The sequence below is a fragment of the Streptomyces sp. NRRL B-3229 genome (assembly GCF_000719505.1).
GTDB classification, from domain to species: domain Bacteria; phylum Actinomycetota; class Actinomycetes; order Streptomycetales; family Streptomycetaceae; genus Streptomyces; species Streptomyces griseorubiginosus.
Map to the genome: position 1 here is coordinate 57,672 of NZ_JOGP01000026.1, position 113,615 is coordinate 171,286.

Genomic DNA, 113,615 nt, shown 5'->3' on the forward strand with positions numbered 1-113,615 from the left:
TTCTGGAGGTTGGTGTGGGTGCCGTTGGCGACGCCGACGATGGCGTCCGTGACCGCCTGGCCGGTGTCCGTGACCGACTCGCGCTCGGACTTCTCCTGCGGCTTGACCTCGCGCGCGAACTCGTCGTCCTGGCCGGGCCAGTCACGGGTGAGGTTCACGGCGGACACGAAGTCCCGCACCATCTCCTGGGCCAGCGAACTGATCGCGTCGACCTGCCGGACCCCGGCCTGGATGCGGCCGGGGTCGGCGAAGTAGGCGTTGCTGTCAGCCATGGCGGTGCTCCTCCTCGGGGTCCTCGGTGATCTCGTCGCCGATGTCGTCGTGCCGGCGGCGCCCGGCGTCCCGGCCGGGGCCGTCCTCCAGGACGGCCGGGCCGAAGATCCTCGCCCAGTCGACGTCGACCCCGGTCAGTTCCGGCACCCGCTCGCTGGGCAGGGTGAACGGCTCGAAGAGGTCCATGACCTGACGGGCCATCACCCCGCGCGCCTCGGCCGCCGCCTCCAGCACGCTCGCGGCCAGCTGCCCGGCCGGCATGGTCCGGTACCGGTCCTCCAGGAACCGCAGCCCGGTCAACTCGCCCTGCGGGCCCACGGTGACCTCCACGCTGCGGTCCTTGGACCGTACGGTGACGGCGGCCTCGGCGAGTTCGGCCTCCGCGCGGGCCACCGCCGCCCGGGTGGCGTCCAGTTCGGCCATCGCCTCGGCGAGCCGCTGCTCGTAGCGGGATCCGCTCACCGCCCGCTCACCGTCCGATCACCGAGGGCGCCCCGCCCTCGTCGGCACCCCACACGTCCTCGTCCTCCTCGTCGGCGAGCCAGCTGGCCCGCTCCTCCGCGCCGGAGCTCTCCGTCCTACGGCCGTCCCGGCGGCCCGCGTCGGACTGCGGGGCGAACGGGGAGCCCGTCGAACTGGTGCTGACCCTGGTCCGCCCGGTCGTCGTCCCCTCGGCCTCGTCGTCCTCCGTGGACCGGTTCTTGCCGGTGCGGCGCGAGCGGCCGCCCAGGGGACCGCCCGCTCCCGGTTCGGTCAGCACGTTGCGGACCCGCTCGCCGGTGCCGGACTGGCCCCCGGCCGCGCCCGGAGCACCGCCCATCGGCATCATCGGCATCCCGTTCGAGGCAGCGGACTCGCCGGACGCGGCGGACGTGCCGGTCGGGGCGCCGAGCGCGCCCGAGGTGTAGGGGGAGTCGTCATATCCCTCGAAGGACGGGCCGAGAAGGCCGCTCGATCCCGTCGTACCGCCGCCGAGGCCGCTGAAACCACCGAGCGAACTGAGCGAACCGGTGCCGTCGAGCCCGGTCAGGCCGGAAGTCATCGGGGTGCCGGAGCCCGTGCCCAGGGAGTGGGAGAGACCGCTGAGGTTGCTGTTCAGGCTGCCGAGGCTGTCGCTCAGGTGGTCGAAGTCGTCGAGGTCGCCCAGGTCCAGGCCGTGGCCGGGATCGCCGAGGCCGCTCAGACCGCTGCCGAGGTCGGTGGTGGTGACGTGGCCGTCCGGGTCCGTCGTGGTCGCCACGCCGGTGGCCGGGTCGACCGTGGTGACCGTGCCGTCGGGGTATTTGGTGGTGAGGGTGCCGTCCGGGTTCAGCGTGGTGACGCTGCCGTCGGGGTTGGTGATGCTGTCCCCGGCGTCCAGGTCCGTGGTGGTGGACTTGCCGTCCTTGGTCGTGGTGGTGATCCTGCCGGTGCTCGGGTCGAAGATGCTGACCGAGCCGTCCGGGTAGGTCGTGGTGAGCGTGCCGTCCGGGTTGAGGGTGGTGGTGCCGCCGCCGGGGTTGGTGAGGCCGGTCCCCAGTCCGGAGCCCAGGTTCAGGCCGTCGCCCAGGTTGCTGGTCAGCCCGGTGTTCAGGTCGCTGAGGTTGCCGAGGCCCGCGCCCAGGTTGGAGGTGAGGCCGTTCAGCCCGGCACCCAGGCCCGTGGTCAGGTCGTTCAGCCCGTTGCCCAGGTTGTCGCCGAGTCCGGTGAGGTTGTCGCCGAGACCGGCCAGGCTGTCGCCGACGCCGGAGAGGTTGTCGCCCAGGCCCGAGATGCTGTTGTTGATCCCCGTGTTGAGGTTGTTCAGCGCGTCGTCGAGACTCTGGCGGAAGTCGTCGGTCGAGCCGTTGTGCTCGTCGTTGCCGTTCTGGTGGTGCTCGTACTGGTCGGTCAGGGACGAGGTGTCCTTCGCGTCCAGGGGCTCCTCCAGTGGGTCGATCGCCGCGATCCACGCGTTGTTCAGGTCGGACAGCGCCTGCTTGGCGAACGGGATCAACTGGCTTTCGATGTACGTCGTCCAGCGCCGGACGGCCGCCTCGCCGACCTTCTTCCAGTTGTTGACGTCGTTGAGGTTGCCGTAGACCGGGTGGCTCTGCTTGAAGTTGGCGGTGGCCTCGTAGCGCGGGCTGCCCTGGACCTGACGCGTGCCGACCTGGTGGACGTTGTTCTCCAGGACCCACGCGGTGAGTTCGTCGAGCATCTCCAGCAGGCCCCGGTGCGGGTCGTGCTGGCCGGTGTTCGCCCAGGCGATCCAGGCCGTGCGCAGCACGAGCGTCTGCCGCCACAGGTCCTTCTGCGCCTTGATCAGGGCGTCGGAGTACGGGGAGCGCGGGGTGTAGTAGTCGAGCGAGGTGTTCTGCGCGGTGTAGGTGGCACCGCCCATCTGCTCCACGTACGCGTCGTAGTTCTTGCGCAGTTGGTGCACCAGGTCGCGGAAGACACCGGCCGCCTGCCCCTGCCAGGCGCTGTCGTCGCCGCCGAGGGAGTCCTCCCACTGTTTGAGCACGACGGCCTGGTCCGCGAAGAACTTCTTCGCCCGGTCGAAGGACTGGGCGGTCTGCTCGAACGACTTGAGCTTGACCGCGTCCTTGTCGGCCACGGAGGCGCCGTTGTAGGAGAACCCGGCGGTGCTGTGCGCGCTGTCCGCCGCGAGCGCGTCGAGGGCGGCCTTCGCCCCGCTGACGTACTGGCCCAGCGTGGTGTTGTCCCACTGGTCGCCGTAGTGACCCGTGAAGGGCGTGCCCGAGAAGGTCTCGCCCGCGTCCAGCAGCCGGGCGCGGCCGTTGCCGTCCAGGAACACCCCGATGAACACGATGTGTGCCTTGTACAGGTTGAAGTCGTCGCTCTTGTGGTCCGAGCCGTCCTTGCCCCCGGACGTCCCGACGAACGTCAGGATGTAGTCGTCGCCGCTCGCCACGTGCCAGCCGCTGATCGCGGTGTAGTCGGCGTCCGACAGCTTCCGCATGGACTCCGAGCGGATGTCCATGCGGAACAGCGGGATGCCTTCCTTGCTCTTCAGTTTGTCGAAGAGGGTCGCCCGGCTGGGCATGGGGTAGCCGGTGAACAGCGTCACCGCCTGGCCCCAGTAGTCGTCCTGGTCGTAGGGCATCAGTTGTCGTCTTCGTGGCCGGAGGAGGTGGTCTGGTCCCCGGGGTTCTCGCTCATGCCCTCGTCGACGTCGGAGAAGACGTCGAGCATCTGCTCCGCGCCGATGGAGTGCAAGCTGCTGCCCTGGGTGTTGAGCATGGTGCGGATGGTCTGCTTCATGTCGCGCTCGATGTCGCCGAACAGATCGACGTGTTGCGCGAAGACGGCGTCCACGCTCTTGGCGGCGCCCGTCGCGGCGGTCAGCAGCGACTTGCCGTGCAGGAAGTCGTCGGTGCCCATCGAGCCGATGGCCAGCGCCTGGTTCTGCTGGAGCGAGTCCGGTGTGGTCGCCCCGTCCACGATGCTGCGCAGCGCCCGGATCCCGCCGCTGTCCGCCGTGCTGTCCCGGCGGATGGCCTTGAGCGCGGTGAGGAAATCGGCGAGGTCGTTGTCGACGAAGCGCTGGAGCGCGGGGCCGTCGAGATGGGTGAGGTCCGCCATGGTCGTCGGTGCTCCCGCTAGCGGCCGATGCCGACTTCGGACCACATCTGCGTCAACTGGTTCTCGCTGTACTGGTACTGGCCGGAGATGTCCGTCAGCAGCGAGGCGTGCGAGGTGAGCAGCCGCTCCATGTTGTGCACGGCCGCGTCCCAGGCGGCCTGCTTCTGCCGGTACATGTCGGCGTCGTTGCCGTACCAGGACTTGACGAGCTCGTTGAGCTCCGCCTCCAGGGAGGCCAGGGTGTTCGCGATCGCCTTGGTCTGCTGGACCATGTCGTCGGCCGCGTTGTTCATGTGGTTGTAGTCGACGTAGATGTAGCCGTCGTTCAGGTCGGACATCGAAACCTCGCTCGGTGCGGTGGACGGAGGGGACTTCAGCCGATGAGCTGGTCGAACGCCGACTGGGAGGCGTTGTAGGCCTGGTTGATGGCGTCGTTGGAGGAGCCCTGGGCCTTGCCGTGCTCGACGAGGCTCGTGTTGAGCTTGTCGACCATGTCCTCCAGGTTGCGCAGGATGGTGTTGCACTGCTCGTCCCACTGCGCGAGCAGCGCGCCGAACTGGCCGCCGTCGCTGCCCTGGTAGCCCGAGGACAGGGTGGCGCGGGTGTTGTCGACGTCCTGGCGGGACTTGAGGATGCCGCTGAAGGCCGCCTCGAGTGCCTGGATGCCGTTGCGGGTCGCCTGTTCGTTTGACTGCTGGCCACCGGCCATGGGGACCTCCCGTTCGGAGTGCGCGTAGGGGGCGGGGCCTCCGCCCCTAGGGGGGTGTGGGCGGAGGCCCCTCAACCCGTACTACGGAGTGGGTGGGGCGCCGGGTTCTCGTGAGGACGCGTCAGTTTTGCTGCGAGGAGGGGGAGTCGGAGCACAGCGGGCCCGTGGTGCGTGGCCGGCCCGCTCCCGTCGCCGCCGCGGGATCCAGGTCCGGGCCCGTCGGCAGCATCGACAGCAAGGGCGCGGGCAACGACCGTACGGCGGAGTCCGTCTGGCCCAGCGCCTCCAGGGCCGCCGTCGACGGCACCCGGTACTTCACGCCGTTGTCGGCCACCAGATAGGTGGTGTCTCCCACCGCGCTCCCGTCCGCGCCCAGCGCCCGCACCAGGGCGCCGTGACCCGGCCGTACGACCACGCCGTCCACCCGCAGACAGGCCGGGGCGACCTGGTCGGTGGGGGCCGCCGTGACCGGGCCCAGGTCGGTGACCGGTACCAGGACCGAGGAGACCCGGGTGCCGTCGGTGCCGGGCTCCACCCGGGCGCAGGCAGCCTGCCGCGCGGGCACCGGCAAGGCCCGGGGCGGGGCGGCGGGCAGGCCGTCGGCGCCGGGGGAGCGGCCCGCGCTGCCGGGCGCGAGATGCTGCTTGAGGGTGTCGGCGCCCAGGTCGGCGGCGGTCGGGGAGGAGCCGCCGTACGCCTTCTCGCGGGTGGCGGGGTCGCCCAGGACGAGGGCCGCCTCGGTGTCGGTGAGCGGGGCCAGGCCCTCCTTCCGCAGCAGGTAGTACGGCCGCTGGGCGGAGCCCGGCACGCTCACCCGGAACACCTGGCCGACCCGGCTCGCCGAGCCGCCGAGGGCGGGGCCTGCGGAGCCGAGGCCCGGCACCTTCGGCGCGGCCAGGTCGGGGCCCTCCACCAGGGCGTCGAGGAAGGCCGCCGAGACCGGGCGCGGGGTGACGGTGCCGTAGCCGAGGGAGACCGCCGCGCCGGACTTCGCGTCGAGCCGCAGCCTGCTGCCCTGCCACACCAGGTACACCGCGTCGTCCGGGCCCTGGACCACCACCCCGTCCCCGGGGCCGATCCCGTCGGACGCGGTCGGGCCGCCCGCGATCAGCGCGGTGACCGCCGAGCCGTCCTCGTCGAGCGCCGAACACACCTGCCAGGCACCGGAGTCGAGGTTCCCGCCGCCCGGCAGCGCGTCCGGGGCGCCCGGGATGCCGACCGGCGCGCCGACCGGGGTGTCACCGAGGGAGGCCGTGGAGACGTCCTCCGTCTTCAGCTCGTTGCCGCCGATCAGCCGCGCCGAGGCGTAGTTGCGCACCGGCCGCAGCCGGCCGTCGTAGTAGAGGTAGCGGGCGCCGGTCTCCCGGTTGACGACGAGCGTGCCCGAGCTCCGCCAGGAGTCGTTGCCGCCGGGCGAGACGAGCCCGTAGACCACAGCCCCGGCCGCCACCAGCACCGCCACCACGATCCCGGTCACCGCGCCCCGGGTGGTGCGCCCGAGGGGGCTCTCCGGGGCGTCCGGGTCGGCGAGCAGCATCCCGGAGGACAGCCGGTTCATGACGAAGGCGTGCGCCTGTACCTGGTCGCGCTTGGACTGCATGGTTCCCGTCCCCCGCTCAGCCGCTGATCGCCCGCAGCGCGCCGAACACGCCGAGGGTCCACAGGGTCAACGGCAGGACGGCGACGGCGAGTCCGGAGTGCAGCAGCTCGGCCGCCCGCCCCCAGTACGGCAGCATGCGGCGGCCCGGCATCGTCCAGGACGCGATCGCCAGGACGGCGGTCAGCGCGAGCAACCCGGCCACCAGCAGGGGCCGTCGGCCGGCGCCGACCGCCTCGGTGGCGGTGACGACGAGCAGGCCCGCGCCGAGCGCGCCCGGCAGCACGAGGGCCATGCGCTGCGGGACGTTCACCATGCCCCGGCCGTGCAGCAGCAGGAGCAGCGACAGCACCCCGGTGGTGAGGGCCTCGGGCAGGTTCGGGCGCATCGACAGGGTGGCCAGGCAGCCCGCGCAGACCGCGCCGGTCGCGCCGTACAGGGCGGTCATCCAGCCGCTCGCCAGCTCCGTGCGGGTCGCCACGTCCCGGCCCCGGTAGGGCTCGATGCCCTCCTGGAGCTGCTGGGCGCTGCCCGGCAGGGCGGGCATCCGCATCCCGGCCAGCCGGAACGCCAGCGCGGGCACGAACCCGCCGACCAGCACGACCAGTGCGGCGAGCCCGGCCGCCGTACCGTCGACGGACAGGCCGAACACGCCGATCGCGGCCCCGGCGAGCGCCGCGCACACCCACACCAGCGCGGTGCCGAGGAAGAGAGGCGCGGCCACCGCCGCCACCGCGAGGGCCAGGACCGCCCCGCCCGCGCCCGCGGCGCCCGCCGCCAGCAGCCGTGACCCGAACACCTCCTGACCCTGCGGCCCGCCCAGGTCGCCGCCCGGCACGAGGAACCCGGCCAGCGCCAGGAACGGGCCCGCCATGAAGCCGAGGGCCGCGCCGGCGGCCCGGTCGCCCACGGCCCGGGCGGCCGACGCCGAGCCCGCGAGGAGCAGCAGCCCGGTCGCGCCGGCCGCCGTGGCCCGCACGGCAGGCGAGCCGCCCGGCCAGGCCAGCACCCCGAGGCCGAGGGCGAGCGCCGCCACCGCGAGTGCCAGCAGCAGCTTGCGGCCCGCCTGAGGGGTCCAGCCGTGCAGCCGGTCCCGGGTGACGTTGGCGATGCCGTCCACCAGGTCGTCCAGGCGCACCTCCGGCAACGCCGCGTCGTGCGGCCGCAGATGGAGCACCTCGCCGTCTTTCAGGTCGAGGGACTTCAGGGTGCCCTCCTCGTCGAGGGGCCGCTCACCGAGGCGTTGCAGGACCCAGCCGCCGTGGTCGAGGCCGCTCTCCTCGACCTCGGTGCCCTCGCCCGCGTACCGCAGCAGGGTCGGCAGCAGGTCGGCGACCGGCACGTCCGCCGGCACGGCGAGGTCGATCGTCCGGGCCGGGCCCCGGACGGTGAGGTGGCACAGCTCGGCCACCTGGTGGTCGGTCATCGAATTCTCCTGGCACAGATCCTGCGGGGCTCCCCATCCGTAATACGGAGTGAGACCCCTCGCGCGTTCTCCCGACCACCGCTGCTTGCTTGAGGAGCCCCTCCGTTGAGCGTCGTCCTGTTCCGCCGACCCGCCCGCCGCCGCGGTCCCGAGATGCCCGAAGGGGAGCTGACCCTCCAGGAGCCGCCCACGCTCCCGGAGACCGTGCCGGACACCTCGGCCGTGTGGACCTATCTGCCCATGGCGATGATGTCCGTCTCGATGATGCTGGTGTTCATCCGGCCCGGCGGCACCAGCAGCGTCTTCAGCTACCTCGCGCTCGGCATGATGGTGCTGGCCTCCGGCGCCATGATGGTCGGCCAGGTGATGCGCAAGAGCGGCGAGCGCAAGCAGCGGCTGCACGGCGAACGCCGGGACTACCTGCGGTACTTGACCCAGACCCGCGCCAAGGTCCAGCGGGCCGTCATCGAGCAGCAGCAGGCCCTCGCCTGGCGGCACCCGGCCCCGGTCGCACTGCGCTCCCTGGTGCGCACCACCCGGCTGTGGGAACGGCGGCCCAAGGACGACGACTTCGGCGAGGTCCGCATCGCGGTCGGCGAGCAGCAGCTGTCCATGCGGCTCAGCCCCCTGTCCACCAAGCCGGTCGACGACCTGGAACCGCTGTCCGCACACGCCCTGCGCCGCTTCGTACGCGCCTACAGCACGGTCCCCGACCAGCCCATCGGCCTGTATCTCCGGTCCTGGTCACGGGTGTTGCTGCGGGGTGACGAGGAGGCCGTACGGTCCCTCGTGCGGGCCGCGCTGTGCCAGCTCGCGGTGTTCCACGCGCCCGAGGACCTGTGGATCGCGCTGTGCGTCTCCGACGAGCGCCGCGGGCAGTGGGAGTGGGCCAAGTGGCTGCCGCACACCCTGCACCCGCAGGAGCGCGACGGCGCCGGGCCCGCCCGGATGGTGGCGTCCGCCTTCACCGACCTGGAGGACCTGCTGGGTGCGGAGTTCACCGAGCGGGCCGCCTTCGACCCCGATGAACTCCCGGGCCGCGACGAGCCGTTCACCGTGATCGTGGTGGACGGCGTGACGGTCCCGGCCGGACACCGGCTGGACGGGCCGGGAGCCCGTAACACGGTCGTCCTCGACCTGTCCGGGGCGCTGAGCTGGCGGCCGGGACGGACCACGCTCCGCCTCGACGTACGGCCCGGCTCGGTCAGGCTGGTGCGCACCGACCGCAGCCGCAAGGAGCAGTCCACCCCGCTCGGCCGGCCGGACGCGCTCGGACAGGCCGGGGCCGAGGCGCTGGCCCGGCTGCTGGCGCCGTACCGGATGAGCCTGAGCGCGGACGCGGCCGAACCCCTCGCCAGCGACGTGCAGTTGACCACCCTGCTCGGCATCCCCGACCTGTACCGGCACGACCCGGCGACCCTGTGGCGGCGCGCCACCGGGGCCGCGCGGCTGCGGGTGCCGGTCGCCGTGGGCGCCGACGGACGGCCCGTCGAACTGGACATCAAGGAGTCCGCGCAGGGCGGAATGGGCCCCCACGGCATGCTCATCGGCGCCACCGGCTCCGGCAAGAGCGAACTCCTGCGGACCCTGGTGCTGGGGCTGGCCCTGACCAACTCCTCCGAGACCCTGAACTTCGTCCTTGTCGACTTCAAGGGCGGCGCCACCTTCCTCGGCCTGGACGGGCTGCCGCACACCTCGGCCGTCATCACCAACCTCGCCGACGAGGTCGCCCTCGTCGAGCGCATGCAGGACGCCCTGCACGGCGAACTGATCCGCCGTCAGGAGCTGTTGCGGGCCGCAGGGAACTACAGCTCCGCCCTCGAATACGAGAAGGCACGCGCGGCCGGAACCCCCCTCGAACCGCTTCCCAGCCTGTTCGTCGTCGTCGACGAGTTCAGCGAACTGCTCGCCGCACACCGGGAGTTCATGGACCTGTTCGTGATGATCGGACGGCTGGGCCGCTCGCTCGGGGTGCATCTGCTGCTGGCCTCGCAGCGGCTCGACGAGGGGCGTATGCACGCCCTGGAGAGCCACCTGTCGTACCGCATCGGCCTGCGCACCTTCTCCGCGATGGAGAGCCGGGGCGTGCTCGGGGTGCCGGACGCCTACCAGCTGCCCTCGCAGCCCGGCGCCGGGTTCCTCAAGAGCGGGGTGGAGGCACTGACCCGGTTCCGGGCGGCCTATGTGTCCGGCGCCTACCGCACGAGGCGCGGCGGGGTCGCCCAGGCCAGGGTGGCGAGCCAGATCGTGCCGTGGACGGCGGGCTGGGTGGTGCCGAGGGCCGTCGCACCGGCCGCGCCGGTCGTCACCCCGGACGAGGAGTCCTCGGACACCCTGCTCTCCGTCGCCCTGGACCGGCTGCGGGACTCCGGGCCACCGGCCCACGAGGTGTGGCTGCCGCCGCTGGGGGCGCCCTCCACGCTGGACGAACTCCTGCCCGGCATCGCGGAGGACCCTGCACGCGGACTGAACGCCACCGGATGGCCGGGTGCCGGACGCCTGCGGGTGCCCGTCGGACTGGTCGACAAGCCCTTCGAGCAGCGGCGGGACCCGCTGGTGGTGGACCTCTCCGGCGCCGGAGGGCACGTCGCCGTCGCGGGCGGCTCGCAGAGCGGCAAGTCGACGGTGGTACGCACCCTGATCACCGCGCTCGCTCTCACCCACACCCCGCGCGAAGTCCAGTTCTACTGCCTGGACTTCGGCGGCGGCTCACTGGCCGCGCTCGCCGGCCTGCCGCACGTCGCGGGGGTCGCCAGCCGGCTCGACAGCGAACGGATCAGCCGGACCGTGGCCGAGGTGAACACCCTGCTCGCCGACCGCGAGCGGTTCTTCCTCGACCACGGCATCGACTCCATGGCCGCCTACCGACGGCGGCGCGCGGAGGGCGAGTTCGCCGACCAGCCGCACGGGGACGTCTTCCTCGTCGTCGACGGCTGGTCCACGGTCCGCCAGGACCACGACAGCCACGTGGCCACCTTCAACCAGATCGCCGCGCGCGGCCTCAACTACGGGGTGCACCTCGTCGTCACCACCGCCCGCTGGGTGGAGCTGTCCGCGCAGATCCGCGACCAGGCCGCCACCCGGCTCGAACTGCGGCTCGGCGACACGATGGACTCCGTCGTGGACATCCGCAAGGCGGCCTCCGTGCCGCGTACCGGCGGACGGGGCCTGACGTCGGACGGCAAGCTGCACTTCCTCGCAGCGCTGCCCAGGATCGACGGCAGCCCTGACACGGACGACCTCGCGGAGGGCGTCGCCGACCTGGTGGAACGGATCGCCGGCGCCTGGTCGGGCCCGGGGGCGCCGCCCGTGCGGATGTTGCCACACCGCCTGCCGCTGTCCTCCCTCCCCGAGCCGGAAGTCGCCGAGGGCCTGCGCATCCCGCTGGGCCTCGACGAGGAGAAGCTCGCCCCGGTCTGGCACGACTTCTCGCGCACGCCCCACCTCGTCGCCGTCGGCGACACCGAGAGCGGCAAGACCAACCTGCTGCGGCTGGTCGCGCAGGCGGTGACCTCCCGCTACACGGCCGCGGAGGCCCGGGTGCTGGTGGTGGACTACCGGCGCGAGCTGGTGGACGCGGTGCCGCCGGAGTACCAGCTCGGGCACGCGGTGTCCGTGGACTCCCTGAAGGAGCTGGTGGCGGGGTCGGCACGCGCGCTGAAGACCCGGGCGCCGGGGCCCGACATCACCCCGGCACGGATGCGGCTCGCCGACTGGTGGAAGGGGCCGAGGCTGTTCGTGTTGGTCGACGACTACGACATGATCGGCGGCAGCAACGCCTTCGACCACCCCTTCGCCCCGCTCTTCGACCACCTCGCGCTGGGCCACGAGGTCGGCCTGCACGTGGTGGCGGTCCGCTCGGCAACGGGCGCGGGTCGCGGCCTCAACGACCAGCTCCTGCGGCGGTTGGACGAGGTCAACACGCCCGGCCTGCTGCTGTCGTGCCCCCCGTCGGAGGGCTACGTCTTCGGCAACACCAAGCCACGGAACCTCCCGGCGGGCCGAGCGCTGAGCATCGTACGCCGGAAGGCGACACTGATTCAGACGGGGCTGGTGGGGGTGGAGGGCTGATGGGCAGTGTGGTGGGCCGGGATTGCGGTGCCCGGGTGGGTGAGGGTGGAGGGCTGGCGGGGCGGCGTGGGCTGGGCTTGCCCCGAGGGCCTTTTCAGGGCCGGCCTGCGGTGAGGGCTTTCAGAGGCGCGGGGAACTGCGCGACCAGCCCCCACCGGCCGGCAGCCGACTACGCACCCGGCTGCCCGAGTTCCCCGCCGCGGCCACCCCCAGGCAGTCGTCGGCTGCGCAGTCGTACGATCACCGCCGCCCACGCCACCCCCAAGCCCACCGCGACCCCCGCCGCGGCCATGGCCAGCGCGCGGTGACTCGCGGTGCGTGCCGAGGCGTCCGAAGCCAGACGCACCGGGGGCTCTTGCGGCCCGTCGTCCTTCGGCGCCGCTCCCGTGCGTATGGCGGTCACCGCCGCGTACGGATCCAGCCGGGGCACGTCGGACGGATACGCCGTCCCCCTGAGCCGCGCAGCCGTCTGCGCGGCCGTCAGGTCGGGATGCGCGGACCGCACCAGCGCCGCGGTACCGGCGACGTACGCCGCCGCGAGCGACGCACCGGAACCGATGTAGTGGCCCTTGCCGGAGGGACCGATGCCCACGACACCGTCACCGGGAGCCGCGAGGTCGGCCCGCAGGGGACTGGGCGCGTTCGCGGGCCGGGAGCCCTTCGCGTCGAGGTCCAGGACGGACAGGACCCGGGGCTCCGAAGCGGGCCAGTAGTCCCGGGGCGGCGGAGGCGACGCGGTGGCCGGGCCGGTGGGATCGGGAGCCGCCGCCGCGATCAGCAGCGCGTCCCGCTTCGCCGCGTACGCCACCGCGGCCGTCAGCTCCGCGGAGCCCTGCGCCAGCGCGGGGGAGACGACGATGACCTCGGCGCCCGCCTGCGCGGCCGAGCGGATCCCGGAGGCCAGCGAGGCGGCCGTGGCCGTGCCCCGGGTGTCCGTGCCGCGCACGGCGAGGACACGGGCCGCGCTCGCGACCCCGGCGAAGCGCACCTGCCGGGAGGGCGCGGCCGCGATCAGGCCCGCCACGAAGGTCCCGTGTCCCACACAGTCGCCGTCCGCCGCGCCCACCGACGTCACGCGACCCGCCAGCGCGGGTGCCTGCGCGGCGACCCCGGTGTCCACGACCGCGACCGTCACCCCGGCACCGCCCCTGCTCCCGCCCGCCGTCCGCCACACCCGCGCGAGCCCCAGCGACCGCTGCTCCCACGGCACGGCCTTCGCCACCGCGGACGACCCCGCCGTACAGGAGGCTCCGGCAGCCCGCGCGGAGGGGATCACCGGGAGGTTCACCCCGCCGTCGGCGAGGGGAGCCGCCGCGGCCGGTCCACCCAGAGCCGTCAACGCCAGGGTCAACACGCTTACTGGACGCTTCACTTGACCTCCCCGCCCGGCACGTCCGTCGGCAGCAGCAACCGCAGATCGTCGAAGCCGGGCGCGGCCATCGCGCTGATGCGGCCCGCCTGGCGGGTCATCATCGTCTCCAGGACCTGCCGGGCCAGGCGCGCGTTGCCGAAGGAGCGGTCGCGGGGCAGGGCGTCGAAGTGCGTGCGCAGGGCGGTACCCGTGCCCGGCCCGCACGCGTAGCCGTTCGTCTCCGCGTGCTGCCGGACGATGGTGACCAGCTCGTCGGTGGAGTAGTCGGTGAACTCCACGCGGCGCGAGAAGCGGGACGACAGGCCCGGGTTGGAGGCCAGGAAGCCGGCCATCTCCTCCGTGTAGCCGGCGACGATGACGACGACCTCGTCCCGGTGGTCCTCCATCAGCTTCAGCAGGGTGTCCACCGCCTCCCTGCCGAAGTCCGAGGATCCCGACGGGCCCGGCGGGGTGAGGGTGTACGCCTCGTCGACGAACAGCACGCCGCCCAAGGCCCGTTCGAAGACCTCGCGGGTCAGCTGGGCGGTGTGGCCCACATAGCGGCCCACCAGGTCGGCCCGGGCCACCTCGACCAGCTGGCCGCGCGGCAACACGCCCAGAGAGGCGAGGAGTTCGCCGTAGAGGCGGGCGACCGTGGTCTTGCCGGTGCCGGGCGGCCCCGTGAAGACCAGGTGGTGGCTGATACGGGGGGCCGGAAGACCGGCGGCCTCGCGACGGCGGGCGGTGGCCAGGAGGTTGACCAGGTCCGTGACGTCACGCTTGACGCCGGCCAGGCCGGTCATCTCGCCCAGCCGGGTCAGCGGATCGCCGCCCGCGGGACCCTCGTCGCTCACGGCGGCCGCCGCGTCCTCGCCCACGTCCTGCGGGACGAACAGCGCCAGGTCGCGCTGCCCGATCTCGACTTGGGAGGCGAGCCGGGTCGCCTGGCGGTCCACCATCTCCTCGAACAGCTGACGGGCCGCGCGGCCGTTGCCGAAGGCCGCGTCGCGCGGCATCCGCTCGAAGCGGACGGCCAGGGCCTTGCGGGTGTCGTCCGCCAGCTCGTACTGGTGACGGGCGCACATCGACTCCATGATGGCGACCAGTTCAGGGACCGAGTAGTTCGCGAACTCCACCGTGCGCGAGAAGCGAGACGCGAGGCCCGGGTTGGAGGCCAGGAAGCCGGTCATCTCGTCGCTGTAGCCGGCCACCACCACGACCATGTCCTCGCGGTGGTCCTCCATCAGCTTCAGAAGGGTGTCGACGGCCTCCCGGCCGAAGTCGGCACCGCCGCTGCGGCTGTCGGAGACCAGGGTGTACGCCTCGTCGATGAACAGAACGCCGCCCAGCGCTCTGTTGAAGGTCTCCGTGGTCTTGATGGCCGTCCCGCCGACGATCTGCGCCACGAGGTCCGCGCGCGAGACCTCGACCAGGTGGCCGGAGCGCAGCACGCCCAACTCGGTGAGGATCGCGCCGTAGAGCCGGGCGACGGTGGTCTTGCCGGTGCCGGGCGGGCCCGCGAAGACCAGATGGCGGCTCATCGGCGGCACCGGCATCCCCATGCTCGCCCGGCGCTGCGCGAGCCGGGTGAGGTTGACCAGCGTGCGGACCTGCTGCTTGACGTCCTCCAGGCCGATGAGCGCGTCCAACTCACCCAGCGCGCCGCCTCCTTGTTCCCCCGCCGAGCCGGAGGAGGAGGCCGTGGCACCCGCCGGGTCCGTGCCCTCCGCGTCGCCCAGCCCCCAGGCGTCCCGGCGTCCGTTGTCCGCGCTGGTCAGCCCCTCCACGGCGAGCCGGTCGCCGGGGCGGACCTGCACCAGGCCGCCGCCGGTGTTCTCACGGGCCGTGCAGTTGACCAGGGAGACCGGCGCGTCGGTGTCGACGCGGAAGCCGTCGCCCTCGCTGCGCAGTGACTCGCAGGACGTGAAGGCGCCGCGCCCGCCGTCCTCCACGACCACACCGTGGCCGCCCGCACCGGTCACCCGCAGTCTGCTGGCGGTGAGTTCGCCGCCCTTCTCGACCAGGACCCCGGGGTGCGCGCTGCCGCGGTCGCCGCGGATCTCGCAGTCCCGCAGGGTGACGCTGCCGTCCGGCCCGACCGACAGACCGGGCCCGCCCGCCACCTCGACGCTGCCGCCGCCGACGTACAGGTTGCCGTCGTCCTCCACCCGGACGCCCGCCCCGCCGGGACGTTCGACCACGCAGTCCTCCAGGCGCCCGCGCCCGTCGGCCGAGACCTCCACGCCGTGGCCGCCGGGGGCCGTGACGAGCGCCCGCCGCAGCAGCGGGTTCGCACCGGTCCGCACCGAGATGCCGACGCCGCCGGCGTCCACCACCTCCAGCCGGTCCAGTTCGGCCACCGACTCCTCCTCCAGGAGCACACCCGCCGCCGAACTCCCCTGCACGGAAAGGCCGATGAGCACCGGTGAGGACGACCCGCCGACCCGCAGCGCCGGTGCCTGCGCCGCCTCCAGACGGCAGTCCTCGATAGTGCCGCGCGACCGCTCCAGTACGGCCATGCCGTGGCCCTCGGTCCGGGTCGTACGGCAGCGCCGCAGCCACGGATCGGTGCCGCCGGACAGCACGATCCCGGGACCGGTGGTGCCGGTGACCGTCACGTCCTCCAGGGTGGTGCGGGCCGCGCTGCTCAGGTGGACGCCGGTGCTGGTGTCGTGCACGGCGGTGCGCACGACCCGGGTGGTGCACTGGTCCTCCAGGGCGATCGCGGGCTTGTCGGTGGAGGAGATGTCGCAGTCCTCGACCGAGCCGCGCGCCTCGCCGTTCGCGAGGACGCCGTTGCCGCGCGCGTCGCGGACCGTGCAGCCGCGCAGGGTGACCCGGCCGCGTTCGCCGATCACCGTGCCCGAGGTGCCCAGGTGCTCCACCGTGCACGACTCGACCGAACTGTCCACCGGGGAGGTGACGACCAGGCCCGCGCCCTGCGGGTTGGTGACCCGGCAGTCGCGCATGGCGAGCGAGCCGGTGCCCCGGGCGAGCAGCGCGGTCCAGCCCGCACCCGTCACGTCGCAGCCTTCCAGGGCGAGTTGGCCGCGCGCCACGTCGATGACCGGCAACTCCTCGTCCCGGCCGGTCAGTACGAGATCGGTGAGCATCACGGCGTCCGCCTTCAGCACCACCGCACTGCCCCGCCGGGGCGCGATCTCCACGCTGCCGCGGGCCTGTTCGGCCACGATCGTCACCCGGGTGCCGATCACCAGGCCCTCCTGGTAGCGGCCCGGGCGGACACTGATCACGGCTCCGCCGCGCGCCCGCTCCAGTGCCTCGCCGATGGTCCGGAAGGAGTCCGCGGGGGAGTCCGGGGCGGGTTCCTGGCAGACGGTCAGTAGCTGGCGTGGCACGCCGGAGCCTCCAGTGAGATGTGAGTGCCGTAGGGGCAGCCGGTCAGCGCAGGGCGGCCGGGGTGGCCGCGCCGAGCGAGGTGAGCGCGTGACGCAGGGCCCGCAGGGCGTGGCTGCTGCGGGACTTGACCGTGCCCTGGGGGAGGTTCAGTTCGGCCGCGGTCTCCTCGATGCTGCGGTCGAGGCAGTAGCGGTGTACCAGCACCTCCCGGTGCGGGCGGTCGAGTTCGGCCAGCGCCCGGGTCAACACCTGTGACGTCAGCGTGCGTTCGCTGCTGTCGGAGACGACCTCGCGGTCCAGGGCGGTGGGGATGAGATCCGCGGGACGGGCCCGGCGGGTGCGGTGGGCGTCGATGGCCAGCCGCCGTACGACGGTGAAGAGCCACGGACGCGTCAGCCCCGGTGTCGAGGTGAGCCGGTCGGCGTGGCGCCAGGCCCGGAGCACGGCCTCCTGGACGATGTCCTCGGCCCCGTGCACGTCCCCCAGGGTCAGTCCCTGGGCGAACTGGAGCAGGGCGGTGCCGTGCGTCTGGTAGATCACACGCGCGAAGGCCTGGCCCCCGTCCGGGCATTTTCTGTTCTCCTGCTGCTCGTTCGCGATCACGCACCGATCGTCGGGGCCGCCGATCGGCTGTCGATCGAGTCCGGATCGACTCCCGATTGCGGTGCGATGGCCGTCCGCGCCCGGTGTCCGCCGCCCGGTGCGAGACGACGGCCCCATCTCTCACTACGGAGCAGAGCCGCGTGGGGTTCTCGTCCCCGGAAGGGAATCCGGCCCGCCGAGCCGAGGGGTAACGGTACGGTAACGGTGGCGGCGGAGGCAGAACTCACGGCCCCAGGGCCCCGTAGTGCGGGTGAGCGTCCCGTCCGCCGGTACGAGGAGGTGCACCGATGCGGCGACCCTCACCCGCTCGGCGCCGCCCGGTCTCCGTCCGGCGCCAGAGCGGCCAGCTTCTCGCGCATCGCTCCCGCGTCCGGATGCCCGAGCCGTTCCAGGATCCGCACCCCCTCCGCCAGCAGGGCGCGGGCCCGGTCCGGCTGCCCCAGGGCCAGCCGGGAGTCGGCGAGCGAGGCCAGCGTGTGTGCCTCCGCCCACGGGACCCCGCCCACGTGCCGGAAACGCGCCAGCGCCTCCTCGAACGCGGCGACGGCCTCGTCGTGGGCGCCGAGATGGTGCCGGGCGTGCCCGATGCTGTTGAGGACGTGCCCGAGCGTGTAGTCGTCGTCGCGGGCGCGGGCCAGCTCCAGCGCGGTCGCGCAGAACTCGAGTGCCTCGCGGTGCCGGCCCAGCAACGAGTGGTACCAGCCCAGCCCGTTGAGGATCCAGGACCGCAACCGGCCGTCGCCGTCCGGGCCGAGCAGCTCCAGGGCCTGCCGGTGGTGGTCGAGGGCGCCCTCCAGATCGCCCTGCACCTCCAGGACGACGCTCAGCTGACGATGGCTCTCGGTCAGCGCCGGGACGTCGCCCACCTTCGCGAACAGCTCGATGGCCCGCTCGATGTGCGCCCGCGCGTCACCGGTGCGCTTCGCGTACGACTCGGCCTGGGCCAGCCCCCGGTGGATGTGCGCGAGGGCGGTCGGATCGCCGAGCCGGTCGGCGGACTCCAGCGCGGTGCGCAGGGTGACGCCCAGCTCGTGCCACAGCCCCTGCCGGCCGAAGTGGTGCTCCACGCACCAGGCCAGCTGCCAGGCGTGGACGTCGAAGCCGTGCGCCGAGGCCTCCCTCAACACCGCGACCAGGACGGCCCGTTCGGTGCCGAACCAGGCCATGGCCCGCTGCGGGGTGGTGTGCGCCTCGCTGCGCACCCCCGGGGACGGGTCGGCCAGGACGATCCGGTCCCGGGTGAGGTCCATGAGCCGGGCGGCGGCGTAGGCGCTGTGCAGATAGTGGTCGGCCATGCGACGGCGGGCTGCCGTGATCTCGTCGGGGCCGGCTGTCCCGGCGGAGAGTTCGGCGGCGTAGGCGCGCAGCAGGTCGTGCCAGGCGTAGCGGCCGGGCGCCGGCTCGTCCACAAGATGGGCGTGCACCAGTTCGGCCAGCAGACTCCGCGTGGCGGCCGTGCCGAGACCGGCCAGACTCGCGGCGGCGGGCAGCGAGACGTCAGGGCCGGGGTGCAGCACCAGCAGCCGGAAGAGCCGGGCCGCGGCGGGCGAGAGCGCGTGGTACGACCAGGACAGCACGGCCCGTACGTCGGCCGCCTGGTCGGCGTCCGTGAACGCGTCGAGACTGCCGTGCCCCTCGGCGAGTTCGTCCGCGAGCGCGGCGAGCGGGAAGGCGGTGCGGTCGGCCGCGCGGGCCGCCGCGACCGCCAGGGCCAGCGGCAGCCGCGCGCACAGCTCGACGATCTCGCGCACCGCCTCCGGTTCGGCGGCCACGCGTTCGGCGCCCAGGCGGCGCAGCAGCAGGTCGCGGCCCTCGCGCGCGGTCAGCACGTCCAGACGCAGCGGGCGGGCGCCGTCCACGGCCACCAGCCCGCCCAGCCGGTTCCGGCTGGTCACGATGACCAGGCAGCCCGGCGCGCCGGGCAGCAGGGGCCGTATCTGACCGGCGTCCCGGGCGTTGTCCAGCAGGATCAGCACCCGGCGCCCGGTCAGCACGGTCCGCAGCCGTGCCGCCAACGCGTCCTGGTCCTCGGGGAGTTCACGCGGCGGGACCCCGAGCGCCTCCAGCAGGGTGCGCAGCGCCTGCGCGGGTGGGACCGGGGCGCCCACGGGGTCGAAGCCGCGCAGGTTGAGGTAGAGCTGCCCGTCCGGGAAGCGGGGGGCGATCCGACGGGCCCAGTGGATGGCGAACGCGGTCTTGCCGACCCCCGCGGTACCGCCGATCACGACGGTGGCGGAGGGCGCGTCACCCTCCGGGACCAGCGCGGAGGCCAGGTCGAGCTGGGCCTCCCGCCCGACGAAACCGTGCAGGCCGGAGGGGAGTTGGGCGGGGACGGGGCGGGAGGGTCTTTGCGGGGACGCCGGCTGCGGGGTCGCGGACGGCGCGGGCGTCGCCTCGACCGGGGTCACCGCGTGCGGCGGCACGGCGTGCGGCGGCACCGCATCCCGGGCCACCGCATCCCGGGCCACCGTGTCCGGGGTCACGGTGTCCGGGGTCACGGTGTCCGGGGTCACGGTGTCCGGGGCCACGGTGTCCGAGGCCACCGTGTCCCGTGTCGCACTGTGGCTGTTCGCGGTCGCCGGACCCCCGTCGCCCGGTACGGCGAGCAAGTCCCCGTCCCCGCGCAGGATCCGCTCGTAGAGGCGTTGCAGCGCGGGTGCCGGGTCGACGCCCAGCTCCTCCGCGAGCAGCGTCCGGGCCTCGGCGTACGTCTCCAGCGCCGCGGACTGCCGCCCGCACCGGTAGAGCGCCAGCATCAGCATCTCGCGAAACCGCTCGTCCAACGGATGCCCGGCGACCAGTACGGCCAACTCGGTTACGGCCTCGGCATGTTCGCCCAGATCGAGCCGTATCGCCAGCAGGGACTCCAGGGCGGACAGCCGGAGCGCCTCCAGTTGTTCGCGCCGTACCTGCGTGAACTCCCCGCGCACCCCGGACAGCGCGGGACCCCGCCACAGCGCGAGCGCGTCCCGCAGGTGCACGGCGGCCCCGTGCAAGTCCCCCGCGCGCCTGGCCGGTTCGGCCCGAGCGGTCAGCTCCCGGAAGGCGGCGAGATCGAGGTCGCCGGGGAGCGCGCGCACGACATAGGCGTCCCCCACGGACCGGATCAGCGCCGCGTCCTCGCCGAGGGCCCGCCGCAGCCGGTGCACATACGTCCGCACCGACCCCACCGCGGAGGCCGGCGGAGCGGCTCCCCACAACGCGTCGACCAACCGGTCCACCGGAACCCGGCCGCCCTCGGCCAGCAGCAGCACGGCCAGCACCGCCCGCTGCCGCGGCGGCCCGAGGTCCACCTCGACCGCGCCGCGCCACGCACTCACCGGCCCCAGCACCGCGAACCGAACCTGCTCCCGCACCTCAGAACTCTCCCCGCCGCCACAGACCCCCCGGCACGGACTCTTCACATCCCACTTGGAAGGGACTTGGAGCCGGCTTGGACGCGGAGCGCTGCCGCCGGCCACCTCCCGCGTTACGGCGTCCGGGCGCTGTTCCGGTCGTAGAGTCACATCGGCGGCTGACGGGTTGTCATACGGTCATGAAGATCGACGTTCTGTACCAGCACCCCATGCCGTCCCACCCGCGCCGCAGCGACACCAGGGCACCTCTGCCCGACCCCGGCGAGCGTGCCCGGTTGCGCCGCGCGTGGCAGCTCACCCACGAACAGGTCGCCGCCGCGTTCGGGGTGACCGCCGCGACGGTGCGTTCCTGGGAGAGCGGCCGCACCACCCCCACCGGTCTGCGGCGGGCCGCCTACGCCGCGTTCCTGAGCGGCCTGTCCCAGGGACTGGCCCCGGCCGGCGCGCACTCCGAAGCACCTCCGGCCGGCGCGGACCCCGACGCATCTCCGGCCGACGCGGACCCCGAAGCACCTCCGGCCGCCGTGAGCGCTCCACGCCGGGCGGCAGTGCGTCGCCGCTGCGACCCTCCGTCGGAGGGCTCCCGGCCCCCGAACCGTCCCCGGCCTCCGGTCGAGGGCGCCCGGGCGTGTCCGAAGCCTCGGCCCAGTGCCCCGGTGGCGTCCGCAGCCTCTGCGGAAGCACCACGGCGGATCCCCGTCCCGACGGCCTCCCCTGTGGAGGCGGGCCCTGATCCGGTCACCCCCGCACGCCGCCGCAGATTCCGGCTGCTGGCAGCCGCGTCGGGAGCCTGGACCCTCTTTCTGCACCTCATGATCACGTCTCCGCCGCCGCACTTGTGACGTCCAGCTCGAGCCTGCTCGGCGACGTCCGGGATCCCAACGCCTGTGCCAGACAACGGCGGGCGCGGAAGACGTGGACGCGGACGTCCTCCCGGCTGAAGCCGACGTCCTCCGCGATGAACTCGAAGGAGGGTCCGTCCAGTTCCCGCAGGATCCAGCAGACGCGCTGCTCCGCCGTGAGCAGGTCGAGGGCCTCACGCAGTCGCCGGACCGCGTCGGGCCCCTCGGCGACCCGGACCGGGGCCGCGGGTCCGCTGGCTCGCTGCGCGTTCAGGCAGTGATCGGTGGCGATCCGGCGGATCCACGTCCCGAAGGAGGAGCGTCCCTGGAACTCGGGCAGCTCGGGCAGCTCGGGCAGCCGTCGCCAGGCGTCGAGGAAGGCGTCCCGGACGACGTCCTCGGCCGCGCTGCGAGTGCCGAGCAGCCGGGTGGCGAGCTGCACGAGTGACGGTGCGTGCCGGTGCACCAGGACAGCGAAGGCGTCCTCGTCTCCCTCCGCCGCGAGGGCCGCCGGCAGAACGTCGTCCGGGCCGCAGTCAGCGTCAGGCGGTGGGGTTTCATGGCGAGCGCCCAGCACGGGGCGGCTCCTCTCGTACGGTCCACGTGGCGTCGACCCCTGCGGCGGCATGTACGTCACGCACAGCTTCGGGAGTCGGTCGGCGAACAGATGCTCGGCGCCACGGTCGACCGGTGCGCGGCCGAGGCTGGACCACCGGAGGCGCCGTGCTCCCGGCCGTGCGCTTGCCGGCCGGAGAGATCAACGACCGGGACCCATCCGCGCGGGCGGCGGCAACGGATTACCGGTGAGGGATACAGGAGCGGTGTCCTGGGCCGTCGTCCGTTCGTTGCTGGGACGCACTGTCGGACGACGGCCGCCTCCCGCCACGACAGCCGACCGGCCGCGTGAGGACCGGTCGCCGTGCGAAGAGGCCGTACTCACTCCACGATCGCCATCCCGTGATCCGTCGAGTTCAACCGCCGCCCCCCGTCCCCCGTGCACGTCACGATGTCCTCGATCCGCACCCCGAACCGCCCCGGCAGATACACCCCCGGCTCGATCGAGAAGCACATGCCGGGGACCAGCGGGGTCTCCTCGCCCTCGATCATGTACGGCGGCTCGTGCGTGGTGACGCCGATGCCGTGGCCGGTGCGGTGGACGAAGTACTCGCCGTAGCCGGCGTCCTCGATCACCCGGCGGGCCCGGCGGTCGATCTCCTGGCAGGGGACCCCGGGGGCGACCGCCTCGAAGGCCGCCTGCTGGGCCGTACGGACGAGGTCGTGCACCGCACGTTCCTCCGCGCCGGGTTCGCCCACGTGGATCGTACGGGTGGTGTCGGAGCCGTAGCCGTCCTTGAGGCCCCCGAAGTCGAGGACGACCGTGTCGCCGTGCGCGATCACGCGGTCGCCCGCCTCGTGGTGCGGGTTGGCGCCGTTCGGGCCCGAGCCGACGACCGTGAAGTCGACCTGGCTGTGGCCGTGCCGACGGAGGAGTCGGGCCAGGTCGGCGGCGACCTCCGTCTCGCGGCGGCCGGCGAAACGGACCGACAGGATCTCCTCGTACGCCGCGTCCGCCGCCGCTCCCGCCGCCGCGAGCCGGGCCACCTCGTGCTCGTCCTTCACCGCGCGCAGCATCGGCAGGACGACGGTCAGCGGACGGTAGGTGGTCAGGGGGAGTGCCTCCTGGAGGCCGAGCAGGTGCAGGGCCCAGGTCACGTCGGAGACGCCGTAGCGGCCGTTGGGCAGGAGGAGTCCGGTGGCAGCGGCGTACGGGTCCTGGCCGTCGCGCCAGTCGGAGATCCGCAGCGCGCCCGCGCCCGGGGCGGCCTCCGCGTCGGGGCGTTCCAGGGCCGGGACCAGCAGGCGGGGCTCTGAGCGGGGCGTGAGGACGAGGAGGGTGAGGCGCTCCGTGATCGCGGTGGGCCGGTAGCCGCACAGCCACACCAGGTCGGGACCCGGCGTCACCAGCAGCCCGGCCAGTCCCGCCTCGGCCGCGTCCCTGGCCGCCCGGGTCATACGGGCCGCGTAGTCACTTTCCGTGAAGGGGGCGGGGGTGTCGTTCATGAGGCTCCTCGGGCCGGGGTCGCCGTCCGTTCATCGTCCGAGGGACAGAGCGAGGGACGCCCGGGGCTTACGCCGAACGGGTGAACGTCCGGCTCGGCCCGACCCGGTGACCTGCTCGTTCGCACGGACGCACCCGACCCGGTGAACGGGGAGATCGAGCACATGGCCCACGCGGAGGCCTGCGGGAGTACGTGACCGCGTACCGGGGCTAGCGCGGACCCAGTGAGCGCTCGGTGACCCGGGCCAGGTGCGCCATGAACGTCTCGCGGGCGTCCGGGGTGAGGGTGCGCAACGCCACCAGCGCGGTGATCACCACGTCGCACAACTCGGCCTCGACGTCCTCCCAGGTGTGGGTGACGCCCTTGCGCGGGTTCTGCCCGACCGCCCCGATGACGGCCTCGGCGACCTCCCCGACCTCCTCGGACAGCTTCAGCATCCGCAGCAGCAGCCCCTCCCGCCCCCGCACCGGCTGCCCGGCCTCCAGCCAGGCCCACAGACCGTCGACGGACTCCCACAGATCCGGAGAGGACATGCCGCGCTCACTCATACGGAGCAGCTTGTCACGGCGTGAACCTCCACCGGGTCACTCCCCGTACAACGCCTCCTGCTCCTCGAACAGTGCCTCCTGCGTGTCGTCGGACTGTCCCTCCTTCTCCCGGAGCCGGCGGCCGCGCAGGCCGACGACCGCCGCCGTGGCCAGGCCGGTCACCGCGAGGGCCGCCGGGACCATCCAGCCGCGGTTGACCGTGTGGCCGAGGGCGTGGTCGAGGGAGAGGCGGCCGGGGCCCGTCACCGCGAGGCCCGCCGCAGTGAGGCCGAGTGTGGCCGCGTACTCGTAGCCGCCGCCGGTGTTGAAGAAGCCGTTGGGCGCGTGCACGGCGGACGCGCCGGCCATCGCGCCGGCCGCCGCCGCGCCCGCGGCCGGGGTCGCCAGGCCCAGCGCGAGCAGCGTGCCGCCGCCCGCCTCGGCCAGCCCGGCCGCCGTCGCGCTCGCCCGGCCCGGCGCGTACCCGACCGACTCCATGAACTGCCCGGTCCCCTCGATGCCGCCCCCGCCGAACCAGCCGAGCAGTTTCTGTGCGCCGTGGGCGGCCAGCACACCCCCGGTCCCCAGCCGGAGCAGCAGCAGGCCCAGATCACGTCGGTCGTAAGCGGTCACGATGACTCCCAGCACGAGATGCGGAACGGGACCCCCCTCGCGTTTCCACCGTCGCACCGCTCACACCCGCCCGGAAGAACCGCGCGGCCGTTCGGGTGGCGCCCCCGCACCCGCGGTGTGAGTCTGACGGGCATGACGATTCAGACAGCCAAGCTCAGCGACCCGGTCGTCCGCGCCTTCGTCTCCGCCGTCAACGCCCATGACCGCGAGGCCTTCCTGGCACTGCTCGCCCCCGGCGCGACCATGGCGGACGACGGCAGCGACCGCGACCTCGACGACTGGATCGACCGGGAGATCTTCTCCTCCCGCGGCCACATGGACGTCGACAACGAGTCCCGGGGCGGCCGCGACCTCATCGCCCGCTACAGCAACGACACCTGGGGCGAGATGCGCACCAAGTGGCACTTCGAGGTCGGGGAGGACGGCCGGATCTCGCGCTTCGAGACCGGCCAGGCCTGACGCTTGCCCTGGTGTGCACTCCAACTCGTAGCCTCCAGGCCATGGAGACCACCAGGACACTCGGTCGCAGCGGTATCGAAGTGAGCGCGCTCGGCTTCGGCTGCTGGGCCATCGGCGGTGAATGGCAGAACAGCGACGGGCAGCCCCTCGGCTGGGGCAAGGTCGACGACGAGGAGTCCGTACGGGCGGTCCGGCGCGCCCTCGACCTCGGCGTCACCTTCTTCGACACGGCGGACGCCTACGGCACCGGGCACAGCGAGCGCGTCCTCGGCCGTGCCCTCGGCAAGCGCCGGGACGACGTCGTCCTCGCCACCAAGTGGGGCAACGTCTTCGACGAGGAGACCCGCACCCTCCTCGGCACGGACGACACACCCGCCCACGCCCGCCGCGCGCTCACCGCCTCCCTGGACCGCCTCGGCACCGACCGCATCGACCTCTACCAGCTGCACATCTCCGACGCGGACCTCGAACGGGCGGCCGAACTCCGCGACACCTGCGAGGAGTTCGTGCGCGAGGGCCTGATCCGCGCCTACGCCTGGAGCACCGACGACCCGGCCCGCGCCGCCGTCTTCGCCGAGGGGGAGCACTGCGCCGCCGTACAGCACGCGCTGAACGTGATGCAGGACGCCCCCGACCTGCTCGCCCTGTGCGAGGAGTACGACCTGGCGAGCATCAACCGCAGCCCCCTCGCGATGGGCCTGCTGGCCGGCAAGCGTCAGGGCCCCCAGGACACGGGCGACATCCGCAGCAGGCCCCCGGCCTGGCTCCCGGGCTTCGGTGACGGTGCGACCGCCGACCCCGAGTGGCTGCGGAGGATCGACGCGCTGAAGGACATCCTCACCAGCGAGGGCCGCACCCTCGCGCAGGGTGCCCTGGCCTGGATCTGGGCCCGCAGCCCACGGACCGTTCCGATCCCGGGCTTCCGCTCGGTGGCCCAGGCGGAGCAGAACGCGGGAGCGATGGAGAAGGGACCGCTCACCGCCGACCAGGTGACCGAGGTCGACCGCATTCTCGGACGGTGAGCGGCCCAAGTCCTAACGCGTGTACGACGCTTGCTGCTCGGTCAGCGTGATCCGCCCCGCCTTGATGGTGGCCAGCCGCGGTGCCCGCCGGGCGATCGACGAGTCATGCGTGACCATGATGAACGTCAACCCGTACTCGTGCCACAAGCCCTCCAGCAGCGCCATGATCTCGTCCCGCATGGACTCGTCGAGGTTGCCGGTCGGCTCGTCGGCCAGCAGCACCTTCGGCTTCTTCACCAACGCCCGTGCGATCGCGACCCGTTGCTGCTGGCCGCCGGACAACTCCGAGGGCGCGTGCGTGAGCCGCTCACCGAGGCCCACGGACCGCAGCGCCTCCGCCGCCCGCTCCCGGCGTTCGGCCGGCCTGACGCCCAGGGGGACCAGCGCGGTCTCGACGTTCTCCTGGGCGGTGAGCGTCGGGATGAGGTTGAACGACTGGAAGATGATGCCGATCTTCTCGGCCCGCAGCCGCGTCAGCCTGGCCTCGCCGATCCGCGCGAGGTCGACGCCGTCCAGTTCGACGCTGCCCTCGGTCGGCCGGTCGAGCCCGCCGATCATCTGGAGCAGCGTGGACTTGCCGCCGCCGGTGGGGCCCTGGATGACCAGCTGGTCGCCGTCCTCGATGGTGAGGTCGACACCGCGCAGGGCCTCCACGGTCTCCTTGCCGCGGCTGTAGCGCTTGGTGACGCCCGTGAGTCTGTACATGAGAGCTCCGTTGAGAAGTGCGTAGCGAAGAGGTGAGGGGGTTACGACACGCTGCGCAGCGCGTCCGCGGGCCGCATCCGGGACGCCCGCCACCCGCCCATCGCCCCGGCGATCAGACCGCCGGCGACCGCGAGGCCCACCGCGAGCGCGATGGTGGTGATCGAGACCGGCGCGGACAGCGCGATCTCCATGGTGTTCTGCGAGGCCTGCCCCCCGGGTCCGCCGCCGCCGGGTCCGCCGCCCATCCCGCCACCGCCGCCGCCCCCGGTGTTCCCGAGCTGCGCGGTCAGCTTGGGGCTGATCGCCGTGACCGCGTAGGCCGCCGCGAGGCCCAGGCCGATGCCGAGGGCCCCGCCGAGCAGACCGTTCACCACGGACTCGCCTACGACCTGCCGGGTCACCCGGCGGCTCGGCCAGCCGAGCGCCTTCAGCGTGCCGAACTCCCGGACCCGGCGCGAGACCGCCGAGGAGGTCAGGAGCGCGGCCACCAGGAACGCGGCCGCGAGGACGGCGATCGACAGCCACTTGCCCACGCTGGTCGCGAGGTTCGAGGCGGTGGACAGCGACCCGGAGACGGTCTCGGCGAGATCCGCGGAGGTCGTGACGGTCGTACCGGAGATGTTCTTCTGGATCGCCGACTTGACGGCGTCGATCTGCTTCGAGTCGCTCGCCTTGACGTAGATCGTGGTGACCTTGTTCTTGGCGTCCGCCAGTGTCTGCGCCTGCTTCAGGGGCAGGTAGACGTCGGTGGTGGACTCGCTGCTGTCGGGCGTCGCGATACCCATGACCGTGTACTTGGTGCCGGAGACGGTCAGGGTCTTGCCGACCTTGAGGGAGTTCTCCTTGGCGTACGACGCGCTGACGACCGCGACCTTCGCGTTGCTCTGCGCGGCGGTGAAGGTCTTGCCGGTGGTGATCTTCGAGCCGGCCAGCGGGCCGAGGGTCTGGTCGCCGACGTCCACGCCGGCGACGGAGTAGGAGTTCACGTCGAAGTTGGCGCCACCGCCCTGGACTTGGGGAGCGGCAGTGCTGTTACCGGCGGAGCCGGAGCCGCCGGGACCCTCCTGGCCGCCGCCGCTCCCGCTGTTCCCGCCGGAACTCTGCGCCTTTCCCTGGGTGAAGGACCCGTCGACCTTGGTGACGTTCAACGTCAGTGCGCCGACCGCGCTCGCCACGCCCTTCTGCTGCGTGACCTTGGTGACCACCGAGGACGCCAGGGCCTGACCGCCCTGGGTCATCACACGGTCGGAACTCTGCGTCGTGTCGCTGCCGTTGGAACTGGCGTCGAACTGGAAGTTCGGTCTGCCCGAACTTCCGGACGTGGGCGCCGACCTGGTCTTGGTGACGGTCATGTCGGTGCCGAGGCCGTAGAGCGACTTCAGGACCTTGTCCTGCGCCTGTGTCATACCGGCCGACACCGAGTTGACGGTGATGACCAGGGCGATTCCGAGCGCCAGACCCAGTGCGATCACCAGGGCCGCCTTCTTGCGCCGGCCCAGCTCGCGCTTGAGATAGATGCCAAACATCCCGTTCCTCGAAGGTTCTTGGCGCCCGCTGTGGGCGCGCCCTCAAGGTAGGGACGGCGTATTGGGGGGCCGTGAGGAAGCGATAGGTGCAGGCTGAGAAGGGATGTGCGTGAGCTGAGAATGTGTGCGGCGGTCGTCCACGGCCCGGTGCGCACCTCGCGGTCCCACGCGAGATCCACCCCCACCCGGGCCATGGACGGCCGCCGCCTCCCCCCTCGGGCGAGGTCTGCGGAATGCCGCTCCCCAAGTGTGAAGCTCTTGTGGAGGGCACGTGACGAGCATAAGCCTCCGACCAGTGCTGGTGGGTGTGGAATGACAGATTCCGTTTGTAGAAATCGACCGTCCCGTGCCCGCGCCGTGGCGGCTCAGCCACGCCCCACGTACGGCATCGCCGTCGCCAGCACCGTCGCGAACTGCACGTTCGCCTCCAGCGGCAGCTCCGCCATGTGCCGGACCGTACGGGCCACGTCGGCCACGTCCATCACGGGCTCAGGAACGACCTCCCCGTTGGCCTGGAGCGCCCCGGCGCCCATGCTCGCGGTCATGTCGGTCGCCGCGTTCCCGATGTCGATCTGCCCCACCGCGATGCCGTACGGCCGCCCGTCCAGCGACAGTGACTTGGTGAGGCCGGTGAGGGCGTGCTTGGTCGCGGTGTAGGCGACGGAGTGCGGCCGGGGCGTGTGCGCCGAGATCGACCCGTTGTTGATGATCCGGCCGCCCTGCGGATCCTGCTCCTTCATCTGCCGGTACGCGGCCTGCGCGCACAGGAACGCCCCGTTGAGATTGGTGTCCACCACGTGCCGCCAGGCGTCGTACGGCAGTTCCTCCACCGGCACCCCGCCGGGCCCGAACGTCCCCGCGTTGTTGAACAGCAGGTCGACCCGACCGAACCGCTCCACGACGGCGCCGAACAGCGCGGCCACGTCCCCGGGTTCGGAGACGTCCGTCCGTACGGCGAGCGAGGCGCCCTCCGGCACGAGGGCTGCCGTCTCCTCGAGCGTCCCGCCCCGCCGCCCGGCCAGCGCCACCGCCCACCCCGCCCGCAACAGCTCCACGGCAACCGCCCGCCCGATCCCGGACCCCGCCCCGGTCACGACGGCGGTCTTCGCATTGTTGGTGTCCATGGCCCCGCAGCGTAGGACTCCGTCGGTGGGACGGGTGGCGTGGGGGAGGGCACGGGTGTTGCGGTGGGGGTCGGGGCGGGGCAGGGGCGGAGTCAGGCCCCGAGGTCGGCCAGGGCGTCAACCTGTGAGGCCGCGGTCGGCCGGCCCCTTTGTCGCCCTCGCCGCACCGCCCTCCCACTCACGCCGACGTGACGCTCTCCAAGGTCCGTTCTCCCGGGTAGCGGACGCCGATCCGGTCCCGTACCGCGTCCAGGGTGCGCATCACCGCGAGCGTGCCCTCCAGCGGGACCAGCGGGGACTCGGTCTCCCCGGCCCGCAGGGCCCGCATGACCTCGCGGGCCTCGTGCTTGAGGCTGTTGCGGGGGCCGTCGGCCGGGTCGGCGGCGAACTCCTCCGGGTCCCGTCCGTCCCGGTGCAGCACGAAACGGTCCGGGTGGAAGAAGCCGTTCGGGATGTCGATCCGGCCCAGCGAACCGGTGACCGAGGCGATCGTCGCGGTGCCGCCGGTCAGGGAGCAGTGCAGCGAGGCCAGCGCCCCGCCGTCGTAGGACAGCAGCGCACCCGTCTGGAGGTCGACGCCCTCCTCGGACAGCACCGCCTTCGCCACGACGTCCGACGGCTCCCCGAGCAGCAGATGCGCGAACGACACCGGGTACACGCCGAGGTCCAGCAGCGCGCCCCCGCCCTGCGCGGGGTCCCGCAGCCGGTGCGCGGGCGGGAAGGGCCCGGCGAGCCCGAAGTCCGCCTGCACGGTGCGCACCTCGCCGATCGCGCCGTCCTCGACGAGAGCCTTGAGGCGCCGGATCAGCGGGTTGCAGTACATCCACATGGCCTCCATGAGGAAGCGCCCGCCGTCCTTCGCGAGCCCCACCAGCTCCTCGGCCTCCCGCACGTTCAGCGTGAACGCCTTCTCGCACAGGACGTTCCGCCCTGCGCTCAGACAGAGCCCGGCGGCCGCGCGATGCGCCGAGTGCGGGGTCGCCACGTACACGACATCGATGTCCGCGTCCTCGGCGAGGGCGCCCCACTCGCCGTACGCCCGCTCGATCCCGAACCGCTCCGCGAAGGCCTTCGCCGACGCCTCGGAGCGCGAGGCCACCGCGACCACCTCCGCGTCCGGCAGATCCACCAGGTCCGCGGTGAACGCCGCCGCGATCCCGCCCGTCGCCAGAATCCCCCAGCGCACGCTCTGCTCCGTCATGCCCGGCTCCACCCTCGCTCACCTGACCGCCGCCACCTTGTACGAGCTGAGAGCATAGGTGGCCGGGGGTCCGGGGGGTCCCCCGGGACAACGCAGCACAGGGAGAGGGAGGGGCACATGCCCGAGCGAGGGCATCTTGAGCAGCCGAACCGCGTCGAGGGGTCGAGCGCGCCTGACATCGACGTGGCGAGCGCGCCGGACGCCGAGGTGGCGGCCGTACCGGACCCGGCCGCGCCGACGACCTCGCCGGACGCCGAGGCGGCGGCCGTACCCGACCCGACCGCGCCGACGACCGCCGTGCGCCGCACCGGCCTCCTCGTCACCCTGCTCCTCGGCGGGCTCACCGCCACCCCGCCCCTGGCGATGGACATGTACCTGCCGTCACTGCCGCAGGTCACCGACTCCCTGCACGCCCCCGCCGCCACCGTCCAGCTCACCCTCACCGCCTGTCTGCTCGGCATGGCGCTCGGGCAGCTGGTGGTCGGCCCGATGAGCGACCGCTGGGGCCGCAGGCGCCCGCTGCTCGCCGGTCTCGCCGTGTACGTCGTCGCCACCGCGCTGTGCGCCGTCGCGCCGACCGTGGAGTTCCTGGTCGGCTTCCGGCTGCTCCAGGGCCTCGCGGGCGCCGCCGGCATAGTGATCGCCCGGGCCGTGGTCCGGGACCTCTACGACGGCGTCGCGATGGCCCGCTTCTTCTCCACCCTCATGCTGATCGGCGGTGTCGCGCCGGTCGTGGCGCCGCTGGTCGGCGGGCAGATCCTGCGGGTGACGGACTGGCGGGGCGTGTTCGTGGTCCTGACCGTGGTCGGGGCGCTGCTCGCCGTCCTGGTGTGGGCCAGGCTCCCCGAGACCCTCCCGGCGGCCGACCGGCACACCGGCGGCGTCGGCGACGCCCTGCGCTCCATGCGCGGGCTCCTGGCCGACCTGCCCTTCACCGGCTACATGCTCACCGGCGGCTTCGCCTTCGCCGCCCTGTTCGCCTACATCTCGGCGTCCCCGTTCGTGGTCCAGGAGATCTACGGCGCCTCCCCGCAGACCTTCAGCCTGCTGTTCGGCGTGAACTCGGTCGGGCTCGTCGTGGTCGGCCAGATCAACGGCAAGGTGCTGGTGGGACGGGTCGGCCTGGACCGGGTCCTGGGCGTGGGCCTGCTGATCGTGACCGCGGCGGCCACGGCCCTGCTGCTGATGGCGACCGGCGTCTTCGGCGAGGTCGGGCTCGCGCCCGTCGCCGCCGCGCTCTTCGTCCTGATGTCCGCGATGGGCGTCACCCTGCCCAACGCCCAGTCCCTCGCCCTCCTGCGCACCCGGCACTCCGCGGGCTCCGCGTCCGCCCTGCTGGGCACGTCCTCCTTCCTCATCGGCGCGGTCGCCTCCCCGCTGGTCGGAATGGCCGGGGAGCACACGGCCGTCCCGATGGCGGTCGTCCAAGTGGCGGCAGCACTGGTAGCGCTCCTGTGTTTCATGGCAATGTGCCGTCCCTGGAACAAGCGTGCGACTGAGGACCCGAGAACGGAGGCGAAGAGCTGAGCGCACCGAAACTGCGCACCGACACACCGGAGCGGGCCGGACTCGACCGCGAGGAACTCCGGCACCTCGTCAGGGACTTCCGGATCCTCACCACCGGCAGGCGCCCCTGGGCCGCCGGAGCCGTCCTGGCCGCCGGGCGCGGCCCGGTGATCGCCGTGGAGGAGGCCTCCGGCTGGGCCGTCCGCTACGCGTCCTACGACCCCGAGGCCGACGCGGGCGTCGAACTGCCCCCGGAGTGCCGCGTCCCCGCCCGCGTGGACACCCCCTTCGACCTGGCCTCCCTCACCAAGCTGTTCACGGCGGTGGCGGCGGTGCAGCAGATCGAGCGGGGCACGCTGGGCATCGACGCCCGGGTGGGCGCGTACCTGCCGGAGTTCACGGCGGCCGTGACCCACGGCATCACCGTCCGCGAGCTGCTGACCCACACCTCGGGCCTGCGCCCCGAGCTCCCGCTGTACGACTGCGCCGACGACGAGGAACGCCTCGCCCTGCTGCGCGCCGAGCCGCCCATCGGGGTCCCCGGCACCTACACCTACTCCGACCTCAACCCGCTGCTCCTCCAGCACGTCCTCGAACGCATCACGGGCCGGCCGCTCGACGTGCTCATCCACGACGGCATCACCCGGCCGCTCGGGATGACGTCGACCCGCTTCGGCCCCTGCCCGGAGGCCGCGGCCACGGAGGACCAGCGCCGACCGTGGGCGAAGGCCGACCGGGGCATGGTGCGGGGCGTGGTCCATGACGAGAACGCCTGGGCGCTGGGCGGAGTGGCGGGCCACGCGGGCCTCTTCTCGACCGCCCGGGACCTCGCGGTCTTCTGCCGGACCCTGCTCGCGGGCGGCTCGCACGGCCCGGCCCGCATCCTGGGCCCGGACTTCGTGGAGCTGCTGCTGACCCCGCCGGGCCTCGGCTTCGCGATCGACCAGAAGTGGTTCATGGGTGAGCTGGCGGGCCGGGGAGCGGCCGGCCACACGGGCTTCACCGGCACGTCCCTGGTCCTGGACCCGGCGACGGACACGTTCGTCGTGCTCCTGGCCAACACGGTCCACCCGCGCCGACGCCCGCCGGACAACAGGCCGAGGGCGGAGATCGCCACGAGGGTCGCGCGGGCGGTCCGGGAGACGTGAGCAGGAGGTGACCGGGACCGGGACGTGACCTGGGGCCGGGGCGTGACCTGGGGCCGGGGGCTGACCGGGTTGGGGCGGGGCTGAGGCCGGGACGTGCTGGGCCCAGGAGGTGACCGGGGACGCGACCGCTGACGGGGACGGTCACATACGAGCCCCCGTCCCGGTCATGCCTCGGCCACGGCCACTTGCCGCTCCCAGTCACGCCCGGCTCCCAGTCACGCCCGGCTCCCAGTCACGCCCGGCTCCCCGTCACGCCCGGCTCCCCGTCACGCCCGGCTCCCCGTCACGCCCCGCTCCCAGTCACGCCCGGCTCCCAGTCACGCCCGGCTCCCCGTCACGCCCCGCTCCCCGTCACGCCCGGCGGGGCCCCCGAGGCGGCCGGGAAGCCGCCGGATCCGCCCCGCGCCCGGCCGCCCATAGAATCACCGGGTGACCGCCCCCGCACTCCCGTCCGAGACCCTCCGCGCCGCCCTCGCCGGCCTCCTCGACGGCCTTCCCCCGAGGCAGGCGGCCCAGGCGGTAGACCGGCTGATCGCCAACTACCGCGGGACCACGCCCACGGACGCCCCGATCCTGCGCGACCGGGCGGACGTGGCCGCGTACGCCGCCTACCGCATGCCCGCGACGTTCGAGGCGGTCCACGCGGCGCTGGAGGCGTTCGCCGAGGCCACCCCGGGCTGGACTCCCGCGGGCCACGTCGACGTGGGCGGCGGCACCGGCGCGGCGACCTGGGCGGTGGCCGCGACCTGGTCCGGCGACCGCGAGGTCACCGTGCTCGACTGGTCCGAACCGGCCCTGGCCCTCGGCCGCGAGCTCGCCGCTTCCCACCCGGCCCTGACCCAGGCGCGCTGGCAGCGGGCGAGGATCGGCAGGGACCTCACCCTGCCCGCCTCGGACCTGGTCACGGTCTCCTACGTCCTCAACGAGCTGACCCCGGCCGACCGCACCGCGCTCGTGGACACCGCGGCGGCAGCGGCCCAGGCGGTCGTGATCGTCGAGGCCGGCACTCCGGCCGGCTACGCCCGCGTCATCGAGGCCCGCGACCGCCTGATCGCCGCTGGCTTCCGGATCGCCGCGCCCTGCCCGCACAGCGCGGCCTGTCCGATCGTGCCCGGTGAGGACTGGTGCCACTTCGCGGCGCGGGTCAGCCGCTCGTCCCTGCACCGCAAGATCAAGGGCGGCTCCCTGCCGTACGAGGACGAGAAGTTCAGCTACGTCGCCGCGACCCGCCTTCCGGCGACACCGGCCCCTGCCCGGGTAATCCGCCGCCCACAGATCCGCAAGGGCCAGGTCCGTCTGGACCTCTGCGAACCCGACGAACACCTGACCCGCCGCACGATCACCAAACGCCACGGCGACCTGTACAAAACAGCAAGAGACACCACGTGGGGCGCCCCTTGGCCCCCGCCGGACCACTAACCGAGGCGCCAGGGGGCACTGAACCGGTCCGGCTTCGGCTTGAGGAGAGCGTCGGGCGTGATCTCGGGGGGCGGGCAGCCGTCCCCAGTTACCGATGCCCGCCACCCCCCAGTCGCCGACGCCCCCGTCACTCCCGCCCTCCCTCCTTCCGCCCCTCCCGGAGTTTCCGCAGCAGCTCGCGCTTCTGTGCTCCCGCATCCCGGGGACCGCCGGTCCGGGCTCCTCCGCCACCGCCGCGCAGCGCCTCGCGGTTGATGTTGCTGCGGGTGCCGCCGACTCCGAGCATGTTGCTTGCTCCACCTCGTGCCATGGTCCATTCCTCCCTATCCGTAATCCATAAACGAGACGTCTCGTCTCGCTGCACCACTCTCCAGCGAGACGCACCGTCTTGTCAACTGATAAATTCGCCTCATGGCCACCGAGAAGTCCAAGCAGCCCGCCCCCGACGCCACCCGCCGCAGCGAGAAGTCCCGTCGTGCGATCTACGACGCCGCCCTCGACCTGGTCGCCGAGGTCGGCTACCCCCGGACCACCGTCGAGGGCATCGCCGCCCGCGCAGGCGTCGGCAAGCAGACCATCTACCGCTGGTGGTCCTCGAAGGCGGAGGTGCTGCTGGAGGCCTTCCTCGACCTGAGCGAGCAGGCCGCAGACGAGGCCGCCCCCGGCGAGCCCTACGCCATCCCGGACACCGGAGACCTCGCCACGGACCTCAAGGCCGTCCTGCGCATGACCGTCGACCAGCTCAAGGACCCCCGCTTCGAGGCCCCCTCCCGCGCCCTGGCCGCCGAAGGCGTCGTCAACGAAGAGGTCGGCCGCGTCTTCGTGGCCAAACTCCTCGAACCCTCGCTCCAGTTGTACGTCGACCGCGTGCGCGCCGCCCAGGAGGCCGGCCAGGTGCGCCCCGAGGTCGACCCCCGCATCGCCCTCGAACTCTGGGTCTCCCCGCTCGCCCAGCGCTGGCTTCAGTACACCGGCCCGATCTCCTACGACTACACCGACACCCTCGTCGACTACGCCCTGCACGGCCTCGCCCCGCGCTGAGCCCCCGCCGAGCCCCCCATATCCGCTCCGGGCCCCCCGAAGCGGAGGAAGATGGGACCATAAGGCATGCTGTTTGGACGACAGCGAGGCGAGGGCGATAGATGAGCGCGGAGTCGGGGGGCCGGACGGGGATGCAGGGCAAACTCTCCCAGTGGCTGCGCGGACGCCGGCCCAAGGAGGCCGCCGCCGCGGACGACGGCGGCCGTGAGGCCCTGCTGCTCGCCACCGCCTCCGCGGGACTCCCGCTCGCGCCCGCCGCGTATCCCACCGCCGACTACCGGTGTTCGTGCGACCGCGTCGGCTGTCCCACGCCCGCCCGGCACCCCGTGTCGTTCGCGTGGCAGACCCAGTCGACCACCGACCGCGCACAGATCGAGGCCTGGGCCCGGAACCAGCCCCAGGCCAACTTCATCACCGCCACCGGCATGGTCCACGACGTCCTGGACGTCCCCCTGGAGGCCGGCCAGGAAGCCCTGGAGCGGCTGCACGCCGCCGGCGTCGAGGTCGGCCCGGTCGCCGAGAGCGACGACGGTCGGCTCCTCTTCTTCACCCTCACCCGCGGCACCCCCGAGGACGAGGACGAGTGGTGGCCGTGCGAGCTGGACTGCCACCCAGAGACGGCGGACGAACACCCGGGCCTGCGCTGGCACTGCCGCGGCTCCTACGTCCTCGTACCGCCCGCCCGGCTGCCCGGCGACCAGGCCGTGCACTGGGTCCGCGGCCCCGAACACCCGCTGCCCGACCCGCTGAGCCTGCTGGAGTTCCTCACCGACGCCTGCGCCCGGCACGCCGGCCAGGAACCGGACCCCGCGGACACGGCCTGGCCCCTGCGCCGGTAGCGACCCCCGGCCCTCAAAGGCCCGACCGCAAAGGCCCGACCTCAAAAGCCCGACCTCAAAGGCCCGCTCCGCCCCCTCCGCAGAGACGACCCTCCGCTACGACCCCTCCGCGGCCGTCAGCCCCTGGATCCGTCCGAGCACGGTGACCTTTCCGCCGCCCGCGCCCTTCGCCGGGTCGAGAGCCACCTCGTTGGAGACGAACTCCATCGTCAGCGACTGCTTGATCTCGCCCTTGGTCAGCGCGAGCGCGGCCTCGCCGGGGGAGGGGATCGTCGTACCGACGTGTGCCGTCTGCTTCACGTAGTGGTGCGTCGCGAAGAACACCAGCGCCCCGCCGTCCGCGGTGCGCAGCGCCAGCGGCGCGTAGGCGTCGTTCGTCAGCGGCTCGTCGATGTACTGGGTGGCCAGTCCCGGTCGGGTGGCGTCCTTCGCCCGGCCCGCCCGCCACACGCTGGTCTGGCTGCCGTCCGCGAAGAGGTCCCCGCCGCTCCTCAGGTAGTCCGTGTAGGACTTGCTCAGGTCCTCGGGCGCGGCGGCCAGGTCGGTCGAGTTCGCCGGAACCGCCTCGGCCCAGCCGTCGGCGTCCTTCTTGAACTCCGGCACCTTGCCCTGCGCCACCAGCGTCAGATACGCCACCTGGAACGGCTCGTTCAGGCCGTTGCGGGTGAACACCAGCAGCCAGCGCGCGCTGCCGCCTTTGTTGCCGACCGCGTCGGCGACGAACCAGCGCGGCCAGCCGGCCTTCTTCGGGATGGTGTACGTGACGTCCGACAGCTTCAGCGGGGTGTGCCTGGTGTTGCCGCCGGGGCTGGTCGTCTTCCCGGCCTTCAGCCGGGCCGCGTCGATGGCACCGAGCGCGCCGGTGACATGAGCGGCGTCCAGCGAGCTGTCGTACGCCTTGTCCGCCGCGTTGTACGCGTCCGTGAACTGCTCCAGCGCCTTGGCGGCCTCCGCCTTGGTGGTGGCGGGAAGCACCTCCCGCTCGCCGTGCACCACCACGCATCCGCTCGCCGTCATCGACAAAGCGGTCACGGACACCGCTATCAGCGCGCTCCGGTCAAGCCTGCGGGGCCTTCGAGGGCCGCGATCCCTGCTCATCAGGTGCCTTCACCTTCCCCTTCCCGGAGGCGAACCCTACCGGGAGCAGGAACAGCACGAGCGTGGGGATCAAGTACAGCAGCCACACCGTGACCTGAAGCTTCGTCGGGTCCGGCTGGAAGTTGAACACGCCCTTGAGGAGGGTGCCGTACCAGCTGTCCGGCGGGATGGTGTCGCTGATGTCGAAGGGCTTGTCGTACAGGCCCGGCAGCCAGTCGGCTTCCTGGAGGTCGTGGAAGCCGTACGCCAGCACGCCCGCGGCCACCACGACCAGCATGCCGCCGGTCCAGGTGAAGAACGTGGAGAGGTTGATGCGCAGGGCGCCGCGGTAGAACAGCCAGCCCAGGACGACCGCCGTGAAGATGCCCAGGGCCGCCCCGATCAGCGGGCGCGGGGTGCCGTCGCCGGCCGCGTGCACGGACGTCCACACGAACAGGGAGGTCTCCAGGCCCTCGCGGCCGACAGCGAGGAACGCGGTGGCGACCAGCGCGCCCGTGCCCATCTGGAGGGCCACGTCGAGCTTGTCGTGCAGCTCGGACTTCAGGTGCCGGGCGGTGCGCTTCATCCAGAAGACCATCCACGTCACCAGGGCGACCGCGAGGACCGACAGGGAGCCGCCGAGCGCCTCCTGGGCCTCGAACGTCAGCTCCTGGGAGCCGAATTCGAGCGCGCAGCCGAAACCGAGGGCGAGCGCCACCGCGACCCCGATGCCGGTCCAGATGGGCTTGAGAGCGTCCCTGCGGCCCGTCTTCACCAGGTAGGCGATGAGGATGCAGACGACGAGTGAGGCCTCCAGGCCCTCGCGCAGACCGATCAGGTAGTTGGAGAACACGGGTCAGGCCTCCTTGGAGAACAGCGTGCGGCCCCACCAGTCGTCCTTGTCGCGGACGCCGGGCGGGACGGCGAAGACCGCCGAACCCACGTGCTGGATGTACTCGTTGAGCGCGTCGGTGGCCAGGTGGCGCTGGATGCGGATGAAGCCCTCGCGTACGTCCTTCATGTACGCCAGGAAGAACAGCCCCGCGTCCAGCCGGCCCAGACCGTCGGTGCCGTCGGTGAAGGAGTAGCCGCGGCGCAGGATCGTCGCCCCGCCGTTGGAATCGGGGTGCGCGAGCCGGACGTGCGCGTCGGGCTTCATCGCCGGCAGGAACGGCTTGTCGCGCTCCTTGGCCTTGCCGACCGGGGCGCCCTCGCCCTTGTCGCGGCCGAAGACGTCCTCCTGCTCCTGGAGCGAGGTGCGGTCCCAGGTCTCGATGTGCATGCGGATACGGCGGGCGACGAGGTAGGAGCCGCCGGCCATCCAGTCCTTGTCCTTGCCGTCGGCCCAGACGAACTTCTCCAGCCGGTCCGTCTCGGTGCCCGCGATGTTGCGGGTGCCGTCCTTGAAGCCCATCAGGTTGCGCGGGGTCTGCGCGTCGGGGGTGGTCGAGGACGTCTTGCCGAAGCCGAGCTGCGACCACTTGATGACGACCTTGCCGAAGCCGATCCGGGCCAGGTTGCGGATCGCGTGCACGGCGACCTGCGGATCGTCCGCGCAGGCCTGCACGCACAGGTCGCCACCGCTGCGGTTCTTGTCGAGGTTGTCCCCGGCGAACTGCGGAAGGTCCACGAGCGCCTCGGGCCGCTCCCCGGCCAGGTCGAACTTCTCGAACAGGGACGGACCGAAGCCGACGGTGAGCGTCAGCCGCGACGGCTTCAGTCCCAGGGCCTCCCCGGTGTCGTCCGGCGGCGCCTCGGCGAGACCGCCGTACGCCCCCTCACCGACCGCCTTGCCCGCGGTCATCCGCCGGGCCGCGGCCGTCCAGTCCTTGAGCATCTGCACGAACTCGGCGCGGTCCTCGGTCGTCACGTCGAACGCGGCGAAGTGCAGCCGGTCCTGCACGGGCGTGGCGATGCCCGCCTGGTGGGTGCCGTGGAAGTCGACGGCGGCGCCCGCCTCGGCGGCCGTCGGCTGGAGGTCGTCGCCCTCCCGGGTCAGCGCGACGGCGCCCCCGGCCGCGGCGGCACCGAGCGCGAGCCCGGCTCCGCCCCAGCCGATGAGCGCGCGGCGCGAGGGAGCCGGGGCCTTGTCTGTGTCGGTCATGGCCCCTGCCTCAGGAGGACTTGGTGACGACGGCGGCGGCGAGCTTGGACAGCGGCTCGGCGAGCGCGTTCACCCCGTCCGACAGCTGCTTGCGCTCGGCGTCGCCGACCTTGTCGTACGAGGTGAAGTCGTACTGTGCTGAATTCGGCGCGTCGGTGCGGTACTTGTCGAGCAGCGTGTTCAGCGCCGCGAACTGCTTGTCCAGCTCGGTGACCAGGGCCTTGTTGTTCTCCTGGGCGACCGGCTTCAGCAGCTCGTAGGACTTCTCGGCGCCCTCGACGTTGGCCTTGAAGTCGACGAGGTCGGTGTGGGAGTAGCGCTCCTCCTCGCCGGTGACCTTGCCGGTGGCGACCTCGTCGAGGAGTTCCTTGGCGCCGTTGGCCATGGAGGTCGGGGTGATGTCCGCCTTGCCGACCCGCTGCTGCCAGTCGGTGAGGTCGGTGATCAGCTGGTCCGCGAGGGTCTTGTCCGCGGCGGTGATCTTCTTGTCCTGCCAGAGGGACTTCTCCAGGCGGTGCCAGCCGGTCCACTTCTGGCCGCCCTCGAGGCCGTCCTCGCGGACGTCGACCTTCGGGTCGATGTTCCCGAAGGACTCCGCGACCGGCTCGGTGCGCTCCCAGCCGATGCGGGAGGGCGCGTAGGCCTTCTTGGCGGCCTCGACGTCACCGGCCTTCACCGCGGCGGCGAACGTCTTCGCCAGCGGCAGCGTGGCGTCGGCCTGCTCCTGCGCGTACTGGCGGTAGGCGGCGACGGCCGAGTCCAGCCTCGGGTCGCGCTTGGCGGCGGTCCCGCCGGTGGCCTTCACGGTCTGACGGATGCCGTCGCCCTTCATGCCGGGCTTGCAGGCGATCGTGTAGTCGCCGGCCTTCACCTCGGCGGTGACCTTCTGCTTGGTGCCCGGGCCGATGTTCTCGCGCTCGGTGACGATCCGGTCGTCCGGGAAGAGGACGTAGACCTCGGTGACCTTGGAGCCCTTGTTCTCGATCGCCAGCTCGACGTGGCCCGCCGGGAACTCCTTCTTGGAGACCTCGCACTTGCTGTCGGTGGCGGTCACGTCGATCACACGGTCGCTGTCGCCGGTGCTCCCCTTCTCCGTGCACCCCGTGACGGCGGTGAGGGCCGCCACGGCGGTGGCGGTGACGAGGGACAGTCTGACGGCACGCATGCAAGCTCCTGAGGGTTGGTGAGGCTCGCCTAACTTATCTGAGCCTTACCTGAAAATGGCTTAAAATAACCGTCAAGGGCAGGTCAAGGGAGATTCAAAGAGGGTGGGTCGCGGGCGCCGCGCGACCCTCGCACCTGCATGGCCGACCCGGCGCGGGTGCTTCAATTCCCCCGTGAGTGACTACGACGTGCTGCGCGTCTTCTGCGCGCCGAACGGCGGCTACGGCAACGAGCTGGGCGTCGTCCGCGAGGGATCCGTGCTCCCGGACCGGGGCGAGCGGCAGGAGTTCGCCGCCAAACTCGGCTTCAGCGAGACCGTGTTCGTGGACGACCCCGAGCGCGGTGTCATCGACATCTACACGCCCTCCGCGCGGCTGGCGTTCGCGGGTTACCCGTGCGTCGGCGTGGCCTGGCTGCTCGACGTGCCCGAGCTGGTCACGGCCGCCGGGGTCGTGGGAGCGCGGCTCGACGGCGAGTTCAGCTGGATCGAGGCGCGGGCGGAGTGGGCGGCCCCGCGGACGTTCCGGCAGTACGGCTCCGCCGCCGAGATCGACGACCTGGTCGTGCCTCCCGCCGGTGAGTGGATCTACGCCTGGGCATGGGAGGACGAGGCCGCCGGCCGGATCCGGGCCAGGGGATTTCCCGGCCGGGGCGACGGGGTCGACGAGGACGAGGCGACCGGAGCGGCGGCCCTCCAGCTGACCGACGAACTCGGCCGGGCCCTGAACATCACCCAGGGCGCGGGCTCCCAGATCCTCACCGCCCCCCAGCCGTACGGCTGGGTCGAGATCGGCGGTCGCGTCGTCCTTGAGCGCCAGCCCGAACGCTAGGCGCTCAGCGGGAACTCCTCCCCGAGCGCCCTGAACATCGCGGTGTTCAGGGCGAACGCCTTCCTGCACTCGGTCACCACGCGCTGCTTCTCCAGGTCGTCCGCGCGGATCTCGTCCAGGAGGCCGCGGTAGGCCCGCTTGAAGGCGGCGGGGTTCGGGATCTCCTCGAAGACGTAGAAGCGGACGCCGTCGCCCTTCCGTGCGAAGCCCCAGGTCCGTTCCGCCCTGTCCCGGATGATCTGGCCGCCGGAGAGGTCGCCGAGGTAGCGCGTGTAGTGGTGGGCGATGTAGCCCGCCGGCCAGGTGTCGGCGCACTCGCGCACCCGGTCCGCGTACGCCCGCGTGGCGGGCAGCGCCGACAGGCCCGCACGCCATCGCGGCCCGCGCAGATGCGCCAGGTCCCGCTCCAGCGCCCGCAGCCGGAACAGCTCCGGCCGGATGAACGCGCCCGCCACCGGATCCGACGCCAGCTTCCCGGTGCCGGTCTCCAGCGCGTCGTAGACGAACCACAGTTGCTCGGTGTAGCGCGCGTATGCCTGCACGCCGAGCCGGCCGCCCAGCAGGTCGCTCATGAACGTCGAGGTCTCCGCCTCCACGTGCTGCTCGTGGGACGCGGTGCGGATGAGTGTCGAGAACGAGTCCATGCAGGACATCCTCTGAAGTTAGGCTTACCTAAGTCAATAGGTTTGCCGACGCTCTGTCGGTAAAACCGTACAAGAAAAACCCGCCCCCGGCAGAGGGCGGGTTCTGTCCCCGGTTACGGCAGCGTCAGGATCTCCGCCCCCGTCTCCGTCACCACCAGCGTGTGCTCGAACTGCGCCGTGCGCTTGCGGTCCTTCGTGACGACCGTCCAGCCGTCGTCCCACATGTCGTACTCGTGCGTGCCGAGCGTCAGCATCGGCTCGATCGTGAAGGTCATCCCGGGCCGCATCACCGTCGTCGCGTGCGGGCTGTCGTAGTGCGGGATGATCAGGCCCGAGTGGAAGGCCGAGCTGATGCCGTGGCCCGTGAAGTCACGGACCACGCCGTAGCCGAAGCGTTTGGCGTACGACTCGATGACCCGGCCGATGATGTTGATCTGGCGGCCCGGCTTGACCGCCTTGATCGCGCGGGCCAGCGACTCCCGGGTGCGCTCGACCAGCAGCCTGCTCTCCTCGTCCACGTCCCCGACCAGGTACGTCGCGTTGTTGTCGCCGTGCACCCCGCCGATGTACGCCGTCACGTCGAGGTTGATGATGTCGCCGTCGCGCAGCACCGTGGAGTCCGGGATGCCGTGGCAGATCACCTCGTTGACGCTGGTGCACAGGGACTTCGGGAAGCCCCGGTAGCCGAGCGTCGACGGATAGGCGCCGTGGTCGCACATGTACTCGTGCGCCACCTTGTCCAGTTCGTCGGTGGTCACCCCGGGCGCGATCAGCTTCGCCGCCTCCTCCATCGCCCGCGCCGCGACACGGCCGGCGACCCGCATCGCCTCGACGGTCTCCGGGGTCTGCACCTCGGGACCCGTGTACGGCGTCGGCGCGGGCTTGCCGACGTACTCGGGGCGACGGATGTTTCCGGGCACGGAACGGGTGGGGGACAGTGCCCCGGGCACGAGCAGTGACTGGCCAGACATGCCGACGAGTCTATCCAGCGGCGATGGGGGAACATGTCGGTGGCGAGAGGAGCGGGACATGGCCTTGTTCAAGAAGCGCACGGCCGGCAAGCCGGGCGAGTGGTACTACTGCCTCCAGCACAAGCGGGTCGAGGAGGGGCCGGACTGCCCGGCCAAGGACCGCTTCGGCCCCTACGCGAGCCGCGCGGAGGCCGAGCACGCGATGGAGACGGCACGCGAGCGCAACCTGGAGTGGGAGAACGACCCCAAGTGGCACGACGCCCCGGCGGGCGGCCGCGAGGACGACTGATCAGACCCGGGCGGCGGCCCGCTGTTCCCTGACCCGGGCCGCGTGCTCGTCCGTGCGGGCGTCGTACGTCATCAGCTTCGGCAGACACAGGGCCAGCAGGCCCACCGCCCCAGCGCACAGCACCCCGCCCGACCAGACGGAGGCCCGCACGCCCCACCACGCGGCGAACCCACCGCTGCGCACCTGGCCGACGGTCGGGCCCACCGAGTACGACAGCAGTTCGATCCCGGCGAGCCGCCCCCGCAGCTCGTCCGGGATCGTCTGGTTCCACATGATCCCCCGGAAGATCCCGCTGACCATGTCGCAGCCGCCGGCCACGGTCAGGAACAGCAGCACCAGCCAGACATTGCTCATCACCCCGGCCGCCGCGATCGCCAGACCCCACAGGGCCGCGGCCAGGACCACCATCCGCCCGTGCCGGTGGATCCGCCCGGTCCAGCCGCTGACCAGGCTCACCAGCAGCGCACCCAGCGGGACGGCCGCGTACATCAGGCCCAGCGACCACTCCGCGTCCAGCTCGTCCGCGAGGAACGGCAGCACGGCCAGCGGCATCGCCAGGAACATCGCCGCCAGGTCGACGGCGTAGGTACCGAGGAGCTCCTTGCGGCTCCACGCGTACCGGGCCCCCTCCGCGATGGCCCGCAGCGACGGCCTGGCCGCCTCGTGGGAGGCGGGGGCGGCCGCGATCCGCACCACCAGCGCGACCGAGACGACGAACGTCAGCAGGTCGGCGCCGTACGCCCAGCCCAGCCCCGCGTACGCCACCACCACGCCCGCCAGGGCCGGCCCCGCGACTCCGCCGACCGTCCAGCGGAAGGAGTTCAGCGAGGCCGCCGCCGGGAGGTGGTCGTGGGCCACGATCCGCGGCCACAGCGAGTCCAGCGCCGGGCGCTGCACCGAGACCAGGCCGGAGGACAGCGCGGCGACGGCGTACAGCGGCCACACGGCGGGCTCCGGCAGCAGCGCGTTCAGCAGCAGAACCGCGCTCAGCAGGCCCTGGCCGACCTCCGTCCACACGATCAGCTTCCGCTTGTCCCAGGCGTCGGCGAGCGCACCGCCGTACAGCCCGAACACGAGCAGGGGGATCAGCTCCACGGCACCGATCGCGCCCACCGCCGCGGCCGAACCGGTGAGCTCCTTCAGCTGCACCGGCAGCGCGACGAAGGTCAGGAAGCTGCCGAAGTTCGAGATCAGCCCCGAGTACCAGAGCCGCCTGAAGTCCCGGGAGGCCCGCCAGGGGGCGAGGTCCGGGAGCATGGCGCGCAGGCCGGAAGGGGGTGCGGGGAGGTCGTCGGTCACGAAGGGCCATGGTCCGGGCAGGAACTCGGCAGCGGCAACCGCTTTTCGCGCCGCCGGTCCCGTCGCGGTCACGCCTGCTTTCCGTCCGGGGCGCCGGTCCCCGCCGCGGTCACGCCTGCTTTCCGGGGCTTCAGGCCCTGCCGCGGTCACGCCTGCTTTTCGCGCCGCCGGTCCCTGCCGCGGTCAGGCCTGCTTCTGGGCCGTCGGCCCTCGCCGCGGACACACCCGCTCACCAGCGGGTCGGCGGTGGTGCCGTCAGATGGTCGGCCAGTCGGGAGAGGCGGTCCCGGAAACGCCGTTGGCCCCGCGGGGCGGGCACCGCGTTCTCCCCGGCCGCCGCACTGACCAGGTGCTGCACGGTGTCCAGATCGAGATCCGTGGCCTCCGGCACGGCGAGCGACTCATGGGCCATCGCGGGGAGTTCACCCTCGTCCGGACCGAGGGCGAGGATCGTCGCACCGGCTCGCCGGGCGTCGTGGACGTGCTCCAGCAGCGGGGCGTCCGGATCGGTCGGGGAGACCACGAGGAGGGTCTCACCGCGCCGGGCCGCCGCCAGCCGGCCGGGACCGACGGACAGATGCGCGGGGTCGGAAGCACGCGCGTCGTGCCGTACGAGCGTCGGGGCCAGCTCCGGGGTCCCCGACCACGCGGCCTCGTCCACCAGATGGGCCGCCAGGTGCCACGGTTCGTACTCCGGCGTGCCGACCAGGAGCAGACCACCGCCGTGCGAGACGACGGAGCCGCGCAGCACACCCCCGAAACGGCGCGTGGCCCCCCACCACTCGGTCCCGGCGAGCACCTCGCGCAACAACGCGACCCGTACGGCGTCCATGGGGCCGCATACTGCCGCAAACGGTCCGTAGTGACCGGTGGTTCACCCCGGATTCCCCCGAACCGGGCAGGGAGGGCTGTCAGCGTTGCCGTGTGTGTGCCGGTGGGCGTCCGTGACGCCGCCCACCTGTGCGGTGCGGGTCGGCGGGGCGCACGTAAGGTCGGCCCATGACCTCTAGCGACAGTGCACAGAAGGCTCCCGCCAAGGACCCGTGGGACCTCCCCGACGTCTCCGGGCTCGTCGTCGGCGTGCTCGGCGGAACCGGCCCGCAGGGCAAGGGCCTCGCCTACCGGCTCGCCAGGGCCGGACAGAAGGTGATCATCGGCTCCCGGGCCGCCGACCGCGCGCAGGCCGCGGCCGCCGAACTCGGCCACGGCGTCGAGGGCGCCGACAACGCCGAGACCGCGCGCCGCAGTGACATCGTGATCGTCGCCGTGCCCTGGGAGGGCCACGGCAAGACACTGGAGTCCCTGCGCGCGGACCTCGCGGGCAAGCTCGTCGTCGACTGCGTCAACCCGCTCGGCTTCGACAAGAAGGGCGCCTACGCGCTGAAGCCGGAGGAGGGCAGCGCGGCGGAACAGGCGGCCGCCCTGCTGCCCGACTCCCGGGTCACCGCCGCCTTCCACCACCTGTCGGCGGTGCTCCTCCAGGACCCGGCGATCGAGGAGATCGACACCGATGTGATGGTGCTGGGCGAGGAGCGCGCGGACGTCGAGATCGTCCAGGCGCTCGCCGGGCGCATCGCCGGGATGCGGGGCGTCTTCGCGGGCCGGCTGCGCAACGCCCACCAGGTCGAGGCACTGGTCGCCAACCTGATCTCGGTGAACCGGCGGTACAAGGCGCATGCGGGGCTGCGGGTCACGGACGTGTGACGGGACGGGGCACACGGAGGTGTGAGGGGATGGGGGACACTGGTCGTCGCAGTGCAGCAGTGTCCCCCTGACAGGAGCCCGTCGACATGCCCCGCCTCGCCCTCTACGCCCTCGCCGTCTGCCTCCTCGCCGTGGCCGCGGCGGTCGTCTCCTTCGTCCAGGGCAGCTGGCTCGGCGTCGTGTGGGTGCTGCTGGCGGGGCTGTCGTCGAACATGTGCTGGTACTACCTGAAGCGGGGGCGGGGCGCTCAGCTCCAGAAGCGGTAGAGGCTCCAGCCGTACGAGGCCTCGTAATCGCTCACGCCGAGACCGCGCAGGACCGCGTCGACCAGGTCGAAGAACACGGCGTTGACCTGGGGCACCCAGAGCAGGGCGAAGACGAACAGCAGGCCGAAGGGTGCGAAGGGTTCGATCTGGCGCTTGACGTTGTGGGACAGCCAGGGCTCGATGACGCCGTAGCCGTCCAGGCCCGGGACCGGCAGGAAGTTCAGGATCGCGGCGGAGACCTGGAGCAGGGCGAGGAAGGCCAGCGCGGCGCTGAACTCCCGGGGGACGCCGTCGAGGGAGTGCAGCCAGAACGGGGCCGTGCAGGCGAGCGCGAACAGGACGTTGGTGAGGGGGCCGGCCGCGGAGATCAGGCTGTGCCGCCAGCGGCCGCGGATCCGGTCGCGCTCGATGAACACCGCGCCGCCGGGGAGGCCGATGCCGCCCATGATCACGAAGATGACGGGGAGCACGATGCTGAGCAGGGCGTGGGTGTATTTCAGGGGATTCAGCGTGAGGTAGCCCTTGGCGCCGATCGTGATGTCACCGCTGTGCAGGGCGGTGCGGGCGTGGGCGTACTCGTGCAGGCACAGGGAGACGATCCAGGCGCCGGTGACGAAGAGGAACACGGCGATGCCGGGCTCCTCGGCGAAGCCGGTCCAGGTGGCCCAGCCGGTCACTGCCGTGACGGCGACGATCCCGAGGAACACGGGGCTGATTCGCCGGTCGCTGTGGCGGGTGGTGGCGGTGGTCATGGGGCTCCCTGTACTCGCGGGGGGACGGCCCGACGGTACCGGGCATGTGGGGGAACGTGTGGGGGTGGGGCGGGGGTTCCGGTTGTCGTTTGTCTGCGGCTTGGTGGGGGCGGGCGTTTTGCGCAGTTCCCCGCGCCCCTGGGGGCCTGCGGCGGCCCGTCGCGGTCCGGTGGGGGCGGGTGCAGCGCGTGCGGTGTGGTGGGTGGGTCGGTGCCGGGGTGGGGGGTGTCCGTCCTCGGTCCGGCGGCTCGGTCGATTCCAAGGCACCCGGTTCCGGACGCCGGCCGCTGCGGGCGGACACCCCCCACCCCGTCCCCTTCACGCCGTACGCGGCCAACCGTCCGGTGGGGGCGGGCGCGCGCGACGGAAGGGTCCGGTGGGGGCGGGCGCGCATGGCGGTGGGTCCAGTGGTGACGGGCGCGCGGTGGAACGGTCCGGTGGGGCGGGCGGGGACGGCTGACGGTCCTGTCATGGCGCAGGTCGGCCGCAACTCCCCAGGGGCGCGGGGAACTGCGCGACCAGCCCCAACGCACCCGCACTCGCCAATCAACCGCGCCCGGCACCCCCCTAGGCGCGCCCCCGACACCCCGTTCGATTAACTCCGTGACCGCCCCCGACCTCAACAGAGACAATGGGACCGTGCGCTATCGCATCCTCGGCACCACCCAGGCACTCCGCCCCGACGGCACCTCCGTTCCCGTCGGTGGTGCGCGGTTGCGTGCTCTTCTGACCGTGTTCGCGCTGCGGCCCGGCCGTACCGTCCCGGTGAGCGTTCTCGTGGACGAGGTGTGGGACGGGGAGCCGCCCGCCGACGCGACCGGCGCGGTGCAGGCGCTGGTGGGGCGGCTTAGGAGAGCGCTCGGGGCGGAGGCCGTGGGGTCGGTGGACGGCGGCTACCGGCTGGCGGCCGCCCCGGACGACATCGACCTGCACCGTTTCGAGCGGCTCGTCGGCGACGGCACTCACGCGCTGGCCGACCACGACCCCGCGAAGGCCGCCGCGGTCCTGGACGACGCCCTCGCCCTGTGGCGCGGCCCGGCCCTGGCCGACCTCCCCGACCGTACGGCCCACGCGGCCCGGGCCGAGGCCCGGCGCCTGGACGCCCTGCGTGCCCGTCACGCCGCCGCGCTCGCCCTCGGCCAGGCCGAGCACTCGCTCCCCGAACTGACCGCCCTGTGCGACAGCCGCCCCCTGGACGAGCCCCTCCAGGCCCTCCGGCTGCGCGCCCTGCGCGACACCGGCCGTACGGCGGAGGCGCTGGCCGCCTACGAGGACGTACGGCAGCTGCTCGCGGACCGCCTGGGAGCGGACCCGGGGCCCGAACTGCGCTCCCTGCACGGGGAGTTGCTGCAAACGGAGCCGGAACCCGACCCGGAGCCGGTCCGTGCGCACCGCCCGTCGGCCGGTAACCTCCGCGCCCGTCTCACCTCCTTCGTCGGGCGGGAAGCCGATATCGAGGCCATTCGCGGGGACCTCGCGAGGGCGCGGCTCGTCACGTTGCTGGGGGCCGGTGGGGCCGGGAAGACCCGGTTGTCGCAGGAGGCCGGGGAGAGCGTGGGGGAGGCCGCCCAGGACGGGGTGTGGCTGGCCGAACTCGCTCCCGTGGACGATCCGGACGCCGTGCCCGAGGCGGTGCTGACCGCCGTCGGTGCCCGGGAGACCGTGCTGTACGGCGCCGGTGCCGAGGCGATCAGGGCTGCCGGCAGCGAACGGCACGACGATCCCGTGGAGCGGCTCGCCGAGCACTGCGGCAGGCGGCGGATGGTGCTGATCCTCGACAACTGCGAGCATGTCGTCGACGCGGCCGCCCGGCTGGTGGAGACGCTCCTGGAGCGCTGCCCGGGCCTGACCGTGCTGGCCACCAGCCGTGAACCCCTCGGTGTGCCGGGGGAGTTGCTGCGTCCCGTGGAGCCGCTGCCGCAGCCGGTCGCGCTGCGGCTGCTGGCCGACCGGGGGGCCGCGGCCCGGCCCGGGTTCCGGGTGGAGGAGGATCCGGAGGCGTGTGCCGAGATCTGCCGGCGGCTCGACGGGCTTCCGCTGGGCATCGAGCTGGCCGCTGCCCGGCTGCGGATGCTGACGCCCCGGCAGATCGCCGACCGGCTCGACGACCGGTTCCGGCTGCTGACCTCCGGCCGTCGACAAGTCCCTGGTCGTGGCGGCGCCTTCACCCGGCGAGGCGGACGGCGGGATGCGCTACCGGCTCCTGGAGACCGTCGCCGAGTACGCCGGCGAACGCCTCGACGAGAGGGACGGCGTCCGCGCCGACGCCGAGCGCGCGCATCTGACGTACTACCGCGAACTCGCCCGCACCACCGACCCGTTGCTGCGCGGACCCCGTCAACTGGACGCCATCCGGCGCCTGGAGCGCGAGTACGAGAACCTCCGTACCGCCCTGCGCCGGGCCGTCGCCGCCCGGGACGAGCAGGAGGGGCTGTGTCTGGTCCTGTCGCTCGCCTGGTACTGGCAGATGCGTGACCTGCGGATCGAGGCCCGCAACTGGTCCCGCGAGGTGCAGGGGCTCGGAACCGACCCGTTCACCGAGCCGGTCCGGCCCGCACTGCCGGTGTGGGAGCGCTGCACGGACAGCCCGCCGCCGTGGACCGGCGAGGTTCTCGAGGAGGCCCGGCGGGGCGCCCATCTCGTCCACCTCGCCTGCATGGACACCGAGTTGGACGCCTGGCAGAACCAGCACGCGCAGGCCAAGCTGCGGTCCATCGCCACGACCTACGAGCCCGGCATGCCGCAGACCTGCCGGATGCCGGGCTCGCTGTGGTTCTTCGCCATCATGCTCACCGGGGACATGGACCGGTTGCGGGCCGTCATCAAGGCGACCGTCGACACCTGCCGGGCCACCCCGGGCTACGAGTGGGAGCTCGCCGCGGCCCTCCAGTGGCGGGCCAACCTGCTGGCCAACCGGTCCGACTGGGCGGGTGACGCCATCCAGGACGCCGAGGAGGCCCTGGGGATCTACGAGCGGCTCGGTGACCTGTGGGGGACCGCCGAGGCCCTGTCCGCGCGGGCCGAGGCCCATGAGCGCAGGGGCGAGTGGCGGGCGGCCGCCGACGACTACGAGCGGGCGATCGAGCGGGCCGAGCAACTCGGTGCCCGCGCCCAGCGGTCCGTGCTCAACGCCCGGCTGGGCAGCGCCCTGCTGGAGACCGGGGAGCCCGGGGCGGCCGAGCGGGGCGAACTGCTGCTGCGCGAGGTGATCGCCGACCAGGACGGTGCCCGCAACGAGGCGATGCCCGCCTCCCGGATGTTCCTCGCGGGCAGACTGGGGATGACCGGCCGGATTCCCGAGGCGCGTGAACAACTCCGGTTGCTGCGGCAGCAGTTCGGCATTGCGCACTTCGTCATCTTCGACGCCTTCATCCTCGGCTCGGAAGCCTGGCTGGAGGCCGTGGACGGCTGCTACGAGGAGTCCCTGCGGCTGACGCGCCGGGCGCTGAAGAAGTCCGAGGACCCGCTTGCCCTGACCATCGCCCCGCACATGCGCACCCTGTACCTGCACACCGCCGGGCTCGCCCTGGCCGGGGCCGACGGGGGTGCCCGCGCCCTGGACGGTGCCCGTTGCCTCGCGGCCGGCGACGTACTGCTGCCCGCCGAACACGCCCCGACGAGCATCGAGCGCACCCTGCGGAGCAATGCCGAGCGGGACCTGCGGGCTGTGCTCGGCGACGCGGCCTACGAGTCGGCGTACACGGAGGGCGGCGGCCTCTCTCCTGAGGAGGCCGCCGCCCTGGTGTGACGCGCATCGGCGCCGACTTCAGTTCTTCGTACGGAACTTGTGGATGGCGTACGGTGCCGCCACCGCCGTGATCGCCGCCGACCAGGCGAGCGTGATCCACAGGTCGTGCGCGACCGGGCCGCCGACCATCAGGCCGCGGGCCGCGTCGGCGAGCGTGGACAGCGGGTTGTAGTCGGTGAAGTGCTGGAGCCAGCCCGGCATCGACGCCGTCGGCGCGAAGATCGACGAGCCGAACTGGAGCGGGAACAGCACCAGGAAGCCCATCGCCTGCACGGACTGCGCGTTCTTCAGGACCACGCCCAGGGTGAGGAACACCCACATGATCGACGAGGCGAACACGGCGGACAGACCCACCGCGGCGAACAGCCCGGCCCAGTGGTGGATGTCGAACCCGACCAGTACGGCCACGATCATCAGGACGGTGGTCGCGAACAGCATCCGCAGCAGCTCGACGGAGATCTTCGCGAACAGCACCGAGCCGCGGCCGATCGGCAGGGACCGGAAGCGGTCCATGACACCGGAGTTGAAGTCCTGGCTGAAGCCGGTGCCGACGCCCTGGGACAGCGTCATGCTCATCATCGCGATCATGCCCGGGATGACGTACTGGACATAGCCGTCCTGTCCGCCGCCCAGGGCCTGTCCGATCGAGCCGCCGAAGACGTAGACGAACAGCAGGGTGAAGACGACCGGCATCAGCAGGGCGTCGAACATCGACTCCGGGTCCTGCCGGATCCACAGCAGGTTGCGGCGGACGAGGGCGCCGGTGTGGCGCAGGTGGCCGCGCAGCGGGATGCGGGCGTCGACTTCGAGAACGGGGGTGGCGGTGGTGGCGGCGCTCATACGGCGACCTCCTCGAGGGTGGGCGTGGCGTCCTGCGGGGCACTGGCGCGGTGGCCGGTGAGGGACAGGAACACCTCGTCCAGGCTGGGCAGTTCGGTGGTGATGGAGGAGAGCGTGACCCCGCGCGCGGTGACCGCGCCGACCACGGCGGTCAGCTGCTCGTCGCTGAGGATCGGGACGATGACGGCGCCGCTGTCGGTGTCCACGGTGCTGGTGGCGAGGCCGGTGATGCCGAGCTCGTCGATCCAGCCGGCGAGCGGCCGCAGCTGCGCCGGGTCCACGGGCCGTACCCGCAGCGAGCGTCCGCCGACCTTCGCCTTGAGCGCTTCGATGGCGCCCTCGGCGATGACCTTGCCGTGGTCCACGACGGTCAGCTCGGAGGCGAGCTGCTCGGCCTCCTCCATGTACTGGGTGGTCAGCAGGACGGTCACGCCGTCACCGACCATCCGCTTGACCTCGTCCCACACCTCGTTGCGGGTGCGCGGGTCGAGACCGGTGGTGGGTTCGTCGAGGAAGAGCACCTGGGGGCGCCCGATCATCGAGGCGGCGAGGTCGAGGCGGCGCCGCATACCGCCGGAGTAGGTGCTCGCCGGCCGCTTCGCTGCGTCCGTCAGCGAGAACCGCTCCAGCAGTTCGTCGGCCCGGCTGCGGGCCTCCTTGCGGGGCAGGTCGAGCAGCCGCCCGATCATGTAGAGGTTCTCCCAGCCGGGGAGCTTCTCGTCCACCGAGGCGTACTGGCCGGTGAGTCCGATCACCTTCCGCAGCTGCCGGGGCTGGCGCACCACGTCGTACCCGGCGACGGTCGCCGTGCCGGAGTCGGCGGTGAGCAGGGTGGACAGGATCCGTACGAGGGTGGTCTTCCCGGCGCCGTTCGGTCCGAGCACACCCATCACGGTGCCCTCGCGCACGTCCAGGTCGACGCCGTCCAGCGCCTTGGTCTCGCCGTAGTGCTTGACCAGCCCCCGCACGGAAACGGCGGAGTCCCCGCTCTGGGGGTTCTTGTCGATTCGCGTCATGCCGAGAACACTCCCAGCCGCCACCGACAAACCACCGACAGGCCGCCGACAGGGGCCGACAGCCCGCCGACAGAGCAGAAGAGGAGGGCGCCCGGTGTCCGCCGGGCGCCCTCCTCGTCGTACGAGAACTCAGTACCGTACGGCTTCCGCCTGCTCCGGCAGATGGGTCGCGACCACGCGTTCGCGGCCGGCCGGGGCGGTCACGCGTCGCCGGTCCACGACCGCCGCCACCGCGGCGACGCCGAGGCCCAGTACGGCCAGGCCGGCGCCCGTCAGCGCGGGGGACGTCACGCCGAGGCCCGCGGCCAGGGCGAGGCCGCCGATCCAGGCACCGCCGGCGTTGGCGAGGTTGAACGCGGCCTGGTTGGCGGAGGAGGCCAGGGAGGGGGCGGCGGACGCCTTCTCCATGACCATGAGCTGGAGCGGGGAACCGGTGACGAAGGCCGCCGTGCCCAGCAGGACCACCGCGAGCGCGGCGCTCCACTGCGTCGACATCAGCACCGGGAACAGGGCGAGGACCACGACCAGGGAGGTCAGGCCGCCGAACAGGGTGCCGCGCAGGGAGTGGTCGGCGAGCCTGCCGCCGAGCAGGTTGCCCGCCGTCGCGCCCACGCCGAACAGGGCGAGCAGGACGGTCACGCTGGAGTCGGCGTAGCCCGCCGCGCCGGTCAGCATCGGCGTGATGTAGCTGTACGCGGCGAACAGCGCGCCGAACCCGGCGACCGTGGTGCCGAGGGCCAGCCAGACCGGGAGCGAGCGCAGGGCGGCCACCTCGCCGCGCAGACCCACCCGGGGCGCGTGGGTGTGGTCGTGCGGGATCAGCAGGGCCAGGGAGGCGATCGCCGCCAGGCCGATCGCGCTGACGCCCAGGAAGGTGGCCCGCCAGCCCAGGTGCTGGCCCATGAGCGTGGCGACGGGGACACCGGCGATGTTGGCGAGGGTCAGGCCGAGGAACATCAGGGAGACCGAGCGGGCCTTGCGTTCCGGTGCCACCATGCCGGTGGCGACGACCGCGCCGACGCCGAAGAAGGCGCCGTGCGGCAGGCCGCTCACGAAGCGGGCGGCGAGCAGCGCGTACTCGCCGGGGGCGAACGCGGAGGCCGCGTTGCCGACCACGAACAGCCCCATCAGGCCGATGAGGACCTTGCGGCGGGACATCCGGGCGGTGACCGCGGCGAGCAGCGGGGCGCCGATCACCACGCCCAGCGCGTACGCGGAGACGAGGTGACCGGCGGTGGGGATCGAGATGCCCAGGTCGTCGGCGACGTCGGGCAGCAGGCCCATCATGACGAATTCGGTGGTACCGAGACCGAAAGCGCCGACGGCCAGTGCGAGCAGGGCCAGAGGCATGAAGAGGTCGAGCCTTTCGAACGGGGGAGCGGAGTTCCGTATCAGCATATGTTCATTACCGGAACAAAGGATGCCCGTCCCAGGCTTCCCCAGGGTTACGAAGAGGTGGCGAGGTTCACACGGGCCGCCACCGGCAGATGGTCGCTGCCGGTCTCGGGCAGCGTCCACGAGCTCACCGGCTCCACGCCCTGCACCATGATCTGGTCGATCCGCGCCATCGGGAACGACGCCGGCCAGCTGAACCCGAAGCCGCTGCCCGCCGCGCCCTGCGTGGAGCGCATCTGGGAGGTGACCGCGTTCAGCGCGCGGTCGTTCATCGTGCCGTTCAGGTCACCCAGCAGGATCTTGCGCGGGAGCTTCTCGTCGGCGATGGCCTCACCGAGCGCGTCGGCGCTCGTGTCGCGCTGCCGGGCGGTGAACCCGGCCTCCATCTTCACCCGTACGGACGGCATATGAGCCACGTACACCGCGACCTGCCCGTCCGGCGCGGTCACGGTGGCGCGCATCGCCCGGGTCCAGCCGAGCTTGATGTCGACCGCCTTCACCCCGGTCAGCGGGTACTTGCTCCACAGCCCGACCGTGCCCTCGACCGCGTGGTGCTTGTACGTCGACGCCAGCGACTTCTCGTACACCGGCACCGCCGAGGCGGTCAGCTCCTCCAGTGCCACCACGTCCGCGCCGGAGGCGGCCACGTCCCGGGCGGTGCCGGACGGATCGGCGTTGTCGGCGTTGACGTTGTGCGTGACCACCGTCAGGTCGCCACCGGTGCCGTTCTTGTCGGAGAGCAGCCCGCCGAAGAGGTTCAGCCATACGGCCGCCGGCAGCACCACCGCGATCAGCGCGGTCGCCGATTTGCGCAGGAAGCCCAGCAGGAGCAGCACCGGGACGAACAGGCCCAGCCACGGCAGGAATGTCTCGGTGAGACTGCCCAGGTTCCCCACGGCGTTCGGGATCTGCGCGTGCAGCAGCATCACCAGGGCCACGACCACCGCGAGGGCGGCCAGCACGATCCCGCGGCGCCAGATCCGCCGGTCACCGCGCCAGCCGGACGCCGTACCGCCGAGCAGGCGCCGGAACCGGCCTCTTTGGCGCTCGGGTCCCGAGCCGCCGTCCGCCGTCTCCGTCACGTACGCCTGCTGCGCCATACCGTCGCCTCACTACCTGCCGTGCACACCGTTCAACCCCGTCGCCGGAGGGTGTCAGACACCCCGTAAGACCCTAGGGGATGATCGGCTCCCGTCTCGTCGTCCCATGACGACCGTACGGGGGCGATGACGTACAAGTGGGTGCACCGAGTTCCGGATCCCGGCCGGGAAAGCGCCCTCTGTGACCAAACGCGCACACGGCTCCTACGGAACGCGCGAGCTGACGGGCCGTAGCCCCTCCAGGACGCTGTCGACGATCTGTTCCGACAGGCCCTCGGGGAGCGCGGAACCCGGCAGCATGATCGTGCGGAACAACATCGGCCCCACGAACAGGTCGTTGAGCAGATCCAGGTCGATGTCCGCGCGGAGTTCGCCGTTCGCCTGCCCCCGGCGCAGGATGTCGAGCTGCTTCTGGCGCCGCGGGGCGACGACGATGGCGTGGTAGGCGTTCCACACCTTGGGGCTGCTCTTCATCTGCGCGAAGACGTTGTGCAGCAGCGCCGACGAACGGGTCATCAGCCCGCGCTGCCGCAGCTGTTCGAGGAGCGCCACGAGATCGTCCCGCATCGAGGTGCCGGGCAGTTCCGCGTCCGCGGGCTCGGCGGTGCGCACGACGTCGACGAAGAGCTCCTCCTTGCCGTTCCAGCGGCGGTAGATGGTGGCCTTGCCGACGCCCGCGGTCCGGGCGATCCGCTCGATGGAGAGCTCCGACAGCGGCAGGCCGTCCTCCAGGAGTTTGATGACGGCCTCGATGATGGACCGCTCCACGGCCTCACTGCGGGGGCGGCCCCGCGCCGGGACCGCCGGCCCGGACTGACTCTCGGCGAGGCTGCTCACGTCGCTTGGTCCTTTCTGTCGGATGAGGTGATTGTCCCTCGGGTGCGACGGTGCGGGCGGACCGGATCAGGCCGTTCCGGTCCGCCCTGCACGCCCTGCATGCCCGATACGCCCTCCTCGCCCTACTCGCCCTGCTCGCTCGCGGTCACCAACTCCTGCTCCTCCGCCCCTCGCTGAGGCTCCGTCGGCCGGCCCGGCAGGAACAGCGCCACCACCAGGGCGCCGACCACCGCCACCCCGGCCCCGCACAGCGCGGTGACGTGCATCGCGTGCAGGAAGGCGTCGTTGGCGGGACCGACCAGGGCGTCACCCCGGGGGCCGAGCTTCGCGGCGACGCCGAGGGTGGCCTCGATGGACTCGCCCGCGGTGTGCCGTACGCCCGCCGGAACGGCCGCGAGGTGGGACTCGATGCCGTCGCGGTAGGCCGTGGAGAGCACCGAGCCGAGGACGGCGATGCCGAGCGCGCCGCCGACCTGCCGGAAGGTGTTGCTGAGCGCGGACGCGGAGCCGGCCTTCTCGCGCGGCAGGGCCTGCATGATCACGACACTGGTCGGCGTCATGATGTGCGCCATGCCGGTGCCCATGAGGAAGAAGATCACCTCGAGCAGCCAGATCGGGGTGTCCGCGTCCAGCACGGTGAACGCACCCAGCATCGCGGCGATCAGCAGCATGCCGCCCGTCGTGGTCGCCTTGTTGCCGAAGCGGTCGACGACCAGCCGGGCGCGCGGCGCGAAGATCAGCTGCGCGGCGGCCAGCGGCAGCATCAGCAGACCGGTCTGGAGCGGCGAGTAGCCGCGCACGCTCTGGGTGTAGAACACGGAGAAGAACGTCACGCCCATGAGCGCGAAGAAGACCAGCCCTATGGCGCCGATCGCGGCCGAGAAGACCTTGTTCTTGAAGTAGGTGATGTCGATCGACGGGTGGTCGCTGCGCTTCTCGAACACCACGAAGGCGACGAGCACGGCGAGTCCGGCGCCCATGGTCGCGAGCACGGTGCCGTCCGTGAAGTCCGCGAGCTGGCCGCCCTTGATGATGCCGTAGACCAGCAGGACCAGGCCGATGACCGACAGCACCACACCGACGGGGTCGATCCGGCCCGGGTTCGGGTCGCGGGAGTCCGGCACCAGCCACAGCATCAGCCCCAGGGCGAGCACCACGATCGGCACGTTGATCAGGAAGACCGAGCCCCACCAGAAGTGGTCCAGGAGCACACCGCCGGTGATCGGGCCGATGGCGATGGCGAGACCGACCCCGCCCGCCCAGATGCCGATGGCCTTGGGCTGCTCGTCACGCTCGAAGACGTTCATCAGGACGGCGAGCGTGGCCGGCATCACGAAGGCGGCACCGAGGCCCATCAGCGCCCGGAAGGCGATCAGCTGGCCCGGCGAGCCGGAGAACGCGGCGAGTGCGGAACCGGCGCCGAACACCACCAGGCCGCCCAGCAGCACCTTCTTGCGGCCGAGCCGGTCACCGAGCAGCCCGGCGGTGAACAGGAGCCCTGCGAAGACCAGGGTGTAGGCGTTGATCGCCCACTCAAGCTCGCTCTGGGTGGCGCCCAGTCCGGTCGGCGCGGGGGTCGAGATCGTCTTGATCGCGACGTTCAGGATCGAGTTGTCGAGCACCACGATCAGCAGGCTGAGCATCAGTACGCCGAGGATGGCCCAGCGGCGCCGGTGCACCGCCTCCGGGATCCGGGAGTCAGGGACTGCGGTAGTCATGCCGACGAGCGTAGACGATTTCCGATACGGCACCGTCTCGTATCGTAATTCTTTGCCGAGACCTTACGTGCCGGAACGGTCACACCGACCGCCCCTGGCCCTGACTGGCACGAGGTGCCACCATGGAGGTGATCCGGGGACGCCGTCAGGGCGCCTCGAGATGACGTAAGGAGCCGTTGCAATGACGCAGCTTTCGGCTGCCCACACCAAGCCCTCCGACGGCAGCAAGGCGCTGTACGGGGGCAAGGGCACGCGCCGCATCACCGTCCGGGACATCGCCCTCGCCAAGGAACGCGGCGAGAAGTGGCCCATGCTCACCGCCTACGACGCGACGACCGCCGCCGTCTTCGACGAGGCCGGCATCCCCGTGATGCTGGTCGGCGACTCCGCGGGCAACTGTCATCTCGGCTACGAGACCACCGTGCCCGTCACCATGGACGAGATGACCATGCTGTCGGCGGCCGTCGTACGGGGCACCTCGCGCGCCCTGATCGTCGGCGACCTGCCCTTCGGGTCCTACCAGGAGGGCCCGGTGCAGGCGCTGCGCTCGGCGACCCGTCTGGTCAAGGAGGCGGGTGTCGGCGCCGTGAAGCTGGAGGGCGGCGAGCGCTCCCACGAACAGATCCGGCTGCTCGTCGAGTCCGGCATCCCGGTCATGGCCCACATCGGCCTGACCCCGCAGTCCGTCAACGCCATGGGCTACCGCGTCCAGGGCCGTGGCGAGGAGGCCGCCCAGCAGCTGCTGCGGGACGCCAAGGCCGTCCAGGACGCGGGCGCGTTCGCGGTCGTCCTGGAGCTGGTCCCGGCGGAGCTCGCCGCCGAGGTCACCCGGGTCCTGCACATCCCGACGGTGGGCATCGGCGCCGGTCCCGAGACCGACGCGCAGGTCCTGGTCTGGACCGACATGCTCGGCCTCACCGGCGGCAGGGTGCCGAAGTTCGTCAAGCAGTACGCCAACCTGCGCGAGGTCATGACCGGCGCGGTGAAGGCCTTCGCGGAGGACGTCGTCGGCGGCACCTTCCCGCTGGAGGAGCACTCCGTGCACTAGGGCCTACGGCCCACTCCAGCCCCCAGAGCCACTGTGGCACCAAGCGCCCCGCCGATCTTCCCCCAGTCGGCGGGGCGTCCTCTGTTCCGGACGGCTCACGAGGACAGAAGCTGTCCTGCCGGCCCCCTGGGGGCGCAGCCCCAGGACGCGCACCCCACCGACTCCGCGCACCCCGTCCGGCCTAGTCGAAGCGGCTCAGTTCCCGCAGCCACGCCTTCGCCGAGCTGTCCGACGGGGCCCGCCAGTCGCCGCGGGGGGACAGGGAGCCGCCCGCCGACACCTTCGGGCCGTTCGGCATCGCCGATCGCTTGAACTGGGCGAACGCGAAGAAGCGCTGGCAGAAGACCTCGAGCCAGCGCCGGATCTCGGGCAGGTCGAACGTCCCGCGCTTGTCCTCGGGGAAGCCGGGCGGCCACTCGCCCGCCTGCACGTCGTGCCACGCGTGCCAGGCCAGGAAGGCGATCTTCGACGGCCGGAAGCCGTACCGCAGCACATGGAAGAGCGTGAAGTCGTGCAGCGCGTACGGCCCGATCTTCGACTCGGTGGACTGCATCTCCTCGCCCGGCACCAGCTCCGGGCTGATCTCGGTGTCGAGGATCGCGGCCAGGATCCCGCCGGTCTCCTTGTCGAACTGGCCGCTGCTGATGACCCAGCGGATCAGGTGCTGGATGAACGTCTTCGGCACGCCCGAGTTGACGTTGTAGTGGCTCATCTGGTCGCCCACGCCGTACGTGGACCAGCCGAGCGCCAGCTCCGAGAGGTCCCCGGTGCCGAGCACGATGCCACCGCGCTGGTTGGCGAGCCGGAACAGGTAGTCGGTGCGCAGGCCCGCCTGGACGTTCTCGAAGGTGACGTCGTAGACCGGCTCGCCGGACGCGAACGGGTGGCCCATCTCCTGGAGCATCAGCCGCGCGGTCGGCGTGATGTCCAGCTCCGCCGCGGTGACCCCGAGCGCGGCCATCAGCTTGTGGGCGTTGTCCTTGGTGTGGTCGCTGGTCGCGAAGCCGGGCAGCGTCCAGGCCAGGATGTCGCTGCGCGGGCGCCCGGCGCGGTCCATCGCGCGGGCCGCCACGATCAGCGCGTGCGTGGAGTCGAGCCCCCCGGACACCCCGATGACGACCTTCGGGCCGCCGATCGCCGCGAGCCGCTGCTGGAGCCCGGCGACCTGGATGTTGTAGGCCTCGTAGCAGTCCTGGGCGAGCCGCTCGGCGTCGGCCGGCACGAACGGGAACCGCTCCAGACGCCGCTTGAGACCGAGGTCGCCCGAGGGCGGGTCGAGCTCGAAGGACACCGTGCGGAAGTCACTCGTGCGGGCCTGGTGGGTGCGCCGGTTCTCGTCGAACGTGCCCATCCGCATCCGCTCCTGCCGCAGCAGGTCGAGGTCCACGTCGGCCACCGCGTACTCGTCCCCCTGCGGGAACCGCTCGGTCTCGGCCAGCAGCACGCCGTTCTCGTAGACCATGGCCTGCCCGTCCCAGGACAGGTCGGTGGTCGACTCACCGAGTCCGGCCGCCGCGTAGACGTAGGCGGCGAGGCAGCGGGAGGACGCCGAGCGGCACAGCAGTTTGCGGTCCTCGGCCCGGCCGACCGTGATGGGGCTGCCGGACAGGTTGACCAGGACGGTCGCACCGGCGAGCGCGGCCTCCGCGCTGGGCGGCACCGGCACCCACATGTCCTCGCAGATCTCCGCGTGCAGCACCAGGCCGGGCACGTCACCGGCCTCGAACAGCAGGTCGACGCCGAACGGTACGGCGGTGCCGCCGACCCGGATCGAGCCGCCCCGTTCGTCGGCGCCGTCGCCGATCTGCCGACGCTCGTAGAACTCGCGGTAGTTGGGCGGGTACGACTTCGGTACGACACCGAGGACCCGGCCGCGGTGCACGATCACCGCACAGTTGTAGACCCGGTTGCGGTGGCGCAGCGGGGCCCCGACGACCAGCACCGGCAGCAGCTCGGCCGACCCGGCGACGACCTCCTCGAGGGCGGCCTCGACCTCGTCCAGCAGCGCGTCCTGGAGCAGCAGGTCCTCGATGGAGTAGCCGCACAGCCCCAGCTCCGGGAAGACCGCGACGGCGACCCCCTCCTCGGAGCACCGGCGCGCGTGAAGCAGAACCGCTTCGGCGTTGGCGGGCGGGTCCGCGATGACGGTGTGACCCGTACACGCGGCGACGCGTGCGAACCCGTGCTGATAGATGGACCAGAAGTTCGGCTGAGGCACGGGCCCAGTGTAATCGTCAGGGCGACGCTATGGCTGGTGGGGGTGTGAGGAGCCTTACGTGCGGGACCCATTGCCGGATTGTCATGACCTTGTCTTCAATAGGTGGTATGACCGGCATCAGTGGTACAGGGGACGACGGTGCGCACCTCACGACGGACTGGGGCTGGTTCCTCGCCTGGCTCCTGGTGGGAGCGTGTGCGGGTGTCGGCCTGGCCGCGATCCTGACGGTGGGTGTGGCGTTCCTGGTGCTCGCCGCGGTGGCCGCAGTGCTCCTGATCCGCAAGGGCCCGGGCCGCGCTGCCGTGGGCGTCGTGGCGGGCCTGGCCCTCCCCGCGTTCTACCTCGCCTACCTGAACCGGGGCGGCCCGGGGGAGGTGTGCCGCACGGTGACGGGCGGTCAGACCTGCACCGACGAGTACTCACCGGTGCCGTTCCTCGTCGTCGGGGCTCTCCTGCTGGTCGCGGGCCTGGCGATCCACGCGGTGAACGGCCGCCGCGGGCGCGTCTGACGCGGCAGGACCGGACGAACGCGAGGGCCCGGTCCCGGAGGTACCCACCTCCGGGACCGGGCCCTTGGGACATGCGTTTCGATCAGCGCCGGTTGAACGACTGGACGTAACCGCCTGCGGGCGTACCCACACCCGTCACGTCGTCGTAGCCCTTCACCGCGGACAGCGAGCTGTCCTTGCCGAGGCTGCGGACCGAGGTGAGCAGGCCCTCGGAGCCGTCGAAGGCGTTGGCGAAGTCGACGCGCGCCACCGCGAGGTCGGTGCCCGTCGGCTTGTCCGTGACGTCGTGGTAGACCCGCGACCCGTACTTGGAGTAGATCGACGGGTTGGCGAACCCGAGCGCCTTGCCGCCGGACGCCTGCTGCGCCAGCGCCTGCACGGCCGCGATCACCGGCGAGGCCAGCGAGGTGCCGCCGATGCGGTACTCGCTGTACTGCTGCGAGCCGTCAGGGAAGGTCTGGGTCTGCCCGACCAGGAAGCCGGTGTTCGGGTCGGCGATCGCGGAGATGTCCGGGACCACGCGGTTGCCGCCGGCGTTGTTCGCCGTGGCGAGCGCCTTCGGGACGACACCCTTCTGGTAGAAGGGTTCGGCGACCGTCTTGCTGGTGCCGCCGCCCGCGCCCGAGGTGAACGCGCCGGGGAAGTTGGTCCAGCTCTTGCCGTCCGTGGACAGCGTGGCTTTCTCGGTGCCCCAGCCGGTCTCCCACAGGTACTTGTCGCCCTTGCCGACCGCCAGCGAGGTACCGCCGACCGCCGTCACCCACGCCGAGTTGGCCGGGGTGTCGACCTGCTTCGTACCGGTGTTGGCGACCTCGTCGCCGTTGTCGCCGGAGGAGAAGTAGAAGCCGATGCCCTCGACCGCGCCGAACTGGAAGACCTGGTCGTAGGCGGCCGCGAGGTCCGGCGTCTGGTTGGCCTCGATGTCGCCCCACGAGTTGGAGACGATGTCGGCGAGGTGGTTGTCGACGACCTTGCTGAGGGAGTCCAGCAGGTCGTCGTCCATGCAGGACGCGGCACCCACGTACGTGATGTTCGCGTCCGGCGCGACCGCGTGCACGGCCTCGACGTCGAGGGTCTCCTCGCCGTACCAGCCGGCCGCCGAGCAGGCCTCGGTGTTGGTGTAGTTGTCGGGCAGCACCTGGCGCAGCTGGCTGGTCTTGTAGGCCGCGTCGCCGTTCTTCTTCGCGTACGTGGCCGCGTCGAAGGCGATGGTCGGGGAGGCGTACGCGTCGGTGATGGCGACCCGCACCCCCTTGCCGGTGTACTTGCCGGCTCCGTACGCGGCGCGCAGCTGCTTGCCCGTGTAGCCCTTGATCGCGTACGGGATCTTCGTGCCGTAGGCGCTGGGCAGCGTGCTCGCGGTGTTCGAGCCGTAGTACGAGGAGAACGGCCCGGAGTTCTTGAACACGGCGTCCGGCGGCGGCAGTTGCTCCTTGCTGCTCGCCTTGTGCGGCGCGTTGTCCAGACCGGTGACGGTCAGTACGGCACCGTCGAGGCCGGCCGGCGCGGACGCGGCCTTGTCCGGGGCGCGGTAGGTCTTCGAGCCCTTGACGTAGTTGTGCAGCTGGGTCCCGAAGGCCTTCTCGACGGAGGCCACGTCACCGGTGACGGCGACGTAGTGCTCGGTGACGCCCGTGACCTTCAGCCCGGCGGACGTCAGCCAGGACTTGACCGCGGCGACCTGCGCCTTGGTCGCGCCGAAGCGGGCCTGTGCCTGCCCGGCGCTCAGGTACTTGCCGTACGAGGCGGAGCTCGGGTCGGACACGGCCTTGGCGTAGGCGGCGAGACCGGCGGCGTCCTTGCCGGCGAGGTAGACCCGGGCGGAGACCTTGGCGCTGTCCGAGGTGGCGCCCTTGTCCGCCTTCGCCGTGGCCCACGCGGGCTTGGTCCCGGCCAGCGTGTCACGGGCCGGGGTGTCCGCGGCGTGGGCCGCGGGTATACCCAGCGCCAGCGCGCCCGCGAGCATCGGCAGTGTCGCCGCCATGCTCACTCCGGCGCGAAGTTTGGCGCGGTTGGATCTCATGGAACCCCCTGAATGCGGTTCTTGGGCGAGTGATCACTCGACGGTGTGGCCACTCTTGCGACGAACCGTTCATGCCAGGGGAATGGTCATGCCAAGAAGAGTCCAACTAACCTAAAGAAAAAGGCTGGTTAGAGGGTTAACCCTCTATGATCCCGGCTTCGCGCCCCGCTCCTTCAGCATTCTCGCCATCAGGTCGATCTCCGACTGCTGCGCGTCGACCATGCCCTGCGCGAGCCGCTTCTCCACCCCGACCGTGCACTTGTCCACACAGCCCTTCGCCATGTGGATGCCGCCGCGGTGATGCTCCGTCATCAACCGGAGGTAGAAGATCTCGGCCTGCTTGCCGTTGAGCGTGCCCAGCTTCTTCATCTCGCTGTCGGTCGCCATGCCCGGCATCAGCGAACCCTCGCCGGCCGAGGGCATGTCACCCATGCCCATCCACGTCATCGGCGGATCCGCCGACACCTTCGGCAACCCCCACAGATCCAGCCAGCCCAGCAGCATCCCGCGCTGGTTGGCCTGCGTCTGCGCAATGTCGTAGGCGAGCCGCCGCACCTCGACGTCCTTGGTGCGGTCCCGCACGATGTACGACATCTCGACCGCCTGCTGATGGTGTACGGCCATGTCGCGCGCGAAGCCCGCGTCGGCCGACCCGGCCGTGGGCGTGTCCGCGGAGCCGTCCTCCGCGACGGCGTAGGTGATCGCCCCGGCCGCGACGAGCACCCCCGCCACGGCCACGGCCACTCCCGCGAACCTCACTGCCCCAGACCACCCGTGCACGCCGCGCCCGGCTCGGGCGTCTGCTCGCCCTGCACGAACTTCGCGAAGAACTTGTCGACGTTCGGGTCGGTCGCGCTCGTCACCGTCCGCTGGTGGCCCCACGCCGACAGCATGATCGGGTCCTTCTGCCTGTCGTCCGGGCTCATCAGCGTGTACGGCGTCTTCTTCACCTTGGCCGCGAGCGCGTCGACGTCGGCCTTCTTCGCCTTGGTGGTGTACGTCACCCAGACCGCGCCGTGCTCCAGGGAGTGCACGGCGTTCATGTTGTTGAGCGCCTTCGTGTAGACGTCGCCGTTGCAGTTCATCCACACCTGGTTGTGGTCGCCGCCGACCGGGGGCTCCATCGGGTAGGTCACCGTCTTGACGACATGGGTGCGGCCCAGCGTGCCCTTCCAGGTCCTGACACCGTCCGAGCCCGTCACGAAGTGCCCCTTGCCCTTGCCGTCGGCCGCCGTGCTGTCGTCGGACTGCGACTGGACGAGGGCGACGGTCCCGGCGGTCAGACCGGCCACGGCGAGCACACTGGCGGTGATCACGAGGATCCGGTTGCGGCGCGCACGGGCCTGTTCGGCGCGCCGCATCTCCTCTATGCGCGCCTTGCGTGCCGCGGAGGTGCTCTTCTTGGCGGAACCCATGAGGTGTGTCCTTCTGGGGGAAAGGGGCGGGGCGGACGGTGACGATCGGTCCGCTGATCGTAGTGGGGCGGGAGCGGCTTCTCGTAGGGAGCCCGCAGGAAACCCCGGGCGCCGGGTGAGACGGGGCGGGCCGGGCATTACGTATGTCAGTCCGAGCAGGCAAGATGGGCGGCAGAGCAGTACATCCACCGGACGTGAGGCGTTCACCCCCGGGTCGCCCGGGCGATCAAGGTCGGCAACGCGCACGAAACTCCGTTGTGGTGTGATGCTCAGGTGCCCGACCGCCTCCTGCGGGACACGGAGACAGGCGGCCTGACCAGCAAGGATGGGGAAGTCGACAATGGACAAGCAGCAGGAGTTCGTGCTCCGGACCCTGGAGGAGCGCGACATCCGGTTCGTACGCCTGTGGTTCACGGACGTGCTGGGCTTCCTCAAGTCCGTCGCCGTGGCCCCGGCGGAACTGGAACAGGCCTTCGACGAGGGCATCGGCTTCGACGGCTCCGCGATCGAGGGCTTCGCCCGCGTATACGAGTCCGACATGATCGCCAAGCCGGACCCGTCGACCTTCCAGGTGCTGCCCTGGCGAGCGGAGGCCCCCGGCACCGCCCGGATGTTCTGCGACATCCTCATGCCCGACGGCTCCCCGTCCTTCGCGGACCCGCGCTACGTCCTCAAGCGTGCCCTGGCCCGCACCTCCGACCTGGGCTTCACCTTCTACACCCACCCGGAGATCGAGTTCTTCCTGCTGAAGGACCGCCCGCTGGACGGCTCGCGCCCCACTCCGGCCGACAACTCCGGCTACTTCGACCACACCCCCCAGAACATCGGCATGGACTTCCGCCGCCAGGCGATCACCATGCTGGAGTCGATGGGCATCTCGGTCGAGTTCTCCCACCACGAGGGCGCCCCGGGCCAGCAGGAGATCGACCTCCGGTACGCCGACGCGCTCTCGACGGCCGACAACATCATGACGTTCCGCCTGGTCATGAAGCAGGTGGCGTTGGAGCAGGGCGTCCAGGCGACGTTCATGCCGAAGCCGTTCTCGGAGCACCCGGGCTCGGGCATGCACACCCACCTCTCCCTCTTCGAGGGCGACCGCAACGCGTTCTACGAGTCCGGCTCGGAGTACCAGCTCTCCAAGGTCGGCCGCTCCTTCATCGCGGGCCTGCTCAAGCACGCGGCGGAGATCTCCGCGGTCACCAACCAGTGGGTCAACTCCTACAAGCGCATCTGGGGCGGCACCGAGCGCACCGCGGGCGCCGGCGGCGAGGCCCCCTCGTACATCTGCTGGGGCCACAACAACCGCTCGGCCCTGGTCCGCGTCCCGATGTACAAGCCCGGCAAGACCGGCTCGGCGCGGATCGAGGTCCGCTCGATCGACTCCGGCGCCAACCCGTACCTGGCCTACGCCGTCCTCCTGGCCGCCGGCCTCAAGGGCATCGAGGAGGGCTACGAGCTCCCGCCGGGCGCCGAGGACGACGTCTGGGCCCTCTCGGACGCGGAGCGCCGCGCGATGGGCATCGAGCCCCTCCCGCAGAACCTGGGCGAGGCCCTCACCCTGATGGAACGCAGCGACCTGGTCGCCGAAACCCTCGGCGAACACGTCTTCGACTTCTTCCTCCGCAACAAGCGGCAGGAGTGGGAGGAGTACCGCTCGGAGGTCACGGCCTTCGAACTGCGGAAGAACCTGCCGGTGCTGTAGGCGCAGGTCAAGGCGGGGTATCTGCCTTTCCATGAATGGGGCTGGCGGTCGCAAACCGGCAGCCCCACCTCGTCTTGCGAGCCCTGGGCCGTCTCTGGGCCGTCCGGCCGTTTTCGTCGAGCGGTACAGGGCAAAGGCCGGCTCCCGTCCCATCCGCCTCGACCCCGGGCAGAGCCGAGAAGGCGCGCTCTGGAGCGTCAAGGTCGTTCATGCAGTCGCGCGATCCACCTGACGCCCCGAGTCACGCCCGCTCCACAGTGTGCGGGCCGACGGCAGAAGGGATGGAAGCCGGGGAGCGTGTGGGGTTGAGGTGGGGGCACGCCTGGGAAGGCAGAGGGTGGCCAAAGCCCCGATGTGAACCGGGTTTTCCGCGTCGGGGCGGTGATTCAGATATCAATCACGGCCGTTGAGTCAAAAGTGGACACGGCGCTCACCGCTAGCTACGCTCGAATAACGGATGCCACACCTGAAGCGGCGATCGAACGCAAGGAAGCTGGCGCCGAAAAGACCGGAGTCAACCGGTTCATCAATGACAATCTGGGTCATTCAGCGCAATGCACAGCCGACCCCACCTGCATGGATCAGGGGGTGGGCGCGGCCCTCAGTGGCAGGAACGCGGACCCGCATGACAGCGCACGTCGAAATATCCGTGCTTCAACGCTGTGACCTGTTCATCAGATGGTCAGGCGCTCTCGACAAATCCGTCAAAAATCATCACGGGAGTCTAAGATGCGAGACTTCAGCAGCGCCAAAAGAAATGCACGCCGTTCCGCCGTGGTCGCGGCCTCGCTGACACTCGCTGCGTCCGTAGCAGCAATAGGGACAGCGCACGCCGCTGTGAAGGTCACTGTCACCGGAACGGTGAGCTGTGCAAAATTCGATGAGTCGTCAACACCGAAGACAGTGACAATAACCCCCAAGAAGGGGAACCCTGACTCGGACGAGCCGCCCGGTGAGCAGCAGGTCGAAAAGTACACGGTCAAGCTCACAGGAATCCCGAACAACGGTACGACCGCCACCGCCAAGGTCGTCTGCGAAGACGATGATGGTGACACGAATACGTACAAGGTCAAGAAGATCCCGATCAAGAAGCCCACGACCGGCGCCCCCGTGACCTTGAATCTTCCTGCGTAGCGGCCTCCGCTCGTGACCTGGGCGCCCTCCCCGGCACGGCGGTCTGGGCGCCCGCACCGCAGGGCCGGTGACTGTTACGCGGGTGTGCTGGTTTCCTCCATGCGTCTGAGTGAGGCCAGGATGACGGTGTCGAGATGCTCGGCTGCGACTTCCGCTTTCCGCCAGACTTCGAGGCGATTTCCGCGGAAGAAGTAGGGGTCGGCAAGGACGGTGCACGTCTGTGCGGCGATGGCATTCTCAAACCGGATCCAGTACGACTGTTCGCCGATCGTCGGAGTGACGGACAGGAAGTAGTCACACCCTTCGATTGCGCGCTTGAGTTGTGCGTGCGCGTCCGCTTGTTTGTCAAAATTGTTCACGTCGATCCACGTGTCGTATCCGTCGATGCGCAGACGGTCCGCGATTTCGGAGGCCACCCGTTCGAGCGCGCGCGGGTAACTGATGAAAGCGGTGAAGGGTCTGGACACTTCAACCACGGTCCATCTTCGTGACCTTTGCGACGTTGCCGAGCTCGTCGGCGCGAGCCTGCTCGCGGACTGCTTCGACTTCGAGAGAATAGCGCCTGATGATCTTCTCGTTGGAGTCGCCGAACGTCTCGGGGGCATCCTTGATACGTCGGATCAGGCCATAAACGTTGGATTCGTGCATCCGGAACCTGATGTAGTTGTCCCGGATCTTAAACGCTTCGTGCATTCCGTATACGGTCGCACCGAACGCGGATACCACCTGCGTGAAAATCCTCTGGTAGAAGCCGTGGGATGAATAGGGGATGAGGAACGGAAGTGAAAGAGATATGAGAGTGGTCCAGGTGACCGAGTAGTAGTGCATCCACCCGTATGTCCAAGCCCTGCGCTGCCAGACTTTCAGGACGGGATGGGTGCGGTCGAAATGGCTCTGAAGCCACCCCCGTAATTCATCGTCGATGAACATGGCATCCGAGAACGGGGTCTCCTGCGTGTCCGAACCGGCCGTTCTGACAGGGAACTTCGGTTTCGTTCGCAGAGCCAGGGCGACCGCCGAGAGAAACGCGATCAGCAAGAAGACAAGGGTGGCGATCCCCCATGGGTCTCTGATCAACGATCCCCCTGGCTGCGACTACGTTCTCCGGGCATTCCTCCGCATCGCCAAGTCCATACGGTAGAGGGATGTGCGGCGGTTTGGGTAGATCACCGCACAGTACGAGGGGTTACCGCTGACCCGCCGCCTGGTCCGTCAGGACCTTGTGCAGGGGTTCCGTCTCGCGGCGCTTGTACTCCTGGATCGCCCAGCCGTTGCCGTCCGGGTCCTTGAAGTACATGAAGGTGGCGCCGTCCTGCGGGGCGAACTGGACCGGCTCGCTGACATCCAGGCCGCGGGCGGTGAGTTCCTCGTACGCCGCCTTCGCGTCCGTCACGCACAGCTGCATGCCGTGGTACGTGCCGGGCTGCGGGGCGCCCGTGGGGACCTGGAGACCGTCCACCAGGGCGATGGAACAGCCCGAGCCCGGCGGGGTCAGCTGACAGATGCGGACGCCCTCCATCACCTCGCCGTCCAGATCCACGTGGAAGCCGACCTTGTCGCGGTAGAACTCCTTGGCCCGGTCCACGTCCGTGACCGGCAGCAGGATCACTTCGAGGCTCATGTCCATGGTGTGCTCCCTCGTCGACGTCGGTACATCCGTCACATGCGGCCGTCCTCAGAAGCGCCAGCGCGTCTGGCTGAACGGCTGTCCCTTACCGAAGCCGAAAACCGTCCGCGGCGCCACCGCATAGACGACGGCGTGCCCCGGGCCGTGGTGGAAATACCCGTCCCGTACCTCGAAGCGCCAGAAGTCGCCGTACTTCGCCTCCCACGCCGCGGCCAGCTCGCGCAGCCGCGCGTCGTCGGTGACCCGCACCGCCTCGCCCTCCACCACCAGGTCGTAGCCCTTGTCCCAGATGTTGGTGCCGGTCGTCAGCGTGACGTGCGGGTTGTGCGCGATGTTCCTCGCCTTGCGCTCCTCCGGACCGGTGCAGAAGTGCAGTGCCCCGTGCGCCCACACCCCGGGCAGCGGTGTGACGTGCGGGCGCCCGTCCGGGCGTACCGTCGAGATCCAGAACAGCTCGGCGGAGGCCAGCAGCGACTCGGCGTCGGCCCACGGCGTCGCCCGCGCGTCGGGGTCGCTGTAGCGCTGGTCGAGACGGGTCTCGGGTTCCTGCTCGGTCATCACGCAGCCTCCGGCTCGGGGACACCCGGGCCATCGCGGATGTCCGGCTCATCACTCCCTGTCCGACCTTCCCCCTTCCCCTACCCACATCCCCCCACCCGCTCCCCGGCGCTTCTCCCCGCCTCTCCGGTTACGCTCGATCGACATGCAACTGGATCGGACGGGAGACCGGGGATGACCGCGGCGCCGGGGCGCAGGAGCAGTACCTTCACGCGACTGCTGCGGCACGGTTTCACCGATCCGTCCGCCGCCGAGCGGCTGCTGGACAGCCCCGAACTGAGCGCCGTACGCAATGACCCGGTGCTCCTGGAGGCCCTCGGCGCCACCGCCGACCCCGACCTCGCGCTGCACGGCCTCGTACGGCTCCTGGAGGCGCAGTCCGACCGGGAACTGCTCGACACGGTGATAGCGGCCAAGCCCCTGCGGGACCGGCTGCTCGGCGTGCTCGGGGCGTCCGCCGCGCTCGCCGAGCACCTCGCCCGGCACCCCAGGGACTGGCACGCGCTGGTCACCTACGAGCCGAGCGACCTCCATCCCGGCGTGGCGGAGTTCGAGCGCGGCCTCGCCGAGGCCGGCGACCCCGTCTCGCTGCGCGTCGCCTACCGCCGCTGTCTGCTGTCCATCGCCGCCCGGGACGTGTGCGGCACCACCGACATCGCCGAGACCGCCGCCGAGCTCGCCGACCTCGCCACCGCGACCCTGCGCGCCGCGCTCGCCATGGCCTGCGCGGCCGCCCCCGAGGACGCCGACATGTGCCGGCTCGCGGTCATCGCGATGGGCAAGTGCGGCGGCCACGAGCTCAACTACGTCTCCGACGTCGACGTGATCTTCGTGGCGGAGACCGCCGACGGCGCCGACGAGGGCAAGGCCCTGCGCGCCGCCACCAAGCTCGCCTCGCACATGATGCGCATCTGCTCCGAGACCACGGTCGAGGGCTCCATCTGGCCCGTCGACGCCAACCTGCGGCCCGAGGGACGCAACGGGCCCCTCGTGCGCACCCTCTCCTCCCACCTCGCCTATTACCAGCGCTGGGCCAAGACCTGGGAGTTCCAGGCCCTCCTCAAGGCCCGCCCGGTCGCCGGTGACCTCGAACTCGGCGAGAGCTACGTCGAGGCACTCGAACCGCTCGTGTGGAAGGCCGCCGAGCGCGAGAACTTCGTCACCGACGTGCAGAAGATGCGCCGCCGCGTCGTCGAGAACATCCCCGTCGCCGAGCTCGACCGCCAGCTCAAGCTCGGCCCCGGTGGCCTCCGGGACGTCGAGTTCGCCGTCCAGCTCCTCCAGTTGGTGCACGGCCGCGAGGACGGCTCGCTGCGCAGCGGCACCACCCTCAACGCCCTCCAGGCGCTCGCCGCCGGCGGCTATGTCGGCCGCGCCGACGCCGCCCAGCTCGACGAGGCCTACCGCTTCCTGCGCTCCATGGAGCACCGCATCCAGCTCTACCGGCTGCGCCGCACCCACCTCGTCCCCGAGGACGAGACCGACCTGCGCCGCCTCGGCCGCTCCCTCGGCCTGCGCGCCGACCCGGTGACCGAGCTGAACCGCGAGTGGAAGCGGCACGCCTCCGTCGTGCGACGGCTGCACGAGAAGCTGTTCTACCGGCCGCTGCTGGACGCCGTGGCCCAACTCGGTCCCGGCGAGATCAGGTTGAGCGCCGGGGCGGCCCGGGAACGGCTGGTCGCGCTCGGGTACGCGGACCCGGCCGCCGCGCTGCGGCACCTGGAGGCCCTCGCCTCCGGCGTCAGCCGCAAGGCCGCCATCCAGCGAACCCTCCTTCCGGTGCTGCTGGGTTGGTTCGCCGAGTCCGCCGACCCGGACGCCGGACTGCTCAACTTCCGCAAGGTGTCCGACGCGTTGGGCAAGACCCCGTGGTACCTGCGGCTGCTCCGGGACGAGGGCGCCGCCGCCGAGAACCTCGCCCGCGTCCTGTCCGCCGGCCGGCTCGCCCCCGACCTGCTGATGCGCGCCCCCGAGGCCGTCGCCCTCCTCGGGGACGGCGACGGCGGCGGCCTCGCACCCCGAGGGCGCGACTCCCTGGAGCAGGAGACCCTCGCCGCGGTCCGCCGCGCCGACGGCGCCGCCCAGGCGGTCACCGCGGCCCGCGGGGTCCGCCGCCGCGAACTGTTCCGTACGGCCGCCGGGGACATCGTCGGCTCCTACGGCACCGAGACCCAGCCCGCCGAACCGGACCAGGGCGCCCTGGTCGACCGGGTCGGCGCGGCCGTGTCCGACCTGACCGCCGCCACCCTCGCCGGCACCCTGCGCGCGGTCGTCCGGGAGGGATGGGGCGACACCCTGCCGACCCGGTTCGCCGTCATCGGCATGGGCCGCTTCGGCGGACACGAACTCGGCTACGGCTCCGACGCGGACGTCCTGTTCGTGCACGAGCCCCGCGAGGGCGTCGAGGAGCGCGAGGCCTCCCAGGCCGCCAACAAGGTCGTCTCAGAGATGCGCCGGCTGCTCCAGATCCCGAGCGCCGACCCGCCCCTGCTGATCGACGCCGACCTGCGCCCCGAGGGCAAGTCGGGGCCGTTGGTCCGCACCCTGACGTCGTACGCGGCCTACTACCGCCGCTGGTCCCTGGTCTGGGAGTCCCAGGCACTGCTGCGGGCCGAACCGGTCGCCGGGGACGAGGAGTTGGGCCGCCGGTTCATCGAGCTCGTCGACCCGCTGCGCTACCCGGCCGCCGGTCTCGGCGACGACGCGGCGCGCGAGATCCGGCGGCTGAAGGCCCGCATGGAGTCCGAGCGGCTGCCCCGGGGCGCCGACCCGAAGCTGCACACCAAGCTGGGGCCCGGGGGGCTGTCGGACGTCGAGTGGACGGTCCAGCTGATGCAGATGCGGCACGGGGCCGAGGTGCCGGGGCTGCGGACGACCCGTACGAGGGCCGCGCTCGCGGCTGCGCGGGACGCCGGGTTCGTCTCGGCGGAGAACGCGGCGATTCTCGACGAGGCGTGGGTGCTGGCGACGCGAGTGCGCAATGCCGTGATGCTGGTGCGGGGGCGGGCGGGGGACACGTTTCCCTCCGAGGCGCGGGAACTGGCGGCGGTGGGTCGGTACTTGGGGTACGAGGCCGGTCATGTGGGGGACATGCTGGACGACTACCGGCGGACTGCTCGGCGGGCTCGGGGTGTGGTGGAGGAGTTGTTCTACGGGGCGTAGTGGGGTTCGGATTTCGGCTGCGGGCGCGTGGGGGCTGGTCGCGCAGTTCCCCGCGCCCCCAGGTGGGTCAGCGCGATCCCTGTCAAGACGATCACCATGCCTGTCAACACCCTGGATCCCACCCTTTCGTCCAGTACCAAAGCCCCCAGCGCTACCGACACCACCGGCAGCAGATAGCCCACCGTCGCCGCCGTCACCGGGCCCTCGTCCGCTATCAGGCGGTAGTTGAGGTAGAAGGTGACCCCCGTGCCCAGGATTCCGAGGGCCGTCACCGCCCCCAGTGCGGTGAGGTCGGTGTCCACCGGGCCCGCCAGCGGGACCGACAGGGTCGTCCACGCCGTGGCCATGAGGAGTTGGGCCGCGGAGTAGGCCAACGGGGCCTGCCCGGAGGTGAGTTTGCGGGCCATGTACGCGAAGGCCACGGCGTAGCTCGCGGCGGCGGCGAGGAGGGCCAGGGCGCCCCAGCTCAGCAGGCCCGAGCGGTGCCAGGGGGCGAAGATCAGGACGGTGCCGGCGAAGCCGAGGAGCAGGCCGGTCAGCCGGAGCGGACGCAGGCCGCGGTCGGTGCCCAGCAGGACCCCGATCAGCAGGGACCACAGCGGAGTCGTCGCGTTCAGGACGCCCGCGACGCCGGAGTCGACCGTCTGCTCGCCCACCGCGAACAGGGCGAAGGGGACGGCGTTGCAGAACAGGGCCGCCACGATCAGGTGACCCCAGGTGGCCCGGGACCGGGGCAGGCGCTGGCCGGCGGCCCGGGCCAGCAGGAACAGCACGGCCGTCCCCAGCGCGCACCGCGCGATCGTGATCTGGGCGGGGGACAGGCCGTGGTCGAGGGCCAGCTTGATCCAGAGGAACCCGGAGCCCCAGAGGAGCGCGAGAACACCCATGCGAAGGGTGGAGGCGGGAGACATGACTCCACCGTCCCCGACCGGACTTGTGAGGACAAGTGAAAGATCCTGGATGCATAGTTAAGCTGGAGTACATGCTTGATGTGCGACGGATGCAGATGCTGGCGGCCGTGGTGAGCACCGGTTCCGTCACCGCGGCCGCGGCCCGGCTCGGGTACACGCCCTCCGCGATCAGCCAGCAGGTGGCGGCACTGGAGAAGGAGGCCGGGACCGAACTCCTCGAACGGGTCGGGCGTGGTGTGCGGCCCACCGCCGCCGGGCTGCTGCTCACCGAGCACGCGGACGCGATCGGCCGGCGGGTCGCCGAGGCGGAGACGGCCCTCGCGGACCTGCTCGCGGGGCGCACGGCCCGCCTCTCGGTGCGTTACTTCGCCACGGCCGGGGCCCGTCTGGTCGCCCCCGCGGTGGCCCGGCGGCGATCCGAACGGCCCGGCGTGCGGATCGAGTTGAAGCTGGCCGGCCCCGACCCGCTGCCGGACGTCCGGGAGGGCCGGGCCGACCTGGCCCTGGTCGTCGGACCGGGTGACCACGACGGCGTACGGCTGCTGCACCTGCTGGACGATCCGTACCTCGCCGTGCTGCCGAAGGCCCACCCCCTCGCGGCCCGCCGCACCCTCCGGCTGACCGACCTGGCCGACGAACCCTGGGTCGGCAGCGAATGGCCCGGGCCCTGTCTCGACGCCCAGCTCGGCGCCTGCGCGGCGGCCGGGTTCCAGCCCCGCTTCGTCGTCGACAGCGAGGACTACGCCACCGCGCAGGGCTTCGTCGCGGCGGGACTCGGGGTCACCCTGATCCCACGTCTCGGCCTGGGAGGACGGCACCCCGACGTCGTCGTACGCCCGCTGAAGGAGCCGGAACCGACCCGGGCGATCCTCGCCGCCGTACGGGAGTGCGCGGCACCGCAACCCGCCCTGGAGGTGTTCGTCGAGGCGCTGCGGGCAGCGGCCGCGGGTCAGCCGGCGCGGTCCCGGTCCGGAGGGGAAGCGGCCGCGGGCTAGCCGGCGCGGTCTCCGGAGGGGAACGGCCGCGGGCTGCCGGCGCGGTCTCTGTCCGGAACGGTCTTCGGCAGCCGGTACGGCAGCTTCCCGTACCAGAGGCGGGCCACCGTGAAGCCGAACAGCAGGCACACGGCGCCGCCCACCGCGTCGAGCCAGAAGTGGTTGGCGGTGGCGACGATGACCAGCAGGGTCGCCGCCGGGTACAGGAGGCCCAGCACCCGCACCCACGGCACCGAGGCCAGCGCGAAGATCGTCAGCCCGCACCACAGGGACCAGCCGATGTGCATGGACGGCATCGCGGCGTACTGGTTGGACACGTGCTTGAGGTCGCCGGAGGCCATCGAGCCCCAGGTCTGGTGGACCATGACGGTGTCGACGAAGTCACCGCGGTTCATCAGCCGTGGGGGCGCCAGCGGGTACAGGTAGTAGCCGACCAGTGCCACGCCCGTGGTCGCGAACAGCACCAGACGCGTCGCCGCGTACCGGCCCGGATGGCAGCGGAAGAGCCACACCAGGACGCTCAGCGTCACGATGAAGTGCAGGGTGGCGTAGTAGTAGTTCATCCCGACGATGAGCCAAGTCACCGAGTTCACCGCGTGGTTGACGGACTCCTCGACGGCGATGCCGAGATGGTGCTCCGTCCGCCAGATCCAGTCGGCGTTGCGCAGGGCCTGTGCCCTCTGCTCCGGCACCGCGTTGCGGATCAGCGAGTACGTCCAGTAACTGACCGCGATCAGCAGGATCTCCAACCAGAGGCGCGGCCGGCGCGGGGTGCGCAGCCGGCGCAGGAGACCGGGGCGTTCCGAGGCCGTGAGGGAGTCGGGAACGGCCGTGTTCTCACGGTCGTCCAGACTGGTCACGGTCGAGTCACCCATAGACACAAAGTCTGCCAGAAAGGCCCTGTCCCCCCGATCATCCCCTGGTCGGGTTCGGGCCGCATGTCCTACGGCGGGGCGACTGTCCCCTTCTCCTCCCCGGGATGTGGATGGCGCCCGGTTTCTCCGCCCTGCGGAGGAGTGGGTACCTCAGGGTCCACGCCCGCTACGGACGCGTGCGTTCCCCGGGCGCCGACGCCGTGGAACCCCGTACCACCAGCTCCGGCATGAACACGAACTCGCTGTGCGGCGCGGGCGTTCCGCCGATCTCCTCCAGCAGTGTCCGCACCGCCGCCTGCCCCATGGCCGGCACCGGCTTGCGGATCGTCGTCAGCGGCGGGTCGGTGAAGGCGATCAGCGGGGAGTCGTCGAAGCCCACGACCGAGACGTCCTTCGGCACGTCGAGCCCCAGCTGCCGGGCCGCCCGTATCGCGCCGAGCGCCATCATGTCGCTCGCGCACACCACCGCCGTGCAGTCCCGCTCGATGAGGGCCGTGGCCGCCGCCTGGCCGCCCTCCAGGGTGTAGAGCGAGTGCTGGACCAGTTTCTCCTCGACGGTCGCGGCGGGGAGGCCGAGCTGGTCCTGCATGGTGCGCACGAACCCCTCGATCTTGCGCTGCACCGGCACGAACCGCTTGGGGCCGAGCGCCAGACCGATCCTGGTGTGTCCGAGCGACACCAGGTGGGTCACCGCCAGGTTCATCGCCGCACGGTCGTCGGGGGAGATGAAGGGCGCCTGCACCTTCGGCGAGAAGCCGTCCACCAGCACGTACGGCACGCCCTGCGCCCGCAGCTGCTCGTAGCGCTGCATGTCCGCGGAGGTGTCCGCGTGCAGTCCGGAGACGAAGATGATGCCCGCCACGCCCCGGTCGACGAGCATCTCGGTGAGCTCGTCCTCCGTGGAACCGCCCGGGGTCTGGGTGGCGAGCACCGGGGTGTAGCCCTGCCGCGTCAGCGCCTGTCCGATCACCTGCGCCAGGGCGGGGAATATCGGGTTCTCCAGCTCCGGGGTGATCAGGCCCACCAGACCCTCGCTGCGCTGCCGCAGCCGGACCGGGCGCTCGTACCCCAGGACGTCGAGTGCGGCGAGCACGGACTGGCGGGTGGTCGCGGCGACGCCGGGCTTCCCGTTGAGGACCCGGCTGACCGTCGCTTCGCTCACCCCCGCCTGAGCAGCGATGTCGGCTAGCCGTGTGGTCACGGCACCGGACTGTACCGGCCGTATCGTCATCGCGGTCCCTCTGTTCTGGTCGGCGCCGCTTGTCCCGCAAGAGGATGATTCCCGTACGGCACCAGGATGGCAAGAGCTTGCAGAGTCTTGCACAGCCGGTCGCACCCTGTTCCAGCCCGGTAAACAAGGGTCTCACGAGGGTCGCCGAGAGGTCACGCCCGGATAACTTCAACGGGCCCTTGCAGTTTTTTGCTGCAAGGTCTTTCGCAAGTCTTGCATCGCTGTTACGTTCGGCGACGCCCGGCGGAGAAGGCGGACGGGACCCCCTTCGCAGCACAGCAGTACAGCAGCACACGGGCCATCACCCTCAAGGAGATCTCATGCGGCGTGGCATAGCGGCCACCGCGCTGGTGGCGTCCTTCGCCCTCGCGGCGACGGCCTGCGGCGGAAGCGACAGCGGCGACAAGGCCGACGGTCCGGTCACCATCACCTGGTGGGACACCTCCAACGCCACCAATGAGGCGCCGACGTACCAGGCCCTGATCAAGGACTTCGAGGCCGCCAACAAGAACATCAAGGTCAAGTACGTCAACGTCCAGTTCGACCAGGCGCAGAACAAGTTCGACACCGCCGCCGGTGCCAGCGGCGCCCCCGACGTGCTGCGCTCCGAGGTCGGCTGGACCCCCGCCTTCGCCAAGAAGGGCTACTTCCTGCCCCTCGACGGCACCGAGGCCCTCGCCGACCAGGCCAAGTTCAAGCCCAACCTGATCGAGCAGGCCAAGTACGACGGCAAGACCTACGGCGTGCCGCTGGTCACCGACACCCTCGCCCTGGTCTACAACAAGCAGCTCTTCCAGAAGGCCGGCGTCGAGGCCCCCAAGACCTGGGACGACCTGAAGAAGGCCGCCGCCACCATCAAGGACAAGACCGGCGTCGACGGTTACTGGGGCTCCACCCAGGCCTACTACGCCCAGACCTTCCTCTACGGCGAGGGCACCGACACCGTCGACGCCGCCGCGAAGAAGGTCACGGTCAACTCGCCCGCCGCCAAGAAGGCCTACGGCACCTGGCTGAGCCTCTTCTCCGGCAAGGGCCTGCACAAGGCCGACACCACCGCCGACGCCTACGCCCACATCCAGGACGCGTTCGTCAACGGCAAGGTCGCCGCGATCATCCAGGGCCCGTGGGAGATCACCAACTTCTACAAGGGCTCCGCGTTCACGGACAAGGCCAACCTCGGCATCGCCACCGTCCCGGCCGGCTCCACCGGCAAGGCGGGCGCCCCGACCGGCGGCCACAACCTTTCCGTCTACGCCGGCTCGGACTCCGCCCACCAGAAGGCCGCGCTGAAGTTCGTCAACTTCATGACCTCCGCGAAGTCCCAGGCGACCATCGCGCTGAAGAACTCCACGCTGCCCACCCGCGACGACGCCTACACCGACCAGGTCAAGGCCGACCCGGGCATCGCCGGCTACGGCACGGTCCTCGCCGCCGCCCAGCCCCGCCCGGCCCTGCCCGAGTACAGCTCCCTGTGGGGCCCGCTGGACACCGAGCTGCCCAAGGTCGCCGGCGGCAAGGAGTCCCTGGACAAGGGCCTGGGCAACGCCGAGACCGCCATCGCCAAGCTGGTGCCGGACTTCAGCAAGTGAGCCCGCGTGGCCGCCGGATCTCCCGGACTTCGGGGGGAGTGATCCGGCGGCCACCGGCCTGCGCCCGGCCGTGCCCGGCGGGCCGCGTCGCCCAGCCACTTCTCAGAGCCGCAGAACTTCCAGAAGGTGTCGAACATGACAGTCGCCATCGACCGCGCCACCGGCAAACGCCACGGTGACCGCGCCCCGCGGCCCGGGCTGGGCCAACGCCTGAAGCACGGCTACCAGAAACACTGGTACGCCTACGCGATGACCGCCCCGGTGGCGGTCGTCATCGGTGTCCTCGTGCTCTACCCCCTGGTGTACGGCGTCTACCTCACGCTCACCGACGCCAACAGCCTCAACACGGCCCGCACGATCGGCGTCAACCACATCGACGCCACCTACAAGTTCATCGGCCTGCACAACTACGCCGACATCCTCTGGGGCGACACGGCCTACGACCGCTTCTGGTCGCACTTCATCTGGACGATCGTCTGGACGGCCCTGTGCGTCGCCCTGCACTACTGCATCGGGCTCGGCCTCGCGCTGCTGCTCAACCAGAAGCTGCGCGGACGGGTCGTGTACCGCCTGATCCTGGTGCTGCCCTGGGCCGTACCGACCTTCGTCACCGTCTTCGGCTGGCGGTTCATGCTCGCCGACGGCGGCGTCATCAACAGCGCCCTGGACGCGCTGCATCTGCCGAGCCCGTCCTGGCTGGAGGACACCTTCTGGCAGCGCTTCGCCGCGATCATGGTCAACACCTGGTGCGGTGTGCCGTTCATGATGGTCTCGCTGCTCGGCGGGCTCCAGTCCATCGACGCCTCGCTGTACGAGGCCGCCGAGATGGACGGCGCGAGCGCCTGGCAGCGGTTCCGGTACGTCACCCTCCCGGGCCTCAGAAGCGTCAGCTCCACCGTCGTCCTGCTCGGCATCATCTGGACGTTCAACCAGTTCGCGGTGATCTTCCTGCTGTTCGGCAACACCGCGCCGGACGCGCAGATCCTCGTCACCTGGGCCTACTACCTGGGCTTCGGACAGCAGCCGCGTGACTTCGCGCAGTCGGCGGCGTACGGCATCCTGCTGCTGGCCATCCTGATCGTCTTCACCTCCTTCTACCGCCGCTGGCTGAACCGCAATGACCAGCAGCTCGCGATCTGAGGACGGAGTCCCCATGAGCACGACCACAGTCGAGACCCCGGCCACGGTGAGCGAGCGGACCGCCGAGGCGCCCCGCCGGACCCGCGGCCGCGGTGACAAGAGCCTCGCCGGCTCCCTCGCCTCGCACGGCATCCTGATCGTCGCGAGCCTGATCGCGCTGTTCCCGATCGTCTGGCTGATCTTCCTGTCCCTCGGCCCGGACAAGGACGACTACCTCCACCCGGGCGGCATCTGGAAGAAGATGACGTTCGACAACTACTCGTTCGTGCTCCAGCACACCGAGTTCTTCAGCTGGCTCAAGAGCTCGCTGATCGTCTCGCTCGGCACCACGGTGATCGGGGTGCTGATCGCGGCGACCACCGGGTACGCCGTCTCCCGGATGCGCTTCCCGGGCTACCGGAAGTTCATGTGGGTGCTCCTGGTCACGCAGATGTTCCCGGTGGCCGTCCTCATGGTCCCGATGTACCAGATGCTCTCGGACCTCAAGCTCATCGACAGCTACCTAGGGCTGATCCTGGTGTACTGCTCGACGGCGGTGCCGTACTGCGCCTGGCTGCTCAAGGGGTACTTCGACACCATCCCGTTCGAGATCGACGAGGCCGGCCGGGTCGACGGGCTGACCCCCTTCGGCACGTTCGCGCGGCTGATCCTGCCGCTCGCGCGGCCCGGACTCGCGGTGGCCGGGTTCTACAGCTTCCTGACGGCGTTCGGCGAGGTCGCGTTCGCGTCGACGTTCATGCTGTCCGACACGAAGTACACGTTCGCGGTGGGGCTCCAGAGCTTCGTCAGCGAGCACGACGCCCAGCGGAACCTGATGGCGGCGACGGCGGTGCTGATCGCGATACCGGTGTCGGTGTTCTTCTACCTGGTGCAGAAGAACCTGGTGACGGGGCTTACTGCCGGTGGCACGAAGGGGTAGGTGCCGGTCGTCTTCCGGCTGCGGCGCCGCCGTGGCTGGTCGCGCCCACGCGGCGGCAGCCGCAAATCAGCACAGGCCCGCGCCCCTGTGGGGGCGAGCCCTCACACCCCCATTCCCGAGGCGGCCGCAGTGTCCATCCGACCCCGCTGTCACCGCGGCCGCCTCGTCCCCCTTCTACCTTTGACCTGATGAACCCGTTACCCATCAAGGACGCCATGACCCAGCAGCACTCCGCCATCGCCCCGGCCCCCCACCCTGCCGAAGCCAAGCGCAGCGACTGGTGGCGGGACGCGGTGATCTACCAGGTCTATCCGCGCAGCTTCGCCGACAGCAACGGTGACGGCATGGGGGATCTGGAAGGCATCCGTACCCGACTGCCGTACCTCCGCGACCTCGGCGTGGACGCCGTGTGGCTGAGCCCCTTCTACGCCTCGCCGCAGGCCGACGCCGGCTACGACGTGGCCGACTACCGTGCCGTGGACCCCATGTTCGGCAACCTCCTGGACGCCGACGCCCTCATCCGCGACGCCCGCGACCTGGGCCTGCGGACCATCGTCGACCTGGTCCCCAACCACTCCTCCGACCAGCACGAGTGGTTCAAGCGCGCGGTCGCGGAAGGGCCCGGGTCTCCGCTCAGGGACCGCTACCACTTCCGCCCCGGCAAGGGCGAGAACGGCGAACTCCCGCCCAATGACTGGGAGTCCATCTTCGGCGGCCCCGCGTGGACCCGCGTCGAGGACGGCGAGTGGTACCTCCACCTCTTCGCCCCCGAGCAGCCCGACTTCAACTGGGACCACCCCGCCGTCGGCGACGAGTTCCGCTCCATCCTGCGCTTCTGGCTGGACATGGGCGTGGACGGCTTCCGCATCGACGTGGCCCACGGCCTGGTGAAGGCGGACGGCCTTCCCGACCTTGGATCCCACGACCAGCTCAAGCTGCTGGGCAACGATGTCATGCCGTTCTTCGACCAGGACGGCGTCCACGAGATCTACCGCCAGTGGCGGCTGATCCTCGACGAGTACTCCGGCGAGCGCATCTTCGTCGCCGAGGCCTGGACGCCGACCGTCGAGCGCACCGCGAACTACGTCCGCCCCGACGAACTCCACCAGGCCTTCAACTTCCAGTACCTGAGCACCGCCTGGGACGCGAAGGAGCTGCGCGGGGTCATCGACCGCACGCTGGAGGCGATGCGCCCGGTCGGCGCCCCGGCCACCTGGGTGCTCTCCAACCACGACGTCACCCGCCACACCACCCGCTTCGCCAACCCGCCCGGCCTCGGTACCCAGATCCGCACGGCCGGCGACCGGGAGCTGGGCCTGCGGCGGGCCCGCGCCGCCACGCTGCTCATGCTGGCGCTGCCCGGATCGGCGTACATCTACCAGGGCGAGGAGCTCGGCCTCCCGGACGTCGTCGACCTCGCCGACGAGGTCCGTCAGGACCCGGCGTACTTCCGCGGCGCCGGCCAGGACGGCTTCCGCGACGGCTGCCGGGTGCCGATCCCCTGGACGCGCGAGGGATCGTCGTACGGCTTCGGCGCGGGCGGCAGCTGGCTGCCCCAGCCGCCGGAGTGGGCCGAGCTGAGCGTGGAGGCGCAGACCGGCGATCCGGACTCCACCCTGGAGCTCTACCGCTCGGCCCTCGCCGTCCGGCGCGAGCGCCCCGACCTGGGCGCCGGCGACGCCGTGGAGTGGCTCCGGGCTCCCGAGGGGGTCCTCGCCTTCCGGCGCGGACAGTTCGTGTGCGTCGCGAACACCAGCGGCGAGTCGGTGACGACTCCGGCGTACGGCCGGCTGCTGCTGACCAGCGGTGAGGTCGCCGAGGCCGACGGGGACGCGAAGGTGGCGGCCGACACGACCGTGTGGTGGACGACCGCCTGAGCACCCGCGGAAGGAATCACCGGGCCCTGAGGGGGGCCCGGTGATTTTTTTCCAGGGCGTGTCGATCGGCGGGAGCCGCGTTCGACGCTTGGGTGAAAGGGCGCACCGGCGCCCCCCCCGCTCAAGGAGACATCATGCAGATCCGCGCCCGCCTCAGCATGAGTGCCGACGGCTATGTGACCACCCCGAGCGGCTGGCCCGCGCTCACCGCCGACCCCGCGTTCGTCCCCGGCCAGAGCCACGGCATCCGCGAGTTCCTGGCGGACTGCGAGGCCGCGCTCATGGGCCGTACGACCTTCCAGCCCGCCCTCACCAACAGCCGCTGGCCGTGGCCGGACCTCGACGTGTTCGTCCTCGGCTCGCACCGCCCGGAGGGCACCCCCGACCACGTGACCACCGACGACGACCCGGTCCGGCTCCTGGAGAAGATCCGTGCGGCCAACCGGGGCGGGGACGTCCACCTCGTCGGCGGTCCGCGGACCATCGCGACCTTCCACGCACTCGGCGCCCTGGACCGTCTCGAACTGGTCGTGCTGCCCCTGCTGTTCGGCGGTGGCACCCAGTTGACCCCGGCGCTCGGCCCCGAGACCGGGCTGACCTTCCTGAGCCAACGCGCCCTGCCCGGAGGGGCGGTGGAGATCGTCTACTCCTGCGAGGGCCGTCGCGACGACCTGCCCGGAAAGCCCGCAGAGCAAGTGTGAAAGTTCTTTCTGTTACTTTCTCGACTCTTGCTGTAAACATTTCAACAGCGGTACGTTCTCGCCGGCGCCAGGCAAAGACGCCTGGCCGTCCGGCAAGGAGAACCCCCACGTGATATCGAGATGGTCCGCAAGAGCCACCGCCACGGCCGCCGCCACCGTGTTCGCCGCCTCGGCCGCCGTCCTCGCCCCCAGTGCCGCCCAGGCCTCCCCGCCGGGCGGCAAGGACGTCACCGCAGTCCTCTTCGAATGGAACTTCGCCTCGGTCGCCAAGGAGTGCACCACCACCCTCGGCCCCGCCGGATACGGCTACGTCCAGGTCTCCCCGCCCGCAGAGCACATCCAGGGCCCGCAGTGGTGGACCTCGTACCAGCCGGTGAGCTACAAGATCGCGGGCCGGCTCGGTGACCGGACGGCCTTCCAGAACATGGTGAACACCTGCCACGCGGCCGGGGTGAAGGTCGTCGCCGACACCGTCGTCAACCACATGGCCGCGGGCAGCGGCACCGGCACCGGCGGTTCGTCGTACACGAAGTACAACTACCCCGGCCTGTACTCCTCCTACGACTTCGACGACTGCACCTCCCAGGTCACCAACTACCAGGACCGCTGGAACGTCCAGCACTGCGAGCTGGTCGGCCTGGCCGACCTCGACACAGGTGAGTCGTACGTCCGCGGCGCGATCGCCGGGTACATGAACGACCTGCTCTCCCTCGGTGTCGACGGCTTCCGCATCGACGCGGCCAAGCACATCGACACCGCCGACCTCGCCAACATCAAGTCCCGCCTCAGCAATCCGTCGGTGTACTGGAAGCAGGAGGTCATCTACGGCAGCGGGGAGGCCGTCCAGCCCACCGAGTACACGGGCAACGGGGACGTCCAGGAGTTCCGTTACGCCTACGACCTCAAGCGGGTCTTCAACAACGAGAACCTCGCCTATCTGAAGAACTACGGCGAGGGCTGGGGGTACCTGAACAGCTCGGTGGCCGGCGTCTTCGTCGACAACCACGACACCGAGCGCAACGGCTCCACCCTCAACTACAAGGACGGGGCGAACTACACGCTGGCCAACGTCTTCATGCTTGCGTATCCCTACGGTGCCCCTGACATCAACTCCGGCTACGAGTGGTCCGACACGGACGCGGGCCCGCCCAGCAACGGCTCCGTGAACGCCTGTTGGCAGGACGGCTGGAAGTGCCAGCACGCCTGGCCGGAGATCCTCCGCATGGTCGCCTTCCGCAACGCGGTGCGCGGCGAGTCGGTCACCAACTGGTGGGACAACGGCGGTGACGCCATCGCCTTCGGGCGGGGCGCCAAGGGCTACGTGGCCATCAACCACGAGTCGAGCGGCCTGACCCGCACCTACCAGACCTCGCTGCCCGCCGGGACGTACTGCAACGTGCAGAACAACACGAGCGTGACGGTGAACGCCGCCGGCCAGTTCACGGCCACTCTGGGTGCGAACACCGCGCTGGCGATCTACACCGGCAAGTCCAGCTGCTGACCGCCCTCCGACGGCCCCTGTTCCGGCTGCGTCCGCCGGGGCAGGGGCGGTCGTCCCAGCACCTCGATGTACACGATGCGCCCGTCCACGACGTCGAGGATCAGATCTCCTGACGAGGGCGGCAGCGGCACACAGCGGTGTCCCGGACCGTACGGCCGTCCCCGCGGATGCTCCGCCGTCAGGATGCTCTGGCAGAAGTCGTCCCCGCACCCGCACTCGCCGACCAGTCGGACATCCCGCACACAGACGGCCAACTCGCGTTCCCCCTCCGCCTCCAGGAGGGCGGCCAGTTCCTCGATCAGCTCCGGGTGGACCGCACGCACCAGGGGAGGTTCCTGTTCCATGCGCGGGAAGGTAGTCGTGCGCCGCCCGTGAGGCCACCGGTCATGAAGGGCGTGCGGCTTCGTGAAAGTTCTTTCCGGTCGTTTCACGACTCTTGCTGTAAGGCTTGCGGCGGCGATACGGTCGCGCGGGGTCGGACCCGAAGAGCCGTACATCGCAAGGAGTCCACGTCAGTGATACCGAGATGGCCGGCGCCGTCGAGGCGCCGCACCGCGCATGCCGGACGGGTCGCCGCGGTCACCGTGACCGCGCTGGCCGCAGCGCTCGTCCAGCCGCTGTCCGCCCGTGCGGACACCCCGCCGCCCCCGCCCTCCGACGCGCAGCTCGCCGCACAGCCGGCCCGGCACGACGACACCCGTGAGCAGTTCTACTTCGTCCTGCCGGACCGTTTCGCCAACGGCGACACCGCCAACGACAAGGGCGGTCTGACCGGTTCCCGCCTCTCCACCGGCTACGACCCCAACGACAAGGGCTTCTACCAGGGCGGGGACCTCAAGGGCCTCACCGAGCGCCTCGACTACATCAAGGGCCTCGGCACCACCGCCATCTGGATGGCCCCGATCTTCAAGAACCGTCCCGTCCAGGGCACGGGTGCCAACGCCTCGGCCGGCTACCACGGCTACTGGATCACGGACTTCACCCAGGTCGACCCGCACTTCGGCACCAACAAGGACCTGGAGACACTGATCTCCAAGGCCCACGCCAAGGGCATGAAGGTCTTCTTCGACGTCATCACCAACCACACGGCCGACGTCGTCGACTACAAGGAGAAGTCCTACGACTACCTGTCCAAGGGCGCCTTCCCCTATCTGACGAAGGACGGGCAGCCCTTCGACGACGCGGACTACGCGGACGGCTCGAAGAACTTCCCGCCCGTCGACGCCGACTCCTTCCCTCGCACCCCTACCGTCGCCGCCGCGAACGCCAAGGTCCCCGCCTGGCTCAACGACCCGGCGATGTACCACAACCGCGGCGACTCCACCTACGCAGGCGAGTCGACCACCTACGGCGACTTCTCCGGCCTCGACGACTTGTGGACCGAGCGCCCCGAGGTCGTCTCCGGCATGGAGAAGATCTACCAGCGCTGGGTCAGGGACTTCGACATCGACGGCTTCCGGATCGACACCGTGAAGCACGTGAACATGGAGTTCTGGACCCAGTGGGCCACCGCCCTGGACGCCTACGCGGCCAAGCAGGGCCGGAAGAACTTCTTCATGTTCGGCGAGGTCTACTCCGCCGACACGTCGATCACCTCGCCGTACGTCACCCAGGGCCGCCTCGACGCGACCCTGGACTTCCCCTTCCAGGAAGCGGCACGGCAGTACGCCTCCCAGGGCGGCAGCGCGCAGAAACTCGCCGGTGTCTTCGGCGACGACTACAAGTACACGACCGACAAGGCCAACGCCTACGAACAGGTCACCTTCCTCGGCAACCACGACATGGGCCGCATCGGGTACTTCCTGAACCAGGACAACCCGAAGGCCGGCGACGCCGAACTCCTCGCCAAGGACAGGCTCGCCAACGAGCTGATGTTCCTCAGTCGCGGCAACCCCGTCGTCTACTACGGCGATGAGCAGGGCTTCACCGGCACCGGCGGCGACAAGGACGCCCGCCAGACGATGTTCGCCTCGAAGGTCCCCGACTACCTCGACGACGACGAGATCGGCACCACCCGCACCCACGCGAGCGACGCCTACGACACGAACGCCCCGCTGTACCGGCAGATCGCGGCACTCGCGGGGCTCCGCAAGGCCAACCCGGCCCTGACGGACGGTGTCCAGGAGCAGCGGTACGCGGCGGACGGGCCCGGGATCTACGCCTTCTCCCGCACCGACGCGAAGACCGGCCGGGAGTACCTCGTCGCCTTCAACAACGCGACCGAGGCCAAGTCGGCCTCCTTCGCGACCGGTTCGGCGCACATCGCCTATCACGGGATCTACGGCGCGGACGCGACAGTGACGTCCGACGCCGACAAGAAGATCACCGTCACCGTCCCGGCGGGCTCCGCGATCGTTCTCAAGGCGGCGGGCAAGCTCGCCAAGCCCGTCACCAAGCCGACGATCACCCTCAAGGCCCCGGCCGCCGGCGTCACCGGCACCGTCGAGCTCACCGCCGACGTGGACGGCGGACAGCTCAACCGGGTCGTCTTCGCCGCCCAGACGGGCACGGGGAAGTGGCGGACGCTCGGATCCGCGGACCACGCCCCGTACAAGGTCACTCAGACCCTTGGGAAGGACCTCAAGGCCGGAACCGCCCTGCGCTACAAGGCCGTTGTCGTCGACTCGGCCGGCCGCACCGCCTCGGCCACGGCCGAGTCCGTCACCGGCACCCCGCCCGTCGCGGAGCCCCCCACGGCCTCCTCCCGCGACTACGCGATCGTCCACTACAAGCGCACCGACGGCGACTACGCCGACTGGGGCCTGTACGCCTGGGGCGACCTCGCCGACGGCGAGTCCACCACCTGGCCCGCGAGCCACCCCTTCACCGGCCGGGACGCGTACGGCGCCTTCGCCTACGTCAAGTTGAAGCCCGGCGCCTCCGACGTCGGCTTCCTCGTCATCGACAAGGACGGCAACAAGGACGTCGCCACCGACCGCACGATCGACGTCACCAAGACCGGCGAGGTGTGGATCGAGCAGGGTAAGGACGCCATGCAGACCCAGCGGCCCGACTACCCGGCGCAGGACACCACCAAGGCGGTCGTCCACTACCACCGCGCCGACGGGAACTACGACGGCTGGGGCCTGCACGTCTGGACGGGCGCCGCCAACCCCACCGAATGGTCCAAGCCGCTGGAGCCGGTGCGGACCGACTCCTACGGGGCCGTGTACGAGGTGCCGCTCAACGCCGGTGCCACGAGCCTGAGTTACATCATCCACAAGGGCGACGAGAAGGACCTGCCCACCGACCAGTCCCTGGACCTCACGGCGAACGGCCACGAGGTGTGGCTGCTGAACGGCCGGGAGGAGTACCTCCTCCCGCAACCCGCCGGGTCCGCCGCCGCACTCGACCCGACCACCTCCAAGGCGGTCTGGCTCGACCGGGACACGGTCGCCTGGAACGGCAACGACAGTGCCGCCTCCACCCAGTTGGTGTACTCGCACGACGGCTCGATCGCCGTCAAGGACGGCACCCTGACCAGCGACGACGAGCGCTGGCTGCGGCTGACGAGGACCGCGCTCACCGACGCCCAGAAGGCGAAGTTCCCCCACCTGAAGGACTACACGGCCTGGTCAGTCGACCCGCGGGACCGCGACCGGGTGAAGCAGGCCCTCACCGGCCAGCTCGTGGCCTCCCAACGGGCCGCGAACGGCGCCGTGCTGAGCGCGACCGGCGTCCAGATCGCCGGCGTCCTCGACGACCTGTACCCCGCCGCGACCAAGGCCCAGCTGGGCCCGGTCTTCCACCGGGGCCGTCCCACGCTGTCCGTGTGGGCGCCCACCGCCCAGTCGGTGCGGCTGGAGCTGGCCGGCTCCACCGTGCCGATGCGCCGCGACGCCACCACCGGCGTCTGGTCCGTCACCGGCCCGGCGTCCTGGAAGGGCAAGCCCTACCGGTACGTGGTGAAGGTCTGGGCGCCCAGCGTCGGGAAGCTGGTCACCAACAAGGTCACCGACCCCTACTCGGTGGCCCTCACCACCGACTCGGCACGCAGCCTCGTCGTCGACCTCGCCGACAGGTCCCTGGCACCGGGCGGCTGGTCGACGTACACCAAGCCGAAGGCCGTACCGCTCAGGGACGCCGAGATCCAGGAGCTGCACATCCGGGACTTCTCGGTGGCGGACGACACCGTGCCCGCGAAGGACCGGGGCACCTATCTCGCCTTCACCGACCGCAACAGCGACGGCTCCCGCCACCTGAGGCAGCTCGCGAAGGCGGGCACCTCGTACGTCCACCTCCTGCCCGCCTTCGACATCGCCACCGTCCCCGAACGCCGCCAGGACCAGGAGACCCCCGGCTGCGACCTCGCCTCCTACCCGGCCGACTCCGACCAGCAGCAGGCGTGCGTCGCCAAGTCCGCCGCGAAGGACGCCTACAACTGGGGCTACGACCCGTACCACTACACGGTCCCCGAGGGCTCCTACGCCACCGACCCGGACGGCACCGGCCGCACGGTCGAGTTCCGCAGGATGGTCAAGTCCCTGAACGAGGACGGCCTCCGAGTCGTCATGGACGTCGTCTACAACCACACCGCGGCGAGCGGACAGGCCGCCACGAGCGTGCTCGACCGGATCGTGCCCGGCTACTACCAGCGGCTCCTCGCCGACGGGTCGGTCGCCAACAGCACCTGCTGCGCCAACACCGCCACCGAGAACGCGATGATGGGCAAGCTGGTCGTCGACTCGATCGTCACCTGGGCCAAGGAGTACAAGGTCGACGGCTTCCGCTTCGACCTCATGGGCCACCACCCCAAGGCCAACATCCTGGCCGTCCGCAAGGCCCTCGACACCCTGACCCTCAAGAAGGACGGCGTCGACGGCAAGAAGATCATCCTCTACGGCGAGGGCTGGAACTTCGGCGAGGTCGCCGACGACGCCCGCTTCGTGCAGGCCACCCAGAAGAACATGGCCGGCACCGGCATCGCGACCTTCTCCGACCGCGCCCGCGACGCCGTGCGCGGCGGCGGCCCCTTCGACGAGGACCCCGGCGTCCAGGGCTTCGCGTCCGGGCTCTACACCGACCCCAACTCCTCCAAGAGCAACGGCACTCCGGAGGAGCAGAAGGCCCGCCTCCTCCACTACCAGGACCTCATCAAGGTCGGTCTCTCCGGCAACCTCGCGAAGTACCGCTTCACCGACACCGCCGGCAAGGAGGTCACCGGCGCCCAGGTCGACTACAACGGTCAGCCCGCCGGATACGCGGACGCGCCCGGCGACGCCCTCGCCTACGCCGACGCGCACGACAACGAGTCGCTGTTCGACGCGCTGACCTACAAGCTGCCCGCGGACACCGGCGCCTCCGACCGGGCACGCGCACAGGTCCTCGCGATGGCCACGGCCGCCCTCTCCCAGGGCCCGGCGCTCTCCCAGGCGGGCACCGACCTGCTGCGCTCCAAGTCCCTGGACCGCAACTCCTTCGATAGCGGCGACTGGTTCAACGCGATCCACTGGAACTGCCAGGACGGCAACGGCTTCGGCCGCGGACTGCCCATGGCGGCCGACAACGCCTCCAAGTGGCCGTACGCCAAGCCCCTGTTGAGCTCGGTGAAGGTCGGCTGCCCTCAGATCGAGGGCGCCTCGGCCGCCTACCAGGACCTGCTGCGGATCCGTACGACGGAGAAGGCGTTCTCGCTCGCCACCGCGGACCGGGTGCAGTCGCAGCTGTCCTTCCCGCTCTCCGGCACGGACGAGACGCCCGGCGTCATCACCATGGAACTCGGTGACCTCGTGATCGTCTTCAACGCCACCCCGAAGGAACAGGACCAGCGCGTCCAGACCCTCGCCGGAAGCACCTACCAGCTGCACCCGGTGCAGCGGGCAGGGGCGGACCCTACCGTCAAGCAGGCCTCGTTCGACAGGAAATCCGGTACCTTCGCCGTTCCGGAGCGGACCGTGGCCGTTTTCCAGCGCCATCCCTAGCTGAACGCATTACCTTGGTGGAGCGGACCCAGAACCCCGGTCCGCTCCACCGGTGTTGCCCGAGGGGGTGACAGATGGACGTCAAAGGCAAGCTGACGGGCACGACCGTGCTGGTCGTGGACGACGTGGAGGCCAGCCGGTACGCCATGGGCACCGTGCTGAGCCGCGCGGGGCACCGGGTGGTACCGGCCGCCTCCGGCGCGGAGGCCCTCGCCGAACTCGACACCCGGCTGCGCAAGGGCACCCTCCCCGACGTGGCCCTCGTGGACGTCGGGCTGCCCGACATGAGCGGCTTCGACCTGTGCCGGCTGTTCAAGGAACGCCCGCACACGGCCCGGATGCCCGTCGTGCACTTCTCGGCCTCCGCCGTGCCGCCCGCCGTGCACTGCGCGGGCATGGACATGGGCGTCGAGGCCTATCTGAAGGTGCCCGCCGAACCCCTGGAGATCGAGGCCGTGGTCCGGGCCGCCGTACGCAACGCGCAACTGCGGGCCGGCGACCAGGCGCTGGTACGGCGGCTCACCCTGCTGTCCGAGACCATCGTCACCATCCAGTCCGCCCGCACCCTCCAGGAGCTCTCCGACGCGGCCGCCGAGGGCGTCTCGCGGCTCACCGGCACCCCCGCCGCCGTCTTCGTCCTCGACCAGGACGACCAGCTCTATCGCGGCCTGTCCCGCGACCGCATCCCCGTCTCGCTGCCGGGAGAGGACGCCGACCGGATCGTGGCCGGGCTGCTGCGCCGGCTCACCCGCGGCCAGGCCGGAGTGCAGCTGACCACCGTGCCCGCGCCGCTGTGGCCCGCCGGGTACTTCCGGCCCGGCGTCGAGCACGACGCCCGGCTCGCCCTCGTCGTCACCCAGGACGGCCATGCGCCGGTGTGCCTGGCCGCGCCCGCGCGCGGCATGCGCAGGGTTGGCCTGGAGGGCGAGACGCTGCTGGCCCAGCTCGCCCAGGCCACCGCGCTCGCCGCCGAGCCGCTGCTCATGTACAAGGTCGAGCGGCATGTCGCCCTCACCCTCCAGCACAGCTTCCTGCCCCAGCCGCACCGGCTGCCCGACCTGCCGGGCCTCGACATCGTGGTCCGCTACGTCCCCGCCTCCCGGCAGACCGAGATCGGCGGCGACTTCTACGCGGCGCTGCGCGTGGACGAGGGCATCCTCACCGCGGTCGGCGACGTCGTCGGGCACTCCCTGGACGCGGCGACCGTCATGGTCGAGCTGCGGCACGCGCTGCGGGCCTACGCCGTCGACGAGAGCGACCCGGCCGTCCTCGCCGAGCGCCTGGACCGCACGCTCCAGCGCTACCACCCCGACACCACGGCGACCGTCTGCCTGGCCCTGGTCGACCCGGGCACCGGGCGCACGCGGATCGCCAACGCCGGGCACATCCCGCCCCTGATCGTCCGCGACACCGGCACCGCCGACTACGTCAAGGCGGCCGGCCCGCTGCTCGGCGTCGGCCTGGTCCACCCGCCGGCCACCGAACTCTTCCTCGAACCCACCGACCGGCTCCTCATGGTCACGGACGGCCTCATCGAGACCCGCGGCACCGACCTCACGACCTCCATGGAGCAGCTGCGCGCGGCCGCCTCCGGCGCGCTGCCCGGCCTGAACGCCCTGTGCGACACCCTGCTGGACACCTTCGGCCACGACCGGGAGGACGACATCGCGATGCTGGCGCTGCGGCTAGGGTGACTTTTCGTCGCCTTGGAACAGGAGTGCCCATGCCGCAGATCACCGTCGACCACTCGCGTTTCCTCAGCTTCGACAGGGAGGCCTTCGCGAGGGACCTGCACACGGCCGTCGTCGAGATCGCGGCCGCCAAGCCGGAGGCGTGCAAGACGCAGTTCCGGGCGAGCGAGGTCACCGCGTTCGGCTACGAGGACCCGGACGTGCAGGGACACGGGGTCGTCCATGTCACGCTGGGACTGCTCGCCGGGCGCACCGAGGACACCAAGGCCCGGCTCACCGAGGCCGTCCTGGAGCTGCTGAGGAAGCATGTGGAGGACGACGGCACGAGCGTCCTGCACGCCTCGGCCGAGGTGCGCGACCTCGACGCGTCGTACCGGAAGTTCGAACGCTGAGGGTTCTCAGGAGGCCGGAGGACGCTGAGGGTTCTCAGGAGGCCAGTGAGATCAGCCGTGCGGCGAGGTCGGTGAACGGGCCGTCGTGCGGCTCGTCCTTGAGCATGTGCCGCAGCAGCGCCGTCATCTCCTCGTCGTAGGCCGCGCCCACCGCGGCCAGAGCGGCGAAGTCGTGGACGAGCTGCGACTCCAGCTCGGCGCGGGGGATGCGCCGGCCGTCCAGCCAGATCAGGGCCGTCGACTCGGCGAGCGAGATCCAGGAGCGGATGAGCAGTTCGAGGCGCGCGGGCGGATCCGTCACCCGCAGATGGGACAGGATCTGCTGGTAGGCGACCTGGCGTACGGAGTCGATGAGCGCGTTGGTCGCCGAGGAGCCCACGGCGGGACCGCCGCGCATCAACGCCGAGAAACCGGGCCCGTGTTCGTCCACGAAGTCGAAGAAGCGGCGCATCACCCGCAGCAGCCGGCCGCCCAGCGAGCCCTCGTGCGGCTCCTCGAAGCGGCTCGCCAGATCTTCTGCCGCCCGCTTCAACGCGGCTTCGTACAGGCTGAGTTTGCCCGGGAAGTAGTGGTAGACCAGCGGCCGGGAGATGCCGGCCGCCGACGCGATCTCGTCGATCGAGACCTCGTCGGGCGAGCGACGGGCGAACAGTTCGAGGGCGACGCCGATCAACTGCTCGCGCCGTTCCTCGACTCCCATTCTTCGACGCACCCCGGTAGTCATACGAACACCTTACCGATCGGATCCGGCCCGGAACGGACCGGTCCGGCCAGTGGTGTTCACATGACCCACACGATTCGTGCACGTCGTGCTTGTGGCGGGCTGTTTCGCCCCACTTCTCAACGCTCGCCCGCCGTGGCGGAGTTCACGCATATCGGCGATCCGCTAGCGGAGGCCGTTGACCTCACGCCCGTCCACCAGCGTCCCCTTCAGCCCGGCCTGCGCGCCCTGCTCCGCCTTCACGGCCAGCAGGTTGCCTTGGGCGGACCCCTTCACCCCGCCCGTCGCGGTGATCGACGCCGTGCCCCGGCTGCCCGCCGCCAGCAGGTACCAGGACCCGCCGCCTGACTTCCACAGCACCCCGGCCAGCACCTGCGGATCCTTCGCCCCGCACGCCGGGACGTTCTCGCCCTTCGCCGCCACCGCCCCGTACGTCCCGCCCGGCGTGCGGAACTGGGCCAGCACCCGCTCCCCACCGCCCTGCCAGGTCTCCGCCCGGGTGCACACCCAGTCCGCCCTGCCGCTCGCGTCGGGCAGCGGCTGCGTCGCGTAGGCCCAGGCGTTCACGCTCCGCACACCGGAGGACCGCATCGCACCCAGCGAGCAGGCGTACGGCGCCCAGGCGCGCAGCCCCTGCGCCCCGGACGCGTCCTTCACGGACCCCGGACGGCCGGTGGTGAGACGGGCCGGGACCAGTTCACCGAGGTCGGTCAGCAGGCGGGTGCCGGAGGCGTCCGTCAGCTGGAGCACGTTCCAGGAGGTGCAGGCACCGCTCTGGACGGGGCCGGCCATCGGGGCGGTGGCGCCGTCGGAGAGGGGCAGCGCCATCGCGCCGGCGCCCGGCTTCAGCAGGTCCCGCTCGGCCGCCTTCGTCACCCAAGGGGCCGTCAGGTAACGGATGTTGCCGTCGGCGCGGCCCAGGACCACCGCGCTCGCCTGGGCCCGGTCCGCGCCGTCGACGCGGGCGAAGTCGAGGGCGGCCCCCTTGGTGCTGTCGCGCGGTTCGGCGTAGCGGACGATGCGCAGACCGTCGTAGAGGATGACCACGCGCGCGTTGTCCACGGTCCCGGCGTACAGGAGTTGCGGCGGTCCGGAGGGGCCGCCGGACGGGGTGCCCGGGGTCGCGGAGACCTGGACGGTCTCGCCGGGGCGGGCCCAGACGGCGAGGGCGCGGCGCAGCAGGGCGCTGTCGCCGGTGAGGTTGCCGCGCGCGGGCCACACCGAGAAGTCGGTGCGGGCCGAGACCTCCCATGCGGCGGCCGGGACCTTGACCAGCAGGGCCGGGTCCAGGGCGGCCTGGGCGGCGGGGTTCTGCGCGTAGGCGGGGGCGGCGGCGCCGTCGGGGCCCCAGCCGTCGCCGGGCATGCCGAGCAGCGCCCCGCACACGGCGACCGCCGCGGCGGCGGCCAGCGCGGCCTTGGTGTGCTGTCGGCGCCGCATCAGGTCGGTGGGGCGGATCTGGAGCGAACAGGCGTCGAACTCGGGGGAGTCGAGGAGGGCGTACTGCGCGCGCTCGGAGTCGGCCTCCTCCAGGGCCGCGTCCACGTCGGCCACGCCCGCGGCCGTGAGCACCTTGCGCACGTCGCCGTCGGGGAGCTTCTCCAGGCCGCGCAGGACACACGCGGCGCGGGCCGGTCCGGTCAGGGCCGACAGGCGCTGGTCCAGGGCGAGTTCGTCGGCGCCGCCGGAGCGCGGGAAGAGCTTGAGGCCCCACACCTGGGGGAGCAGCGGCGGGAGCTGGGCGCGCTTGGGCCACGCCAGGCGCTTGAGCGGCCGGCCCGCCTCCAGTGCCGCCCGTACCACCTGGAGACGGACGTAGGCGTAGCCCGGGTCGCCCTCGCGGCCGGCGGACTGGGCCGGGATGACGGAGGCCGAGGCCTTGCCCCGCGGCAGGGCACGCTGGGCGAGGGCGTGCGCGGTCAGGACTCGCCTGCTGCGTCCCAGGCCGGGCGGCAGCACCAGATAGGCGAGCCGGACCAGCCGGGGATAGTGCTCGACGAGCGCGGCCTCGGCCTGTTCCACGTCGACGACGGGGTCGGAGGCGGAGCCTGCGGCGGGTGCGGGGCGCGGGGCGACATCCTGTGACTGCACGTTCAGCAGAACGAGCGAATCGTGGGTTGGTCACCGCCACCCGGGCGAATCAGCCCTCCGGGTCGACCAGCGCACGGGCGTAGTTGGCCATCGACCGCTGGTAGCGCGGCAGATGCGGGGCGAGCGCGCCCAGGACCAGGGACAGGCCCTCGCGGTCCCGGCCGAGGCTGGACAGGCACAGCGCGAGCGTGGCGCGTACCGCGTCGTCCAACTCGTCCGACGGGCCGTCCAGTTCGGGGGTGAGCAGCTTGACGCCCTCCTCCGCCTGCCCGATGTTCCGCAGGGAGCTGGACAGTTGGATCTTCGCGCGCCGCCCCTTGTATCCGGACAGCCCGCCCGCGAGGGCCTCCCGGTACAGCGGGGCCGCCTTGTCGGAGTGCCCCGTCGAGTCCCACGCGCAGGCCCGCTCGAACGCACCGAGCGGACTGCCGTCCGGCAGCTCGGCCACGAGGGCGTCGATCACCGCCCGGAACTCGGCCGCCCGCTCCTCCGGATACTCGTCGAAACTCGCCCAGGCGGCGTCGACCCGCTTTTCCCAGTCCTCGTTCACCGGCACACTTTCGCACATCCGTATCAACCGTGACACCGGGATTTGAGCGTCCCGCGCCCCGCAGCCGTATGGGGGAGGACGGACCCCCGCCGGGGCCCGTCCGACGCGACCCCGTGACCGGAGGAACACATGAGGTTGACCCGACCGATGCTCGCGCTGACCGGAGCGGCCGCGGCGCTGGCGCTGGCGGGCTGCGGATCCGGCGGTGACGCGAAGGCCGCAGCCGCGGTGCCGTCGGCGGCGACCGGCAGCCTGGAGCACCTGGCCGCCGAGGTGAAGTGCACGCCCAACATCCAGATCGACGCCGACGAACTGCGCCAGGCCGTGTGCAAGAAGTCCAAGGACGCCGACGGCAAGTTCATCCTCGCCACCTTCGCCACCGACCGCGGCCAGCGCGAGTGGATCAACGGCGCCAAGGACTACGGCGGTCACTTCCTGGTCGGCCGCAAGTGGGTCGCCGTCGGTGACACCACCAAGACGGTGACGGTGCTGCGCAAGACGCTCGGCGGGGACATCGAGGAGGGCGTGGACCACTCGAAGATGGGCGGCGGCGCCTCCCACTCGTCCCACTGAACCGCTCCGCCCGCTGAACCGCTCGGCCCACCGAGCTCAGGCACACGAGAAAGCCGGCGGTGAGGGATCCTCACCGCCGGCTTTGTCATTCAGTCACGCTGTCACTGGCACTTCTTGCCGGTGTTGATGCAGTTGACCATCTTGTTCATCAGGTTTCCGGAGAAGAAGTTGATGAAGTCGTTGTGGTCGGTGATCGGCTTGTGCAGGTTCTCCGGGAAGGTGTCCACCGCGTAGGGGTTGATCACCTTGCCGTTCTGGAGCTTCGGGGCCGGGACGTTGTAGACGAGCCGGACCTGGAGCTGCGGGATCGCCTTGAAACCGTTGGCGCAGGAGCCGTCGCCCTGGACGAACGCCACGTGCGTACGGTGGTTGGCGCTGTCGATGTTCTTGCCGTCCCAGCAGCTCTGGAAGTTGGTCGTGCGCACCACCTGGCTGCCCTGCGGGCAGATCGGGTACTTGTCGTGCAGCTGGACCTTGTTCTCGAAGCCGGTGCAGGACCAGTTCACGTTGGCGTTGGCGTTGCCGTTGACGAAGGCCTTGGCGTCACCGGTGATGATGCGCAGGGCGGTCGGCATCGCGACGACGTTGCCCTTCTTGTTGCCGACGAACTTGATCTGCGCCTGGGAGGCCTGAAGGATCTTGCCGACGTTGCCTTCCTTGCCGCCGCCGTCCTTGTTCTGGTCGAAGTCCTGCGTGCCGTTCTGGAGACGCAGCACCGGCCAGAAGTACGAGGACTTGTCGCCCTGGTTCTGGCAGCTGCTCTGGGCGGCCGCCAGTTCCTGGTCGCTCGCGAAGGCGTCGTTGGACTGGTTGCCGACGTAGTCGTGCAGGTGGTGGGCGCCGTTGGCGACACCGGGGGCCACGATCACGTTGTCCGTGTTGTGGTTCTTGTTCCCGTTGGTGCCGCACTTGGTGATGAAGACACCCCGCGAGCCCGAGTTGCCATTGGCCGGCAGACCGTTCTGACCGACACCGAGCTGGGCGTTGCCCTGGACCTTGGTGATGTCCACGAAGTCCGACGCAACCGGGCCGTTGCCGCCCTGTCCGCCGTTGCCCTGCTGCTGACCGCCCTGCTGCTGGCCGCCGTTCTGCTGGCCGCCGTTCTGCTGACCGCCCTGCTGCTGGCCGCCGTTCTGCTGCTGGCCACCACCGGCGTTGCCGGCGTTGGTCTGCGGGGCCGCGTTCTGCGTGGTGCAGGCCGCCAGCTGGCTGAGCGAGTTGTCGAACTGTCCCCCGACCCGCTGGATGTCGATGCGGATCCGGTCGATCGTGGCCGCCCGCTTCTCCTTCAGGGGGCCGACGATGGCGTTCTGGACGAAGCTCGCGTCCTGGGCCTGGGCCTGGCGCGACGAAGCGAGCCTGGCGTAGGCCTCGGTGATCTGCTTGTCGAGGTTCGCCAGCTCCGCGGCGACGCCGTTGCGTGCCTGCTGCGGCACGTTCGTCAGCTTCTGACCGACGTCCGGGCACGAGATGGTCGCCACCTGCGCGGCGGCGGCCTTGGTCTGGTTCTGCTGCCAGCCGTTGTTGTTCGACTCATGCGCGGATGCGTAGAAGTTCGCCCAGATCAGCCCGCCCCCACCGAGCGCTAGGGCCGCCGACGCGGCTATGGCCTTGGTGGCCATCGACGAGCGGCGTTTACGTGTATTGCGTCCCATGGAACTCCTCTGACTTCCTTTTTCGGGGCTATCGAGGCGCCCGACAGGAGTGAAGCGGCGCCATCCCATACGCACGCCGTCCCAGGGGTGTTCAGTCGCCTCACAAACAAATCAGAGGTTTACCTGGTCTTGGTACATCAACAGCCTCGTGAGCAGCAGGAGTTACAGAAAATGAGGAGCTGCTCACCGGCCCCGGTCGAGGAACGCGAGCACCGCGAGCACGCGGCGATTGTCGTCGTCCGACACCTCAAGGCCCAGTTTGGTGAAGATGTTGGCGGTGTGCTTGGCGATCGCCCGTTCCGTCACCACGAGCCTGCCGGCGATCGCCGCGTTGGTCCGCCCCTGCGCCATGAGGTCCAGCACCTCCCGCTCCCGGGGCGTGAGCCGGGCCAGCGGCTCGTCGTCCGCCGCCCGCCGGGTCAGCAGCTGCTGGATCACCTGCGGGTCCATCGCGGTACCGCCCGCCGCCACCCGCCGCACCGCGTCCACGAACTGCTCGGCGTCGAACACCCGGTCCTTGAGCAGATACCCCACCCCGCCGCTGCCGTCGGCCAGCAGCTCACGCGCGTACAACTGCTCCACGTGCTGCGAGAGCACCAGCACCGGCAGCCCGGGTCTGGCCCGCCGGGCGTCGAGCGCGCACTGGAGCCCCTCGTCGGTGTGCGTCGGCGGCAGACGTACGTCGACCACCGCGACGTCCGGCTCCAGTTCGGCCAGCGCCCGGGCCAGTTCGGGCCCGGACTCGACGGCCGCGGCGATCTCGAAGTCATGTGCCTCGAGAAGCCGTACCAGCCCGTCCCGCAGCAGGAAGAGGTCTTCGGCTAGGACAACGCGCAAGGAATCTCCATGGTGACCATGGTGGGGCCGCCCGCGGGCGAGCTGACGGCCAGGACGCCGTCGAATGTACCGAGCCGCCGCTCGATCCCGGAGAGTCCCGAACCGGCCGCGATCACCGCACCGCCGCGGCCGTTGTCGGTGACGACGATCCGCAGCATCTCCTCGGCGTGATGCAGGTCGATCCAGATCCGGTCGGCGCCCGCGTGCTTGACCGCGTTGGTGAGGACCTCGCTGACCGCGAAGTAGGCGGCCGACTCCACCGGCGCGTCCGCCCGGCCCCCGAGGTCGACGGCCACCTCGGTCGGCACCGGCAGCCGCAGCGCCAACGCCCTTACGGCGTCGCCCAGTCCGCGCTCGGCCAGCACCGGCGGGTGGATCCCGCGCACCAGGTCGCGCAGCTCGGCGAGTGCGTCCACCGAGGACTGGCGGGCCTGGGCGAGGAGCTTCTTCGCCTGGGCCGGGTCCTTGTCGAGGAGCGCCTCGATGGTGCCGAGGTCCATGCCCATGGCGACCAGCCGGGCCTGCGCCCCGTCGTGCAGGTCCCGCTCGATGCGCCGCAGTTCGGCCGCTGAGGTGTCCACCGCGTCCCGCCGGGAGTCGGTCAGCACCCGCACCCGCTCGGCCAGTTCGGTCCTGCTCGGGGCGAGGAAGGTCCGGGTGAGGGTGAAGTGCGCCTGGAGCAGTCGGGGGGCGTAGAGGTAGGCGAGGGCGAGCAGGGGGAGGGCCAGGGCACCCGCGGCGAGCCCGGACGCCTGGTCGGTGACGTGGACGAAGCCGTACCAGTAGCCGTCCACCTCCGACAGCGGCTGCCACAGCCCGGCCGCGACCGCGAGCCCCTCCAGCGGATAGAGGACCAGCACCGCGGGCAGCAGCGCCGTCACGTACCCGGCCGTCATGTCGACCTGGAGCCAGCGCAGATCCCGCCAGGTCGCCGGGTCCCGCAGCAGGGCGTAGGTCCGCGCCCAGGTGTTGGCGCCCTCCGGTGCCGGCCGGTACGCCGACGGGATCGGCACCCCGCCCCACTCGGCCGCGAGCACCCGCCGCCAGTCGGCGAAGGCCCGCACGCCCTTCACCGCCCACGGGGTGGTGTACGCCCCGACCCCGATCGGCACGAGCGCGATGGAGGTCAGGGTCAGCACGGACAGGAGCAGCGCCCCCGGCAGTGTCACCAGCGTCAGCGCGAGCCCCCGTACGGCCGCGAGGCCCATGGCCCGCGCCCTCGTGCCCCAGCTGCCGTTCACCGTCTGCATGGTCATGGCGTCAGTCTGGTCGAGGCGGAGACGGGGGTCACTGGGTCTGGCCGCCCTGCCCGGGGGTGGTGCCAGGTACACCCCGCAGACGGGTCGCACCGCTTTTACACCGTGAGACGCGCCACAGCACCACCAGGTAACACGGGGTTCACATTCGAGCAATGGTCGGGAAATCGCCTGTTGACAGGCTCGCGCACATCGAGAGGCGGCGTTTCAGTGCCGCAGCGTCGCAGCACCCGCAAGTGCGCCCAGACACACCCCCGAAGGATGTGGCCCGTGAGCTTCAAGGCTGAGTACATCTGGATCGACGGCACCGAGCCGACGGCCAAGCTCCGCTCCAAGACGAAGATCCTCGGTGACGACGCCAAGGGCGCCGAGCTGCCGATCTGGGGCTTCGACGGGTCCTCCACGAACCAGGCCGAGGGGCACTCCTCGGACCGTGTGCTCAAGCCGGTCTTCTCCTGCCCCGACCCGATCCGCGGCGGCGACGACATCCTCGTGCTGTGCGAGGTCCTCAACATCGACTTCACGCCGCACGAGTCCAACACCCGTGCCGCGCTGACCGAGGTCGCCGAGAAGTTCGCCGCGCAGGAGCCGATCTTCGGCATCGAGCAGGAGTACACGTTCTTCAAGGACGGCTACCCCCTCGGCTTCCCCAAGGGCGGCTTCCCGGCCCCGCAGGGCGGCTACTACTGCGGTGTCGGCGCGGACGAGATCTTCGGCCGTGACGTCGTCGAGGCGCACCTCGACAACTGCCTCAAGGCGGGCCTCGCGATCTCCGGCATCAACGCCGAGGTCATGCCCGGCCAGTGGGAGTTCCAGGTCGGCCCGGTCTCCCCGCTGGAGGTCTCCGACCACCTGTGGGTGGCCCGCTGGCTGCTCTACCGCACCGCCGAGGACTTCGGCATCTCCGCGACCCTGGACCCGAAGCCGGTCAAGGGCGACTGGAACGGCGCGGGCGCGCACACCAACTTCTCCACCAAGGCGATGCGCGAGGGCTACGACGCGATCATCACCGCCGCCGAGTCCCTGGGCGAGGGCTCCAAGCCCCTCGAACACGTCAAGAACTACGGTGCCGGCATCGACGACCGCCTGACCGGCCTGCACGAGACCGCCCCGTGGAACGAGTACTCCTACGGCGTCTCCAACCGCGGCGCCTCGGTTCGTATCCCGTGGCAGGTCGAGAAGGACGGCAAGGGCTACATCGAGGACCGCCGCCCGAACGCCAACGTCGACCCGTACGTCGTCACCCGCCTGCTCGTCGACACGTGCTGCTCCGCGCTGGAGAAGGCCGGCCAGGTCTGATCCGCACCGCGCTTCCCGAGGGGCGTCCACCGACCGGTGGGCGCCCCTCGGCGCGTTGTCAGTGGGGCGTGCCATGGTGGGGGCATGGAGAACGACGGGGGCTTGGCCGTCAAGGTCGAGACGGAGTACGGGGAGAGGCTCACCGGAGTGGGCGAGCCGCGACTGCGCCGGCTGGTGCGGCGGCTGGGCATGAGCGGGGACCGCTGGCTGGCGGCGCAGCGCATCCCGGACGTGCCGAACGTGTTTGCGCAGGTGTGGCACGAGCAGGGCGGGGACTACCAGCTCGAACACCGCGCGGGCGGGGACGGCCTGTTCGGCACGCGCCTCACCGACCCGGACCGGGTGGCCGCCCTGCTCACGGCCTGGGCCCGGCAGGAGGAGGGCTGGGACGGGGGCCTCGTCTGGAAGCCGGTGGACCTCGGCCCGGCCGAGGAGATCCCCGACCTGCCGCAGGACATCCGCGAGCAGGTCGAGGAGCGCGTACGGCTGCTGCTGCGCTGCGGTTACGACAACCGGGCCCGGCTCACCGAGGACGCCGAGGAGTGGCTGGTCGACGGCGAGGAGCGGCCCGTGTCCCGGGCACAGGCCGGAGAGCTGGTGGACCGGCTCTGGCTGGAGCGGCTCGGCGAGATGGAGACCTGGCCGAGCACGACCGACCCCGATCGGCTCACCCGCGCCTTCGAGGCCCTCAACACCCGCGGTGTCACCGCCCGCGAGAACTTCACCTGCTGCCGCACGTGCGGCACCGCGGAGATCGGCGCCGAGCGCGCCGAGGGCGACCGCGGGTTCGTCTACTTCCACACCCAGTGCACCGAGAGCGCCGCCGAGAGCCGGGGACTGATGCTGCTCTACGGCGGCTTCGACGGCTCGGCCGAGACCACCAGGGCGGTCGGTCACGAGGTCGTGGCGGCACTGGAGGCGGCCGGCCTGTCCGCGGTCTGGGACGGCGATCCGGACAGGGCGATCGAGATCAGCCCCCTCGACTGGCGCAAACGCCTGGTGGGGTGAGGAGAGCCACATCGATTTCACGCCAAGGAAGCGTCCAAGCAGTGAGAGGAGACTCCTGTTACGGGCCGGTGTCTGCTTCAATGAGCTCATGGCCAGCTTCCAGAAGTACACCGCGACGGGTCGCCATGACCTCGAGCCCTTCTGGCCCTCCCGTCAGCACCATGACTTCGACCGGGTGTGTTGCCGCGCGATGAACGCGCCGGCCCTCTAACGCCGTACACCCCGGCCTTCGGCCAGCGCGCAGTCGACGTTCGTCTCCTGTTGACTTCCTCGCGCGAAAGAGCTGACCTCTCATGGCGACCACTCGTTCTCTCTCCACCGCCACGCTGACCTCCGCCCAGAACGGCACCGCCCGCCATCGGCTGCGAGCCGTCGACCGGGACGAGGTCATCGACGTCGCGGACTTCCTGCCGCCGGGCGCCACCTGGCTGCCGGCCCCCCAGCACGCCCTGCCCACGCTGCCGGGCCAGCCGCCGATGATCGGCTACCTGGTGCTCGTCCCGGCCGACCAGCAGCCGCCCTTCCTGCCGGTCGCGGTCCCGGACCGGCCCGAGCCCGTCGCCGACGAGACGGCCGCACCGCTCGTGCGCATCGACACCGTGCAGCGCACCGCCGCGGTCAACGGTGCGGAACTCGACCTGACGTACCTGGAGTTCGAGCTCCTCGCCCACCTCGTCCAGCACCCGAACCGGGTGCACACCCGCGACCAACTGGTCACCACGGTCTGGGGCTACGGCCACGTCGGCGACGGCCGTACCGTCGACGTCCACATCGCCCGACTGCGCCGCAAGCTGGGAGCGGACTTCCGCGGCGCGATCCAGACGGTCCGGCGGGTCGGCTACAAGTACACCCCGCCGACCGGCAACTGACCCTCTGCCGAGGGCAGATTCCCGTACCGTCCCGACAGTTCGCGGGGCACAGTCACCGGTATGAGACTTCTCCTGCTGGGTGGCACCGAGTTCGTCGGCCGGGCCGTCGCCGAGGCGGCCCTGGCCCAGGGCTGGGACGTGACCGTCTTCCACCGCGGCCGGCACGCACCCGGGCCCGGGGTGCGGTCGCTGCACGGTGACCGCACCGCGCCCGACGGCCTCACCGCCCTTGCCCAGGGCGGCCCCTGGGACCTGGTCGTCGACACCTGGTCGGCGGCGCCCCGCGCGGTCCGGGACACGGCACGGCTGCTGCGGGGCCGTGCCGACCGGTACGCGTACGTGTCGAGCTGTTCGGTGTACACCTGGCCCCAGCCGGCCGGATACACCGAGGAAGCTCCCGTGGTCGAGGGCGCCTCGGCGGACGCGGACACGACCGACTACGCCCGCGACAAGCGGGGCGGCGAACTCGCCGTCCTGGAGAGCTTCGGCGCCGACCGCTCCCTTCTCGTACGGGCCGGCCTGATCCTCGGCCCTTACGAGAACATCGGCCGCCTGCCGTGGTGGCTGGGCCGCATCGCCCGCGGCGGCCCGGTCCTCGCCCCCGGACCACGGGACCTCCCTCTCCAGTACGTCGACGTGCGCGACTTGGCGCAGTGGACACTCGGCGCCGCCGCCGAGGGGAGGTCCGGCCCGTTCAACGCGATCAGCCCTCCGGCCCACACGACGACGGGCGCGTTCCTGGAGGCCTGTGCGACGGCGACGGGCTCCGACGCCGAACTGCGCTGGACGGACCCGGACGTCGTCCTCGACGCGGGCATCGCCCCCTGGACCGACCTGCCCGTATGGGTCCCACCGGGCTCCGACCTGCACACCACCCTCCACGGAGCGGACACCTCCCGGGCCGCCGGGGCGGGCCTGCGCTGCCGCCCGATCGGCGAGACGGTGTCGGACACCTGGGACTGGCTGTGCGGGATCGGCGGGGTGGCACCACAGCGACCGGACCGACCGGTGGTGGGCCTGGCCCCGGAGAGGGAGGCGAAGGTACTGGCGGGTCGTCCGTAGGGTCGGTCAGCTTGGGGGTGCCGCGCCTCGGGGGGCCCGTGGTGCACCTGGTTCACCGGTCCCGCGCTCGGGGCCCTGTGGTCCACTGGTTTCACCGGTCCCGCGGTTGGGGGCCCTGTGGTGCACCTGGTCCCGCGCGGCCGGTGAGCTCAGCCCTCCTCGGCTGCCGCCGCGTCCCGCACCCCCTCCAGGAACCCCCGGATCGCCGCCCGCTCCCGCTCGTCGTACCCCTCGTACAGTTCCACCGTCTTCCCGATGAGGGGCCCGAAGAAGGCCTGGCCCAGCTCCACCGCCTTCTCGTCCACCTCGACGACCACCTTGCGCCGGTCCTCGCGGCCCCGCACCCGCCGCACATGACCGCCCCGCTCCAGCCGGTCGATCAGCGAGGTCGTGCCCGCCGAGTTGAGCCCGAGCAGTGCGCCCAGCCGTCCCGCCGACATCTCCTCGTCCGCCCGGGAGGCGTCCATGAGGGCGATCAGGGCGCGGACATCCGTCGGGTGCAGGGCGTTGCGGCGGGCGAACCGGGCGCTGTGCAGGCCGAGTTCGACGGTCACCGCGCGCAGCAGATGGACGATCTCCAGCTCTGGCCCCTGGGACGCCATGGGCGGCCTCCGTTACTATCTCGCTCGTCGAGTGTCTTGCTGAGCGAGATAATACGGGCGAGTTGATTACGGGGGGATCGATGCGCGGATTCGACGCCGACGCCTTCGAGGCGGCCTACGACAAGGTGATGGCGCGCTGGCCGGCCGACCGCGAGGTGCTCCGGGTGCCCACCCCCTTCGGTATGACCTACGTCAACGTGTGCGGCCCGGCCGACGCGCCCCCGCTCGTCCTGCTGCCGGGCGGCGGGGGAGCGACCTCCGCCTCCTGGTACGCCCAGGCCGCACACCTCGCCCGCAGCCGTCGTGTCCTCGCCGTGGATCTGCTCGGCGCCCCGGGCCGCAGCTCACCGGCCCCCGACCGTCACCCCCGTACGGTCGCCGACCTGGCCGCCTGGCTGGACGCCCTCCTCGACGAACTCGGCGTCCCCGAGGCCGACTTCGGTGGGCATTCCTACGGCGGCTGGATCGCCCTGCACTACGCCCTGCGGGCTCCCGACCGGATGCGCCGCCTGTTCCTCCTGGACCCGACCCAGTGTTTCGCCGGGTTCAAGGCGGCGTATCTCCTGCATGCCCTGCCGATGCTGCTGCGCCCGACTCCGTCCCGGGTCCGCGCCTTCCTGGAGTGGGAGAGCGGGGGAGCCGCACCGGACCCGGACTGGCTCCGGCTCCAGGAGGCGGCCGCCGGTTTCCCCGCGACGAGGCCGGTGACCGGCCCGCGCCCCGCACCGGACGCACTTCGTGCCCTGAAAACGTCGGTCCTGCTGCTCGTGGCCGCGAACAGCAGGACCCATGACGCCGATGGCGTGACAGTCCGGGCGGCCGGACTGCTGCCGCGGGTGGAAGCCGTCTTGGTCCCCGGCGTCTCCCACCACGCGCTGCCGCAGTCCGCGCCTCCCGAACTGGCGTGCCGCCTCACCGAGTTCCTAGGCGAATAACCTCACCCCACCTTCTCGATCACGGCCCGGCGGATGAGGAACTTGCCGGGCTCCCGTACCTGTTCGAAGGCCGCGTTGTTGAGCAGCGCGCAGCTGCCGGAGACCGAAGTGACCCGCACCGTCGTGGACTTGTTGTTGTCCAGGTTGGTGACCTTCAGCTTCGTGCCGGCCGGGAACTGGTTGCTGGACGCGGCGGGCGCGCCGCCCTCACCGGACAGGGTGACGGTCGAGCCCTTGCACACCTGCTGCCCGGAAGCCGCGTTCCCCGCGGCGGGTGGGGCCTGGGGCGCGGCGGGCGCCGATGCGGATGCGGCCTGGGAAGGCTGTCCCGCGGCGGCCTGGGAGTCCTGAGCCGACTCCCCGGCCACACAGCCGGACGCTTCCTGCTGCACCTTGATCTGCGCGATCACCGCTTCCCGGTTGGCGATCCGGGCCGCCGACTGGGCGTCGGGGTTGGCGCGTTGCCCCTCGATGAACCGCTGGTTGTTGCCGAGCGCGGTGGCGAGGCCCTTGCAGACGGTCGACTCCGCGGCCGTCTGCGGGCTCGCGGCGTTCGAGGTGGAGGCCATCACAAAGGCCCCACCACCCGCCGCCACCGCCGCGCTCACCAGCAGCGCGACCTTCTTCTTCGTGCCGAGTGTTCTCCTGCGCGACATGCGCGCCTCCTGAGAGCTAGGGGAGCGTACGCCGCTATGTACGAGATACCGAACGAGGTTACTCAGCGGTCACGGGAATCGGCTGACGTAACCTGCGTCACACTCCGCTATTTCCTGGCCAGGGCGTCCCGTACGGCGTCCTCGGTGCGGGCGACCACCGCCGAACCGTCGTCCGCCGTGATGATGGGCCGCTGGATGAGCTTGGGGTGCTCGGCGAGCGCGGCGATCCACCGGTCCCGCGAACTGTCGTCCCGCGCCCACTCCTTGAGCCCGAGCTCCTTGGCGGCGGCCTCCTGGGTGCGGGTGATGTCCCAGGGTTCGAGCCCGAGCCGGTCGAGCACCCCGCGGATCTCGTCCTCGCTCGGGACGTCCTCCAGGTAGCGGCGGACGGTGTACTCGGCACCCTCCGCGTCAAGCAGGCCGACCGCGCTGCGGCACTTCGAACAGGCCGGATTGATCCAGATCTCCATGCCGCTCACGGTACCCGGAAACCCAATCTCCACCTGCGTCACAGCACCCCCGAAAGCCCTTGTGGCCAGGGGCTTTTGTCAGTGCCGGGCGGTAGAATAAAACCAGTGTTCGAGGGCGCGGCCGGGACCCCGGCTCCCGCCCTTACCGCGACAGGAGGATGCCTGTGCCCGCTGCCGCACTGAAGCCGAAGCCGTTGCCCACCCAGTCCACCGCGAAGCACCCGGTGCTGCTCGACCTTCCCTACGCCCCCGTGGAGAAGCGCCCGTTGCCGCCGGGCCGCCCCCGCGAGTGGTACGTCAGCCACAACCGCCGCCTCAAGGCGATGCGGCTCGCGATCGCCCTGCTCGACTCCGGCGTCTACATGCCGAACCAGGCCCGCAACGAGACGATCCGCGACACCGCGGAGACGATCGGCGTCCACCCACCGTCCGACACCACGTGCCACATGGTCCGGGCCCTGATGCGCTACTCCCGGTGACCTCCGACGCCGGGTGCCGTCCCTCGCGGGGGCACCCGGCGCTTCGGTGAGCGGGTTGGTGCGGACGGTGGGGCGCTCCAGGTCTGCTCGGCCGTCCCGGACAATCGACGCCCTGGGCAGGCCAGTTGACCCCGTCACCTTGTCCGCCCTGGATCAGCCAGCCGCCAGCCGCCAGCCGCCAGCCGCCAGCCCATCGGCCGTCAGCCGCCAGCCCATCGGTGGTCAGCCGCCAGCCCATCGGCCGTCAGCCCGTCCGCCGTCAGCCCATCGGCCGTCAGCCCGTCCGCCGTCAGCCCGTCGGCCGTCAGCCCGTCACGCCGTTCGCCCCGCTCCGCGTCCCCTCGGCCAGTTCCTTCTCCAGTGGGGTGCGGAAGCGTGGCCTCACCCAGGTCGCCCCCACCCAGCCGCGCAGCCGGGCGGCCTCCCGCGTGATCGCCGCCTCCGCCTCGCGGCCCACGCCCTCCGTGTCCAGCAGCCGCCAGACGATCTCCCCGTCGACGCGCTGCCCCCAGCCACCCACCACCCGCCCGTTCCACCACACCGTCGGCCCCACGTTGCCGCTCCGGTCGAACAGGGCGGGCCGCAGCGCGGGGGCCAGATACCAGTCCCGCTGCTGCCAGCCCATCGCCGTCGGATCGAGCCCGGGAAGCAGCGCGGCCCAGGGCTCCGCAGGCTCCGCGACCGGACCGTCGTCGCCCTCGACGACGTATGCCGGCCCCTCGTCGACCGTCACCGCGACCGCGCGGATCGCCGTGAGCGCACGGCGGACGTCGGAGACCTTCCAGCCCGTCCACCACTTCAGGTCCGCCTCGGTCGCGGGACCGCACACGGTGAGCCAGCGCCGCAGCAACTCGGCCTGGGCCCCGGCCACGTCGAGTTCGGGATGCGGCGGCGCCACCGCCCAGCGGAACTGCGAGGACATCCAGGAGCCCAGCGGCCGCCCCCGCACCACCTTGCCCTCCACGCCGAGCACCCGCAGCAGCCGCGACGACACGGTGTGGACGCCCTCGTAGCTCTTGCCGGCCGCGTACACGAACTGCTCCTTCAACCGCGGCTCGTCCTGCGCGAGTTCGGACGCCGTCGCCTGCCCGCGCCGGGCGAGCGCGGCCAGCGCCGACTCCTCGACCTCCTTCAGCCAGGCCGCGTCCGGGGCCCCCGCCTTCGCCATGTCCTTGATGAGCGCGGCCCGTTCACGCGCTGCGACCGTGAGGCCCGTCGAAGCGTGCACGACCGCGGCCAGTTCGGTCGGGAACGCGAACACCGTGTGCCGCATGCCGTGCATCCGCACCAGCGTCCGGTCCTCGTACAACGCCCGCTCGGTCTCCGCGACCGTCCCCGAGGCGTCCACGAGCCGAGCCCCCACCGCGAGATAGACGGTCGCGGGATCGGACCCGTGCAACGCGACCAGCGCCTCACCCACCTCCTCCGGCGTCCCCACCCGCGCCTCCACGGCCAGCTGCTGCCGCAGCCCCAGCCGCGCACGCCGCTCGCCCACCCCGACGTACCGCACCGCATCACCCAAGCCCATACGGCCCATCTTGACCGACGCCACTGACAACGCGCCCCCGATGCACACGTCACCCGATCGCCGTACTCCACATGCGCCCGCCCCACCCCCGTCCTTCACTGCCATCAGGAGGTGGCAGCCACACCGGCGACCAGGAGGCGGGCGTGACCCAGAGGCAGGGCCGATGAACACCCCCGGGACCACTCCACAGACCCGCGGCCGGGCCGCCCGCAAACGCGTCCCCCGTTCCGCCCACGGGACCTGGCTCCCGTCCCTCGACCGCCAGGACCCCGTCGCCGTACTGGAGCGACAGGGCCGCGACCGCCTCCCGGAACTGCTCCCGATCCGGTACGGCAGGATGTCGGCCTCCCCGTTCGCCTTCCTGCGCGGCGCCGCCGCCGTGATGGCCGCCGACCTGGCCTCCCAGCCGCACACCGGCCTCACCGTGCAGCTCTGCGGCGACGCCCACCTGCTCAACTTCGGCCTCTACGCCTCTCCGGAACGCTCCCTCCTCTTCGACCTCAACGAATTCGACGAGACGTTCCCGGGCCCCTTCGAATGGGACGTCAAACGGCTCGCCGCGAGCGTCGCCGTGGCCGCCCGCGAGAACGGGCACAGCGACGGCAAGGCCCACCGGGCGGCCCGGGCGGCGACCACCGCGTACCGCACGGCCATGCGCCGCCTGGCCCGGATGGGGGAGCTGGAGGTCTGGTACGAGAGCGTCGACGCCGACAGCCTGCTCCCGCTCGTCCGCTCCGCCCGCCACCGCAGGCGCGTCCAGTCCAGCCTCACCCGGGCCCGCCGCCGCACCAGCCTCCAGGCCCTCGGGAAGCTCACCGAGATCGTCGACGGCCGCCACCGCATCATCACCGACCCGCCGCTCCTCGAACCCGCCGGCGCCCCCGACATGGCCAGCCTGCGCAAGATCTTCAGCGACTACCGCTCCACGCTCTCCGAGGAACGCCGGCTGCTGCTGGACCGCTACCGCTTCGTGGACGCGGCCCGCAAGGTCGTCGGCGTCGGCAGCGTCGGCACCCGCTGCTTCATCGTCCTGCTGACCGGCCGGGACGCCGACGACCCGCTGTTCCTCCAGATCAAGGAGGCCCGCCCGTCCGTGCTGGAGGAACACCTGCCGCACGGGCCGTACGTCCATCCGGGGCACCGGGTGGTCGTGGGCCAGCGTCTGCTCCAGGCCGCGAGCGACATCTTCCTGGGCTGGATGAGCGGGCCCCAGGGCCGGGCCTTCTACTGGCGCCAACTGCGCGACATGAAGGGCTCGGCGGACGTCCTGGGCATGTCCCCGTCCGACCTCACGGCGTACGCCGGCCTCTGCGGCACCACCCTGGCCCGCGCCCACGCCCGCTCCGGCGACCGCGTCGCCATCGCCGCGTACCTGGGCGGCGCCGACACCTTCGACCAGGCGGTCGCCGACTTCGCCCTCGCCTACGCCACCCAGACGGCCAAGGACCACGCGACCCTGACAGCGGCCATCGCAGCGGGTGTCCTCAGAGCGGCCCCGGGCGAGTGACCGAACCAGCCTCGCGGGTCAGGACCCCGCACTGCCCAGGTTCCCCGAACCACCGCGACAGCTGGGCGTCGAGACTCCGCTGATCGGCTCCGATCCATGCCACATGGCCGTCTGGGCGGAGCAGGAGACCAGGAGCGGTCAGGGCCGCCGAAGGGTCCTGGAGGCGGTCGACGCGGTCGGACCAGTCGCCGACGGTCAGTCGGCCGGTGCGGTCCAGCAGGAGGCCGCGGCCGTGGCGCAGCAGGTCGTAGAGGCGGCGGCCTGGCTGGACGTCGAGGTCGGGCAGGCGGCGGCCGAGCAGGTCGGGGCCCTCGCCGAAGTCGTACCGGATGCCGGTCGCGGTGATCTTCTCGATGAGATGCCGGTTCACCTCGTCGAAGTCCATCAGCTCGGCGAGCAGCCTGCGCACGGCCCGCGGGCCGGGTTCGGGGGAGAGCAGTTCCATCTGCGCGCGGGTGTTGTCGAGCACGTCCGCGGCAACCGGACGGCGTTCCGCCTCGTAGGTGTCCAGCAGCGTCTCCGGTGCCCGGCCCCGCAGCTGCGCGGCCAGCTTCCAGCCGAGGTTGAACGCGTCCTGGAGCCCCAGGTTCAGACCCTGCCCACCGGTCGGGGGATGGATGTGCGCCGCGTCCCCGGCCAGCAGCACCCGCCCGACCCGGTAACGCTCGGCGAGCCGGGTGGCGTCCCCGAAGCGGGACAGCCAGCGCGGGGAGTGCACCCCGAAATCGGTCCCGGCGACGGCGCGCAACTGCTCCCTGAACTCCTCGATGCCGGGCGGTTCCGCACGATCACCGACCCCCGCGGCGGGGACCACGACGCTGTACGTCTCAGGCCCGACGGGCCGCAGCCAGAACCGGTGCAGGGTCTCGCGGAGCCCGGCCACCCGGGCGGCGACCTCCTCCGGGGGCATCCCCACCGCCATCTCGCCCATCAGCGTGTCGGTCCGCGAGGGCTCGCCGGGGAAGCCGACCCCGAGCAGTTTGCGCACCGTACTGCGCGCCCCGTCACACCCGACGAGACAGCGCGCACGCAGCCGTTCGCCGTCGGCCAGTTCGACGGTCACCCCGTCGTCGTCCTGTTCGAGACCGGCCACCGCGCAACCGTGCCTGACCTGCGCCCCCAGCCCGGCCGCGTGCTCTTCGAGGAGGCGGACGAGGACCGGCTGCGGGATGCCCAGCAGATAGGCGTGCGCGGAATCCAGGCCCGGGGGCACCGGCTTGTCGATGGCGGCGAAGAGGCCGCGGGCCGGCCGCCGTCTGCCGTGCGCGAGCAGGCGGTCCAGCAGCCCGCGCATCGCCATGATCTCGAGACTGCGCATGTGCAGACCGACGATCCGGACGTACGACGCCGGCTCGGTCTCCTTCTCCAGGACGAGTACCCGCACCGCGTGCAGCCGGAGTTCGGCGGCCAGCAGCGCGCCGGTCGGCCCGCACCCGGCGATGATCACATCGAACGACGGCTCGGAGGTGAACTGCGGAGAGTCCATAGGTGTTGCCTTTCGGGAGTGCCCAGTGGTCGAGGCGCTCCCGGCGACACCTGTGTCAGTCGCCGGCCATGACGGAAAGGGGGAGCACCCACATCGCTACAGCGTTCACGGGTCTCACCTCCTCGGGCGGGGTCACGGTCCACCGCACGCTACAAGTCCCGGCCCCACCCGCTCCACTCATTTCCGCCGGACGCCTCAGCCGTACCGCTCCACCAGCCCCCGCACGTACGCCTCCAGCCGCCCGCCCAGCACCCCCGGCGTCAGATCGGTCCGTCCCAGCTCGCGCCACGGTCCGGCGAGCTTCGCCGCGTCAGGGCAGTAGGCGAGGGCGTCCAGGAGCCGCCAGTACAGATGGGCGGGCCCGTCGGCCAGGCGCCGGCCGCCCCGCGTCTCGTACCGCTCCCGGAAGCCCAGCCCGTGCGCCGGCCCGTGCAGCAGGGCGAGGGCCGTCGAGCAGTGCGCGACATCGAGGTCGGCGGGTCCCCACGAGGTCTCCACCCAGTCGACCACCCCGCTGACCCGGAGCCCCTCGCCCGCGCCGGTGAACAGCACGTTCCCCGGGTGGAAGTCCCGGTGCAGGAAGCAGCCTTCGTACGGCGGCGGGTCCCGGCGGATGACGTCAACGGCCCGCTCCCACAGTGCCCCGCGCACGCCCCGCACCCGCTCCGGCGACGTCCACGCCTGGTAGGCGCGCGGCCGTACGTCGGGAACGACCAGGTGGATCCGGGCGAGTTGGTCCGCCAGCAGGTCGAGCCGCTGCTCCAGATCCTCCT

General features: G+C 71.4%; 97 protein-coding genes and 1 pseudogene (2 of these 98 cut by a window edge). 38 read left to right on the top strand and 60 right to left on the bottom strand.

The window, feature by feature from the left end:
* The 8 genes from IF54_RS0132380 to eccD form a co-directional block, all read right to left on the bottom strand.
* Nucleotides 1-272, bottom strand: partial view of a hypothetical protein gene (locus IF54_RS0132380; protein ID WP_030325299.1) — the 5' portion only. 73 nt of this gene lie to the left of the window's left edge; the window shows 272 of its 345 coding nt (coding positions 1-272); the start codon lies at nt 270-272; its stop codon lies off the left edge, out of view.
* On the bottom strand, nt 265-696 hold the full coding sequence (locus tag IF54_RS0132385) for a YbaB/EbfC family nucleoid-associated protein (RefSeq protein ID WP_051735625.1): 432 nt from the start codon (nt 694-696) through the stop codon (nt 265-267). The genes IF54_RS0132380 and IF54_RS0132385 overlap by 8 nt, the downstream gene beginning before the upstream one ends.
* 46 nt (nt 697-742) lie before the next feature.
* The gene (locus IF54_RS0132390) at nt 743-3,361 is read right to left on the bottom strand and encodes an AAWKG family protein (RefSeq protein WP_030325302.1); all 2,619 of its coding nucleotides are present in this window, start codon (nt 3,359-3,361) and stop codon (nt 743-745) included.
* Nucleotides 3,361-3,840 (bottom strand): type VII secretion system-associated protein, encoded by a 480-nt coding sequence (locus IF54_RS0132395; protein ID WP_030325305.1) that lies wholly within the window; start codon nt 3,838-3,840, stop codon nt 3,361-3,363. Before IF54_RS0132395 ends, IF54_RS0132390 begins: the two co-directional genes overlap by 1 nt.
* A 17-nt stretch (nt 3,841-3,857) precedes the next feature.
* Nucleotides 3,858-4,178: a WXG100 family type VII secretion target gene (locus IF54_RS0132400; RefSeq protein WP_030325307.1), complete on the bottom strand. Its 321-nt coding sequence runs from the start codon at nt 4,176-4,178 to the stop codon at nt 3,858-3,860.
* A 35-nt stretch (nt 4,179-4,213) separates the two neighbouring features.
* Nucleotides 4,214-4,549 (bottom strand): hypothetical protein, encoded by a 336-nt coding sequence (locus IF54_RS0132405; RefSeq protein ID WP_030325308.1) that lies wholly within the window; start codon nt 4,547-4,549, stop codon nt 4,214-4,216.
* Between the two features lie 121 nt (nt 4,550-4,670).
* On the bottom strand, nt 4,671-6,149 hold the full coding sequence (eccB, locus tag IF54_RS0132410; protein ID WP_030325310.1) for a type VII secretion protein EccB: 1,479 nt from the start codon (nt 6,147-6,149) through the stop codon (nt 4,671-4,673).
* A 16-nt stretch (nt 6,150-6,165) separates the two neighbouring features.
* Nucleotides 6,166-7,572 (bottom strand): type VII secretion integral membrane protein EccD, encoded by a 1,407-nt coding sequence (gene eccD, locus IF54_RS0132415; protein WP_030325311.1) that lies wholly within the window; start codon nt 7,570-7,572, stop codon nt 6,166-6,168.
* A 153-nt stretch (nt 7,573-7,725) separates the two neighbouring features.
* Here eccD and IF54_RS0132420 point away from each other — a divergent pair, with 153 nt between their 5' ends.
* Complete coding sequence (locus tag IF54_RS0132420; protein ID WP_037820961.1) at nt 7,726-11,643, top strand: type VII secretion protein EccC; 3,918 nt, start codon at nt 7,726-7,728, stop codon at nt 11,641-11,643.
* A 169-nt stretch (nt 11,644-11,812) separates the two neighbouring features.
* Here the strand turns inward: IF54_RS0132420 and IF54_RS0132425 are convergent, their stop codons facing one another.
* The 4 genes from IF54_RS0132425 to IF54_RS0132440 form a co-directional block, all read right to left on the bottom strand.
* A complete protein-coding gene (locus IF54_RS0132425) occupies nt 11,813-13,015 on the bottom strand; it encodes a S8 family serine peptidase (protein WP_037820934.1) in 1,203 nt (400 codons plus the stop codon).
* The gene (locus tag IF54_RS0132430) at nt 13,012-16,353 is read right to left on the bottom strand and encodes a right-handed parallel beta-helix repeat-containing protein (RefSeq protein WP_030325314.1); all 3,342 of its coding nucleotides are present in this window, start codon (nt 16,351-16,353) and stop codon (nt 13,012-13,014) included. The genes IF54_RS0132425 and IF54_RS0132430 overlap by 4 nt, the downstream gene beginning before the upstream one ends.
* 43 nt (nt 16,354-16,396) lie before the next feature.
* Nucleotides 16,397-16,957 (bottom strand): sigma-70 family RNA polymerase sigma factor, encoded by a 561-nt coding sequence (locus IF54_RS0132435; RefSeq protein ID WP_030325316.1) that lies wholly within the window; start codon nt 16,955-16,957, stop codon nt 16,397-16,399.
* A 299-nt stretch (nt 16,958-17,256) separates the two neighbouring features.
* The gene (locus IF54_RS0132440) at nt 17,257-20,313 is read right to left on the bottom strand and encodes an AfsR/SARP family transcriptional regulator (protein WP_030325319.1); all 3,057 of its coding nucleotides are present in this window, start codon (nt 20,311-20,313) and stop codon (nt 17,257-17,259) included.
* Nucleotides 20,314-20,492: 179 nt separating this feature from the next.
* Here IF54_RS0132440 and IF54_RS42810 point away from each other — a divergent pair, with 179 nt between their 5' ends.
* Nucleotides 20,493-21,155 (top strand): helix-turn-helix domain-containing protein, encoded by a 663-nt coding sequence (locus IF54_RS42810; RefSeq protein WP_159002241.1) that lies wholly within the window; start codon nt 20,493-20,495, stop codon nt 21,153-21,155.
* Here IF54_RS42810 and IF54_RS0132450 read toward each other — a convergent pair.
* The 4 genes from IF54_RS0132450 to IF54_RS0132465 form a co-directional block, all read right to left on the bottom strand.
* A complete protein-coding gene (locus IF54_RS0132450) occupies nt 21,130-21,732 on the bottom strand; it encodes an RNA polymerase sigma factor (protein ID WP_030325323.1) in 603 nt (200 codons plus the stop codon). The genes IF54_RS42810 and IF54_RS0132450 overlap by 26 nt on opposite strands.
* Before the next feature lie 359 nt (nt 21,733-22,091).
* Entirely contained in the window at nt 22,092-23,216 is a 1,125-nt protein-coding gene (locus tag IF54_RS0132455; RefSeq protein ID WP_030325325.1) for an aminopeptidase P family protein, read from the bottom strand.
* A gap of 208 nt (nt 23,217-23,424) precedes the next feature.
* A complete protein-coding gene (locus IF54_RS0132460; RefSeq protein ID WP_030325327.1) occupies nt 23,425-23,763 on the bottom strand; it encodes a MazG-like family protein in 339 nt (112 codons plus the stop codon).
* A gap of 36 nt (nt 23,764-23,799) precedes the next feature.
* Entirely contained in the window at nt 23,800-24,375 is a 576-nt protein-coding gene (locus IF54_RS0132465) for a DoxX family protein (protein ID WP_037820963.1), read from the bottom strand.
* 132 nt (nt 24,376-24,507) lie between these two features.
* Here IF54_RS0132465 and IF54_RS0132470 point away from each other — a divergent pair, with 132 nt between their 5' ends.
* Together IF54_RS0132470 and IF54_RS0132475 are read left to right on the top strand one after the other, a co-directional pair.
* Complete coding sequence (locus tag IF54_RS0132470; RefSeq protein ID WP_030325332.1) at nt 24,508-24,834, top strand: hypothetical protein; 327 nt, start codon at nt 24,508-24,510, stop codon at nt 24,832-24,834.
* A gap of 41 nt (nt 24,835-24,875) precedes the next feature.
* On the top strand, nt 24,876-25,856 hold the full coding sequence (locus IF54_RS0132475; protein ID WP_030325334.1) for an aldo/keto reductase: 981 nt from the start codon (nt 24,876-24,878) through the stop codon (nt 25,854-25,856).
* Between the two features lie 12 nt (nt 25,857-25,868).
* Here IF54_RS0132475 and IF54_RS0132480 read toward each other — a convergent pair whose 3' ends face one another.
* The 4 genes from IF54_RS0132480 to IF54_RS0132495 form a co-directional block, all read right to left on the bottom strand.
* Nucleotides 25,869-26,561 carry an ABC transporter ATP-binding protein gene (locus IF54_RS0132480; protein WP_030325335.1) on the bottom strand — a complete coding sequence of 231 codons (693 nt, stop codon included), beginning with the start codon at nt 26,559-26,561 and terminating at the stop codon, nt 25,869-25,871.
* A gap of 41 nt (nt 26,562-26,602) precedes the next feature.
* Complete coding sequence (locus IF54_RS0132485) at nt 26,603-28,087, bottom strand: ABC transporter permease (protein ID WP_030325337.1); 1,485 nt, start codon at nt 28,085-28,087, stop codon at nt 26,603-26,605.
* 365 nt (nt 28,088-28,452) lie between these two features.
* On the bottom strand, nt 28,453-29,211 hold the full coding sequence (locus tag IF54_RS0132490) for an SDR family oxidoreductase (RefSeq protein WP_030325339.1): 759 nt from the start codon (nt 29,209-29,211) through the stop codon (nt 28,453-28,455).
* A gap of 178 nt (nt 29,212-29,389) precedes the next feature.
* Nucleotides 29,390-30,412: a Gfo/Idh/MocA family protein gene (locus tag IF54_RS0132495; RefSeq protein WP_030325340.1), complete on the bottom strand. Its 1,023-nt coding sequence runs from the start codon at nt 30,410-30,412 to the stop codon at nt 29,390-29,392.
* Nucleotides 30,413-30,529: 117 nt separating this feature from the next.
* On the opposite strand from IF54_RS0132495, the gene IF54_RS0132500 reads away from it, so the two are divergent.
* The 3 genes from IF54_RS0132500 to IF54_RS0132510 all read left to right on the top strand — a co-directional run bounded on the left by IF54_RS0132500 (nt 30,530) and on the right by IF54_RS0132510 (nt 34,485).
* Nucleotides 30,530-31,939 carry a multidrug effflux MFS transporter gene (locus IF54_RS0132500; protein WP_030325341.1) on the top strand — a complete coding sequence of 470 codons (1,410 nt, stop codon included), beginning with the start codon at nt 30,530-30,532 and terminating at the stop codon, nt 31,937-31,939.
* A gap of 11 nt (nt 31,940-31,950) precedes the next feature.
* Complete coding sequence (locus IF54_RS0132505; RefSeq protein ID WP_420790756.1) at nt 31,951-33,066, top strand: serine hydrolase domain-containing protein; 1,116 nt, start codon at nt 31,951-31,953, stop codon at nt 33,064-33,066.
* A gap of 429 nt (nt 33,067-33,495) precedes the next feature.
* Entirely contained in the window at nt 33,496-34,485 is a 990-nt protein-coding gene (locus IF54_RS0132510; protein WP_030325344.1) for a small ribosomal subunit Rsm22 family protein, read from the top strand.
* A 127-nt stretch (nt 34,486-34,612) separates the two neighbouring features.
* On the opposite strand, the gene IF54_RS42815 is transcribed toward IF54_RS0132510, so the two are convergent.
* Entirely contained in the window at nt 34,613-34,795 is a 183-nt protein-coding gene (locus IF54_RS42815; RefSeq protein ID WP_159002243.1) for a DUF6243 family protein, read from the bottom strand.
* Between the two features lie 101 nt (nt 34,796-34,896).
* Here IF54_RS42815 and IF54_RS0132520 point away from each other — a divergent pair, with 101 nt between their 5' ends.
* Together IF54_RS0132520 and IF54_RS0132525 are read left to right on the top strand one after the other, a co-directional pair.
* On the top strand, nt 34,897-35,526 hold the full coding sequence (locus IF54_RS0132520; RefSeq protein WP_030325346.1) for a TetR/AcrR family transcriptional regulator: 630 nt from the start codon (nt 34,897-34,899) through the stop codon (nt 35,524-35,526).
* A gap of 101 nt (nt 35,527-35,627) precedes the next feature.
* The gene (locus IF54_RS0132525; RefSeq protein ID WP_030325348.1) at nt 35,628-36,365 is read left to right on the top strand and encodes a bifunctional DNA primase/polymerase; all 738 of its coding nucleotides are present in this window, start codon (nt 35,628-35,630) and stop codon (nt 36,363-36,365) included.
* Nucleotides 36,366-36,461: 96 nt separating this feature from the next.
* On the opposite strand, the gene IF54_RS0132530 is transcribed toward IF54_RS0132525, so the two are convergent.
* Genes IF54_RS0132530 through efeO form a run of 4 tightly spaced genes read right to left on the bottom strand, consistent with a single transcriptional unit; the run spans nt 36,462 to nt 40,711 of the window.
* Nucleotides 36,462-37,463 (bottom strand): hypothetical protein, encoded by a 1,002-nt coding sequence (locus tag IF54_RS0132530; protein ID WP_199821274.1) that lies wholly within the window; start codon nt 37,461-37,463, stop codon nt 36,462-36,464.
* Complete coding sequence (gene efeU, locus IF54_RS0132535; protein WP_030325352.1) at nt 37,423-38,295, bottom strand: iron uptake transporter permease EfeU; 873 nt, start codon at nt 38,293-38,295, stop codon at nt 37,423-37,425. Before efeU ends, IF54_RS0132530 begins: the two co-directional genes overlap by 41 nt.
* A gap of 3 nt (nt 38,296-38,298) precedes the next feature.
* Nucleotides 38,299-39,546 carry an iron uptake transporter deferrochelatase/peroxidase subunit gene (gene efeB, locus IF54_RS0132540; protein ID WP_030325354.1) on the bottom strand — a complete coding sequence of 416 codons (1,248 nt, stop codon included), beginning with the start codon at nt 39,544-39,546 and terminating at the stop codon, nt 38,299-38,301.
* 10 nt (nt 39,547-39,556) lie between these two features.
* On the bottom strand, nt 39,557-40,711 hold the full coding sequence (gene efeO, locus IF54_RS0132545) for an iron uptake system protein EfeO (protein WP_030325357.1): 1,155 nt from the start codon (nt 40,709-40,711) through the stop codon (nt 39,557-39,559).
* 172 nt (nt 40,712-40,883) lie between these two features.
* On the opposite strand from efeO, the gene IF54_RS0132550 reads away from it, so the two are divergent.
* On the top strand, nt 40,884-41,540 hold the full coding sequence (locus IF54_RS0132550; protein ID WP_030325359.1) for a PhzF family phenazine biosynthesis protein: 657 nt from the start codon (nt 40,884-40,886) through the stop codon (nt 41,538-41,540).
* Here the strand turns inward: IF54_RS0132550 and IF54_RS0132555 are convergent.
* Together IF54_RS0132555 and map are read right to left on the bottom strand one after the other, a co-directional pair.
* The gene (locus IF54_RS0132555) at nt 41,537-42,184 is read right to left on the bottom strand and encodes a heme oxygenase (biliverdin-producing) (RefSeq protein ID WP_030325362.1); all 648 of its coding nucleotides are present in this window, start codon (nt 42,182-42,184) and stop codon (nt 41,537-41,539) included. The two genes, IF54_RS0132550 and IF54_RS0132555, sit on opposite strands and share 4 nt — an antisense overlap.
* Nucleotides 42,185-42,297: 113 nt before the next feature.
* A complete protein-coding gene (gene map, locus IF54_RS0132560) occupies nt 42,298-43,155 on the bottom strand; it encodes a type I methionyl aminopeptidase (RefSeq protein WP_030325364.1) in 858 nt (285 codons plus the stop codon).
* Nucleotides 43,156-43,213: 58 nt separating this feature from the next.
* Between map and IF54_RS0132565 the strand changes: the two genes are divergently transcribed.
* Complete coding sequence (locus IF54_RS0132565) at nt 43,214-43,444, top strand: hypothetical protein (protein WP_030325366.1); 231 nt, start codon at nt 43,214-43,216, stop codon at nt 43,442-43,444.
* On the opposite strand, the gene IF54_RS0132570 is transcribed toward IF54_RS0132565, so the two are convergent.
* A complete protein-coding gene (locus IF54_RS0132570) occupies nt 43,445-44,743 on the bottom strand; it encodes an MFS transporter (RefSeq protein ID WP_030325368.1) in 1,299 nt (432 codons plus the stop codon).
* Between the two features lie 229 nt (nt 44,744-44,972).
* The gene (locus tag IF54_RS0132575; RefSeq protein WP_030325370.1) at nt 44,973-45,575 is read right to left on the bottom strand and encodes a hypothetical protein; all 603 of its coding nucleotides are present in this window, start codon (nt 45,573-45,575) and stop codon (nt 44,973-44,975) included.
* A 167-nt stretch (nt 45,576-45,742) separates the two neighbouring features.
* On the opposite strand from IF54_RS0132575, the gene npdG reads away from it, so the two are divergent.
* Nucleotides 45,743-46,447 carry an NADPH-dependent F420 reductase gene (gene npdG, locus IF54_RS0132580; RefSeq protein WP_030325372.1) on the top strand — a complete coding sequence of 235 codons (705 nt, stop codon included), beginning with the start codon at nt 45,743-45,745 and terminating at the stop codon, nt 46,445-46,447.
* An 86-nt stretch (nt 46,448-46,533) separates the two neighbouring features.
* Entirely contained in the window at nt 46,534-46,713 is a 180-nt protein-coding gene (locus tag IF54_RS0132585; RefSeq protein ID WP_030325373.1) for a hypothetical protein, read from the top strand.
* Here the strand turns inward: IF54_RS0132585 and IF54_RS0132590 are convergent.
* Nucleotides 46,695-47,465, bottom strand: coding sequence for a site-2 protease family protein (locus IF54_RS0132590; RefSeq protein WP_030325374.1), 771 nt, complete (start codon nt 47,463-47,465; stop codon nt 46,695-46,697). The two genes, IF54_RS0132585 and IF54_RS0132590, sit on opposite strands and share 19 nt — an antisense overlap.
* Before the next feature lie 603 nt (nt 47,466-48,068).
* Between IF54_RS0132590 and IF54_RS39915 the strand changes: the two are divergent.
* Nucleotides 48,069-51,213: pseudogene (locus tag IF54_RS39915) on the top strand (BTAD domain-containing putative transcriptional regulator).
* Between the two features lie 18 nt (nt 51,214-51,231).
* On the opposite strand, the gene IF54_RS0132600 reads toward IF54_RS39915, so the two are convergent.
* From IF54_RS0132600 to IF54_RS0132625, 6 genes are all read right to left on the bottom strand, one after another.
* Complete coding sequence (locus tag IF54_RS0132600; RefSeq protein WP_030325375.1) at nt 51,232-52,053, bottom strand: ABC transporter permease; 822 nt, start codon at nt 52,051-52,053, stop codon at nt 51,232-51,234.
* Nucleotides 52,050-53,069 (bottom strand): ATP-binding cassette domain-containing protein, encoded by a 1,020-nt coding sequence (locus IF54_RS0132605; protein WP_030325379.1) that lies wholly within the window; start codon nt 53,067-53,069, stop codon nt 52,050-52,052. The genes IF54_RS0132600 and IF54_RS0132605 overlap by 4 nt, the downstream gene beginning before the upstream one ends.
* 129 nt (nt 53,070-53,198) lie before the next feature.
* Nucleotides 53,199-54,419, bottom strand: a complete 1,221-nt coding sequence (locus IF54_RS0132610; RefSeq protein ID WP_030325380.1) for an MFS transporter — start codon at nt 54,417-54,419, stop codon at nt 53,199-53,201.
* A 95-nt stretch (nt 54,420-54,514) separates the two neighbouring features.
* On the bottom strand, nt 54,515-55,564 hold the full coding sequence (locus IF54_RS0132615; protein ID WP_030325382.1) for an endonuclease/exonuclease/phosphatase family protein: 1,050 nt from the start codon (nt 55,562-55,564) through the stop codon (nt 54,515-54,517).
* Between the two features lie 204 nt (nt 55,565-55,768).
* On the bottom strand, nt 55,769-56,401 hold the full coding sequence (locus IF54_RS0132620; RefSeq protein ID WP_030325384.1) for a TetR/AcrR family transcriptional regulator: 633 nt from the start codon (nt 56,399-56,401) through the stop codon (nt 55,769-55,771).
* A 122-nt stretch (nt 56,402-56,523) separates the two neighbouring features.
* A complete protein-coding gene (locus tag IF54_RS0132625) occupies nt 56,524-58,119 on the bottom strand; it encodes an MFS transporter (RefSeq protein WP_078852185.1) in 1,596 nt (531 codons plus the stop codon).
* Nucleotides 58,120-58,300: 181 nt separating this feature from the next.
* Between IF54_RS0132625 and panB the strand changes: the two genes are divergently transcribed.
* Nucleotides 58,301-59,167 (top strand): 3-methyl-2-oxobutanoate hydroxymethyltransferase, encoded by an 867-nt coding sequence (panB, locus tag IF54_RS0132630; RefSeq protein ID WP_030325388.1) that lies wholly within the window; start codon nt 58,301-58,303, stop codon nt 59,165-59,167.
* A gap of 181 nt (nt 59,168-59,348) precedes the next feature.
* Here panB and IF54_RS0132635 read toward each other — a convergent pair whose 3' ends face one another.
* Complete coding sequence (locus tag IF54_RS0132635; protein ID WP_030325390.1) at nt 59,349-61,385, bottom strand: NAD(+) synthase; 2,037 nt, start codon at nt 61,383-61,385, stop codon at nt 59,349-59,351.
* A gap of 107 nt (nt 61,386-61,492) precedes the next feature.
* Here IF54_RS0132635 and IF54_RS0132640 point away from each other — a divergent pair, with 107 nt between their 5' ends.
* A complete protein-coding gene (locus IF54_RS0132640; protein ID WP_030325392.1) occupies nt 61,493-61,894 on the top strand; it encodes a hypothetical protein in 402 nt (133 codons plus the stop codon).
* 82 nt (nt 61,895-61,976) lie between these two features.
* Here IF54_RS0132640 and IF54_RS0132645 read toward each other — a convergent pair whose 3' ends face one another.
* From IF54_RS0132645 to IF54_RS0132655, 3 genes are all read right to left on the bottom strand, one after another.
* A complete protein-coding gene (locus IF54_RS0132645; protein ID WP_030325394.1) occupies nt 61,977-63,878 on the bottom strand; it encodes a S53 family peptidase in 1,902 nt (633 codons plus the stop codon).
* A 183-nt stretch (nt 63,879-64,061) separates the two neighbouring features.
* A complete protein-coding gene (locus IF54_RS0132650) occupies nt 64,062-64,661 on the bottom strand; it encodes a DUF305 domain-containing protein (protein ID WP_037820938.1) in 600 nt (199 codons plus the stop codon).
* A gap of 11 nt (nt 64,662-64,672) precedes the next feature.
* The gene (locus tag IF54_RS0132655) at nt 64,673-65,332 is read right to left on the bottom strand and encodes a DUF3105 domain-containing protein (protein WP_030325397.1); all 660 of its coding nucleotides are present in this window, start codon (nt 65,330-65,332) and stop codon (nt 64,673-64,675) included.
* Nucleotides 65,333-65,672: 340 nt separating this feature from the next.
* On the opposite strand from IF54_RS0132655, the gene glnA reads away from it, so the two are divergent.
* The 3 genes from glnA (at nt 65,673) to IF54_RS42825 (ending at nt 68,168) form a co-directional block, all read left to right on the top strand.
* A complete protein-coding gene (gene glnA / locus IF54_RS0132660) occupies nt 65,673-67,034 on the top strand; it encodes a type I glutamate--ammonia ligase (protein WP_020141203.1) in 1,362 nt (453 codons plus the stop codon).
* 354 nt (nt 67,035-67,388) lie between these two features.
* A complete protein-coding gene (locus IF54_RS42820) occupies nt 67,389-67,700 on the top strand; it encodes a hypothetical protein (protein ID WP_159002245.1) in 312 nt (103 codons plus the stop codon).
* Nucleotides 67,701-67,763: 63 nt separating this feature from the next.
* Nucleotides 67,764-68,168, top strand: coding sequence for a hypothetical protein (locus IF54_RS42825; protein ID WP_159002247.1), 405 nt, complete (start codon nt 67,764-67,766; stop codon nt 68,166-68,168).
* A 74-nt stretch (nt 68,169-68,242) separates the two neighbouring features.
* Here the strand turns inward: IF54_RS42825 and IF54_RS0132670 are convergent, their stop codons facing one another.
* The 4 genes from IF54_RS0132670 to IF54_RS0132685 all read right to left on the bottom strand — a co-directional run bounded on the left by IF54_RS0132670 (nt 68,243) and on the right by IF54_RS0132685 (nt 70,353).
* Complete coding sequence (locus tag IF54_RS0132670; RefSeq protein ID WP_030325400.1) at nt 68,243-68,635, bottom strand: toll/interleukin-1 receptor domain-containing protein; 393 nt, start codon at nt 68,633-68,635, stop codon at nt 68,243-68,245.
* Between the two features lies 1 nt (nt 68,636).
* Nucleotides 68,637-69,206 (bottom strand): hypothetical protein, encoded by a 570-nt coding sequence (locus IF54_RS42830; protein ID WP_159002249.1) that lies wholly within the window; start codon nt 69,204-69,206, stop codon nt 68,637-68,639.
* A 148-nt stretch (nt 69,207-69,354) separates the two neighbouring features.
* On the bottom strand, nt 69,355-69,795 hold the full coding sequence (locus IF54_RS0132680; RefSeq protein WP_030325402.1) for a VOC family protein: 441 nt from the start codon (nt 69,793-69,795) through the stop codon (nt 69,355-69,357).
* Nucleotides 69,796-69,843: 48 nt separating this feature from the next.
* Nucleotides 69,844-70,353: a pyridoxamine 5'-phosphate oxidase family protein gene (locus IF54_RS0132685; RefSeq protein ID WP_030325403.1), complete on the bottom strand. Its 510-nt coding sequence runs from the start codon at nt 70,351-70,353 to the stop codon at nt 69,844-69,846.
* 174 nt (nt 70,354-70,527) lie between these two features.
* On the opposite strand from IF54_RS0132685, the gene IF54_RS0132690 reads away from it, so the two are divergent.
* Nucleotides 70,528-73,515 carry a bifunctional [glutamine synthetase] adenylyltransferase/[glutamine synthetase]-adenylyl-L-tyrosine phosphorylase gene (locus IF54_RS0132690; protein ID WP_030325404.1) on the top strand — a complete coding sequence of 996 codons (2,988 nt, stop codon included), beginning with the start codon at nt 70,528-70,530 and terminating at the stop codon, nt 73,513-73,515.
* Here the strand turns inward: IF54_RS0132690 and IF54_RS0132695 are convergent.
* Entirely contained in the window at nt 73,503-74,426 is a 924-nt protein-coding gene (locus IF54_RS0132695) for a DMT family transporter (RefSeq protein WP_063754992.1), read from the bottom strand. The genes IF54_RS0132690 and IF54_RS0132695 overlap by 13 nt on opposite strands.
* Before the next feature lie 71 nt (nt 74,427-74,497).
* Here IF54_RS0132695 and IF54_RS0132700 point away from each other — a divergent pair, with 71 nt between their 5' ends.
* A complete protein-coding gene (locus IF54_RS0132700; protein WP_030325406.1) occupies nt 74,498-75,421 on the top strand; it encodes a LysR family transcriptional regulator in 924 nt (307 codons plus the stop codon).
* Here IF54_RS0132700 and IF54_RS0132705 read toward each other — a convergent pair.
* On the bottom strand, nt 75,418-76,296 hold the full coding sequence (locus tag IF54_RS0132705; RefSeq protein WP_030325411.1) for a phosphatase PAP2 family protein: 879 nt from the start codon (nt 76,294-76,296) through the stop codon (nt 75,418-75,420). The two genes, IF54_RS0132700 and IF54_RS0132705, sit on opposite strands and share 4 nt — an antisense overlap.
* A 166-nt stretch (nt 76,297-76,462) precedes the next feature.
* Entirely contained in the window at nt 76,463-77,497 is a 1,035-nt protein-coding gene (locus tag IF54_RS0132710; protein ID WP_030325414.1) for a LacI family DNA-binding transcriptional regulator, read from the bottom strand.
* Between the two features lie 350 nt (nt 77,498-77,847).
* On the opposite strand from IF54_RS0132710, the gene IF54_RS0132715 reads away from it, so the two are divergent.
* The 6 genes from IF54_RS0132715 to IF54_RS0132740 all read left to right on the top strand — a co-directional run bounded on the left by IF54_RS0132715 (nt 77,848) and on the right by IF54_RS0132740 (nt 85,254).
* Complete coding sequence (locus IF54_RS0132715; protein WP_030325417.1) at nt 77,848-79,116, top strand: extracellular solute-binding protein; 1,269 nt, start codon at nt 77,848-77,850, stop codon at nt 79,114-79,116.
* Between the two features lie 135 nt (nt 79,117-79,251).
* Nucleotides 79,252-80,256 carry a carbohydrate ABC transporter permease gene (locus IF54_RS0132720; RefSeq protein ID WP_030325420.1) on the top strand — a complete coding sequence of 335 codons (1,005 nt, stop codon included), beginning with the start codon at nt 79,252-79,254 and terminating at the stop codon, nt 80,254-80,256.
* A gap of 13 nt (nt 80,257-80,269) precedes the next feature.
* On the top strand, nt 80,270-81,175 hold the full coding sequence (locus IF54_RS0132725; RefSeq protein WP_030325422.1) for a sugar ABC transporter permease: 906 nt from the start codon (nt 80,270-80,272) through the stop codon (nt 81,173-81,175).
* 215 nt (nt 81,176-81,390) lie between these two features.
* Nucleotides 81,391-83,052 carry a glycoside hydrolase family 13 protein gene (locus IF54_RS0132730; RefSeq protein WP_030325424.1) on the top strand — a complete coding sequence of 554 codons (1,662 nt, stop codon included), beginning with the start codon at nt 81,391-81,393 and terminating at the stop codon, nt 83,050-83,052.
* A gap of 134 nt (nt 83,053-83,186) precedes the next feature.
* Nucleotides 83,187-83,753, top strand: coding sequence for a dihydrofolate reductase family protein (locus IF54_RS0132735; RefSeq protein ID WP_030325428.1), 567 nt, complete (start codon nt 83,187-83,189; stop codon nt 83,751-83,753).
* A 109-nt stretch (nt 83,754-83,862) separates the two neighbouring features.
* Nucleotides 83,863-85,254: an alpha-amylase gene (locus tag IF54_RS0132740; RefSeq protein WP_030325429.1), complete on the top strand. Its 1,392-nt coding sequence runs from the start codon at nt 83,863-83,865 to the stop codon at nt 85,252-85,254.
* Here the strand turns inward: IF54_RS0132740 and IF54_RS0132745 are convergent.
* Nucleotides 85,230-85,598 (bottom strand): hypothetical protein, encoded by a 369-nt coding sequence (locus tag IF54_RS0132745; RefSeq protein ID WP_234439119.1) that lies wholly within the window; start codon nt 85,596-85,598, stop codon nt 85,230-85,232. The two genes, IF54_RS0132740 and IF54_RS0132745, sit on opposite strands and share 25 nt — an antisense overlap.
* Before the next feature lie 171 nt (nt 85,599-85,769).
* Between IF54_RS0132745 and pulA the strand changes: the two genes are divergently transcribed.
* The 3 genes from pulA to IF54_RS0132760 all read left to right on the top strand — a co-directional run bounded on the left by pulA (nt 85,770) and on the right by IF54_RS0132760 (nt 93,258).
* Nucleotides 85,770-91,175 carry a pullulanase-type alpha-1,6-glucosidase gene (gene pulA, locus IF54_RS0132750; RefSeq protein WP_030325431.1) on the top strand — a complete coding sequence of 1,802 codons (5,406 nt, stop codon included), beginning with the start codon at nt 85,770-85,772 and terminating at the stop codon, nt 91,173-91,175.
* 74 nt (nt 91,176-91,249) lie between these two features.
* Entirely contained in the window at nt 91,250-92,869 is a 1,620-nt protein-coding gene (locus IF54_RS0132755; protein ID WP_030325433.1) for a SpoIIE family protein phosphatase, read from the top strand.
* 29 nt (nt 92,870-92,898) lie between these two features.
* Nucleotides 92,899-93,258 (top strand): 5-carboxymethyl-2-hydroxymuconate Delta-isomerase, encoded by a 360-nt coding sequence (locus tag IF54_RS0132760; protein ID WP_030325435.1) that lies wholly within the window; start codon nt 92,899-92,901, stop codon nt 93,256-93,258.
* A gap of 34 nt (nt 93,259-93,292) precedes the next feature.
* Here the strand turns inward: IF54_RS0132760 and IF54_RS0132765 are convergent, their stop codons facing one another.
* From IF54_RS0132765 to IF54_RS0132775, 3 genes are all read right to left on the bottom strand, one after another.
* Nucleotides 93,293-93,982, bottom strand: coding sequence for a TetR/AcrR family transcriptional regulator (locus IF54_RS0132765; RefSeq protein ID WP_107047926.1), 690 nt, complete (start codon nt 93,980-93,982; stop codon nt 93,293-93,295).
* Between the two features lie 162 nt (nt 93,983-94,144).
* Nucleotides 94,145-96,070, bottom strand: coding sequence for a hypothetical protein (locus IF54_RS0132770; RefSeq protein WP_030325439.1), 1,926 nt, complete (start codon nt 96,068-96,070; stop codon nt 94,145-94,147).
* Nucleotides 96,071-96,119: 49 nt separating this feature from the next.
* Nucleotides 96,120-96,638 carry a tetratricopeptide repeat protein gene (locus tag IF54_RS0132775; RefSeq protein ID WP_030325441.1) on the bottom strand — a complete coding sequence of 173 codons (519 nt, stop codon included), beginning with the start codon at nt 96,636-96,638 and terminating at the stop codon, nt 96,120-96,122.
* A 111-nt stretch (nt 96,639-96,749) separates the two neighbouring features.
* Here IF54_RS0132775 and IF54_RS0132780 point away from each other — a divergent pair, with 111 nt between their 5' ends.
* Complete coding sequence (locus IF54_RS0132780) at nt 96,750-97,193, top strand: hypothetical protein (RefSeq protein WP_030325444.1); 444 nt, start codon at nt 96,750-96,752, stop codon at nt 97,191-97,193.
* Nucleotides 97,194-97,294: 101 nt separating this feature from the next.
* Here the strand turns inward: IF54_RS0132780 and IF54_RS0132785 are convergent, their stop codons facing one another.
* The 3 genes from IF54_RS0132785 to IF54_RS0132795 form a co-directional block, all read right to left on the bottom strand.
* Nucleotides 97,295-98,848, bottom strand: coding sequence for a DUF1996 domain-containing protein (locus IF54_RS0132785; protein WP_030325446.1), 1,554 nt, complete (start codon nt 98,846-98,848; stop codon nt 97,295-97,297).
* A 183-nt stretch (nt 98,849-99,031) separates the two neighbouring features.
* Entirely contained in the window at nt 99,032-99,685 is a 654-nt protein-coding gene (locus tag IF54_RS0132790; protein WP_030325449.1) for a LuxR C-terminal-related transcriptional regulator, read from the bottom strand.
* Entirely contained in the window at nt 99,670-100,941 is a 1,272-nt protein-coding gene (locus IF54_RS0132795) for a sensor histidine kinase (RefSeq protein ID WP_030325452.1), read from the bottom strand. The genes IF54_RS0132790 and IF54_RS0132795 overlap by 16 nt, the downstream gene beginning before the upstream one ends.
* Nucleotides 100,942-101,211: 270 nt before the next feature.
* On the opposite strand from IF54_RS0132795, the gene glnII reads away from it, so the two are divergent.
* The 4 genes from glnII (at nt 101,212) to IF54_RS0132820 (ending at nt 105,179) form a co-directional block, all read left to right on the top strand.
* Nucleotides 101,212-102,240: a glutamine synthetase gene (gene glnII, locus IF54_RS0132800; protein WP_030325454.1), complete on the top strand. Its 1,029-nt coding sequence runs from the start codon at nt 101,212-101,214 to the stop codon at nt 102,238-102,240.
* 84 nt (nt 102,241-102,324) lie between these two features.
* On the top strand, nt 102,325-103,248 hold the full coding sequence (locus tag IF54_RS0132805; RefSeq protein WP_030325457.1) for a DUF6891 domain-containing protein: 924 nt from the start codon (nt 102,325-102,327) through the stop codon (nt 103,246-103,248).
* Nucleotides 103,249-103,541: 293 nt separating this feature from the next.
* Nucleotides 103,542-104,117, top strand: coding sequence for a winged helix-turn-helix domain-containing protein (locus tag IF54_RS0132815; RefSeq protein ID WP_030325459.1), 576 nt, complete (start codon nt 103,542-103,544; stop codon nt 104,115-104,117).
* A gap of 60 nt (nt 104,118-104,177) precedes the next feature.
* Nucleotides 104,178-105,179, top strand: coding sequence for an SDR family oxidoreductase (locus tag IF54_RS0132820; RefSeq protein WP_030325462.1), 1,002 nt, complete (start codon nt 104,178-104,180; stop codon nt 105,177-105,179).
* A gap of 149 nt (nt 105,180-105,328) precedes the next feature.
* Here the strand turns inward: IF54_RS0132820 and IF54_RS0132825 are convergent, their stop codons facing one another.
* The gene (locus tag IF54_RS0132825) at nt 105,329-105,781 is read right to left on the bottom strand and encodes a MarR family winged helix-turn-helix transcriptional regulator (protein ID WP_030325464.1); all 453 of its coding nucleotides are present in this window, start codon (nt 105,779-105,781) and stop codon (nt 105,329-105,331) included.
* A gap of 80 nt (nt 105,782-105,861) precedes the next feature.
* On the opposite strand from IF54_RS0132825, the gene IF54_RS0132830 reads away from it, so the two are divergent.
* Entirely contained in the window at nt 105,862-106,716 is an 855-nt protein-coding gene (locus IF54_RS0132830; protein WP_030325466.1) for an alpha/beta fold hydrolase, read from the top strand.
* A gap of 2 nt (nt 106,717-106,718) precedes the next feature.
* On the opposite strand, the gene IF54_RS0132835 is transcribed toward IF54_RS0132830, so the two are convergent.
* Both IF54_RS0132835 and IF54_RS0132840 read right to left on the bottom strand, forming a co-directional pair.
* A complete protein-coding gene (locus IF54_RS0132835) occupies nt 106,719-107,372 on the bottom strand; it encodes a hypothetical protein (protein WP_030325469.1) in 654 nt (217 codons plus the stop codon).
* A 107-nt stretch (nt 107,373-107,479) separates the two neighbouring features.
* On the bottom strand, nt 107,480-107,842 hold the full coding sequence (locus tag IF54_RS0132840) for an arsenate reductase family protein (protein ID WP_030325471.1): 363 nt from the start codon (nt 107,840-107,842) through the stop codon (nt 107,480-107,482).
* 164 nt (nt 107,843-108,006) lie between these two features.
* On the opposite strand from IF54_RS0132840, the gene IF54_RS0132845 reads away from it, so the two are divergent.
* Complete coding sequence (locus tag IF54_RS0132845; protein WP_030325473.1) at nt 108,007-108,321, top strand: hypothetical protein; 315 nt, start codon at nt 108,007-108,009, stop codon at nt 108,319-108,321.
* A gap of 304 nt (nt 108,322-108,625) precedes the next feature.
* Here IF54_RS0132845 and IF54_RS0132850 read toward each other — a convergent pair whose 3' ends face one another.
* Nucleotides 108,626-109,849 carry a winged helix DNA-binding domain-containing protein gene (locus IF54_RS0132850; RefSeq protein ID WP_030325476.1) on the bottom strand — a complete coding sequence of 408 codons (1,224 nt, stop codon included), beginning with the start codon at nt 109,847-109,849 and terminating at the stop codon, nt 108,626-108,628.
* A gap of 163 nt (nt 109,850-110,012) precedes the next feature.
* Between IF54_RS0132850 and IF54_RS0132855 the strand changes: the two genes are divergently transcribed.
* Nucleotides 110,013-111,356, top strand: coding sequence for a DUF2252 domain-containing protein (locus IF54_RS0132855; RefSeq protein WP_030325478.1), 1,344 nt, complete (start codon nt 110,013-110,015; stop codon nt 111,354-111,356).
* Here IF54_RS0132855 and IF54_RS0132860 read toward each other — a convergent pair.
* Both IF54_RS0132860 and IF54_RS0132865 read right to left on the bottom strand, forming a co-directional pair.
* The gene (locus tag IF54_RS0132860; RefSeq protein ID WP_051735621.1) at nt 111,334-112,842 is read right to left on the bottom strand and encodes an FAD-dependent monooxygenase; all 1,509 of its coding nucleotides are present in this window, start codon (nt 112,840-112,842) and stop codon (nt 111,334-111,336) included. The genes IF54_RS0132855 and IF54_RS0132860 overlap by 23 nt on opposite strands.
* Nucleotides 112,843-113,037: 195 nt before the next feature.
* Nucleotides 113,038-113,615, bottom strand: the end of a protein-coding gene (locus tag IF54_RS0132865) for a phosphotransferase (RefSeq protein WP_030325482.1). 1,051 nt of this gene lie beyond the right edge of the window; only the last 578 of its 1,629 coding nucleotides appear in the window; its start codon lies off the right edge, out of view; its stop codon occupies nt 113,038-113,040.

Excerpts from the sequence above, each read along its gene's own strand:
- glnA (WP_020141203.1), top strand. The coding sequence starts at position 65,673 with ATGGACAAGCAGCAGGAGTTCGTGCTCCGGACCCTGGAGGAGCGCGAC.
- IF54_RS0132575 (WP_030325370.1), bottom strand. The coding sequence starts at position 45,575 with ATGGACGCCGTACGGGTCGCGTTGTTGCGCGAGGTGCTCGCCGGGACC.
- IF54_RS0132460 (WP_030325327.1), bottom strand. The coding sequence starts at position 23,763 with ATGAGTGAGCGCGGCATGTCCTCTCCGGATCTGTGGGAGTCCGTCGAC.
- IF54_RS0132735 (WP_030325428.1), top strand. The coding sequence starts at position 83,187 with ATGCAGATCCGCGCCCGCCTCAGCATGAGTGCCGACGGCTATGTGACC.
- IF54_RS0132385 (WP_051735625.1), bottom strand. The coding sequence starts at position 696 with ATGGCCGAACTGGACGCCACCCGGGCGGCGGTGGCCCGCGCGGAGGCC.
- IF54_RS0132830 (WP_030325466.1), top strand. The coding sequence starts at position 105,862 with ATGCGCGGATTCGACGCCGACGCCTTCGAGGCGGCCTACGACAAGGTG.
- IF54_RS0132605 (WP_030325379.1), bottom strand. The coding sequence starts at position 53,069 with ATGACGCGAATCGACAAGAACCCCCAGAGCGGGGACTCCGCCGTTTCC.
- IF54_RS0132625 (WP_078852185.1), bottom strand. The coding sequence starts at position 58,119 with ATGACTACCGCAGTCCCTGACTCCCGGATCCCGGAGGCGGTGCACCGG.
- IF54_RS0132640 (WP_030325392.1), top strand. The coding sequence starts at position 61,493 with ATGACCGGCATCAGTGGTACAGGGGACGACGGTGCGCACCTCACGACG.
- IF54_RS0132470 (WP_030325332.1), top strand. The coding sequence starts at position 24,508 with ATGACGATTCAGACAGCCAAGCTCAGCGACCCGGTCGTCCGCGCCTTC.
- IF54_RS0132685 (WP_030325403.1), bottom strand. The coding sequence starts at position 70,353 with ATGACCGAGCAGGAACCCGAGACCCGTCTCGACCAGCGCTACAGCGAC.
- IF54_RS0132705 (WP_030325411.1), bottom strand. The coding sequence starts at position 76,296 with ATGGGTGACTCGACCGTGACCAGTCTGGACGACCGTGAGAACACGGCC.
- IF54_RS0132680 (WP_030325402.1), bottom strand. The coding sequence starts at position 69,795 with ATGGACATGAGCCTCGAAGTGATCCTGCTGCCGGTCACGGACGTGGAC.
- IF54_RS0132725 (WP_030325422.1), top strand. The coding sequence starts at position 80,270 with ATGAGCACGACCACAGTCGAGACCCCGGCCACGGTGAGCGAGCGGACC.
- IF54_RS0132700 (WP_030325406.1), top strand. The coding sequence starts at position 74,498 with ATGCTTGATGTGCGACGGATGCAGATGCTGGCGGCCGTGGTGAGCACC.
- IF54_RS0132520 (WP_030325346.1), top strand. The coding sequence starts at position 34,897 with ATGGCCACCGAGAAGTCCAAGCAGCCCGCCCCCGACGCCACCCGCCGC.
- IF54_RS42810 (WP_159002241.1), top strand. The coding sequence starts at position 20,493 with ATGAAGATCGACGTTCTGTACCAGCACCCCATGCCGTCCCACCCGCGC.
- IF54_RS0132500 (WP_030325341.1), top strand. The coding sequence starts at position 30,530 with ATGCCCGAGCGAGGGCATCTTGAGCAGCCGAACCGCGTCGAGGGGTCG.
- IF54_RS0132390 (WP_030325302.1), bottom strand. The coding sequence starts at position 3,361 with ATGCCCTACGACCAGGACGACTACTGGGGCCAGGCGGTGACGCTGTTC.
- IF54_RS0132615 (WP_030325382.1), bottom strand. The coding sequence starts at position 55,564 with ATGGCGCAGCAGGCGTACGTGACGGAGACGGCGGACGGCGGCTCGGGA.
- IF54_RS0132525 (WP_030325348.1), top strand. The coding sequence starts at position 35,628 with ATGAGCGCGGAGTCGGGGGGCCGGACGGGGATGCAGGGCAAACTCTCC.
- IF54_RS0132730 (WP_030325424.1), top strand. The coding sequence starts at position 81,391 with ATGACCCAGCAGCACTCCGCCATCGCCCCGGCCCCCCACCCTGCCGAA.
- IF54_RS0132495 (WP_030325340.1), bottom strand. The coding sequence starts at position 30,412 with ATGACGGAGCAGAGCGTGCGCTGGGGGATTCTGGCGACGGGCGGGATC.
- IF54_RS0132825 (WP_030325464.1), bottom strand. The coding sequence starts at position 105,781 with ATGGCGTCCCAGGGGCCAGAGCTGGAGATCGTCCATCTGCTGCGCGCG.
- IF54_RS0132420 (WP_037820961.1), top strand. The coding sequence starts at position 7,726 with ATGCCCGAAGGGGAGCTGACCCTCCAGGAGCCGCCCACGCTCCCGGAG.
- IF54_RS0132785 (WP_030325446.1), bottom strand. The coding sequence starts at position 98,848 with ATGGGACGCAATACACGTAAACGCCGCTCGTCGATGGCCACCAAGGCC.
- efeB (WP_030325354.1), bottom strand. The coding sequence starts at position 39,546 with ATGACCGACACAGACAAGGCCCCGGCTCCCTCGCGCCGCGCGCTCATC.
- IF54_RS0132850 (WP_030325476.1), bottom strand. The coding sequence starts at position 109,849 with ATGGGCTTGGGTGATGCGGTGCGGTACGTCGGGGTGGGCGAGCGGCGT.
- IF54_RS0132815 (WP_030325459.1), top strand. The coding sequence starts at position 103,542 with ATGGCGACCACTCGTTCTCTCTCCACCGCCACGCTGACCTCCGCCCAG.
- IF54_RS0132610 (WP_030325380.1), bottom strand. The coding sequence starts at position 54,419 with ATGCCTCTGGCCCTGCTCGCACTGGCCGTCGGCGCTTTCGGTCTCGGT.
- IF54_RS0132600 (WP_030325375.1), bottom strand. The coding sequence starts at position 52,053 with ATGAGCGCCGCCACCACCGCCACCCCCGTTCTCGAAGTCGACGCCCGC.
- IF54_RS0132455 (WP_030325325.1), bottom strand. The coding sequence starts at position 23,216 with ATGAACGACACCCCCGCCCCCTTCACGGAAAGTGACTACGCGGCCCGT.
- IF54_RS0132485 (WP_030325337.1), bottom strand. The coding sequence starts at position 28,087 with ATGTTTGGCATCTATCTCAAGCGCGAGCTGGGCCGGCGCAAGAAGGCG.
- IF54_RS0132475 (WP_030325334.1), top strand. The coding sequence starts at position 24,876 with ATGGAGACCACCAGGACACTCGGTCGCAGCGGTATCGAAGTGAGCGCG.
- IF54_RS0132820 (WP_030325462.1), top strand. The coding sequence starts at position 104,178 with ATGAGACTTCTCCTGCTGGGTGGCACCGAGTTCGTCGGCCGGGCCGTC.
- IF54_RS0132405 (WP_030325308.1), bottom strand. The coding sequence starts at position 4,549 with ATGGCCGGTGGCCAGCAGTCAAACGAACAGGCGACCCGCAACGGCATC.
- IF54_RS0132835 (WP_030325469.1), bottom strand. The coding sequence starts at position 107,372 with ATGTCGCGCAGGAGAACACTCGGCACGAAGAAGAAGGTCGCGCTGCTG.
- IF54_RS0132400 (WP_030325307.1), bottom strand. The coding sequence starts at position 4,178 with ATGTCCGACCTGAACGACGGCTACATCTACGTCGACTACAACCACATG.
- IF54_RS0132555 (WP_030325362.1), bottom strand. The coding sequence starts at position 42,184 with ATGGACTCGTTCTCGACACTCATCCGCACCGCGTCCCACGAGCAGCAC.
- IF54_RS0132805 (WP_030325457.1), top strand. The coding sequence starts at position 102,325 with ATGGAGAACGACGGGGGCTTGGCCGTCAAGGTCGAGACGGAGTACGGG.
- IF54_RS0132715 (WP_030325417.1), top strand. The coding sequence starts at position 77,848 with ATGCGGCGTGGCATAGCGGCCACCGCGCTGGTGGCGTCCTTCGCCCTC.
- eccB (WP_030325310.1), bottom strand. The coding sequence starts at position 6,149 with ATGCAGTCCAAGCGCGACCAGGTACAGGCGCACGCCTTCGTCATGAAC.
- IF54_RS0132695 (WP_063754992.1), bottom strand. The coding sequence starts at position 74,426 with ATGTCTCCCGCCTCCACCCTTCGCATGGGTGTTCTCGCGCTCCTCTGG.
- IF54_RS0132720 (WP_030325420.1), top strand. The coding sequence starts at position 79,252 with ATGACAGTCGCCATCGACCGCGCCACCGGCAAACGCCACGGTGACCGC.
- IF54_RS0132645 (WP_030325394.1), bottom strand. The coding sequence starts at position 63,878 with ATGGCGGCGACACTGCCGATGCTCGCGGGCGCGCTGGCGCTGGGTATA.
- IF54_RS42825 (WP_159002247.1), top strand. The coding sequence starts at position 67,764 with ATGCGAGACTTCAGCAGCGCCAAAAGAAATGCACGCCGTTCCGCCGTG.
- IF54_RS0132775 (WP_030325441.1), bottom strand. The coding sequence starts at position 96,638 with ATGTGCGAAAGTGTGCCGGTGAACGAGGACTGGGAAAAGCGGGTCGAC.
- IF54_RS0132860 (WP_051735621.1), bottom strand. The coding sequence starts at position 112,842 with ATGGACTCTCCGCAGTTCACCTCCGAGCCGTCGTTCGATGTGATCATC.
- eccD (WP_030325311.1), bottom strand. The coding sequence starts at position 7,572 with ATGACCGACCACCAGGTGGCCGAGCTGTGCCACCTCACCGTCCGGGGC.
- IF54_RS0132765 (WP_107047926.1), bottom strand. The coding sequence starts at position 93,982 with ATGACTACCGGGGTGCGTCGAAGAATGGGAGTCGAGGAACGGCGCGAG.
- IF54_RS0132795 (WP_030325452.1), bottom strand. The coding sequence starts at position 100,941 with ATGACCATGCAGACGGTGAACGGCAGCTGGGGCACGAGGGCGCGGGCC.
- IF54_RS0132690 (WP_030325404.1), top strand. The coding sequence starts at position 70,528 with ATGACCGCGGCGCCGGGGCGCAGGAGCAGTACCTTCACGCGACTGCTG.
- IF54_RS0132780 (WP_030325444.1), top strand. The coding sequence starts at position 96,750 with ATGAGGTTGACCCGACCGATGCTCGCGCTGACCGGAGCGGCCGCGGCG.
- IF54_RS0132490 (WP_030325339.1), bottom strand. The coding sequence starts at position 29,211 with ATGGACACCAACAATGCGAAGACCGCCGTCGTGACCGGGGCGGGGTCC.
- IF54_RS0132855 (WP_030325478.1), top strand. The coding sequence starts at position 110,013 with ATGAACACCCCCGGGACCACTCCACAGACCCGCGGCCGGGCCGCCCGC.
- npdG (WP_030325372.1), top strand. The coding sequence starts at position 45,743 with ATGACCTCTAGCGACAGTGCACAGAAGGCTCCCGCCAAGGACCCGTGG.
- IF54_RS0132585 (WP_030325373.1), top strand. The coding sequence starts at position 46,534 with ATGCCCCGCCTCGCCCTCTACGCCCTCGCCGTCTGCCTCCTCGCCGTG.
- IF54_RS0132480 (WP_030325335.1), bottom strand. The coding sequence starts at position 26,561 with ATGTACAGACTCACGGGCGTCACCAAGCGCTACAGCCGCGGCAAGGAG.
- IF54_RS42815 (WP_159002243.1), bottom strand. The coding sequence starts at position 34,795 with ATGGCACGAGGTGGAGCAAGCAACATGCTCGGAGTCGGCGGCACCCGC.
- IF54_RS0132745 (WP_234439119.1), bottom strand. The coding sequence starts at position 85,598 with ATGGAACAGGAACCTCCCCTGGTGCGTGCGGTCCACCCGGAGCTGATC.
- IF54_RS0132530 (WP_199821274.1), bottom strand. The coding sequence starts at position 37,463 with ATGAGCAGGGATCGCGGCCCTCGAAGGCCCCGCAGGCTTGACCGGAGC.
- IF54_RS0132655 (WP_030325397.1), bottom strand. The coding sequence starts at position 65,332 with ATGGGTTCCGCCAAGAAGAGCACCTCCGCGGCACGCAAGGCGCGCATA.
- efeO (WP_030325357.1), bottom strand. The coding sequence starts at position 40,711 with ATGCGTGCCGTCAGACTGTCCCTCGTCACCGCCACCGCCGTGGCGGCC.
- IF54_RS0132395 (WP_030325305.1), bottom strand. The coding sequence starts at position 3,840 with ATGGCGGACCTCACCCATCTCGACGGCCCCGCGCTCCAGCGCTTCGTC.
- IF54_RS0132565 (WP_030325366.1), top strand. The coding sequence starts at position 43,214 with ATGGCCTTGTTCAAGAAGCGCACGGCCGGCAAGCCGGGCGAGTGGTAC.
- panB (WP_030325388.1), top strand. The coding sequence starts at position 58,301 with ATGACGCAGCTTTCGGCTGCCCACACCAAGCCCTCCGACGGCAGCAAG.
- IF54_RS0132755 (WP_030325433.1), top strand. The coding sequence starts at position 91,250 with ATGGACGTCAAAGGCAAGCTGACGGGCACGACCGTGCTGGTCGTGGAC.
- IF54_RS0132590 (WP_030325374.1), bottom strand. The coding sequence starts at position 47,465 with ATGACCACCGCCACCACCCGCCACAGCGACCGGCGAATCAGCCCCGTG.
- IF54_RS0132760 (WP_030325435.1), top strand. The coding sequence starts at position 92,899 with ATGCCGCAGATCACCGTCGACCACTCGCGTTTCCTCAGCTTCGACAGG.
- IF54_RS0132840 (WP_030325471.1), bottom strand. The coding sequence starts at position 107,842 with ATGGAGATCTGGATCAATCCGGCCTGTTCGAAGTGCCGCAGCGCGGTC.
- map (WP_030325364.1), bottom strand. The coding sequence starts at position 43,155 with ATGTCTGGCCAGTCACTGCTCGTGCCCGGGGCACTGTCCCCCACCCGT.